This window comes from Lentzea albidocapillata subsp. violacea, assembly GCF_900100275.1.
Classification (GTDB): domain Bacteria; phylum Actinomycetota; class Actinomycetes; order Mycobacteriales; family Pseudonocardiaceae; genus Lentzea; species Lentzea violacea.
In genome coordinates, this window is record NZ_FNET01000011.1 from 57,291 (window position 1) to 172,137 (window position 114,847).

107 protein-coding genes, 2 tRNA genes and 1 riboswitch (2 of these 110 only partly in view) are annotated in these 114,847 nt (G+C 69.0%); of the genes, 44 read left to right on the forward strand and 65 right to left on the reverse strand.

Going from position 1 to position 114,847, the window contains the following annotated elements; all coding sequences use genetic code 11:
- Positions 1-14, reverse strand: the 5' end (the start) of a protein-coding gene (locus tag BLR21_RS23890; RefSeq protein WP_090008469.1) for an LVIVD repeat-containing protein. It extends 1,522 nt beyond the left edge of the window; 14 of the gene's 1,536 nt are visible here — the first part of the coding sequence; its start codon is at positions 12-14; its stop codon lies beyond the left edge, outside the window.
- A 313-nt stretch (positions 15-327) separates the two neighbouring features.
- On the opposite strand from BLR21_RS23890, the gene BLR21_RS23895 reads away from it, so the two are divergent.
- Both BLR21_RS23895 and BLR21_RS23900 read left to right on the forward strand, forming a co-directional pair.
- Complete coding sequence (locus tag BLR21_RS23895; RefSeq protein WP_090008471.1) at positions 328-2,607, forward strand: RNA degradosome polyphosphate kinase; 2,280 nt, start codon at positions 328-330, stop codon at positions 2,605-2,607.
- Positions 2,607-3,524: an NUDIX hydrolase gene (locus BLR21_RS23900; protein WP_256334914.1), complete on the forward strand. Its 918-nt coding sequence runs from the start codon at positions 2,607-2,609 to the stop codon at positions 3,522-3,524. Before BLR21_RS23895 ends, BLR21_RS23900 begins: the two co-directional genes overlap by 1 nt.
- A 275-nt stretch (positions 3,525-3,799) precedes the next feature.
- Here the strand turns inward: BLR21_RS23900 and BLR21_RS23905 are convergent, their stop codons facing one another.
- From BLR21_RS23905 to leuC, 3 genes are all read right to left on the reverse strand, one after another.
- Entirely contained in the window at positions 3,800-4,468 is a 669-nt protein-coding gene (locus BLR21_RS23905; protein WP_090008475.1) for an HU family DNA-binding protein, read from the reverse strand.
- A gap of 186 nt (positions 4,469-4,654) precedes the next feature.
- Entirely contained in the window at positions 4,655-5,257 is a 603-nt protein-coding gene (leuD, locus tag BLR21_RS23910; RefSeq protein ID WP_030479748.1) for a 3-isopropylmalate dehydratase small subunit, read from the reverse strand.
- 2 nt (positions 5,258-5,259) lie between these two features.
- A complete protein-coding gene (gene leuC / locus BLR21_RS23915; protein WP_090008477.1) occupies positions 5,260-6,666 on the reverse strand; it encodes a 3-isopropylmalate dehydratase large subunit in 1,407 nt (468 codons plus the stop codon).
- Positions 6,667-6,739: 73 nt separating this feature from the next.
- Here leuC and BLR21_RS23920 point away from each other — a divergent pair, with 73 nt between their 5' ends.
- Entirely contained in the window at positions 6,740-7,441 is a 702-nt protein-coding gene (locus BLR21_RS23920) for an IclR family transcriptional regulator (protein ID WP_176929766.1), read from the forward strand.
- 287 nt (positions 7,442-7,728) lie between these two features.
- Here BLR21_RS23920 and BLR21_RS23925 read toward each other — a convergent pair.
- From BLR21_RS23925 to BLR21_RS23935, 3 genes are all read right to left on the reverse strand, one after another.
- A tRNA-Glu gene (locus BLR21_RS23925) sits at positions 7,729-7,801 on the reverse strand.
- 161 nt (positions 7,802-7,962) lie between these two features.
- Positions 7,963-8,034: transfer RNA gene (locus BLR21_RS23930), tRNA-Gln, on the reverse strand.
- Positions 8,035-8,184: 150 nt separating this feature from the next.
- On the reverse strand, positions 8,185-8,922 hold the full coding sequence (locus BLR21_RS23935) for an HAD family hydrolase (RefSeq protein ID WP_245816243.1): 738 nt from the start codon (positions 8,920-8,922) through the stop codon (positions 8,185-8,187).
- Between the two features lie 378 nt (positions 8,923-9,300).
- On the opposite strand from BLR21_RS23935, the gene BLR21_RS23940 reads away from it, so the two are divergent.
- A complete protein-coding gene (locus tag BLR21_RS23940) occupies positions 9,301-10,557 on the forward strand; it encodes an FAD-dependent oxidoreductase (protein WP_090008479.1) in 1,257 nt (418 codons plus the stop codon).
- Positions 10,558-10,587: 30 nt separating this feature from the next.
- Here BLR21_RS23940 and BLR21_RS23945 read toward each other — a convergent pair whose 3' ends face one another.
- The 6 genes from BLR21_RS23945 to BLR21_RS23970 form a co-directional block, all read right to left on the reverse strand.
- Positions 10,588-11,247 (reverse strand): response regulator transcription factor, encoded by a 660-nt coding sequence (locus BLR21_RS23945; protein ID WP_051770822.1) that lies wholly within the window; start codon positions 11,245-11,247, stop codon positions 10,588-10,590.
- Between the two features lie 67 nt (positions 11,248-11,314).
- Positions 11,315-12,073, reverse strand: coding sequence for a fumarylacetoacetate hydrolase family protein (locus BLR21_RS23950; RefSeq protein ID WP_090008481.1), 759 nt, complete (start codon positions 12,071-12,073; stop codon positions 11,315-11,317).
- A gap of 17 nt (positions 12,074-12,090) precedes the next feature.
- The gene (gene cimA, locus BLR21_RS23955) at positions 12,091-13,674 is read right to left on the reverse strand and encodes a citramalate synthase (protein WP_256334898.1); all 1,584 of its coding nucleotides are present in this window, start codon (positions 13,672-13,674) and stop codon (positions 12,091-12,093) included.
- 222 nt (positions 13,675-13,896) lie between these two features.
- A complete protein-coding gene (locus tag BLR21_RS23960; protein WP_090008485.1) occupies positions 13,897-14,874 on the reverse strand; it encodes an ABC transporter substrate-binding protein in 978 nt (325 codons plus the stop codon).
- The gene (locus BLR21_RS23965) at positions 14,871-15,611 is read right to left on the reverse strand and encodes an ABC transporter ATP-binding protein (protein WP_090008487.1); all 741 of its coding nucleotides are present in this window, start codon (positions 15,609-15,611) and stop codon (positions 14,871-14,873) included. The genes BLR21_RS23960 and BLR21_RS23965 overlap by 4 nt, the downstream gene beginning before the upstream one ends.
- Positions 15,611-16,633 carry a FecCD family ABC transporter permease gene (locus BLR21_RS23970; RefSeq protein ID WP_245816239.1) on the reverse strand — a complete coding sequence of 341 codons (1,023 nt, stop codon included), beginning with the start codon at positions 16,631-16,633 and terminating at the stop codon, positions 15,611-15,613. The genes BLR21_RS23965 and BLR21_RS23970 overlap by 1 nt, the downstream gene beginning before the upstream one ends.
- A gap of 35 nt (positions 16,634-16,668) precedes the next feature.
- Positions 16,669-16,797, reverse strand: a riboswitch (cobalamin riboswitch).
- A 93-nt stretch (positions 16,798-16,890) separates the two neighbouring features.
- Between BLR21_RS23970 and BLR21_RS23975 the strand changes: the two genes are divergently transcribed.
- Complete coding sequence (locus tag BLR21_RS23975; protein WP_090008489.1) at positions 16,891-17,310, forward strand: YciI family protein; 420 nt, start codon at positions 16,891-16,893, stop codon at positions 17,308-17,310.
- Positions 17,311-17,379: 69 nt separating this feature from the next.
- Here BLR21_RS23975 and BLR21_RS23980 read toward each other — a convergent pair whose 3' ends face one another.
- The 4 genes from BLR21_RS23980 to BLR21_RS23995 form a co-directional block, all read right to left on the reverse strand.
- A complete protein-coding gene (locus tag BLR21_RS23980) occupies positions 17,380-18,417 on the reverse strand; it encodes a 3-isopropylmalate dehydrogenase (RefSeq protein ID WP_090008491.1) in 1,038 nt (345 codons plus the stop codon).
- Positions 18,418-18,720: 303 nt separating this feature from the next.
- Positions 18,721-21,993, reverse strand: a complete 3,273-nt coding sequence (locus BLR21_RS23985; RefSeq protein WP_090008834.1) for a S8 family serine peptidase — start codon at positions 21,991-21,993, stop codon at positions 18,721-18,723.
- A 242-nt stretch (positions 21,994-22,235) separates the two neighbouring features.
- Entirely contained in the window at positions 22,236-23,825 is a 1,590-nt protein-coding gene (serA, locus tag BLR21_RS23990; protein WP_090008493.1) for a phosphoglycerate dehydrogenase, read from the reverse strand.
- Positions 23,826-24,061: 236 nt separating this feature from the next.
- Entirely contained in the window at positions 24,062-24,673 is a 612-nt protein-coding gene (locus BLR21_RS23995) for a TetR/AcrR family transcriptional regulator (RefSeq protein ID WP_090008495.1), read from the reverse strand.
- Between the two features lie 64 nt (positions 24,674-24,737).
- Here BLR21_RS23995 and BLR21_RS24000 point away from each other — a divergent pair, with 64 nt between their 5' ends.
- The gene (locus tag BLR21_RS24000) at positions 24,738-25,439 is read left to right on the forward strand and encodes a molybdopterin-dependent oxidoreductase (RefSeq protein WP_256334899.1); all 702 of its coding nucleotides are present in this window, start codon (positions 24,738-24,740) and stop codon (positions 25,437-25,439) included.
- Positions 25,436-26,044, forward strand: a complete 609-nt coding sequence (locus BLR21_RS24005) for a DUF2867 domain-containing protein (RefSeq protein ID WP_090008499.1) — start codon at positions 25,436-25,438, stop codon at positions 26,042-26,044. Before BLR21_RS24000 ends, BLR21_RS24005 begins: the two co-directional genes overlap by 4 nt.
- Positions 26,045-26,052: 8 nt before the next feature.
- On the opposite strand, the gene BLR21_RS24010 is transcribed toward BLR21_RS24005, so the two are convergent.
- The 4 genes from BLR21_RS24010 to BLR21_RS24025 all read right to left on the reverse strand — a co-directional run bounded on the left by BLR21_RS24010 (position 26,053) and on the right by BLR21_RS24025 (position 29,761).
- Complete coding sequence (locus tag BLR21_RS24010) at positions 26,053-26,316, reverse strand: DUF397 domain-containing protein (protein ID WP_030479765.1); 264 nt, start codon at positions 26,314-26,316, stop codon at positions 26,053-26,055.
- A gap of 69 nt (positions 26,317-26,385) precedes the next feature.
- On the reverse strand, positions 26,386-27,399 hold the full coding sequence (gene ilvC / locus BLR21_RS24015; protein WP_030479766.1) for a ketol-acid reductoisomerase: 1,014 nt from the start codon (positions 27,397-27,399) through the stop codon (positions 26,386-26,388).
- Positions 27,400-27,422: 23 nt separating this feature from the next.
- Entirely contained in the window at positions 27,423-27,929 is a 507-nt protein-coding gene (ilvN, locus tag BLR21_RS24020) for an acetolactate synthase small subunit (protein ID WP_030479767.1), read from the reverse strand.
- Positions 27,929-29,761 carry an acetolactate synthase large subunit gene (locus BLR21_RS24025; protein ID WP_090008500.1) on the reverse strand — a complete coding sequence of 611 codons (1,833 nt, stop codon included), beginning with the start codon at positions 29,759-29,761 and terminating at the stop codon, positions 27,929-27,931. Before BLR21_RS24025 ends, ilvN begins: the two co-directional genes overlap by 1 nt.
- 232 nt (positions 29,762-29,993) lie before the next feature.
- Between BLR21_RS24025 and BLR21_RS24030 the strand changes: the two genes are divergently transcribed.
- The 3 genes from BLR21_RS24030 (at position 29,994) to ilvD (ending at position 32,772) form a co-directional block, all read left to right on the forward strand.
- The gene (locus tag BLR21_RS24030; protein ID WP_176929767.1) at positions 29,994-30,428 is read left to right on the forward strand and encodes a PH domain-containing protein; all 435 of its coding nucleotides are present in this window, start codon (positions 29,994-29,996) and stop codon (positions 30,426-30,428) included.
- Positions 30,425-30,850: a vitamin K epoxide reductase family protein gene (locus BLR21_RS24035; protein WP_090008504.1), complete on the forward strand. Its 426-nt coding sequence runs from the start codon at positions 30,425-30,427 to the stop codon at positions 30,848-30,850. The genes BLR21_RS24030 and BLR21_RS24035 overlap by 4 nt, the downstream gene beginning before the upstream one ends.
- A 77-nt stretch (positions 30,851-30,927) precedes the next feature.
- Positions 30,928-32,772 carry a dihydroxy-acid dehydratase gene (gene ilvD, locus BLR21_RS24040; protein WP_090008506.1) on the forward strand — a complete coding sequence of 615 codons (1,845 nt, stop codon included), beginning with the start codon at positions 30,928-30,930 and terminating at the stop codon, positions 32,770-32,772.
- On the opposite strand, the gene BLR21_RS24045 is transcribed toward ilvD, so the two are convergent.
- The 3 genes from BLR21_RS24045 to BLR21_RS24055 form a co-directional block, all read right to left on the reverse strand.
- Complete coding sequence (locus BLR21_RS24045; RefSeq protein ID WP_090008508.1) at positions 32,769-33,011, reverse strand: hypothetical protein; 243 nt, start codon at positions 33,009-33,011, stop codon at positions 32,769-32,771. The genes ilvD and BLR21_RS24045 overlap by 4 nt on opposite strands.
- A 10-nt stretch (positions 33,012-33,021) precedes the next feature.
- Positions 33,022-33,750, reverse strand: coding sequence for a DoxX family protein (locus BLR21_RS24050; RefSeq protein ID WP_090008510.1), 729 nt, complete (start codon positions 33,748-33,750; stop codon positions 33,022-33,024).
- 69 nt (positions 33,751-33,819) lie between these two features.
- The gene (locus BLR21_RS24055; protein ID WP_090008512.1) at positions 33,820-34,764 is read right to left on the reverse strand and encodes a 2-hydroxyacid dehydrogenase; all 945 of its coding nucleotides are present in this window, start codon (positions 34,762-34,764) and stop codon (positions 33,820-33,822) included.
- Between BLR21_RS24055 and BLR21_RS24060 the strand changes: the two genes are divergently transcribed.
- A complete protein-coding gene (locus BLR21_RS24060) occupies positions 34,754-35,665 on the forward strand; it encodes an alpha/beta fold hydrolase (protein ID WP_176929768.1) in 912 nt (303 codons plus the stop codon). The genes BLR21_RS24055 and BLR21_RS24060 overlap by 11 nt on opposite strands.
- A 10-nt stretch (positions 35,666-35,675) precedes the next feature.
- Positions 35,676-36,836 (forward strand): PQQ-dependent sugar dehydrogenase, encoded by a 1,161-nt coding sequence (locus BLR21_RS24065; RefSeq protein WP_256334900.1) that lies wholly within the window; start codon positions 35,676-35,678, stop codon positions 36,834-36,836.
- Positions 36,837-36,953: 117 nt separating this feature from the next.
- Here BLR21_RS24065 and BLR21_RS24070 read toward each other — a convergent pair whose 3' ends face one another.
- The 7 genes from BLR21_RS24070 to gatC form a co-directional block, all read right to left on the reverse strand.
- Positions 36,954-39,452: a M14 family zinc carboxypeptidase gene (locus tag BLR21_RS24070; protein ID WP_090008514.1), complete on the reverse strand. Its 2,499-nt coding sequence runs from the start codon at positions 39,450-39,452 to the stop codon at positions 36,954-36,956.
- A 178-nt stretch (positions 39,453-39,630) separates the two neighbouring features.
- Positions 39,631-42,090, reverse strand: a complete 2,460-nt coding sequence (locus BLR21_RS24075) for a CHAT domain-containing protein (RefSeq protein WP_256334901.1) — start codon at positions 42,088-42,090, stop codon at positions 39,631-39,633.
- Between the two features lie 207 nt (positions 42,091-42,297).
- Positions 42,298-42,591 (reverse strand): hypothetical protein, encoded by a 294-nt coding sequence (locus BLR21_RS42690; RefSeq protein ID WP_090008518.1) that lies wholly within the window; start codon positions 42,589-42,591, stop codon positions 42,298-42,300.
- Positions 42,592-42,776: 185 nt separating this feature from the next.
- Positions 42,777-44,279 (reverse strand): Asp-tRNA(Asn)/Glu-tRNA(Gln) amidotransferase subunit GatB, encoded by a 1,503-nt coding sequence (gatB, locus tag BLR21_RS24085; protein WP_090008520.1) that lies wholly within the window; start codon positions 44,277-44,279, stop codon positions 42,777-42,779.
- The gene (locus tag BLR21_RS24090) at positions 44,276-44,473 is read right to left on the reverse strand and encodes a hypothetical protein (protein WP_256334902.1); all 198 of its coding nucleotides are present in this window, start codon (positions 44,471-44,473) and stop codon (positions 44,276-44,278) included. The genes gatB and BLR21_RS24090 overlap by 4 nt, the downstream gene beginning before the upstream one ends.
- The gene (gatA, locus tag BLR21_RS24095) at positions 44,470-45,954 is read right to left on the reverse strand and encodes an Asp-tRNA(Asn)/Glu-tRNA(Gln) amidotransferase subunit GatA (RefSeq protein WP_090008521.1); all 1,485 of its coding nucleotides are present in this window, start codon (positions 45,952-45,954) and stop codon (positions 44,470-44,472) included. The genes BLR21_RS24090 and gatA overlap by 4 nt, the downstream gene beginning before the upstream one ends.
- Positions 45,951-46,250, reverse strand: a complete 300-nt coding sequence (gene gatC / locus BLR21_RS24100; RefSeq protein ID WP_030467875.1) for an Asp-tRNA(Asn)/Glu-tRNA(Gln) amidotransferase subunit GatC — start codon at positions 46,248-46,250, stop codon at positions 45,951-45,953. The genes gatA and gatC overlap by 4 nt, the downstream gene beginning before the upstream one ends.
- Before the next feature lie 230 nt (positions 46,251-46,480).
- Between gatC and BLR21_RS24105 the strand changes: the two genes are divergently transcribed.
- Entirely contained in the window at positions 46,481-47,134 is a 654-nt protein-coding gene (locus tag BLR21_RS24105) for an ACT domain-containing protein (protein WP_030479787.1), read from the forward strand.
- Here BLR21_RS24105 and BLR21_RS24110 read toward each other — a convergent pair.
- A complete protein-coding gene (locus tag BLR21_RS24110; protein WP_090008522.1) occupies positions 47,131-47,814 on the reverse strand; it encodes a 3-keto-5-aminohexanoate cleavage protein in 684 nt (227 codons plus the stop codon). The two genes, BLR21_RS24105 and BLR21_RS24110, sit on opposite strands and share 4 nt — an antisense overlap.
- A 60-nt stretch (positions 47,815-47,874) precedes the next feature.
- On the opposite strand from BLR21_RS24110, the gene BLR21_RS43955 reads away from it, so the two are divergent.
- Together BLR21_RS43955 and BLR21_RS24115 are read left to right on the forward strand one after the other, a co-directional pair.
- Complete coding sequence (locus tag BLR21_RS43955) at positions 47,875-48,000, forward strand: hypothetical protein (protein WP_256334903.1); 126 nt, start codon at positions 47,875-47,877, stop codon at positions 47,998-48,000.
- 73 nt (positions 48,001-48,073) lie between these two features.
- Positions 48,074-48,298, forward strand: a complete 225-nt coding sequence (locus BLR21_RS24115) for a hypothetical protein (protein ID WP_030479789.1) — start codon at positions 48,074-48,076, stop codon at positions 48,296-48,298.
- Here BLR21_RS24115 and BLR21_RS24120 read toward each other — a convergent pair.
- The gene (locus BLR21_RS24120) at positions 48,295-48,729 is read right to left on the reverse strand and encodes a GNAT family N-acetyltransferase (protein WP_090008524.1); all 435 of its coding nucleotides are present in this window, start codon (positions 48,727-48,729) and stop codon (positions 48,295-48,297) included. The genes BLR21_RS24115 and BLR21_RS24120 overlap by 4 nt on opposite strands.
- Positions 48,730-48,767: 38 nt before the next feature.
- Between BLR21_RS24120 and BLR21_RS24125 the strand changes: the two genes are divergently transcribed.
- Complete coding sequence (locus BLR21_RS24125; protein ID WP_051770835.1) at positions 48,768-49,184, forward strand: SWIM zinc finger family protein; 417 nt, start codon at positions 48,768-48,770, stop codon at positions 49,182-49,184.
- Here BLR21_RS24125 and BLR21_RS24130 read toward each other — a convergent pair.
- The 6 genes from BLR21_RS24130 to BLR21_RS24155 are packed head-to-tail and all read right to left on the reverse strand — an operon-like array spanning position 49,173 to position 54,135.
- Positions 49,173-49,700: a hypothetical protein gene (locus tag BLR21_RS24130; protein ID WP_090008526.1), complete on the reverse strand. Its 528-nt coding sequence runs from the start codon at positions 49,698-49,700 to the stop codon at positions 49,173-49,175. The genes BLR21_RS24125 and BLR21_RS24130 overlap by 12 nt on opposite strands.
- A 56-nt stretch (positions 49,701-49,756) precedes the next feature.
- Positions 49,757-50,257 carry a GNAT family N-acetyltransferase gene (locus BLR21_RS24135; RefSeq protein ID WP_090008528.1) on the reverse strand — a complete coding sequence of 167 codons (501 nt, stop codon included), beginning with the start codon at positions 50,255-50,257 and terminating at the stop codon, positions 49,757-49,759.
- Positions 50,250-52,373: an NAD-dependent DNA ligase LigA gene (gene ligA, locus BLR21_RS24140; protein WP_256334904.1), complete on the reverse strand. Its 2,124-nt coding sequence runs from the start codon at positions 52,371-52,373 to the stop codon at positions 50,250-50,252. The genes BLR21_RS24135 and ligA overlap by 8 nt, the downstream gene beginning before the upstream one ends.
- A gap of 33 nt (positions 52,374-52,406) precedes the next feature.
- Positions 52,407-53,060, reverse strand: coding sequence for a hypothetical protein (locus BLR21_RS24145; protein WP_090008532.1), 654 nt, complete (start codon positions 53,058-53,060; stop codon positions 52,407-52,409).
- Between the two features lie 5 nt (positions 53,061-53,065).
- Positions 53,066-53,623, reverse strand: a complete 558-nt coding sequence (locus BLR21_RS24150; protein WP_218130952.1) for a YdeI/OmpD-associated family protein — start codon at positions 53,621-53,623, stop codon at positions 53,066-53,068.
- Positions 53,620-54,135, reverse strand: coding sequence for an LppU/SCO3897 family protein (locus tag BLR21_RS24155; protein WP_143027853.1), 516 nt, complete (start codon positions 54,133-54,135; stop codon positions 53,620-53,622). The genes BLR21_RS24150 and BLR21_RS24155 overlap by 4 nt, the downstream gene beginning before the upstream one ends.
- Positions 54,136-54,199: 64 nt before the next feature.
- Here BLR21_RS24155 and BLR21_RS24160 point away from each other — a divergent pair, with 64 nt between their 5' ends.
- Complete coding sequence (locus tag BLR21_RS24160) at positions 54,200-54,679, forward strand: GNAT family N-acetyltransferase (RefSeq protein ID WP_090008842.1); 480 nt, start codon at positions 54,200-54,202, stop codon at positions 54,677-54,679.
- On the opposite strand, the gene BLR21_RS24165 is transcribed toward BLR21_RS24160, so the two are convergent.
- The 3 genes from BLR21_RS24165 to BLR21_RS24175 form a co-directional block, all read right to left on the reverse strand.
- Entirely contained in the window at positions 54,666-55,814 is a 1,149-nt protein-coding gene (locus BLR21_RS24165; RefSeq protein ID WP_090008537.1) for a hypothetical protein, read from the reverse strand. The genes BLR21_RS24160 and BLR21_RS24165 overlap by 14 nt on opposite strands.
- 38 nt (positions 55,815-55,852) lie before the next feature.
- Entirely contained in the window at positions 55,853-57,706 is a 1,854-nt protein-coding gene (locus BLR21_RS24170; protein WP_090008539.1) for a glycoside hydrolase family 9 protein, read from the reverse strand.
- A gap of 92 nt (positions 57,707-57,798) precedes the next feature.
- Positions 57,799-58,848 (reverse strand): methionine synthase, encoded by a 1,050-nt coding sequence (locus tag BLR21_RS24175; RefSeq protein ID WP_090008541.1) that lies wholly within the window; start codon positions 58,846-58,848, stop codon positions 57,799-57,801.
- A gap of 345 nt (positions 58,849-59,193) precedes the next feature.
- On the opposite strand from BLR21_RS24175, the gene paaI reads away from it, so the two are divergent.
- Positions 59,194-59,580: a hydroxyphenylacetyl-CoA thioesterase PaaI gene (gene paaI, locus BLR21_RS24180; protein ID WP_090008543.1), complete on the forward strand. Its 387-nt coding sequence runs from the start codon at positions 59,194-59,196 to the stop codon at positions 59,578-59,580.
- Here the strand turns inward: paaI and BLR21_RS24185 are convergent.
- On the reverse strand, positions 59,519-59,917 hold the full coding sequence (locus BLR21_RS24185) for a hypothetical protein (protein ID WP_143027854.1): 399 nt from the start codon (positions 59,915-59,917) through the stop codon (positions 59,519-59,521). The genes paaI and BLR21_RS24185 overlap by 62 nt on opposite strands.
- A 38-nt stretch (positions 59,918-59,955) precedes the next feature.
- Positions 59,956-61,098 carry a hypothetical protein gene (locus BLR21_RS24190; protein ID WP_090008547.1) on the reverse strand — a complete coding sequence of 381 codons (1,143 nt, stop codon included), beginning with the start codon at positions 61,096-61,098 and terminating at the stop codon, positions 59,956-59,958.
- A 36-nt stretch (positions 61,099-61,134) separates the two neighbouring features.
- Between BLR21_RS24190 and BLR21_RS24195 the strand changes: the two genes are divergently transcribed.
- The gene (locus BLR21_RS24195; RefSeq protein WP_090008549.1) at positions 61,135-61,638 is read left to right on the forward strand and encodes a DUF6584 family protein; all 504 of its coding nucleotides are present in this window, start codon (positions 61,135-61,137) and stop codon (positions 61,636-61,638) included.
- Positions 61,635-62,486: a serine/threonine dehydratase gene (locus BLR21_RS24200; protein ID WP_090008551.1), complete on the forward strand. Its 852-nt coding sequence runs from the start codon at positions 61,635-61,637 to the stop codon at positions 62,484-62,486. Before BLR21_RS24195 ends, BLR21_RS24200 begins: the two co-directional genes overlap by 4 nt.
- Before the next feature lie 548 nt (positions 62,487-63,034).
- Here the strand turns inward: BLR21_RS24200 and mnmA are convergent.
- The 7 genes from mnmA to BLR21_RS24235 form a co-directional block, all read right to left on the reverse strand.
- Positions 63,035-64,117 (reverse strand): tRNA 2-thiouridine(34) synthase MnmA, encoded by a 1,083-nt coding sequence (gene mnmA, locus BLR21_RS24205; RefSeq protein WP_090008553.1) that lies wholly within the window; start codon positions 64,115-64,117, stop codon positions 63,035-63,037.
- Positions 64,114-65,289, reverse strand: coding sequence for a cysteine desulfurase family protein (locus BLR21_RS24210; RefSeq protein WP_090008556.1), 1,176 nt, complete (start codon positions 65,287-65,289; stop codon positions 64,114-64,116). The genes mnmA and BLR21_RS24210 overlap by 4 nt, the downstream gene beginning before the upstream one ends.
- A complete protein-coding gene (locus BLR21_RS24215) occupies positions 65,289-66,632 on the reverse strand; it encodes an MFS transporter (protein ID WP_256334905.1) in 1,344 nt (447 codons plus the stop codon). Before BLR21_RS24215 ends, BLR21_RS24210 begins: the two co-directional genes overlap by 1 nt.
- Entirely contained in the window at positions 66,589-67,461 is an 873-nt protein-coding gene (locus BLR21_RS24220; protein ID WP_090008560.1) for a lysophospholipid acyltransferase family protein, read from the reverse strand. Before BLR21_RS24220 ends, BLR21_RS24215 begins: the two co-directional genes overlap by 44 nt.
- A complete protein-coding gene (locus BLR21_RS24225; protein WP_090008562.1) occupies positions 67,458-68,231 on the reverse strand; it encodes a GNAT family N-acetyltransferase in 774 nt (257 codons plus the stop codon). The genes BLR21_RS24220 and BLR21_RS24225 overlap by 4 nt, the downstream gene beginning before the upstream one ends.
- A 146-nt stretch (positions 68,232-68,377) precedes the next feature.
- Complete coding sequence (locus BLR21_RS24230; RefSeq protein WP_090008564.1) at positions 68,378-69,331, reverse strand: electron transfer flavoprotein subunit alpha/FixB family protein; 954 nt, start codon at positions 69,329-69,331, stop codon at positions 68,378-68,380.
- A 13-nt stretch (positions 69,332-69,344) separates the two neighbouring features.
- A complete protein-coding gene (locus BLR21_RS24235) occupies positions 69,345-70,127 on the reverse strand; it encodes an electron transfer flavoprotein subunit beta/FixA family protein (protein WP_090008566.1) in 783 nt (260 codons plus the stop codon).
- Between the two features lie 215 nt (positions 70,128-70,342).
- Here BLR21_RS24235 and BLR21_RS24240 point away from each other — a divergent pair, with 215 nt between their 5' ends.
- Both BLR21_RS24240 and BLR21_RS42695 read left to right on the forward strand, forming a co-directional pair.
- A complete protein-coding gene (locus BLR21_RS24240) occupies positions 70,343-71,185 on the forward strand; it encodes a DegV family protein (RefSeq protein WP_090008568.1) in 843 nt (280 codons plus the stop codon).
- Between the two features lie 64 nt (positions 71,186-71,249).
- Positions 71,250-71,399, forward strand: coding sequence for a hypothetical protein (locus tag BLR21_RS42695; protein ID WP_169746028.1), 150 nt, complete (start codon positions 71,250-71,252; stop codon positions 71,397-71,399).
- Here the strand turns inward: BLR21_RS42695 and BLR21_RS24245 are convergent.
- The 4 genes from BLR21_RS24245 to BLR21_RS24260 form a co-directional block, all read right to left on the reverse strand.
- Entirely contained in the window at positions 71,396-72,202 is an 807-nt protein-coding gene (locus BLR21_RS24245) for an isocitrate lyase/PEP mutase family protein (protein ID WP_090008569.1), read from the reverse strand. The genes BLR21_RS42695 and BLR21_RS24245 overlap by 4 nt on opposite strands.
- Positions 72,203-72,315: 113 nt before the next feature.
- Complete coding sequence (locus BLR21_RS24250) at positions 72,316-73,179, reverse strand: ribonuclease E domain-containing protein (protein WP_090008571.1); 864 nt, start codon at positions 73,177-73,179, stop codon at positions 72,316-72,318.
- A gap of 11 nt (positions 73,180-73,190) precedes the next feature.
- Complete coding sequence (locus BLR21_RS24255) at positions 73,191-73,745, reverse strand: hypothetical protein (RefSeq protein ID WP_090008573.1); 555 nt, start codon at positions 73,743-73,745, stop codon at positions 73,191-73,193.
- Entirely contained in the window at positions 73,742-74,692 is a 951-nt protein-coding gene (locus tag BLR21_RS24260) for a coiled-coil domain-containing protein (RefSeq protein WP_090008574.1), read from the reverse strand. Before BLR21_RS24260 ends, BLR21_RS24255 begins: the two co-directional genes overlap by 4 nt.
- A 315-nt stretch (positions 74,693-75,007) precedes the next feature.
- On the opposite strand from BLR21_RS24260, the gene BLR21_RS24265 reads away from it, so the two are divergent.
- Positions 75,008-75,850, forward strand: a complete 843-nt coding sequence (locus BLR21_RS24265) for a DegV family protein (RefSeq protein ID WP_176929769.1) — start codon at positions 75,008-75,010, stop codon at positions 75,848-75,850.
- Here BLR21_RS24265 and BLR21_RS24270 read toward each other — a convergent pair whose 3' ends face one another.
- On the reverse strand, positions 75,851-76,501 hold the full coding sequence (locus BLR21_RS24270; RefSeq protein WP_090008578.1) for a TetR/AcrR family transcriptional regulator: 651 nt from the start codon (positions 76,499-76,501) through the stop codon (positions 75,851-75,853).
- Between the two features lie 120 nt (positions 76,502-76,621).
- Here BLR21_RS24270 and BLR21_RS24275 point away from each other — a divergent pair, with 120 nt between their 5' ends.
- The 5 genes from BLR21_RS24275 to BLR21_RS24295 are packed head-to-tail and all read left to right on the forward strand — an operon-like array spanning position 76,622 to position 81,245.
- Positions 76,622-76,969 carry a hypothetical protein gene (locus BLR21_RS24275; RefSeq protein WP_090008580.1) on the forward strand — a complete coding sequence of 116 codons (348 nt, stop codon included), beginning with the start codon at positions 76,622-76,624 and terminating at the stop codon, positions 76,967-76,969.
- Positions 76,970-76,979: 10 nt separating this feature from the next.
- Positions 76,980-77,708: a class I SAM-dependent methyltransferase gene (locus BLR21_RS24280; protein WP_256334906.1), complete on the forward strand. Its 729-nt coding sequence runs from the start codon at positions 76,980-76,982 to the stop codon at positions 77,706-77,708.
- Positions 77,705-79,168, forward strand: a complete 1,464-nt coding sequence (locus BLR21_RS24285; protein WP_090008582.1) for a 1,4-alpha-glucan branching protein domain-containing protein — start codon at positions 77,705-77,707, stop codon at positions 79,166-79,168. Before BLR21_RS24280 ends, BLR21_RS24285 begins: the two co-directional genes overlap by 4 nt.
- A gap of 4 nt (positions 79,169-79,172) precedes the next feature.
- Positions 79,173-80,420, forward strand: coding sequence for a glycosyltransferase family 4 protein (locus BLR21_RS24290; RefSeq protein ID WP_090008584.1), 1,248 nt, complete (start codon positions 79,173-79,175; stop codon positions 80,418-80,420).
- A gap of 48 nt (positions 80,421-80,468) precedes the next feature.
- Positions 80,469-81,245, forward strand: a complete 777-nt coding sequence (locus BLR21_RS24295) for an SGNH/GDSL hydrolase family protein (protein ID WP_090008586.1) — start codon at positions 80,469-80,471, stop codon at positions 81,243-81,245.
- Positions 81,246-81,248: 3 nt separating this feature from the next.
- Here BLR21_RS24295 and BLR21_RS24300 read toward each other — a convergent pair whose 3' ends face one another.
- Positions 81,249-82,001 carry an acyltransferase gene (locus BLR21_RS24300; protein ID WP_090008846.1) on the reverse strand — a complete coding sequence of 251 codons (753 nt, stop codon included), beginning with the start codon at positions 81,999-82,001 and terminating at the stop codon, positions 81,249-81,251.
- Here BLR21_RS24300 and BLR21_RS24305 point away from each other — a divergent pair.
- From BLR21_RS24305 to BLR21_RS24335, 7 genes are all read left to right on the forward strand, one after another.
- Complete coding sequence (locus tag BLR21_RS24305) at positions 82,000-84,729, forward strand: LuxR C-terminal-related transcriptional regulator (protein ID WP_143027855.1); 2,730 nt, start codon at positions 82,000-82,002, stop codon at positions 84,727-84,729. The genes BLR21_RS24300 and BLR21_RS24305 overlap by 2 nt on opposite strands.
- 118 nt (positions 84,730-84,847) lie before the next feature.
- Positions 84,848-86,623 carry a S8 family serine peptidase gene (locus tag BLR21_RS24310; RefSeq protein ID WP_218130953.1) on the forward strand — a complete coding sequence of 592 codons (1,776 nt, stop codon included), beginning with the start codon at positions 84,848-84,850 and terminating at the stop codon, positions 86,621-86,623.
- Between the two features lie 89 nt (positions 86,624-86,712).
- Positions 86,713-87,549, forward strand: coding sequence for a nucleoside hydrolase (locus BLR21_RS24315; RefSeq protein ID WP_030481261.1), 837 nt, complete (start codon positions 86,713-86,715; stop codon positions 87,547-87,549).
- A gap of 58 nt (positions 87,550-87,607) precedes the next feature.
- Entirely contained in the window at positions 87,608-90,865 is a 3,258-nt protein-coding gene (locus tag BLR21_RS24320) for a GH92 family glycosyl hydrolase (RefSeq protein ID WP_090008590.1), read from the forward strand.
- Positions 90,866-91,056: 191 nt separating this feature from the next.
- On the forward strand, positions 91,057-91,767 hold the full coding sequence (locus BLR21_RS24325; protein WP_176929770.1) for a response regulator transcription factor: 711 nt from the start codon (positions 91,057-91,059) through the stop codon (positions 91,765-91,767).
- Positions 91,768-91,836: 69 nt separating this feature from the next.
- Positions 91,837-93,351, forward strand: coding sequence for a peroxidase family protein (locus tag BLR21_RS24330; RefSeq protein ID WP_090008594.1), 1,515 nt, complete (start codon positions 91,837-91,839; stop codon positions 93,349-93,351).
- 9 nt (positions 93,352-93,360) lie between these two features.
- Positions 93,361-94,086 carry a nucleotidyltransferase domain-containing protein gene (locus BLR21_RS24335; protein WP_256334907.1) on the forward strand — a complete coding sequence of 242 codons (726 nt, stop codon included), beginning with the start codon at positions 93,361-93,363 and terminating at the stop codon, positions 94,084-94,086.
- Positions 94,087-94,630: 544 nt separating this feature from the next.
- Here BLR21_RS24335 and BLR21_RS24340 read toward each other — a convergent pair.
- The gene (locus BLR21_RS24340) at positions 94,631-95,026 is read right to left on the reverse strand and encodes a DUF4267 domain-containing protein (protein ID WP_090008597.1); all 396 of its coding nucleotides are present in this window, start codon (positions 95,024-95,026) and stop codon (positions 94,631-94,633) included.
- 92 nt (positions 95,027-95,118) lie between these two features.
- On the opposite strand from BLR21_RS24340, the gene BLR21_RS24345 reads away from it, so the two are divergent.
- A complete protein-coding gene (locus BLR21_RS24345) occupies positions 95,119-95,706 on the forward strand; it encodes a TetR/AcrR family transcriptional regulator (RefSeq protein ID WP_090008598.1) in 588 nt (195 codons plus the stop codon).
- Here the strand turns inward: BLR21_RS24345 and BLR21_RS24350 are convergent.
- The 4 genes from BLR21_RS24350 to BLR21_RS24365 are packed head-to-tail and all read right to left on the reverse strand — an operon-like array spanning position 95,665 to position 99,450.
- Positions 95,665-96,825, reverse strand: a complete 1,161-nt coding sequence (locus tag BLR21_RS24350) for a THUMP-like domain-containing protein (protein ID WP_090008600.1) — start codon at positions 96,823-96,825, stop codon at positions 95,665-95,667. The genes BLR21_RS24345 and BLR21_RS24350 overlap by 42 nt on opposite strands.
- 1 nt (position 96,826) lies before the next feature.
- A complete protein-coding gene (locus BLR21_RS24355; RefSeq protein WP_090008602.1) occupies positions 96,827-97,831 on the reverse strand; it encodes a class I SAM-dependent methyltransferase in 1,005 nt (334 codons plus the stop codon).
- A complete protein-coding gene (locus tag BLR21_RS24360) occupies positions 97,773-98,552 on the reverse strand; it encodes an enoyl-CoA hydratase/isomerase family protein (RefSeq protein ID WP_090008849.1) in 780 nt (259 codons plus the stop codon). Before BLR21_RS24360 ends, BLR21_RS24355 begins: the two co-directional genes overlap by 59 nt.
- Positions 98,553-98,607: 55 nt before the next feature.
- The gene (locus BLR21_RS24365) at positions 98,608-99,450 is read right to left on the reverse strand and encodes an ABC transporter ATP-binding protein (RefSeq protein ID WP_090008604.1); all 843 of its coding nucleotides are present in this window, start codon (positions 99,448-99,450) and stop codon (positions 98,608-98,610) included.
- Positions 99,451-99,539: 89 nt separating this feature from the next.
- Between BLR21_RS24365 and glgX the strand changes: the two genes are divergently transcribed.
- The 4 genes from glgX to BLR21_RS24385 all read left to right on the forward strand — a co-directional run bounded on the left by glgX (position 99,540) and on the right by BLR21_RS24385 (position 103,982).
- Positions 99,540-101,654, forward strand: coding sequence for a glycogen debranching protein GlgX (gene glgX, locus BLR21_RS24370; RefSeq protein WP_090008607.1), 2,115 nt, complete (start codon positions 99,540-99,542; stop codon positions 101,652-101,654).
- A gap of 194 nt (positions 101,655-101,848) precedes the next feature.
- The gene (locus BLR21_RS24375; RefSeq protein WP_090008609.1) at positions 101,849-102,436 is read left to right on the forward strand and encodes a cysteine dioxygenase; all 588 of its coding nucleotides are present in this window, start codon (positions 101,849-101,851) and stop codon (positions 102,434-102,436) included.
- Positions 102,433-102,822: a rhodanese-like domain-containing protein gene (locus tag BLR21_RS24380; RefSeq protein WP_090008611.1), complete on the forward strand. Its 390-nt coding sequence runs from the start codon at positions 102,433-102,435 to the stop codon at positions 102,820-102,822. The genes BLR21_RS24375 and BLR21_RS24380 overlap by 4 nt, the downstream gene beginning before the upstream one ends.
- A gap of 38 nt (positions 102,823-102,860) precedes the next feature.
- On the forward strand, positions 102,861-103,982 hold the full coding sequence (locus BLR21_RS24385; RefSeq protein ID WP_143027856.1) for a hypothetical protein: 1,122 nt from the start codon (positions 102,861-102,863) through the stop codon (positions 103,980-103,982).
- Between the two features lie 130 nt (positions 103,983-104,112).
- On the opposite strand, the gene BLR21_RS24390 is transcribed toward BLR21_RS24385, so the two are convergent.
- The 3 genes from BLR21_RS24390 to BLR21_RS43245 form a co-directional block, all read right to left on the reverse strand.
- Complete coding sequence (locus BLR21_RS24390) at positions 104,113-104,655, reverse strand: hypothetical protein (protein ID WP_090008615.1); 543 nt, start codon at positions 104,653-104,655, stop codon at positions 104,113-104,115.
- 316 nt (positions 104,656-104,971) lie between these two features.
- Positions 104,972-107,560, reverse strand: a complete 2,589-nt coding sequence (gene glgP, locus BLR21_RS24395; RefSeq protein WP_090008617.1) for an alpha-glucan family phosphorylase — start codon at positions 107,558-107,560, stop codon at positions 104,972-104,974.
- A gap of 122 nt (positions 107,561-107,682) precedes the next feature.
- On the reverse strand, positions 107,683-109,272 hold the full coding sequence (locus tag BLR21_RS43245; RefSeq protein WP_256334908.1) for a serine/threonine-protein kinase: 1,590 nt from the start codon (positions 109,270-109,272) through the stop codon (positions 107,683-107,685).
- Positions 109,273-109,513: 241 nt separating this feature from the next.
- Here BLR21_RS43245 and BLR21_RS24405 point away from each other — a divergent pair, with 241 nt between their 5' ends.
- The 4 genes in view from BLR21_RS24405 to glgB are tightly spaced (at most 32 nt apart) and all read left to right on the forward strand, a layout consistent with a single transcriptional unit that may run on beyond the window.
- Complete coding sequence (locus BLR21_RS24405; RefSeq protein ID WP_090008619.1) at positions 109,514-111,490, forward strand: alpha-1,4-glucan--maltose-1-phosphate maltosyltransferase; 1,977 nt, start codon at positions 109,514-109,516, stop codon at positions 111,488-111,490.
- Between the two features lie 32 nt (positions 111,491-111,522).
- The gene (treS, locus tag BLR21_RS24410) at positions 111,523-113,331 is read left to right on the forward strand and encodes a maltose alpha-D-glucosyltransferase (RefSeq protein ID WP_090008621.1); all 1,809 of its coding nucleotides are present in this window, start codon (positions 111,523-111,525) and stop codon (positions 113,329-113,331) included.
- A 7-nt stretch (positions 113,332-113,338) separates the two neighbouring features.
- A complete protein-coding gene (locus BLR21_RS24415; protein ID WP_090008623.1) occupies positions 113,339-114,649 on the forward strand; it encodes a maltokinase N-terminal cap-like domain-containing protein in 1,311 nt (436 codons plus the stop codon).
- A gap of 3 nt (positions 114,650-114,652) precedes the next feature.
- A protein-coding gene (gene glgB, locus BLR21_RS24420) for a 1,4-alpha-glucan branching protein GlgB (protein ID WP_090008625.1) crosses the window boundary here: on the forward strand, positions 114,653-114,847 show its start. It continues 1,974 nt past the right edge of the window; only the first 195 of its 2,169 coding nucleotides appear in the window; it begins with the start codon at positions 114,653-114,655; its stop codon lies beyond the right edge, outside the window.

A 114,847-nucleotide genomic window follows, 5' to 3' on the forward strand; every position in this document is an offset into this window, starting at 1 on the left:
GCAATAACCTTCATGGATCGACCCTGGCAGCGCGCCGAACGAGTCGTGTAGCTACGAACGTCTAGGCTTCGCGTCCGTGCAGGCGACCGTGTCTACTTTTAACAGTGACGGCTCTGCCGTCGTCCTGCGAGATGACGGCGTTCTCGTCGACGTGAGTACCGAAGCCGTCACGGCGGGTGGCTGGCGGATGCTGCGTCCGGGGCAACGGGTGACCCTCGAACGTAGCCCCGATGGGACCGTCACCGCTCTTCGCATGCCTGTTCTGTGACGAGGAGTTCACCAGACGGACGTTCTGGTTAGGGGCGCTCACGGCGATAGTGCGCCACAATGCGTGACGTGAGCAAGGACGACAACGACGGTAAGGCGACACCCTCCCGACGCCGCACCCCGCGTGCGAAAGTGGAAGCGGCGACCCCGCGCAAGCAGCCTCGTGCGGCGACCCGGCGAGTTTCGACGACTCGGGCGAAGGTCGAACGCGGTCCCACGGCCGCCGCCCCGTTGCGTGGCGTGCCTTCCGCACCGCCCGCGGTGACGTCCAGCGCGGTGCCGACCGACCTCCCGGACGACCGGTACTTCAACCGTGAACTGTCCTGGTTGGACTTCAACGCCCGCGTGCTCGCACTGGCCGAGGACTCCTCGCAGCCGTTGCTGGAGCGCGCGAAGTTCCTCGCGATCTTCGCCTCGAACCTGGACGAGTTCTACATGGTCCGGGTCGCGGGCCTGAAGCGGCGCGCGGAGACCGGTCTTTCGGTGCGCAGCGCGGACGGGCTCACGCCGCAGGAACAGCTCGTGTCCATCTCCAAGCGCACGCAGGAACTCGTGGAGCAGCACGCCCGCGCGTTCCTCGACCACATCCGGCCGGGCCTGGAAGAGCACCGGATCAGCATCGTGACGTGGGGCGACCTCACGGACTACGACCGGTTGAGGCTCTCCAACTACTTCAGCGCCCAGGTGTTCCCGGTCCTGACGCCGCTCGCGGTCGACCCGGCGCACCCGTTCCCCTACATCTCGGGGCTGTCGCTGAACCTCGCCGTGACCGTGCGCGATCCCGAGGGCGGCGGCGAGCGGTTCGCCCGCGTGAAGGTGCCGGACAACGTGCCGCGCCTCGTCCGGGTGGAAGGGGACCGGTCGTCCTCTTCCGCGACCTTCCTGCCGCTGGAGGAGCTCATCGCCGCGCACCTGGGCGAGCTGTTCACCGGCATGGAGGTCATCGAGTGCCACGCGTTCCGGGTGACGCGCAACGCGGACCTCGAGGTCGAGGAGGACCGCGACGAGGACCTGTTGCAGGCGCTGGAACGCGAGCTCGCTCGGCGCCGGTTCGGTCCGCCGGTGCGCCTGGAGGTGGCCGACGACATGACCGAGCACATGCTCGAACTGTTGTTGCGGGAGATGGAGGTCGACCCGCACGACGTCGTGACCGTGCCCGGCCTGCTCGACCTGTCGTGCCTGTGGCTGCTCTACGGCATCGACCGCAAGACGTTGAAGGACCCGGCGTTCGTGCCGGCGACGCACCCGGCGTTCGGTGAGCGCGAGACGCCGAAGAGCGTTTTCGCGACGCTGCGCGAGGGTGACGTCCTCGTGCACCACCCGTACGACTCGTTCTCCACGTCCGTGCAGCGCTTCATCGAGCAGGCCGCGGCCGACCCGCACGTGCTCGCCATCAAGCAGACGCTGTACCGCACCTCCGGCGACTCCCCCATCGTGGACGCGCTGATCGACGCGGCCGAGGCGGGCAAGCAGGTCGTGGCGCTGGTGGAGCTGAAGGCCCGGTTCGACGAGCAGGCGAACATCAAGTGGGCACGGGCGCTGGAAAAGGCGGGCGTGCACGTCGTCTACGGCCTGGTGGGCCTGAAGACGCACTGCAAGACGTCGCTCGTGGTGCGCCAGGAAGGCTCGACGATCCGCCGCTACTGCCACATCGGCACCGGCAACTACAACCCGAAGACCGCGCGGCTGTACGAGGACGTCGGCATCCTGACCGCGGAGCCGACGATCGGCGCGGACCTCACCGACCTCTTCAACGTGCTGACCGGCTACGCGCGCCAGGACGAGTACCGCTCGCTGCTCGTCGCGCCCTACGGCGTCCGCAAGGGCATCGTCGACCGGATCAACCTGGAGATCGAACGCGCGCAGGCCGGTGAGCCCTCGGGCGTGCGCATCAAGGTGAACTCGCTCGTGGACGAGCAGGTCATCGACGCGCTGTACCGGGCGTCGCAGGCCGGCGTGCCCGTCGACGTGGTGGTACGCGGCATCTGCGGCCTGAAGCCGGGCATCAAGGGGCTGTCGGAGAACATCCGGGTGCGGTCGATCCTGGGCCGGTTCCTGGAGCACTCGCGGGTCTTCCACTTCGTCGCCTGCGACGAGTACTGGATCGGCAGCGCGGACATGATGCACCGCAACCTGGACCGCCGCGTCGAGGTGGCCCTGCGCGTCGCCGACCCGCGCCTGACCAAGCAGCTGGGCGACATGTTCGAGTCCGCGCTCGATCCCCACACGCGCTGCTGGGTTCTGTGCCCTGACGGAGAATGGGAGGCCTCGCCTTCGGACGGCACGTCCGTGCGGGACCACCAGATGGAACTGCTGCACAGGCACGGAGCTCTTGGGTGATCAAAGCTGCTGGGGCGGTGCTCTGGCGCGAGGCCGACGGTGACGTCGAAGTCGCGGTGGTGCACCGCCAGCGTTATGACGACTGGTCCCTGCCGAAAGGCAAACTCGACCACGGAGAGACGATTCCGGGCTGCGCGGTACGCGAGGTGGAAGAGGAGACAGGCTTCTCCTGTGTCCTCGGCCGCCATCTCCGGCAGGTGTCGTATTCGGTGAAAAGCGTGCCCAAAACGGTCGACTACTACGCCGCTCAGGCCGTTTCCGGTTCGTTCGTCCCCAACGAAGAGGTCGATCTGCTGCGGTGGCTGCCGATCGCCGAGGCGTCGGAACTGCTGACCTACGAACCGGACCAGCAGGTGCTGGCCGAGTTCTCCCGCCTGCCCGCGGACCTGCTGGTCGTTCTGCTGGTGCGGCACGCGAAGGCCGGGAAGCGGTCGGAGTGGAATGACGACGACGACCTCCGCCCGCTCTCAGACGCGGGCTGGCGCCAGGCCGCGGCGCTGCGCGCCATGTTGCCCCTGTGGGCACCAGTACGCGTCCACACGGCGCCCAGAGTGCGTTGCGTGGACACCGTGCGAGGCGTGGCCGAGGACCTGGACGTGGAGATGGTCGAGGAGCCGCGCCTGTCGGAGGAGGGCTACTGGCCCGACCCGGACGCCGGCCTCGTGCGGCTGCTGGAGGTCGCCGCGCAGGAGGGCCGTGCCGTCCTCTCCTCGCAGGGCGGCGTGATCCCGTCCGTCGTGCAGTCGCTGGCCGAAATGGGCGGGCTGCGGCTGGACGAGATCCCGTGCAAGAAGGGCAGCACGTGGGTGCTGACCTTCACCAGGCCGTTCGGCACATGGTCCACTTCGGACTCGCCTTCGCGCTGGCCAACCCTGGTGTCGGCGCACTACCTGGCCTCTGCGCTGGCCCGGCCGTAGTTTCTGCCGCTGCTCCGCAGACGGCGGCGAGTTCGCCGGGAAGTCGCGAACTCGCGGGTCCGGTGCGGGGCTGAGAACGCCTGGCACTCCAATAGAAATAACGCTTTCACGCCTGCGAAAGCCCCCTGACGCAAGCGAATCCCGCAACACGAAGGGCCCGGCGAACTCGCCGCAGCCTGTGAAGCAGCGACCAAAACACGAAGGCCCCGGTGTGCGCACACCAGGGCCTTCCGCGTTGGTACTGAAGTGACGCAGCCTCCCTCAGGAGGCCCGTCTCACTTCTTCTTGGCAGCCGTCTTGCGAGCAGCCGGCTTCGCAGCCGCGGTCTTCGCGGCGGGCTTGGCAGCGGCGGTCGCCTTGGCAGCAGCCGTGGCGCGCTTGGCCGGAGCCTTGGCCGCGGCCGTCTTGGTGGCGGCGGCCTTGGTGGCGGCGGCCTTGGTGGCGGTCGCCTTCGCAGGCGCCTTGGCAGCAGCGGGCTTCGCCGCGGCCGTGGTGGTGCGACGGGTCGCGGGCGCCTTGGTGGCGGCCGCGGCCGTACGGGTGCGCGTCGTGGTCGTCGCGCGGGTCGTCGCGGCCTTGGTCGCCGGAGCCTTGGTAGCCGCGGGCTTCGCGGCGGCAGCGGCGGCGGGCTTGGCGGCGGCCTTGGCAGCAACGGCCTTCGGCAGCTTCTTCGCACCGCTGATGACGTCCTTGAACGTCGAGCCGGGGCGGAACGCGGGCACGTTGGTCTTCTTGACCTTCACGGTCTCGCCCGTACGCGGGTTGCGCGCGGTGCGAGCCGCACGGGCGCGCTTCTCGAAGACGCCGAAGCCCGTGATGTTGACCTTCTCGCCCTTGTTGACGCTACGGACGATCACGTCCACGAGGCCGTCAACAGCAGCACCGGCGGTCTTCTTGTCTCCAAGGCGCTCGGCGAGCGCCTCGATGAGCTGGGCCTTATTCACCGTCAGTCCCTCCCAGGACGCTCACGGCCCTAAGAGACGGGCCGACTAGAACGCAACGGTAGGCCCAAAACGCGAGAAATACCAATCGCCACGCCAGATTTTTCGTTGTGGCGTGGCTAATTGCGCCCCTTCGAGGGACAGGAGGCGCCGGATTCGCCCCTCTCAAGGGGAGAATCCGGCCCCCTCTCAGACCGCCGGAAGCGGATCCGTTGTGGGCAGCCAAGTCTGGCGATTGCCCTCGAATGCGCTGATCTCGGGCTCGTGACGCAACGTCAAAGCGATGTCGTCGAGGCCTTCGAGAAGGCGCCAGCGGGTGTAGTCGTCGATCTCGAACGGGGCTACCAAGTCCTTGGCGCGAACGGTCTTGTCGGTGAGGTCCACCGTGACCGGCGTGCCGGGTTCGGACTCCAGCACCTTCCACAGCAGCTCGACATCGGACTGGCTGCACTGCGCCGCCACGAGGCCCTGCTTGCCGGAGTTGCCCCGGAAGATGTCGGCGAACCGGGACGAGACGACGACGCGGAAGCCGTAGTCCATCAACGCCCAGACGGCGTGTTCCCGAGAGGACCCGGTGCCGAAGTCAGGGCCCGCAACGAGGACGCTGCCCGCCTTGAAGGGCTCCTGGTTGAGGATGAAGTGCTCGTCACCGCGCCAGGCGGCGAAGAGCCCGTCCTCGAACCCGGTGCGGGTCACGCGCTTGAGGTAGACGGCCGGGATGATCTGGTCGGTGTCCACGTTGGACCTGCGCAGCGGCACACCGACGCCCGTGTGGGTGGTGAAGGCATCCATGGTCAGTTCTCCAGGTCTGCGGGGGCCGACAGGGTGCCGCGCACGGCCGTGGCGGCGGCGACGAGAGGTGACACGAGGTGCGTCCGGCCGCCCTTGCCCTGCCTGCCCTCGAAGTTGCGGTTCGAGGTCGACGCGCTGCGCTCTCCGGGCGCGAGCTGATCCGGGTTCATGCCAAGGCACATCGAGCACCCGGCCTGCCGCCACTCGGCACCCGCGTCGAGGAACACCTTGTCCAGACCCTCGTCCTCCGCCTGCTTGCGCACCCGCATCGAACCGGGGACGACCAGCATCCGTACTCCTGAAGCGACGTGCTTCCCCTTGATGACGTCCGCCGCGGCGCGCAGGTCCTCGATGCGCCCGTTGGTGCAGGAGCCGAGGAACACCGTGTCCACGCGGATGTCGCGCAGTGGCGTGCCGGCCTCGAGGCCCATGTACGTCAGCGCCTTCTCGGCGGCCACGCGCTCGTTCTCGTCCGCGATCTTCTCGGGGTCGGGGATGTTCGCGCTCAGCGGCAGGCCCTGACCGGGGTTCGTGCCCCACGTGACGAAGGGGGTGAGCTCCGCCGCGTCGAGGTTCACCTCCGCGTCGAAAGTCGCGTCGTCGTCGGTGCGCAGCGTCTTCCAGTATTCGACGGCCGCGTCCCAGTCCGCGCCGGACGGTGCGTGCGGACGGCCCTTGATGTAGTCGAAAGTCGTGTCGTCCGGTGCGATCATGCCGGCGCGCGCGCCCGCCTCGATCGACATGTTGCAGACCGTCATGCGCGCTTCCATCGACAGCGCCTCGATGGCGTCGCCGCGGTATTCGAGCACATAACCCTGCCCGCCACCGGTTCCGATCTTCGCGATGACGGCGAGGATGATGTCCTTCGCCGTGACGCCCTCGCCGAGCGCGCCGTTGACGTTGATGGCCATCGTCTTGAACGGACGCAGCGGCAACGTCTGCGTCGCCATCACGTGCTCGACCTCGGAAGTGCCGATGCCGAACGCAAGCGCGCCGAACGCACCGTGCGTCGACGTGTGACTGTCGCCGCACACCACGGTCATACCGGGCTGGGTGAGCCCGAGCTGCGGCCCGACGACATGCACGATGCCCTGCTCGAAGTCCCCCATCGGGTGCAGCCGCACCCCGAACTCCGCGCAGTTGCGCCGGAGCGTCTCAACCTGCGTGCGCGACACGAGATCCGCGATCGGCTTGTCGATGTCGACGGTCGGAACGTTGTGATCCTCGGTGGCGATCGTGAGATCGGCCCTGCGCAGCCCGCGGCCCGCAAGGCGGAGGCCGTCGAACGCCTGGGGGCTGGTGACTTCGTGCAGCAGGTGGAGGTCGATGTAAAGCAGGTCCGGCTCCGCGCCACTTCCGTGGCGCACAACGTGTGCCTCCCACACCTTCTCCGCGAGCGTGCGGCTCATCGCGACATCTCCCACATCATGGACGCGCCGACAGATCTGGACTTCTCACTGTCTGGGAAGTTAGTATCGGCTTGTGGGACAGCATAGCGGGATCGGCGTGCTGGACAAGGCAGTGGCCGTGTTGAACGCCGTAGCAAAAGATCCTTGTGGCCTGGCCGAGTTGTGCAACCGCACCGGCCTCCCGCGAGCGACCGCACACCGCCTGGCCGTAGGCCTCGAGGTGCACCGGTTGCTGCGCCGAGGCTCAGACGGCCGCTGGCGCCCGGGCGCGGCTCTGGCCGAACTGGCAGGCGGCGCAACGGACCCGTTGCTGGACGCCGCCTCCTCGGTCCTGCCACGCCTGCGCGACATCACAGGCGAAAGCGTGCAGCTCTACCGCCGCGACGGCATGCAACGAGTCTGCGTCTCCTCAGCAGAACCCCCCTCGGGCCTGCGAGACACAGTCCCAATCGGAGCCAGGCTCCCCATGACAGCAGGCTCAGGCGCCAAAGTCCTGGCAGCATGGTCAGACCCAGGCACCCAACGCGCCGTCCTGGCCGACGCCGTATACGGCGAACGAACCCTCTTGGAAGTCCGCCGCCGAGGCTGGGCCCAAAGCGTGGCAGAACGAGAACCAGGCGTGGCCTCAGTCTCAGCCCCGGTAAGAGACTCAGCAGGCGCCGTAGTAGCAGCAGTCTCAGTCTCAGGCCCCATAGACCGCATGGGCCGCCGCCCAGGAGCCCGCTGGGCAGCAGACCTACTAGCAGCAGCAGAAGCCCTACAAAGCCGCCTATAACCACAAAGGCCGCCCTCCTAAGGAGGGCGGCCTAACCACTGCATTAAGTAAAAGCTCGCCCACAAAGAATGCAGCCGAATGGCACCCGCCCGCCCACCCGATGCGAAGCGAGGGCGAGGGCACCCATTCGCAAGCGAAGCGACGCGCACACCACAAGGCACGGGTCACACCCACGCCGGGGGTCCGGGGGCGGAGCCCGCCGGCTGGGGTCTGGGGGCTTGGCCCCCAGAAGGCAAAGCGAAAGAGGCCTGTCTGCGCACTCCGCAGACAGGCCTCTACCACCTCTGTAGCCCCGAAGGGATTCGAACCCTCGCTACCGCCTTGAGAGGGCGGCGTCCTAGGCCGCTAGACGACGGGGCCCTAGAACTTCTTGCTGGCTTGAACCTTATCAGATCACTCTGTCCGGTCCAAATCCGGCTATTCAGTTCTTTTACTGCTGGGTCTTGCTCTGGCATCTTGCTTTGGGTCTAACATTTTCAGCAGCTCCAGAAGCTGACCCGAGGGCAGTTCTTCCTTCGCAGCTGGGGTACCAGGACTCGAACCTAGACTAACTGAACCAGAATCAGTCGTGCTGCCAATTACACCATACCCCATTGGCTTTCACGATCGACTTCGTTGTCCCGCGGGAGTTCCGAGGTCCTCGTTGCTGCCGAGAGAAATACTAGACCACGCCCCCGGCAGAAGTGAAATCGGCCCCCACCTGAACGCATCCGCGCAGGTGGGGGCCGGTCTCGAAGGTGAACTCAGGCGCTGGCGGTGGAGAGCTCGCACACGAGGAGCTCCGGCAGTTCCGCGAGCGTCGTGATGGACGACAGGCCCGCGGGCAGTGTGCCGCCGGTCGGGCCGATGCGGTTGATCCAGACGCCGTGCATTCCGGCGTCCCGTGCCCCGATGGCGTCGGCGTGCAGGCGGTCTCCCACGTGGACGGTGTCGCCGGGCGGGACGCCCAGGGCCAGGCACGCGGTGTGGAAGATCACGCGATCCGGCTTGGCGCAGCCGACCTCGCCGGCGATCAGGACGGCGTCGAAGTACTCGGCGAGGCCGAGCTGGGCGATCTTCACGCGCTGGTGGCGGCCCGACGCGTTGCTGATCGCGGCGATCGGGAGGCCTGTCGCGCGCAGCCAGTCGAGCATCGGGATCGCGTCCGGGAACAGGCACCAGCCGGCGGAGAGGACCTCCTGGCGGCCGAGTTCGCGGCGGGTCGCTTCCTCCAGCGACAGTTCCTCGCCGAGTGCGGCGAAGAAGGCCTGTGTGCGGATGTTGCGCATCTGCACGTACTGCAGTTCGCCGGCGAGCTGGCGGGAGACGTGGTCGTCGGTGATCCTCTGCCACAACGACCAGGCGTCGGCGTTACCGACCATCGAGGCCAACGCGGCTCGCGAAGAAGCGCTGTAGTCGACAAGTGTGTCGTCGACGTCCAGGCACACAGCGCGGATCTCGCCGGTTCTCTTACGCGTGAAAGTCGGGGACGCAGTTGTCACTCCGGAAGGTTAGGTGCGTGGGGGCCTCGTCCGATTCGGCTAACGAGGTGATTCCTACAGGTCCTTGCACGATCAAGCAGACCTTGAGGGCCCGAACGAACCAGTCGCACTCCTCCGTGCGCCGAAAGCAATAGCCCGGTCGAGTGTTGTTCGGCGACGCAGCGATCTCCGCCTGAGTGAGTGGCTCCGCGAGCGCGGCACTGTAGCCCGCGAAGCGACATTTCACACCAGTCGCAACCTTTTCGAGGCCTGGCCCACCAGACCGTCCACATTGGACGGACCCGAACGAGAGCCACGCCACTCGGAACCGGCTTGACGCACATCGTGATCACGAGCATGCTGGATTTATTCAACACCGGTTGAAAAGAGGGGATCGACATGGAGAGGACAACCTGCCTCGTCGTCGGCGGCGGACCTGCCGGAATGGTGCTGGGACTGCTCCTGGCCCGCGGTGGCGTCGAGGTCACGGTGCTCGAGAAGCACGGCGACTTCCTGCGGGACTTCCGCGGCGACACGGTGCACGCGTCGACGCTCACGCTGCTGGACGAGCTGGGGCTCGGTCCCGCGTTCGCGCAGGTGCCGCACCAGGACGTCGACAAGATCGAGGCGCTGCTCGACGGCGGCGCCAAGGTCACGGTCGCCGACCTGTCCCGGCTGCCCGGCCCGAACAAGCGCATCGCGATGGTGCCGCAGTGGGACTTCCTGGACCTGCTGGCGGACGCGGGCAGGCTCGAACCGGCGTTCACGCTGCGGATGAACACCGAGGTCACCGAGATCACCAAGAGCGGCAACAAGGTCACGGGCGTGAAGTACCGCGATCGCGTCGACGGGCACGAGGGCGAGTACGCCGCCGACCTCGTCGTCGCGGCGGACGGACGGAGCTCGATCCTGCGCGCCGCCGTGGAACTCCCGGTCTACAGCTTCGGCGCGCCGATGGACGTGTGGTGGTTCCGCTTGCCGCGCAACGAAAGCGACGCCGTCAAGGGTGGTGCAGGCAGGTTCAGCGCCGGCAGCGCGCTCGTGCTCATTCCACGCGGCGAGTACTTCCAGTGTGCCTTCCTGATCCGCAAGGGAACGGACCAGGCGGTGCGCGCCGAGGGCGTCGAGAAGTTCCGCGAACGAGTCGTCACGCTCATCCCGTGGCTCGCGGACCGGGTGGGCCACATCACCGACCTCGACGAGGTGAAGCTGCTGGACGTGAAGCTGGACCGGTTGCGGCAGTGGCACGTCGACGGGCTGCTGTGCATCGGTGACGCGGCGCACGCGATGTCACCGGTCGGTGGCGTGGGCATCAACCTGGCCGTGCAGGACGCGGTGGCGGCGGCGACCCTGCTTGCCAAGCCGTTGCGGGCGGGCCGGGTCACGAGCGCGACGCTCGCGAAGGTGCGCGGGCGCAGGCTCTTCCCGACCGTGGTGATCCAGACCGTGCAGCGGGTGATCCACCGGCTGTTCCTCGGTCGCAAGCTCAACAGCACCGAGACGGTCTCCAGCACGGGCATACCGTTGCCGCTCAGGATCGCGCAGAAGCTGCCGTTCCTCCAGGCGGTTCCGGCCTACGTGATCGCGATCGGCCCACGCCCCGAGCACGCGCCTGACTTCGCCAGGAGGGATCCGCAGACCATCGTCAGGTCATGACGAACGCCTCGGACGACCCGAGCACCATCGTCAGGTCGTGACGAACGCCTCGGACGACTCACCGAGCACCATCGCCACGGCGTGGGCGCGGTCACGGGCGCCCAGCTTGCGCAGAATCGCCTTCACGTGGGTCTTCACGGTGTCGTTGCTGATGAAGAGCCGCTGGGCGATGCGGGCGTTGTCCATGCCCTTCGCCATCTCGGCCAGCACGTCGAACTCCCGCGCCGACAGCCGGCCGAGCGACGCGGGTGGCGGCATCCGCGCGGGTAGGCGCACCAGCGACCCCACCCGCGCGTCGATCGTGGCGGGAGCACCCCGCACCGCGGCCGCGATCAGCGGTAACAGCTCGGCCACGGGCGAGGTCTTCAGCAGGTAGGCCACCGCGCCGGCGTCGAGCGCCGCGCGGGCCCAGCTCGGACTGTCCGCATTGGACAGCACGACGACGCGGGCGCCCGGCCGGTACTGCGCCGTGTCCCGCACGGTGCGCAGCGGTCCGGCGCCCGGCACGTCGAAGTCCGTGACGACCAGGTCCACCAGAGTGCCGCGCAGGCTGCGCGCAGCCTCGGCCACGGTGTGGGCGATGCCCACAACGCGGAAGCAGTGCGTGCGGTGCAGCGAAAGCCGCAGCCCTTCGGTGATGAGCTGCGATCCGTCGACCAGCAACACACGGGTGGACGCCAGGTCCGTCATGACACCGGGAAGTTACTCGCGGGTACCCGGATGCGTAACCTGCCGGACGACGGATTGCTCCGTACGGCTACCTATTTGCGACCGGATTGGTGAGCGTGCCAAGGCCGTCCACCGTCACGGAGACCGTCTGTCCGGCCCTGATCGGCCCGACACCGGCAGGCGTGCCGGTCAGGATCAGGTCGCCCGGCAGCAGCGTCATGATGCCGGACACGTACTCCACGAGTGACGGAATGTCGTGCACCATCAACGAAGTACGGCCGTCTTGTTTGACTTCCCCGTCAACTTCGGTGACGACGCGGACGTCGGACGGGTCGAAGTCGGTCTCGATGAACGGCCCCAAAGGGCAGAACGTGTCAAAACCCTTGGCACGCGTGAACTGCACGTCCTTCTTCTGCAGGTCGCGCGCCGTGACGTCGTTGGCGATCGTGTAACCCATGATCACGCTGGCGGCCTTGGCCTTCGGCACGTCGCGGCACGGCTGACCGATGATGACGGCCAGCTCGCCCTCGAAGTCGACGCGCTCGGACACGGCCGGCAGCTTGATCTCGACGTTCGGGCCGACCACCGAGGTGTTGGGCTTGAAGAACAGCAACGGCTCTGCGGGGACCTCGTTGCCGAGCTCCTTCGCGTGGTCGGCGTAGTTCCGGCCCACACCAATGATCTTGGTGGGCAGGATGGGGGCGAGCAGCCTCACGTCCGCCAACGGCCACTTCCGGCCGGTGAACGTGGGCGTGCCGAAGGGGTGTTCGGCGATTTCCGCGGCCTCGTCGCCTTGAACGGCGACGAAGGCCACGCCTGCGGGATGAGCAATTCGGGCGATGCGCACCCAGCCAGTTTACGAGGTCAGCTACTCCTCATGGATTTGTGCACCAACGCGTCACACAGCGCCAGCCAACTCGCCTCGACGATGTTCCCGTGCACACCCACCGTCGTCCACTCGCGTTCGCCGTCCGTCGACTCCACCAGGACGCGCGTCACCGCGTCCGTACCGGGATGCTCAGTGAGGATGCGCACCTTGTAGTCGGCCAGCTCCACAGTGTCCAACCAGGACAGATGCGGCAACAACGCCTTGCGCAGAGCCGCGTCCAGGGCGTGCACCGGCCCGATTCCCTCGGCGGTCGCGATGACCCGCTCCCCCGCCACGTGCACCTTGACCGTGGCCTCGGACACGATCTCGCCGTCCGACCGGTGGTCGAGCACGACCCGATAGGACTCCAGTGTGAACGGAGGAGTGTCCAGTTCGGACAGCTCGGAGCGCAGCAGGAGTTCCATCGAGGCGTCGGCGGCCTCGAACGACCAGCCCTTCGCCTCCAGTTCCTTGACGCGCTTCAACGCGCTGCCGACCTCGGTCCCCCGGCCGGCCAGGTCGAGCCCGAACTCACGTCCCTTGAGTTCGATGCTCGCCCGACCGGCCATCTCGGTGACCAGCACCCGCATGTCGTTGCCGACGGTGTCCGGATCGATGTGGTTGTACAGCTCCGGATCCACCTTGATCGCGCTCGCGTGCAGACCCGCCTTGTGAGCGAATGCTGACGACCCGACATAAGCCTGGTGGGTGTCGGGTGCGATGTTCGCGATCTCGGCCAACGCATGGGAGACACGGGTGAGCTCGGCCAGTGCCCCGATCGGGAGCACCTCCATGCCGAGCTTGGTCACGAGGTTTCCCACGACGGCGAACAGGTCCGCATTGCCTGCTCGCTCGCCATAACCATTGGCGGTGCACTGAACGTGCGTCGCGCCCGCCTGAACGGCCGCAAGTGTGTTCGCCACCGCGCAGGACGTGTCGTCCTGGCAGTGGATTCCTACCCGGAAGCCCGTCTTCTCGACGACCTCCGCGACTGTCTCGGCGAGACCCAACGGCAGCTGCCCGCCGTTCGTGTCGCACAGCACAACAACGTCCGCGCCACCCTCCACAGCGGACTCCAGCACGCGCAGACTCGTGTCCGGCGAGAACGCGTACCCGTCGAAGAAGTGCTCGGCGTCGAGGAAGACGCGCCTGCCGTGGTCCTTCAGGAACCGGACGGTGTCGCGCACCATCTTCAGGTTCTCGCCGGAGTCCGTGCGCAACGCGCGCTCGATGTGCCTGAGGTCCGACTTGGCCACCAGCGTCACCACCGGCGCCTGGGAGTCGAGCAGCGCCTTGACCTGCGGGTCTTCCTCGACCTTGACCCCGGCCTTGCGCGTCGCCCCGAACGCGACCAGCTTGGCGTGCTTCAACTCCAGGTCACCGGCCGCCGCACGAGCGAAGAACTCCGTGTCCTTGGGCATTGCGCCGGGCCAGCCGCCCTCGATGAACCCGACGCCGAGCCCGTCCAGCAGCCGCGCGACCGCGAGCTTGTCCGTGACGGAGTACGAAATGCCCTCACGTTGTGCGCCATCGCGCAACGTCGTGTCGTAGACGTGGAATGCGTCGGTCGGGCCGGCCATCGGGGTCATCTCCTCATCCGGGCAAACAAAAAGACCCCCCGCGGGATGCGAGAGGTCTGCGCGTCGGGTGCCAGGGGCGGCAACTACCCGACGCGCTCGTCAATAATGATGGCGACGTACTGAACCATGTCCGGGATGCTGCCACAGCTCGGCACGGCGTACCAAGCGACGGGAGGAAATCTCCCACTATCTGGTCACGGGTTCACCCCTGTGACCCGCGAGTCAGACCCCGGCCAGGAACTTCGCGAACGCCTCGATCGAAGCCGCGTTACGAGGCGACTCCACCAACGCCGCATAAGGCAACGAGAAGAACCGCTTCCCCTTGACCGCGGGCGAGTTGGCCAACGGCGCGAACCCCTCCAGGAACGCCTGCTTCTGCTCGGGAGTGTTCGCCTCCCCGTCCGCGTAGTCCACGATGAGCACGACCTCGGGATCACGCTGCACCACGGTCTCCCAGTTGACCGTGGTCCAGCTGTCGTTCAGATCCCCGAAGATGTTGTCGCCGCCGGCCTTCGAGATGACGTCCTGCGGCGCCGCGTTCTTCCCGGACGTGAACGGCTGGTCCTGTCCACTGTCGTACAGGAACACCTTCGGCCGGGGCTTCCCCTCCATCAACCGCCCGGCACGGGCGATCTGCTCCTGGTAGGTCTTCACCAGTTCCTCGGCCTTGGCCTCGACCCGGAAGATCTTCCCGAGGTTGCGCAGGTCCGTGTACAACGCGTCCAGCGCGGGCATGATGCCGCGCTGCTTTCCGACGCCGTTGCGGCAGGCCTCGGTGAGCTGGTAGGTCCCGATCCCCAGGGCCTTCAACGCGTCCGGGGTGAAGCCGGTGCTCTCGCTGAACCCGTAGTTCCAGCCGGCGAAGACCAGGTCCGCGTTCGCGCCCTGCACGACCTCCTTGGAGACCTTGTCGGACAGGTGCCGCACGCTCTCGAAGTCGGCCTTCCAGGGTGAGGTGCGCACGTCGACCGTGTCGACGCCGGAGACGACGTAGCCCGCCATCCGGTCCTTCAGGCCCAGCGCGAACATCAGCTCGGTGATGCCGGTGTCGTTCGTGACCACTTTGGACGGAATCTTGTCGAACGTGACCTGCTGGCCGCAGTTCGTGACCGTCACGGGGTCGGACGCGGAGGTGTCCGGGGCCACCGTGGCGCCGCAGCCGGAGACCAGCAGCAGCACAGCGCAGACAACGGTTCTCAAGGGGTGACCTCCTGGTCGAACAGAAGCTGGGGAACTCCCGTTGTGGGGTGAGCGACCACGTGCGTGGTGACGTGGAAGACCTTGGCGATCAGTTCGGGGACCAGCACCTCGGCCGGTGTGCCGGAGGCGACGACGCGGCCCTCGTCGAGGACGTACAGGCGGTCGCAGTAGGACGCGGCGAGGTTCAGGTCGTGCAGGACGGTGAGCACGGTGATGCCCAACCCTCGCGCGAGCCCGAGGACGTCGAGCTGGTGACGGATGTCGAGGTGGTTCGTCGGCTCGTCCAGCACGAGCACGCGCGGCTCCTGGGCGATCGCGCGCGCGATGAGCACGCGCTGGCGTTCGCCGCCGGAGAGGCTGAGGAAGCTGCGTGCGGCGAGATGCGAAACATCCACTGTGGCCAGCGCGTCGGACACCACCCGCGCGTCACGGGCGGGATCGCGGTCGTGCGGCAGGCGGCCCATCTCCACGACCTCGGCGACCGTGAAGTCGAACTCGACCTGCGACTCCTGGGTCAGAGCGGCGAGGTGACGGGCGACGTCGTGTCGCTTGTGGACGTTCTCGCCGTCGACCAGGACGGTGCCCGCGTCCGGCTTCAACGCCCGGTACACGCAGCGCAACGTCGTGGACTTGCCGCTGCCGTTCGGGCCGACGATGCCGACGACCTCCGCGGAGGCGTGCAGTGTGATGTCGGAGACGATGTTCCGGACGGTGACGCCGGTGAGCTCGATCCGCATCAGCTGCCTCCGAAGACGTAGGACCTGCGGCGCATCAGGAAGATGAAGCACGGCACGCCGAGCGCGGCCGTGATGACGCCGAGCGGCAGTTCCTCGGGCGCCGCGAGCATCCGCGCGGCCACGTCGACCCAGACCAGGAACGAGGCTCCGGCCAGCGGTGCGAGGGCGAGCACCTTGCGGTGATCGGCGCCCACGACCATGCGCGTCAGGTGCGGCAGCATCAGCCCGACGAACCCGACGGCCCCGCTGACCGCAACCAGCACGCCGGTCATGGCCGCGGTGACGATGAACAGGTGCGTGCGGAACCGGTTCACCGCCACGCCGAGGGTGGTCGCGGTCTCGTCGCCCATCGCCAGCGCGTTGAGCGGCCGCGCCTTGGTCGCCAGGTAGACGATGCCGGCCGCGGTCACGACGGCGGCGACGGGCAGCGACTGCCAGTTCGCCCCGCCGAGGCTGCCGAGCAACCAGAACATCGCCGCCCGCGCCGCCTCGCCGCGCGGTGCCTGGAACACCAGCAGCATCGCCACGGCGGAGAACCCGTATGCCAGCGCGGTTCCGGTCAGCACCAGCCGCAACGGTGTGAGCCCTCGGCTCGTGCGCGCGGTGATGTAGACCAGTGCGGTGGCGCCGAGGCCGGTCAGGAACGCACCCACGGACAGCGCGTAGACGCCGAGACCGGAGAGCACACCGAGCGTCGCCACGGCCGTCGCGCCCACGCTCGCGCCCGACGAGATGCCGAGCACGTACGGATCCGCGAGGGCGTTGCGGACCATCGCCTGGATCGCCACGCCGACGGTGCTCAGGCCCGCGCCCACGACGGCGGCCAGCAGGACACGAGGAAGTCGGATGTCCCAGACGATGTGGTACTGCCCGGCGAGGCCGGCGGGGATCGTGCCGCCGGTGATCGCCTCCCAGAGCAGGTCGACGGTGACGCCGAACGGAACGGAGACGGGGCCGAGCGCGACGCCCGCCACGATGCTGACGACGAGCACGCCGACGAGCGCGCTGATCTTGGAGATCACTTGGTCCTTCCCGCAGTCCACGGCGGAATCGGAAAACACAGGCCGGCCGTGTGCGGGTATTCGGGCTCGTCCTCACGAGGAGGCCTACCGTTGCGGGTCAGCGCCGGACTTCGACCGGACTTCCCCCACGCACGACTGATGCGACCCTACCTGCGGAAACAGAAAGTTCGAAAATTCTCCGGGTGTGATGTCGATCCAGTGCGGGGCCCGTTCGACCTCGGGATGTCAGAACCGGAACACCAGCAGGGAGACACACCGTGAAGTACATGCTGATCATGCGCGCCACCGACGAGGCCTTCGCGAACATGGGCGAGTTCGACTTCGACAAGATGCTGGAGACGGTCGGCGCGTTCAACGAGGAGCTGATCCGCGCCGGTGTCCTGCTGGCCGCCGAAGGACTTTCCGAGGCGTCCGAGGGCGTCGTCGTCGACTACTCCACCGAACCGCCGGTCGTCACGGACGGCCCGTACGGCGAGACCAAGGAGCTGTTCAACGGCTTCTACCTGCTCAACGTCTCCTCGAAGGAGGAGGCGGTCGAGTGGGCCAAGCGCATGCCGATGACCGGTGCCGGGTTCAAGACCGAGATCCGCCGGGTGCCGTCGATCGACGAGTTCCCGCAGGACAACGAGTGGATCCAGAAGGAGCGCGCGTGGCGTGAGGCCAACGGCCAGCTCTGACCAGCGCGCAGAAACGCCGAAGCCCCGGCCGGAGGATTCCGGCCGGGGCTTCAAAACGTCTGGCAGAACTCAGCCCGTGCGCACGTTCGACGACACGAGAGCCGCGAGCCTGTCACCGATCGCGTAGGTCTGACCCGGCGACTGGTGATCACGCGTAGCCAGATCGAACGCCACGGAGGCCTCGATCCGGCGGGCCGACTCGCGCTCGCCGAGGTGGTCGAGCAACAGCGCGACCGACAGCACGGCGGCCGTCGGGTCGGCAATGCCCTGGCCCGCGATGTCCGGCGCCGAACCGTGGACCGGCTCGAACATCGACGGGTTGCGCCTCGTCGCGTCCATGTTTCCCGACGCGGCCAGGCCGATGCCACCGGTGACGGCGGCGGCGAGGTCGGTCAGGATGTCACCGAACAGGTTGTCCGTCACGATCACGTCGTAGCGGGCCGGGTCGGTGACCATGTGAATGGTCGCCGCGTCCACGTGCTGGTAGGCCACGGTGACGTCCGGGTGCTGCAACGAGACCTCCTCGACGACGCGCGACCACAACGAGCCGGCGTGCGTGAGGACGTTCGTCTTGTGCACCAGCGTCAGGTGGCGACGCGGGCGGTTCGACGCACGGGCGAACGCGTCACGGACGACGCGCTCCACGCCGAACGACGTGTTGATCGAGACCTCGGTGGCGATCTCGTGCGGCGTGTCCTTGCGGAGCAGGCCGCCGTTGCCCGCGTACGGGCCCTCGGTGCCCTCGCGCACCACCACCATGTCGATCTCCTGCGGGTCCGCGAGCGGGCTGCGGACACCGGGGTAGAGACGAGCCGGGCGGAGGTTCACGTGGTGGTCGAGTTCGAAGCGCAGCCTCAGCAGCAGGCCCCGCTCCAGAATTCCGCTCGGCACCGACGGGTCGCCCACCGCGCCGAGCAGGATCGCGTCGTGCTGGCGAAGCTCCCCCAGCACCGACTCGGGCAACAACTCTCCCGTGGCGTGCCAGCGCGCCGCGCCGAGGTCGTAGCGAGTGATCTCGGCCGCCGGAACGACCTCGTTGAGGACCTTCAGGGCCTCAGCGATGACCTCGGGCCCGATCCCGTCTCCTGGGATCACTGCGAGCCGCATCCACACACCTCCCAGGTGTCAGTCCCCAATTGGTGGGACTACTTTCCTTCGCGAAAGGCTACCGGCATCCCGGGTGCTCACCGCATGCCGGACACCCCATCGGGGTGTTATCTCCCGTACTGCGGGACACCCACACGGCCCATACCCCGCTTTCGAGTGTCACTCGACCGCAGGAACGGGGTCGCGTCAAGGGGTGACGGCAGGCAGTTCCGGGCCGTGACATGCCGGGAGGCCCGGTTCCAAACGAAGAACCGGGCCTCCCGCAAAACATCCGATCTGGTGCCAGTGGCGCGGGCCACACCACTAGTAGGCGCCGCGCCCGCGCGACTTCACCAGGACGACCGACGCGCGGTCACCGTTGGCGTTGTGGTGGTTGAGCACCAGCAGGCCGTCGGACCTGTCGGCCTTGAGCGAGGCCTCGTCCTTGTTGACGACGAGCGCGGTGCCCGGCTTCGCGAGGTACGAGAGCGCCGCGTCGCCGCCGCCCTGCGCCCACAGGCCCGGCTTGAGCGGGTCGTAGGACAGGTTGCGGTCGATCACGTCGATCAGCTTGTTCGCGTTGCCCGGCGCCGGGTAGTAGCCGGCGGTGCCCACGACGTACGAGAGGCGGGCCGTGTCCTTCGACGCGTCGATGCCCAGGGCGCTCAGCAGCACCGGCAGGACGACGACGTTGGTGTCCTGGACGTTCGCGTCGACGTCGCCGAACAGGCCGTTCACACCCTGGATGTCGACGGTCTGGCCCGTCTTCAGGTCCACGGTGGACGCGACCAGCAGGTCGGTGTCGGTCAGGCGGGTCGCGAACACCTCGAAGTCCGCGGTGCCGTCACCGTTGGTGTCGATGTCGACGAACGGAATGGTGTTCTTGCCCAGGTTGTACCAGTTGCCCCAGGTCGCGACACCGAACGCGAGCAGCGCCTCCTCTGGCTTGCCCTGCGCCTTGGCCAGCGGGGCCGTGGAGGCCGCGCCGACGTAGCGGAGGTCGCCGCCCTTGGCGGTCTGGTTGAGGACGCAGTTCTCGGTGACGTTGCGCTTGCAGTCACGCAGCTTCGGCGACTGGGCCTGCAGCTCGAGGACGCTGATCAGCGAGCGGTAGGCCTGCGAGCCGGTGCCCTGGTCGATGCCCTTGCCGGACACGTTCAGCACGGCCTGCTTGTCGTTGCCGCGGAACTTGAGGCTGGACGCGGTCCTGATGTCCGCGACCGGCTTCGGCGCCGAGTAGACCGACAGGCGCAGCGGCACCGTGGCGCCGGAGACCGGCGTGAAGGTCACGCGGCCGGAGGCGTCCGCGAGGAACTGCCGCGGCACGTCGAGGTGGTTGGGCTCGACGGTCGAGTCGACCGTCTTGCGCAGCGCCTTCGGGTCGTCGATCTTCAGGGTGACCTTGACCTTCGCGACGCCGCGCGGGCTCAGCCTCACCTTGTCCTGCGAGAGCACGTAGCTCACGCCGGGGATCGTCGTGGCGGCGGTGTAGCCGACCGTGTACTCCACGGCCTTCGTGGACTTGTTGACGAGCTTGATGGTCTTGGACTTCGAGACCGGCCTGGAGACCTCGACGACGCCGAAGTTCGCGCTGACGTAACCGTTGTCCTCCTCGACGTAGGCGAGGACCTGGTTGTCGATCGCGGACTTGCCGTCCACGCGGCCGGTGCCGACCCGGTTGGGAGCGAAGGTCTTGCCGTTCTCCCGCACGTCCGCACCGGCGGTGTTCATGATCGAGGCCTTGACCTCCTCGAGCGTCCAGTCCGGGTGCGCCTGGCGGACCAGGGCGGCGATGCCGGCGACGTGCGGGGACGCCATCGACGTACCGGAGATGACCAGGCGGTCGTCGCCGGAACCGACGGCGGTCGACGAGATCGTGTCACCGGGGGCCGCGACGTCCGGCTTGATGGACTGGCCGCGGGTGCCACGGCTGGTGAACGCGCTCGGAGTGTCCGAAATGGACTGATCGTACGTCGGTGTGGAGGTGCGCAGCTCACCCGCGAGGCGGACGACCAGCGTGCCCGCGTCCAGCGCCGGGCGCACCGCGGTGGTGGCCGAGCCGGTGAACTGGAACATCGGGATGGCCGCGTTGCCGGCGATGCCCGCCGCGAAGTTCTCCAAAGTGGACGAGAGCAGCACACCCAGGCCGCCCGCGGCCTGCACGTTGTTGGCACGGACGATGGAACCGCAACGGCGCGTCGCGTCGTTGTCGTCCCACTCCAGCCAGACGAACCTGCCGGCGACCGCGTCGGTGAGGGGCTGGCAGCCGTCGAGGTTGCCGGCCTGCGTCAGCTTGACGACCGGCAGTTCCCTGTCGTAGCCCAGGTAGCCGGTGAAGTTCTGGCTGTACTGACCGGGCTTGAGGCCCTGGCCCTGCACCTCGGCGCCGTCGCGCAGCACGTACGAGTCGCGCGTCGAGGCCACGGTCAGCGCCTCGGGCGTGTTGCCCGGCGAGCCGCCGATGTCGTAGAGGTCACCGCCGTTGCCCGCGGAGAAGACCGGCATGACGCCGGCCTTGAACAGCTTCTTCACGAAGAGGCTGTCGGGGTCGTCCGGGGCGCCGTAGTCGGAGCCGAGCGACAGGTTGACCACGTCGAGGTGGTCGGAGAAGTCGCCGTCGCCGTCGGGGTCGAGCGACCAGTCGAGCGCCTGCGAGGTGACGTTGGTCGAGCCCTCGCAGCCGAAGACCTTCAGCGCGAAGATCTGGGCCTTCGGCGCGGTGCCGGGGCCGATCTTCATCGCGTTGAGCGTCGCGGCGTCGAGCTTCGTGTAGTCACCCTTGAACGTGCTGCCGTCAGGGTTCTCACCGAAACCGGCCGTGGTGCCCGCGACGTGCGAGCCGTGACCGTTGCAGTCGAGGGGGTTCGGGTCCGGCTTCGGTGTGTTGATCGCCGGGTCGGTGCTCTCCCCGTCGTAGTCCTCACCGACGAAGTCGTAGCCGCCGACGACCTTCGCGGTCGGGAAGTTCGGGTCCTTCGCGCGCGGGTCGACGGCCTTGAACGCCTCGACCGTGCCGGGGCCGCCGAAGTTCGCGTGCGTGTAGTCCACGCCCGTGTCGATGATGCCGACGCGGATGTCGTCGCCGAGCTTGCCGTACTGCTGCCAGACATTGAGCGTCCTGGTGAGCTGGACGGCGTTCGAGTTCTGGCGCTTCTTCGGCACGACCGGGTAGACCGCGAGGACGTCCGCGCGCTGCGCGAGTTCGCGAACCTTCTGCGCGTCGGCCTTCACGACGACGCCGGGGACGCCGTTGGAGGTGCGGTAGAGCTCCAAGGTTCGCGTGTCAGCGCTCTTGAGCTGGCCGACGACCTGATCCGCGGTGGCGGACACGTCGTTGCGGGCCTGCCTGGCGGCCTGCTTCGCGACTTCCTTGCCCTGGCTCTTCTTCTCGTCGAACGCGTCGACGGCCGGCTTGCGGTCGAGCGCGACGAACGCGGTGACCGCGCCGGTGGCGTTCAGCCGGGGAGAAACCTTGAGGTGCAACGCTTTCGCGTCCAACCCGTGCGCACCCTGCACCGGCTGCGCGAGCGGTTCGCCCTGCGCCTGTGCCGTGGCGGGTGCGATCAGCAAACTGGTGATGGCAGAGAACACCACCAGACTCGATCGTCTCTTCACAACGTTGCCCCAACCGAGGTGTGTGCCTTCGACCCGAATGGAAAAGTGCCGTGCCCTCTACGGCACCGGGTCAACCTCGTGGGGACGCTAATCGCTGATCGTGTCTCTGCGACTGCCCCGAAAGTATGAATGTGGTCTACGGATAGTTGCCTGTTACGACTTCGTTGTGAACAGCGATAGACACGGGAAGGGGACTTTGCGCGTCCCCTTCCCGTTTGTCGTGACTATCCGAAGTCGACAGAGCGAACGGTGCGCGCGCCGACGGAGGCACCGATCGGGTCGAGCACCTGGGTGTCGACCGGGCGGTCCACGCGCAGCACCATGACGGCGTCGTTGCCGGTCTGACTGATCTGCGCGGCCTCGATGTTCACGCCGGCCTCGCCGAGCAGCGTGCCGACCGTGCCCATGACACCCGGACGATCCGGGTACTCCAGAAGCAGCACGGTGCCTTCGGCCCTCAGGTCGAAGTTGCGGCCGTTGATGTTCACCAGCTTCTCGACCTGCGCGATGCCGCTGACGGTGCCGGAGACGCTGAACGTGCTGCCGTCCGCGTGCACGGACTTCACCGTGACGAGGCTGCGGTGGTTCGGGCTCTCGGTCTCCTTGACGAGCTCGACGCTCACGCCCAGGTCGGCCGCGAGGCTCGGTGCGTTCACGAACGTCACCTGCGACTCGACGACCTTGGAGAACACCCCGCGCAGCGCGGCGAGCGGCAGGATCGCGACGTCCTCATTGGACAGTTCGCCGCGGACCTCGACGGTGACGCTGGTCGGGGCCTTCGGCGACAGTGCACTGAGGACGGTGCCCAGCTTCTGGACCAGCGGCAGGTACGGGCGGACCTCCTCGCCGACCGCACCGCCCTGGACGTTGACGGCGTCCGGCACGAACTCGCCGGCGAGCGCGAGGATGGTGCTCTTCGCGACGTCGGTGCCCGCGCGGTCCTGCGCCTCGGCCGTGGACGCGCCGAGGTGCGGCGTGACGACGATGCCCGGGACGTTGAACAGCGGGCTCTCGGTCGTGGGCTCGGTCGAGAAGACGTCGATGCCGGCGCCGCCGACCTGGCCTTCCTTCACGGCGTCGGCGAGGGCCTGCTCGTCGATGAGGCCACCGCGGGCGGCGTTGACGATGATGACGCCGCGCTTGGCCTTGGCCAACTGCTCCGCGCCGATGAGCCCCTTGGTCTCCGGCGTCTTCGGCAGGTGGATGGAGATCGCGTCGGCACGCTCGAGCAGCTCTTCGAGGCTGACGAGCTCGATGCCGAGCTGGGCGGCGCGCGCGGCGGACACGTACGGGTCGTAGGCGATGAGCTCGACCCCGAACGCGGCGATGCGCTGCGCGAACAGCTGGCCGATCTTGCCGAGGCCGACCACGCCGACCGTCTTGCCGTTGAGCTCGACGCCGTTGAACTTGGAGCGCTTCCACTCGTGGTTCTGCAGCGTCTCGTGCGCGGCCGGGATCTGACGCGCGACGCTCAGCAGCAGCGCGACGGCGTGCTCGGCGGCACTGACGATATTGGACGTCGGCGCGTTGACGACCATCACGCCGTTCTGCGTGGCGGCCGGAACCTCGACGTTGTCCAGGCCCACACCCGCGCGGGCCACGACCTTGAGCTTGCGCGTGGCCGCGAAGACCTCGGCGTTCACCTGGGTGGCGGAGCGGACGAGCAGGGCGTCCGCGTCGGCGACCGCGCTGAGGAGGGCTTCTCGGTCGGTGCCGTCTACGTGGCGCACTTCGACGCCGTCACCGAGAGCGTCCAGCACGGACGGCGCGAGCTTCTCGGCGATGAGGACAACAGGTCGGCTCGTGTTGCTCACGGACATCGCTCCCAGGAAGGGTCGGATCGTGGGGCGCGGGCGTGGTCGGGGGCGGCTGGCCCGCGCCGACCGGAGCACCGCAATGTGTCCGGACTGTTAACGAGCATAGACACCGGCCTTGCGCGCGCATTCCGCCGGGTGGCTCAGGTCACCGTCCGCGTCCTGCAGTATGGGACGGGTGGGGCTGGACGTGCCGTTCACTCGCCAGTGTGACGCCCAGGGCTTGGGACGGGGCGTTACGGCTGACCGGTGGCGACGGCTCGAACGCCGCGAAGGACGACATCGATGACCACCTCCGCCTCGGCACGAGCAGCCTGCGGATCGGCGGCCTTGGCGATGTACAGGGCTGAGCCGTAGAGGCCTCCCAGCGCGACGTGCGCCAACGGGTCGACCGTGACACCAGGCAGGGCGCCGCTGGCGACCAGCGGGGTCAGCACGACACGCAACATCGGCAGCTCGATGCCCTCCATGCCGCCCTCCCACGAGTTGGCGGCCATCACCGCCACGCTGTCGATGATCACGATCCGCCGGAAGGCCGGCTGCAGGCACGCGTCGAGGAACGCGGACAGACCCGCCCGCACCGCGTCCCACGGATCGTCCTCCGCCACCGCCGCGGACAGCACGGCCTCGGCGGTCTCGTCCAGCACGACCTCGAAGACCGCCTTGAACAGCGCGTCCTTTCCACCGAAGTGGTGATAGAGCGCGCCCTTCGCCAGGCCTGCCCTCTGCACGATCTCGTCGATCGCGGTCGCCGCGAAGCCCTGCTCGACGAACAGCTCCCGCGCGATCGTGACCAGCAGCTCGCGCGTGGCCTCCGCCTGCCGTTCCCGTAGCCGCTTGACAGTCACCGGACCATCTTAAAGACTGACCATCAGTCGGTGACCGACCGTCGGTCGGTGAAGGGGGTAAACGGTGAGGACTCATCCACCCGGACAGAAGACGCTGCCGCCCGGACAACGGCGCGTCGACGGATTCCCGCGTTTCGGAACGCATCTGCACCAGCCGGCGCCTCCCGTGCCCGACGACCCCGTGATCACCATCAGCGGCGCGGTGCTCGCCCCCTCCGAGGTGCGGCTGGCGGACCTGTCGGCCCTGCCCCGCAGCGAGATCGTGGCCGACTTCCACTGCGTCGCCGGGTGGACCGCGACCGGCCTGCGCTGGGAAGGCGTGCGGTTCGCCGACTTCTATCGCCGGTTCGTCGAACCCGCGCTGGAGCCGGGGATCACCGTCACCCACCTGGTGTTCGAGGGCCTGGACGGAGCCGCCTCCGTGGTCGAGCTGCGGGACGCACTCGCCGACGACGTGCTGCTGGCTCAGCGGCTGAACGGTCACCCTCTCGACAGCGACCACGGCGCTCCGATACGGCTGGTCAGCCCGGCGCAGTACGGCCACGTGAGCACCAAGCACCTCTGCATGATCGAAGTGTGCTCGGCGCTGCCGACGCACCGACTCGGTACGCGCGTTCTCGACCGTCTGCTCGAGGGGCACCCACGGGCACGCGTAGAGCACGAGGAACGCCACGGCCGTATAGCCGGGCGGCTGGTGCGGCCGTTCTACCGCGCCCTCATCCGCCCGATCCGTTATCTCAGCGCGAAAGGAGCGCAAAGCAGATGAGAGTTCCCAACGACGTGCTCAAGACCCAGCGCTGGGTCATCAGCGACATCGTCCACGACTTCGAGGTCGAGGACGTCTGGGCTCTTCCCATCGATGGTGGGCCCGACGACTTCGACAATGTCATCGGCCTCATGGCAGCCATGGACTTTCCCGGTTCAGCGCCACTGCCGGTACGCGTGCTGTGGGGAATCCGCGATCTGCTCGGCCGCCTGTTCGGACTCGGGCGCGTGTCGACGTCAGCCGATGACGCCGGCACCTGGCCACCCGTCCCCGGCACCGGCGAGCCGTCCCTGTCCGTCCGCGTGCCAGCGGAACTCCGTGACACGTCGACGGATTCCCGCCTCACGGACAAGCCGTTCCGGCCGATGTACCGCACCGGGACCGAGTTCGCCGAGGAGATCTCGAACCGGACGATGTACGGCGTGATGCACCTGGCCTGGGTGGACCAGGGCGGCGGCCGGTACCAGGGACAGATGACCGTCTACGTCAAGCCGCGCGGTGCCGCCGGCAGGGCGTACATGGCTCTCATCAAGCCGTTTCGCTACGCGATCGTCTATCCGGCGCTCATGCGGTACATCGAACGATCCTGGGCCCGGCGCGCATAGGCTCCTGCCTACCAGGGCTCGTCGAACTCCCCGTCCTTCGCGCCCAGCACGAAGGCGTCCCACTCGGCCATGGTGAAGGTCAGGACGGGATCGAGCTGCTTGGAGTTGCGCATGGCGACGTACGTGGCGCCGTCGGTGTGCTCGATGAAGGCGATCTCGACGTGGCCGTCTTCCGGTTCCGGCTCCGGCGGCCGCTTCCACTGCGCGTCGCGGAGGTCCAGCTTGCCGCGCACATGGGCCTTGTCGTCGTAGATCGGCGCACTTTCGGTCATGCGGAAAACGCTAGCGGAAAGGCCCGCGGAGCGTCACACGCGCTCCACGGGCCTCCCTTGACAAAAGACTCAGGCGGTCTCGGTGATCGGCCGGTCCACCCACGACATCATGTCGCGGAGCTTCTTGCCGGTGACCTCGATCGGGTGGTTCTCACCCTCCTGCTGGAGCTTCTTGTAGTTCGCGCGGCCGTTGTCGTCCTCGGCCACCCACTCGTTCGCGAAGGTGCCGTCCTGGATCTCGCCCAGGATCTTCTTCATCTCCTCCTTCACGGAGGCGGTGACGACGCGCGGGCCGCGGGTCAGGTCACCGAACTCGGCGGTGTCGGAGATCGAGTAGCGCATGCGGGCGATGCCGCCCTCGTACATGAGGTCGACGATCAGCTTGAGCTCGTGCAGGCACTCGAAGTACGCGACCTCGGGGGCGTAGCCCGCCTCGGTGAGGACCTCGAAACCGGCCTGCACCAGCGCGGAGGCGCCACCGCAGAGGACGGCCTGCTCGCCGAAGAGGTCGGTCTCGGTCTCTTCCTTGAACGTCGTCTTGATGACGCCGGCGCGCGTGCCGCCGATGCCCTTCGCGTACGAGAGGGCGAGGGCCTGGGCGTTGCCCGAGGCGTCCTGCTCGACCGCGATGAGCGCCGGAACGCCCTTGCCGTCGACGAACTGGCGGCGCACGAGGTGGCCGGGGCCCTTCGGCGCGACCATGGCGACGTCCACACCGGACGGGACCGTGATGAGGCCGTAGCGGATGTTGAAGCCGTGGCCGAAGAAGATCGCGTCGCCCTCGTTGAGGTTCGCGGCGATCTCGTCGGCGTAGATGTGGCGCTGCGCGGTGTCCGGCGCCAGGATCATGATCACGTCGGCCCACGCGGAGACCTCAGCCGGCGTGCCGACCTCCAGGCCCTCTTCCTCGGCCTTGGCGCGGGACTTGGAGCCCTCCTGCAGGCCGATGCGGACCTCGACGCCCGAGTCGCGCAGGGACAGCGCGTGGGCGTGGCCCTGGCTGCCGTAGCCGATCACGGCCACCTTGCGGCCCTGGATGATGCTCAGGTCGGCATCGTCGTCGTAGAAGATCTCGACGCTCACAGTATTTCCTTCTTTCTGGATTTCTAACGAACCGCGGTGGCGGTGATGGAACGAGCGCCACGGCCGATGGCGACCATGCCGGACTGGACGATCTCGCGAAGCCCGTAGGGCTCCAGCATGCGCAGCAGCGCGTCGAGCTTCTCAGAAGTCCCGGTGGCCTCGATCGTGACCGCCTCAGGCGAGACGTCGACGACCTTCGCGCGGAAGAGCTGGACGGTTTCGAGGACCTGCGACCGCACCGTCGCGTCCGCACGAACCTTAATCAACACCAGTTGCCGCTGAACGGAAGCACTCGGCTCCAGCTCGACGATCTTGATGACGTTGATGAGTTTGTTGAGCTGCTTGGTCACCTGCTCCAGCGGCAGCTCGTCGACCGACACCACGATGGTCATGCGGGAGATGTCGGGGTACTCGGTGCGGCCGACCGCGAGCGACTCGATGTTGAAGCCGCGGCGGGAGAACAGGCCGGCGACGCGCGCGAGCACACCGGGCTTGTCCTCGACCAAAACGCTCAGTGTGTGCCTGGTCATCACAGGTCCTCATCGAACAGGGGGCGGATGCCGCGGGCGGCCATGATCTCGGAGTTGCCGGTGCCCGCCGCGACCATGGGCCACACCTGGGCGTCCTTGCCGACGACGAAGTCGACGACGACCGGGCGGTCGTTGATCTCCAGCGCCTTCCCGATCACCTCGTCCACCTCCTCGCGTGTCTCGGCCCGCAGGCCCGCACATCCGAGGGCTTCCGCCAGGAGCTTGAAGTCTGGGATGCGGTGCTTGTGCGTCCCCAGATCCGTGTTGGAGTACCGCTCGCCGTAGAACAGCGTCTGCCACTGGCGGACCATGCCCAGGTTGCCGTTGTTGATCACGGCGATCTTCACCGGCAGGCCCTCGATGGCGCAGGTGGCGAGCTCCTGGTTGGTCATCTGGAAGCAGCCGTCGCCGTCGATGGCCCACACCGTGCGGTCCGGCTGGCCTGCCTTGATGCCCATCGCGGCGGGAACGGCGAAGCCCATCGTGCCGAGGCCGCCGGAGTTGATCCACGTGCGCGGGTGCTCGTACTTCACGAACTGCGCCGCCCACATCTGGTGCTGGCCGACGCCGGCGGTGTAGATCGTGTCCGCCGGGGACAGCTGACCGATGCGCTCGATGGCGTACTGCGGCGACAACGTGCCGTCGTCCGGCCAGTCGTAGCCGAGCGGGAACGTCTCGCGGATCGAGTTCAGCGTCGCCCACCACGGCGCGAGGTCGACCTTCGTCGCCGTCTCGCGCTCGGTGCGCAGCGCGTCGATCAGCTCGGTGATGATCTCCTTGCAGTCACCGACGATCGGCACGTCGGCGCGGCGGTTCTTGGAGATCTCGGCCGGGTCGATGTCCGCGTGGATGATCTGCGCGTCCGGCGCGAACGAGTTCAGCTGGCCGGTGACGCGGTCGTCGAAGCGGGCGCCCAGTGCGATCAGCAGGTCCGACTTCTGCATCGCCGCGACGGCCGCGACGGTGCCGTGCATGCCGGGCATGCCCATGTGCTGCTCGTGCGAGTCCGGGAACGCGCCGCGCGCCATCAGCGTCGTGACGACCGGAATGCCGCTCTCCTCGGCGAGGCGCAGCAGCTCGGCGTGGGCGTCGGCCTTGATCACACCGCCGCCGACGTAGAGAACGGGCTTGTGGGCGGCCACGATCAGCTTGGCCGCTTCACGCACCTGCTTGCCGTGCGGCCGGGTCGTCGGCCGGTAACCGGGTAGGCGCATCTCGGGCGGCCACGAGAAGCTGGTCTGCTCCTGCAGCACGTCCTTCGGGATGTCGACGAGGACCGGGCCGGGCCGGCCGGTCGACGCGATGTGGAACGCCTCCGCGATCGCCCGCGGGATGTCCGCCGGGTCGGTCACGAGCACGTTGTGCTTGGTGATCGGCATCGTGATGCCGCAGATGTCCGCCTCCTGGAAGGCGTCCGTGCCGATCAGCGGCCGCGACTGCTGGCCGGTGATCGCGACGATGGGCACGGAGTCCATGTTCGCGTCCGCGATCGGGGTGACGAGGTTGGTCGCACCCGGACCCGAGGTCGCCATGCAGACCCCGACCTTGCCGGTGGCCTGCGCGTAACCGGTCGCCGCGTGTCCCGCGCCCTGCTCGTGGCGGACGAGGATGTGCCGGACCTTCGTGGAGTCCAGCAGCGGGTCGTACGCGGGAAGAATCGTCCCGCCCGGAATGCCGAACACCACTTCACACCCGACCGCCTCAAGCGAGCGGACGAGGGACTGCGCCCCGGTCACTCGAATCGGCGCGCCAGTGGGCGGAGCCGGTTTGGGCCGCGGACCTGGACGTGGCGACGAGGGCTCGGAAGCCTGTCGCGATGGTGCGCTGGTCATTGGTTTGCCTCGTGGGTATCGGGGTCCGGACACGAAAAAACCCTCGACAACCCGAAGTTGGGTCGTGCGAGGGTCGCGCGTCGACGCAGGCTGTTCGGCTCAGGCGTCGACGCGCCTGAGAAGTACGAGAACGAGCGTGCGCTGCATGAAGCGGACGTTATCGCCTCGCGCAAGAGTGCGTCAACTCTGCGGGATGGAATTCCCGGATCGTGGACGTGGAACAATCCTTCGAGTGAAGAAGCTGGTCTTTCGCATCCCGGCAACGGCGCTGCTCGCAGCGGGTCTGATCGCCATCTGCGTCACCCCTGTGGCGTGGCTCGCTCCGGGGCTGCAAGCGCTCTACGTCCTGCCGCTCGGCTACGCGTACTGGGTGGTCCGCAACCGCACGACGGTCACCGAGGAGGAGATCGTCGCGCGCGGAGTGTTCGGCACGACGACGCTCAAGTGGTCCGAGGTGAAGTCGATCCGGCTGGTCCAGAAGGGCTGGCTCAGGGCCGTGCAGGACGACGACTCCGAGGTGACGCTGCCCGCGGTGCGGTTCATGCACCTGCCGGCGTTGTCGTTGGTCAGCGGCGGGCGGGTGCCCGACCCGACGGTCAAGGAGGAACCCGTCGCGGAGGAGCCCGCCGAAGACGCCGCGGAAGAGGTCGTAGAGTCGGAGAAGTGATCAAACGAGTTCCGCTGCTGAGCCTGCTGCTGTCCATCGCAGGCCTGCTGACCTCGGCTTACCTGACGTACACGCACTTCGACGCGAACGCGCTGCTGTGCTCGGCCGACTCGGTCATCGACTGTGAGACCGTGACCACGAGCGAGCAGTCGGAGCTCCTGGGCATTCCCGTCGCGTTCCTCGGACTGGCCTTCTTCGCGTTTCTCACCGTGATCTGCCTCCCGTTCGCGTGGCGGATCGACGCCCTGCGGTGGGTGCGTCTCGCGGCGGTCGGCGTCGGCGTGCTGATGGTCGTCTACCTGGTGGCCGCCGAGTTCCTCATCATCGGCAAGATCTGCCTGTGGTGCACCGTCGTGCACGTGATCACGCTCGCACTGGCCTGTCTGCTGGTCGCCGCGAGTCTGCGCCCAAGTAACCTTTGAGGCACCGCTCCCAGACTGATGGACGCCTCACCCCCGCGTCCCGCGCGCTTCTTTCTTGAACTGAATCTGGAGGAGCAGTGCCTCAGCTCCGCTCTCGCACCACCACTCACGGCCGCAACGCAGCGGGTGCCCGCGCCCTCTGGCGCGCGACCGGCATGACCGACAGCGACTTCGGCAAACCGATCATCGCGATCGCCAACTCCTACACGCAGTTCGTGCCGGGCCACGTGCACCTGCGCGATCTCGGGGACATCGTGGCCGAGGCGGTGCGCGAGGCGGGCGGTGTCGCACGCGAGTTCCACACCATCGCCGTCGACGACGGCATCGCCATGGGCCACAGCGGGATGCTCTACTCGCTGCCCAGCCGCGAGATCATCGCCGACTCCGTCGAGTACATGGTCAACGCGCACCAGGCCGACGCGATCGTGTGCATCTCGAACTGCGACAAGATCACCCCCGGCATGCTGAACGCGGCGATGCGGCTCAACATCCCCGTCGTGTTCGTGTCCGGCGGGCCGATGGAGGCCGGCAAGGCCGTCGTCGTCGAGGGTGTCGCCGTCGCGCCGACCGACCTGATCACCGCGATCTCCGCCTCGGCCTCCCCCGCGGTGAGCGAGGAGGGGCTCTCCGAGGTCGAGCGCTCCGCGTGCCCGACGTGCGGTTCCTGCTCCGGCATGTTCACGGCGAACTCCATGAACTGCCTCACCGAGGCCCTCGGCCTGTCGCTGCCGGGCAACGGTTCCACGCTGGCCACCCACGCCGCGCGCCGCGAGCTGTTCTCCGAGGCCGGCCGCGTGGTCGTGGAACTGTGCAGGCGCTGGTACGGCGAGGACGACGAGTCGGCGCTGCCGCGGTCGATCGCGAACCGCAAGGCGTTCGAGAACGCGATGGCCCTCGACATGGCCATGGGCGGCTCGACGAACACCGTGCTGCACATCCTCGCCGCCGCGCAGGAGGGCGAGATCGACTTCACGCTGCAGGACATCGACGACCTGTCCCGCCGCGTGCCGTGCCTGTCCAAGGTGTCGCCGAACTCCGACTACCACATGGAGGACGTGCACCGGGCCGGCGGAATCCCCGCGCTGCTGGGCGAGCTCTACCGCGGCGGCCTGCTGCACGACGACGTCACGTCGGTGCACACGCCGACGATGGCGGAGTGGCTCGGCAAGTGGGACATCCGCGCTGCGGAGCCGTCGCCCGAGGCCATCGAGCTGTTCCACGCCGCTCCCGGTGGCGTGCGCACGACCGAGGCGTTCTCGACGTCGAACCGCTGGTCCTCTTTGGACACCGACGCGGCCGGCGGCTGCATCCGCGACATCGAGCACGCCTACACGCGCGACGGCGGCCTGGCCGTCCTGCGCGGCAACCTGGCCGAGCGCGGCGCGATCATCAAGGCCGCGGGCATCGACGAGGAGCTGTGGCACTTCGAGGGCCCGACGCGCGTCGTCGAGTCCCAGGAGCAGGCCGTCTCGGCGATCCTCAACAAGGAGATCCAGGCGGGCGAGGTGCTGGTCGTGCGTTACGAGGGCCCGTCCGGCGGCCCCGGCATGCAGGAGATGCTGCACCCGACGGCGTTCCTCAAGGGCTCCGGCCTGGGCAGGAAGTGCGCGCTGATCACGGACGGCCGGTTCTCCGGCGGTTCGTCGGGTCTGTCGATCGGCCACATCTCGCCGGAGGCGGCGGGCGGCGGCACGATCGGTCTCGTCGAGAACGGCGACCGGATCCTGATCGACGTCCACGAGCGGCGCCTCGAGCTGCTGGTCGACGCCGACGTGCTGGCCGAGCGCCGCGCGAAGATGGAGGCGTCGGAACGGCCGTGGCAGCCGGTGGACCGGGTTCGTCCGGTGACGGCGGCGCTGCGGGCGTACGCGCGGATGGCGACGGACGCGTCGACTGGCGCAGTGCGCAACCCGGACCTCTAAAGAGCCAGTGCGAGCGCCATAGCGGCGCCGAACACGAGCCAGCCCGTCAGCGGACCGCTGACGGGCTGGTCTGTCTTCTTGACCATGACGCCGCTGACGATGAGCCCCGCGAGGAGCCCGAGCGGCGGTAGCAGGGATTTCGCGGTGAGCCCGAACGGGAACGCCAGCAGGTAGACGACCGGTATCCCGATCACGAGCAGGGTGAGCTGGAGCAACGCTCCCGTCAGGTTCTTCCGCACAGGGTTGTTCCTACCGGAAGACGAAGAACGTCACCGCCGCACCACCGGCCGCGATGACCAGCGCGATGAACCCGGCCGCCAGCGGGTGGCGGAACCAGCTGCGGTTGTAGTCCAGCGCGGCGCGGCCGGGCCCGGCGAAGAGCGCCGCGAACGCCATGCCCGCGAGCGCCAGCTCCAGCTCGACGCCGTTCGGGCCGAAGAAGCCGCCCTTGTACTGCAGCGCGATGACGTTGGCCATCACGGCGAGCAGTCCCGCCGCGGCGAGAGGCGTGAAGAGGCCGAGCACGAGCAGCGCGCCGCCGGCCAGTTCGGTGATGCCGGTGACCCAGGCGAGGACGACCGACTCGCGGTAGCCCATCTTCTCCAGCGACTGCGCGAAGCCGTTGATGCCGGGGCCGCCGAACAGGCCGAAGACCTTCTGCAGTCCGTGCAGCACGAAGATGCCGCCCAGCACCGCGCGCAGCCCGAGCAGACCGATGTCGGGACCGGCGGTCCAGCCGAACTTCCTGCGGTCGTCGTCGAAGGGGTCGTCGCGGGTGTCGTCCACAGTGGACTTGTCCAGCGGCGTGTAGCCGGTGTTGTCGAACGCCTTCGTCGTCGAGTCGTACGACTGGGTCGCGTCTTCGCCGACTCTGGTGGTGCTGTCGTCGAAGTGGTGCACTCCCCCTCCGCTGCTCGAGTAGAACGAGTCGTCGGAGAAAGCACTCGATGTGGTCGAGCCTTTGTCGTGAGTAGCCACGCCCGCACGCTAGGGGGCCTCGCGCGGACGCGCGAGAGCCGAACGGCAGCCCGGTTTCACCCGTATGGACTAGTAGGTGCCGTGCACGAGGTTGCGCGGCTGCTCCCCCGCGGCGAACCGGGCGATCTCCGCGGCGGCGATCGCGTAGGCCCGATGCGCGTGTCCCGTGCAGGACCCGGCCACGTGCGGGGTGAGGAACAGGCCCGGTGCGGTCCACAGTGGATGATCGGCCGGCAGCGGTTCGGGATCGGTCACGTCGAGAGCAGCGCGCAGTCGCCCGGAATTCAGTTCGGCGAGCAATGCGTCCGTGTCCACGACGGGGCCGCGGGCGCCGTTGACCAGGATCGCGTTGTCCTTCATCGCGGCCAGGAACTTGGCGTCGACGAGGTGCCGGGTCTCCTCCGTCATCGGCGTGAAGATGACCACCGCGTCGAACTCCGGCAGCAGCTGCGGCAGATCGTCCTGGCCGTGCACGCCTTCGCGGGCGGTACGGCCGACCAGGGTCGCCGTCGCGTCGAACGGTTCGAGGCGGCGCTTCAGCTGCTCGCCCAGGTCACCGGCGCCGACGATGAGGACCTTCTTGTCCTGCAAGGTGTCCGTCAGGTGGTAGTCCCAGCGGCCCTCGGCCCTGGCCCGCTCGAAGACGAGGAAGTCTCGGTATATCGCGATCAACGCGCCGATGGCCCACTCCGCGGTGCTGCCGCCGTGCGCGCCCCGGCAGGTGGAGAGCATCACGTCGGCCGGCACCTTGCCGACGAAGTTCTCCGCACCGGCGCTGAGCAACTGCACGAGTTTGAGGTTCGGCAACTGCGCGAACACCTCGCGCGGGTCGGTGCCCGCGAGGAACCGCGGGATCAGCACCTCGGCGTTCTGGGCGTCAGACGGCAGCGGTTCCCCCGGCACGTAACGAACCGGCCGGACACCGTCCACCTGGGACAGCGCCTGGACTCCGAAATCATCTGGCACGAGCACGGTGAGCGTCACCAGGCCAAAGTACGTCAGAATGACTGCCATGCGGGAGCACGACATCATCGCGTGGGACGGCACGAAGCTCCGGACGTGGCAGGTGCCAGGTGAGGGAACACCTGTGCTCCTGTGTCCCGGCGTGGGTTCGGGCCCCGAGTCGTGGCCGTCGCTGACCGATCGCGGCGGCCTGCTCAGCTGGTACATGCGCGGCACGATGGGCTCGGACCGCCCGGTCGACGAGCGCAACATCTCGCTGGACGACCACGTGGCGGACGCCATCGCCGTGCTGGACGAAGCAGGCATCGAGCGGTGCGTCGTCATGGGCTGGTCGATGGGCGTGACGATCGCGGCAGAGCTGGCGTTGCGTCATCCGGAACGGGTGGCGGGCCTGCTGCTCGTCGCGGGCGCGCCGGGCGACTCGTTCGACGCCATGCTGCCGCTGGTGCCGAAGAGCGTGCGCCGGTTCGTCGGGCTGACGGGCACGAGGCTGTTGCAGCAGGCCGGTCCGGTGCTGGACAAGGTGCTGCACCGCATCCCGGTGACGGACGCGACGACGTTCCTGTTGCGGCACAGCGGCGTGATCAAGCCCTCGAGCGACCCGGCGGCCGTCGGGCAGGCGGTGCGCCGGTTCCTGCAGCACGACTGGCGCTGGTACTTCACGCTGGCGCTCGCACTGGGCGGGACGCCGCGCCAGGACCTCGCCCCGATCGTGTGCCCGGTCACACTGCTGGCCGGTCGTGACGACGTGCTGGCGACGACGGAGAGCATGTCCGGGCCCGTCGGCGCGCTGCCGCAGGCACGGCTGCGCGTGCTGCCGTGCAGCCACTACCTGCCGTTGGAGGCGCCCGAGGTGGTGAGCGCCGAGCTCGACCTGCTGCTCGACCGCGTCCGGTCGGTCGACTTCGCCACCGCCGAGAAGTTGACTTCGGGTTCACGGCCCCGCACCTAACCTGGGAGCCGTGGTTCGTTCCGTAGCGTTGCTGACCGCCGTCTGCCTGCTGGCAGGGGGTTGCGCGAGCTTTCCCGACGAACCGGCGCCCACACAGTGGAGCGCGCAACCACAGCTGACCCCGCAGGCAGGCCCGAAACCGGAGCTGCCGGGCGAGTACCGCCCGGCGCCCGGCGATCCCGGCCGCAACCCGGCGCCGCAGAGCGTGCCGCCGCCGCAGGGCTGCAAGGACTACCACCCGGCTGTCGTGGCCACCTGCCTCAACACCGTCACGGGCGTCGCCCCGATCGGTGCGGACGCCCAGGGCGGCGTCGCGGCGTACGCGACCGAACGCGGCGGGCGCCTGCTCAAGGTCACCAAGGACGTCGACCCGGTCGTGGTCGCCCAGCTGGAGGTCGACACCTCGACCGACGGCGGGCTGACCGGCCTCGCGCTGTCGGCGACGTTCGCCGAGGACCAGCTCGCGTACGTCTACGTGACGACGGCGACGGACAACCGGGTGCTGCGCATCGCGCCCGGCGACACGCCCAAGCCGATCCTCACCGGCATCCCGAAGGGCCCGTCGGGCAACCGGGGTGTGCTGGCGAGCGACCGCAAGGGCGCGATCCTCGTCGCGACCGGTGACGCCGGAAACCCCGCGCTCGCCGCCGACCCGAACTCGCTGGCAGGCAAGGTGCTGCGGATCGACGGCTCCGGCCAGCCCGCCCAGGGCAACCCGACGGCCGGCAGCACGGTCGTCTCCTCCGGACTGCGACTGCCCGGCGGTCTGTGCGTCTCGGCGGACGCCACGAAGACCTGGGTGACGGACTGGGCCGCGAGCGGCGACGTCGTCTACCGCGTGGCGCCGGGCAAGCTCGGCGAGGTCGCATGGGCGTGGCCGGACCGGCCCGGCGTGATGGGCTGCTCGTCCTACTCGGACCAGCTGTCCGTGGCGACGTCCAAGACGCCCGGCTACCAGTCGCTGTCGATGAACGCCGCCGGTGCCTTCACGGGCAAGCCCGAGATCGCGATGGCGGAGGACGGCTTCGGCCTGCTCGGCCCGATGGAGATGCTGAACGAGTCGGCGTCGCTGGCCGGCACGGTCAACAAGGCGGGTGGCACGCCGGTGTCGTCGGACGACCGGGTCGTCATCATCGTGCGCCCGAACAACGGCGGCGGCACGAAGGATTAGCGGCGCACAGTTTCCTGCCGCCGGGGGTTTCGTAAATCAGGAACCGGGAACCCTGGAGCGGGGTAGTGCAAGCGGGGCGAGGAAGGCTGTCGGGGCCTTCCTCGCCCCGCTTGGTTCTTAGCCGGCGCTCCAGAACAGAGCGCGCGCGACCTGCGCGTACAGGCCCTTCGGGTGGTTGCGGAACATCGGCTCCGTGCCGAACAACACCACCTTCGCGCCGTTCGCCGCCGTACCGGACACGACCGCTGCCTGACCCGCTGCCGCGTCCTGGCCGCCGGTGCCGTTGTCGCGTGCGTGCCAATGGCCGGCGGCGATCACCGTGCTGCCGTAGCGCTGTTCGACCGTCACGCCCGTGCCGAGGTTCGTGAACCACTGCGGTGCGTACACGAACGAGTGCGGCAACGCGCCGGCGCCGACCGGGCCGGTGCCGTTGACGACGTTCACGACGCCGTTGGCGTCCTCCCAACCGGCGACCGGCGTGGCCTGCAGGAGCTTGGCGTCGGCGTTGAACCTGCTGCCCGTCGCGCCGCGCGTGACCACACCGCCGCGCTTGAGGAACTCGTCGAGCGCGGCCTTCGCGGTGGCGTTGAGCTGCGTGTAGTTCAGGCCCGCGCCCACGTACAGCGCGTCGATCCGCGACCAGTCGAAGCCCGCGTTCAGCACCGCCGTCGAGATCGTGCGGACGTCGAACCCGGACTCGCGCAGCACCTGCAGTTCGTCGGCGGAGACAGCGGCCGCGATCACCTTGCGCTGCAACGCCTCGCCGCCGGCCTTGGCGGTCGTGAAGCGCACGCCGTAGCGGTCGGCGACCTCCTTGGCGGCGGCCCTTTCCCGTGCCGGGACGACGATCGTGCCGTCGTCCTGGCGGCGCAGCTCAAGACCACGCGACAGCAGGTCGTTGGCCGCGCTGACGTCCTTCTGGTCGGTCAGGCTGAGTGCGAGGTCGGCGCCCGGCGCGGCGTCGACGGCACCGGTCGGCGAGGCCGCCGTGACGGGCCTGCCGTCGAAGCGGAACTGGCCGTTGTGGTGGATCTCGACCGACGCGCCCCACAGCAGGCGGTGGCTCCAGCCGGAGATGTCGTACATGACCGGCGCCTTGTCGGAGATGTCGCTGCCCTGCTCCAGCATCACGTTCGCAAGCCCGCGCTTGGGCTGGTGCATGTCCACGACGTACGACCCGGCCGGATAGCGTTTGCCGCCCAGCGTGAAAGGCCTCTCCGCGCGTTCGACCCGGACGTCGTGCCGGACGAGCTGGTCGACGAGCCGCGCGGCGGCGGGTGCGGACCGGTCGTTCGTGATCACGTAGGCACGCGGGAACTCCGTGCTGAAGCGGTCCTCCGGCCCGAAGCCGGGCACGAAGCCGTCCGGGATGTAGCGCTGCTTCTCACCGGCGGCGCCGCGGCGGAACATCTCCGTCTGGTTCGCGATCAGGCTGCGCCGGTTGTCGTCCACGTAGTCGAGCGTGGTCTTGATGGTGGCCTCGACGACATCCGTGTTGATCTTCGAACGCCGCTGCAGCTCCGCCGCCGGCAGGGCGTCGTAGTCGCCGCGGTTGACGCGCATCGGGATCTCGATCGTGTACGAGACTGCACCGTGGTACATCGCGTACTGGGCGGTGTAGATCGGCGCCCAGCCGTCCCACTCGCCGACGGGGTAGTCGCGGAACGGGATCTCCGGCTTCGCCGCCTCAGGGTGCCCGAGCGCCTGCACGGCCTTCTCCATCAGCAGGCCGTTGGCGTAGCCGTGCTTGATGTACAGGTCGAAGTCGTAGTTCTGGCCGTGCGGCGGCGTGGTCGGCTCGATCAGCGTGTTCGCCACGTAGCCGTGCTCGTCCAGCATCATCAACGGCTGGGTGCGCTCCACGACGTCCTGCATGGCCCGGTTCTCGGGCTGGGAGCTCGTGACGAAGTCGCGGTTGAGGTCGAAGCCGGCGCTGTTCGCACGCGTACCGGCGACGCGACCGTCCGGGTTCGCCGAGAGGTTGAAGTAGACCCTGCTGCGCTGCAACAACTTCCTGGTGTCCGCGTCGTTGCTGGTGGCGAGGTGCTCGATGACGCGCAACGCGCCGTCGGTGCCCTCCCACTCGTCGCCGTGGATGTTGTTGTTGATCCAGATCGGCGCCTTGTACAGGCCCGCCGGGACGTTGCGGCCTTCCTCGATGGTGGCGCGGAACCGTTCCTGGATCCGGGTCTCCGTCGCGCTCTCCGGCGCCGTCAGCGTGACGAGGTACAGGTCGCGGCCGAGCCCTGACTGGCCGACGACCTCGACGGAGATCCTGTTGCTCTTCTGCTGCAACGCGTTCAGCTTCGGCGCGAGCGCGTGGTACGGCGCGAGACCGAGCTTGATGGACTTGTCGGCCGTGTTCTCCGGATACGTCCGCAGCTTCGTCCGGCGCGGGTAGCCCTGGTGTCTGTCGGCCTGGTTCTCCCCCTGGGCCAGCATGGACTGCGCCTGGAAAGCGTTGTCCAGCGTGGCGACCTCGTTGCGCTCAGGCCCGTTGCCCGGCTCCCGGTCCTGGACCGAAGGTATGGATGCAGTCGGTTGCGCTGTTCCGGTTGTGGGCGCCGCTATCACCGCGGCGGCGGCAAGGAGAACAGCGAGCAGAGTTCTGCGCATGTGGACGTTTCTCGCACAACGGCCCGCGTATCGACTAGAGCCGATAGGCGGGCCGTTGCATCCCCTCGGTCCAGACCAAGATGGCACAAAGACGAGAGAAGTTCACCAAGCACCTTCGCAGCCAGGGCAGAAGTCACCGCTGACCAGCGGCTTCCTCTCGAACGACCACTCGATCGGCCTAGCCGGACCCCAGACAGAGGAACGGCCGGCGGAACGGGTCCTTCGCCATCGCCTCGGCCAGCGCCACCGCCGGCGCGGCCCCGGCCGCCAGCGCCCGGTGGTAGTCGGCCATCGCCGCGGCACTGGCCTCGTCCCCGACCTTGCTGGCCGCGGCGACCACGGTCCGCGTGCCGCCCGCCAGCATCGCGCCGGCAAACCCCAAGGCCTCGTCACCAGGCCTGATGCGGTTCAACGCCAGCTCGCACGCCGCGAGCACCACGTGCGCCGGCGGTTTCCTCAGCCGACCCAGCTCGTGCGCGAACAACGGCCCGTCGAACAGTTCGAGCCGGGAGAACAGCGCGTTCTCGATCTCGTGCTCGCCGTGAGCGGCGACGTGGACGAGATCGGCGCCGTCGAGGTGCGCCATGACCTCGGCGGCGGTGGCGGTGTCCCCGGAGAGCATCGTGGCGTTGGCGTGATAGGTCGCCAGCTTGTCCACCTCGCCGTGCCCGAAGAGAAGCCCGGGCCCCTGCACGACCAGCACGCGGTCGGTCTTGGGCTTGCCGGCCTGCGCCGCGGCGAGCCAGGCCGTGGCCGAGGGCGCGGTGGCGACCGGACGTCCGTGCAGGCTCGGCAGCACACCCCACGGCACCGCGTACAACTCGCCGGTCGGCACCATGACGAGCTCGCGGTCCCCGATGAGGTGCGCGAGCGGCTTGATCAGCAACGCGTCGAGCCGGTCGGCCTGCTTGTGCGCGGACGCGCCGATGACCTGCACCAACGGCGGCGGCAGGTGGTCGGGAGCGAGGGCGTTGAGGTCGAAGTGGAGCTTCTGGGCGCTCTCCAGCGCATCCGTCGCGCCGCCGAGCCGCACGAGGCTGACGCGGCCACCGGCGACGACGACAGCGGCCATCTCCCCGCCGGACACGACGTAGCTGACCATGGCCCGTTGCCCGAGCTCCGCGATCACCTCGGCGATGCCCGCGACCGGCCGGGGCCTGCCCCACCGCTGCGAGTGCCAGCCGAGCCGGTTCGCCTCGCGCTGCGCCTTCACGAGCTTGCCGCGCAACTCGGCGGTCGGCTGGCCGGACAGACCGTGCCGCAGGATCGCCCAGCTGAGGTTGCGCACCTCGGTGATCCGCTCGGCGACCTCGTTGTTGTCGGTCGCCTCCAGCGGTTCGTACCGGTAGGTCTGCGCACGTGTGCGTTCCAGCCAGGCGAAGAGCCGGCGCGCGTCCGCGTCCTCCAGCGCGAGCTTGATCGCGAGCTCGCTCAGCTCCCTGCCGTGCACCGCGGTGGCGGACACGAGTTCGAGACCTCCGAGCTGATCGCGCACCCGGCCCAGCTCGTCCAGCGCCTTGCGGGCGTGCACCAGCGCGGCACGGCGGCTTCCCTTGGCCAGCGCGAGCTCCGCCAGCACGAGCCGGCGTTGCATCCGGTGGTCGAGCGGCGTGACCGCGCGGGGTCCGGGCACCTTCTTCAGCAGCTCTTCGGCGTCGGCCAGCCTTCCCCGGCGGATCTCCAGCCGGGTCGCGAGGAGCAACGCGAGCCGTGACTCGTCCACGAGGTGGTTGGCCGCCAACTCTTCGGACAGCGTCAACGCCTTCTGCACCAAGGCGTTCGAGATCCGCCTGGTGCGCATCGCGTGCCGGCCGTGCGCCCACAGTTCGATCAGGCCGGCCATCATCCACCAGGTGCTGCCCCGGCGGATGAGCTTGCGTTCCGACCGCTTCGCCATGCGTCGTGCCAGGTCGAGCTGGTCGTCCAGCAACGCCGCCGACGCGCGGAACATCTCGACCTCGGCGATCTCCTGGCCGAACTTCTCCTTGCGCATGACCGGCAGCGCCTCGTCGAGGTGCTTACCGGCCTCATCGGACAGTCCGATCATGAGCATGGCCTCGGCCTGGTCCAGCTGGAGCCGGGCCAGTAGAGCGGGCTGATCGTCGGCGCGGAAGATCCGTTCTGCCTCTTCGTAGCGCCGCAACGCCTCTGCCAGCTCACCGCTCTGCTTGTGCACGTTTCCGAGCGCGTGCACCAAGAACGGGCGAAGGTGGACGAGTTCGTGCTCACGGGCGAGGTAGATGCCGCGTTCGAGGTCAGCGATCGCTCGCTCGCTCCTGCGGATCGCGGCCAGCGCGAATCCACGGTTGAGCAACGTGGAGACGAAACCCTGCACCAGGGGGCGGTTCGCTCCGGAGCCGGTCTGCTCAACGTCGTGCTCGACCGCGTCGATGAACCTGTTGAACCACTCGATCGCCCGCTCCGGCTGACCCATGCGCATGACCATGAGGCCCTGGTTGTGGTCCACGCCGGCGTTCAGGAACGTTCTGGTGGCCGTGTCCTCAATGGTCTCGATCTCGCGACGGGCAGCGTCGAATGCCTCAACAGCGATGTCCATGCCGCTGGTCTCGCCCTGACACAGGCCCAGCGTGTACAAGATGCGAGCGCGGATCGCCGCACGTTCTTGGCTCGATTCCACGCGCTCGATATGCACGAGCGCACGTCGGAGCAGCCGGATGGCCGAGGGAAAGCGAAACCTCGCCTGCTCAGCCCATCCCCTCTCGTACAACTCGCGCGCTCTCACCAGGGAACGAGCGGGCATGTGATCATCACACCACACGAGTCCTCGCAGCGCTGCCCGCCAACCAGGCATTGGACCTGGTGACGGGCAGAACACGCTGCGTGACTACACGGTGATGTTGTTCGGGTGGTTCGGGCAGTCGTGGTTGTGCTCGACATCGCCGCCGGAGTCGACGGCCCCCTCGGAGATCGGCAGTGGGCGAGCGAACGGGAATCCCGGGCCGCCGCCACAGCACATCGGCGTGACTTCCGGGTCTTCCTTCTTGTCCGGCTTCGGCACCTCGGTCGGCGGTGCGGGCACCGGTTCCGGTTCGACGACCGGCGTGCCTTCGAGCACGGACTCTGCTTCCTGAACGACCTCGGTCTCGGCCACGTCGAGGTTTTCGCGCTGAACAGTCATGAGGTTTTCCCCCCTCGTTTGGACTATTACTTCTCATCCCCCCAGATGAGCTGCACCGAGAGAGTGACACACACGGCTACACGCATACGTCTCAATTAGCTAACAGCCACTCAGACGGCCTAAGATCACAAAGGGTCACCTGCACGAACAGGTGACCCTTTGTGATTTTTATGGCGAATGTGTATCTACGAGCAGCGTGCGAGCACGATCTCGCGCACGCGTGCGGCGTCCGCCTGGCCCTTGGTGGCCTTCATGACCGCGCCGACGATGGCGCCGGCCGCCTGGACCTTGCCGTCGCGGATCTTCTGGGCGACATCCGGCTGGGCCGCGAGGGCCTCGTCGACGGCCTTCTCCAGCGCCGAGTCGTCCGAGACGACCTTGAAGCCGCGCTTCTCGATGACGTCGTCCGGGGAGCCTTCGCCCTCCAGGACGCCGTTGACGACCTCGCGGGCGAGCTTGTTCGTCAGCGTGCCCGCGTTCACCAGCTCGATCACCCTCGCCACCTGGGCCGGGGTGATGGCGAGGTCGGTGACCTCGATGCCCTTCGAGTTGGCCTGCTGCGCGAGGTACGACACCCACCAGGAGCGGGCCTCGTCCGGCTTCGCGCCCGCCTCTACGGTGGCGATGATGACGTCCAGCGCGTTGGCGTTGACCAGGTCGCGGAGGACCTCGTCGGTGAGGTTCCAGTCCTTCTGGATGCGCGCGCGGCGCTCCCAGGGGAGCTCGGGCAGGGTGAGGCGCAGCTCCTCGACCCACTCGCGCGACGGCGCGATCGGGACCAGGTCGGGCTCCGGGAAGTAGCGGTAGTCCTCCGCCGTCTCCTTCTTGCGGCCCGGCGACGTGCTGCCCGACGACTCGTCGAAGTGGCGGGTCTCCTGGGTGACCTCACCGCCGGACTCCAGCACCGCGGCCTGGCGCGTCATCTCGAAGCGGACGGCGCGTTCGACGCTGCGCAGCGAGTTGACGTTCTTGGTCTCGGTGCGGGTGCCCAGGGCGCCGGTGGTCTTCGGCGACAGGGAGACGTTCGCGTCGCAGCGCAGCGAGCCCTGGTCCATGCGGACGTCGGACACGTCGAGCGCCTTGAGCAGGTCGCGCAGCGCCGTGACGTACGCACGGGCGACCTCGGGGGCGCGCTCGCGAGTGCCGGGGATCATCTTCGTGACGATCTCGATCAGCGGCACGCCGGCGCGGTTGTAGTCGAGCAGCGAGTGCTCGGCGCCGTGGATGCGACCGGTGGCGCCGCCGACGTGCAGCGACTTGCCCGTGTCCTCCTCCATGTGCGCGCGCTCGATCTCGACGCGGATGACCTCGCCGTCGTCCAGCGTCACGTCGAGCCAGCCGTTGAACGCGATCGGCTCGTCGTACTGCGACGTCTGGAAGTTCTTCGGCATGTCCGGGTAGAAGTAGTTCTTCCGCGCGAACCGGCACCACTGCGCGATCTCGCAGTTCAGCGCGAGACCGATGCGCATCGCGGACTCGATCGCCTTGGCGTTCACCACCGGCAGCGCGCCCGGCAGGCCGAGGCACGTCGGGCAGGTGTTCGTGTTCGGCTCACCGCCGAAGGTGTTGGCGCAGCCGCAGAACATCTTCGTGTTGGTGTGCAGCTCGACGTGCACTTCCAGGCCCAGGACGGGGTCGTACTTCTCGACGACCTCGTCGTAGTCCATCAGCTCAACCAGAGAGGTCATGCCAACTCGTCCTTCCGCAGAGCACGGATGGCCAGCGCCGCGCCGGTGATCGCCACGGTGATGCTCGCGATCGCGTTCGCCAGGGCCAGCTTGTCGTTATTCGCCCGCGCGGCCCGGAAGCCGGAGAACGCTCCCACGGCTCCCGCGACGGCACCGGCAATACCGAGGAGGCCCCTGGCCTTCTTGATGTTCACAGCGACGGACCTCCGAACGCGCCGCGCGCGGCCTCGTAGGCGGCGGCCACCCGGTACATGCGGTGGTCCTGCAGCGCCGGAGCCATGATCTGCAGGCCGACCGGCATTCCGTCCTCATCGGACAGGCCGCTCGGGACGCTCATGGCCGGCGTGCCCGCGAGGTTCGCGGGGATGGTGCAGAGGTCGGCCTTGTACATGGCCATCGGGTCGTTCGCGCGCTCGCCGATCTTGAACGCCGTGGTCGGCGTGGTCGGGGAGATGAGCACGTCGAACTTCTCGAACGCCTTCGCGAAGTCCTGCGTGATCAGCGTGCGGACCTTCTGCGCCGAGCCGTAGTACGCGTCGTAGTAGCCGGACGACAGCGCGTACGTGCCGATCATGATGCGGCGCTTGACCTCCGGGCCGAAGCCGGCCTCACGGGTCAGCGACATGACCTCCTCGGTGCTGCGCGTGCCGTCGTCGCCGACGCGCAGGCCGTAGCGCATGGCGTCGAACCGGGCGAGGTTCGACGAGCACTCGCTCGGCGCGATGAGGTAGTACGCCGGGAGCGCGTAGTCGAAGCTCGGGCACGACACGTCCGCGATCTCCGCGCCGAGCTCCTTGAGCTGCGACACGGCGGCCTCGAAGCTGCGCAGCACGCCCTGCTGGTAGCCCTCGCCGGTGAACTGCGTGACGACACCGATGCGCAGGCCGGACAGGTCACCGCTCAGACCCTCGCGGGCCGCGGCGACGACCGGCGGCACGGGCGCGTTGATGGACGTGGAGTCCATGTGGTCGTAGCCCGCGATGACCTCGTGCAGCAACGCGGCGTCGAGCACCGTGCGCGCGCACGGACCGGCCTGGTCCAGAGAGCTGGAGAACGCCACGAGGCCGTAGCGGGAAACACCGCCGTAGGTGGGCTTCACGCCGACGGTGCCGGTGACGGAACCGGGCTGGCGGATCGAGCCACCGGTGTCGGTGCCGATCGCCAGCGGCGCCTGCAGAGCGGCCAGCGCGGCGGACGAGCCACCGCCGGAGCCGCCGGGGATGCGGTCGAGGTCCCACGGGTTGTGCGTGGGGCCGTACGCCGAGTTCTCGGTCGACGAACCCATGGCGAACTCGTCCATGTTCGTCTTGCCGAGGATGACGACGCCGGCTTCCTTGAGCTTGCGCGTCACCGTGGCGTCGTAGGGCGGGATCCAGCCTTCGAGGATCTTGGAACCGACCGTGGTCGGCACGCCCTCGGTCGTCATGACGTCCTTGAGCGCCAGCGGCACACCGGCGAGCGGCGAGACCTGCTCACCGGCCTTGACGGCCTCGTCGACCCTGCGGGCCTGCGCGAGCGCGCCCTCGGTGTCGACGTGCAGGAAGGCGTGGACCTTCCCGTCGGTCTCGGCGATGCGGTCCAGGTGGGCCTGGGTGACCTCGACACTGGAGACCTCGCCGCTGTGGATCTTCGCGGCGAGTTCCGCCGCGGTCGCGTGGATCAGGTCGTTGGTCATGCTTCCTCACCCAGGATGCGGGGCACGCGGAACCGGCCGTCCTCGGCCTCAGGAGCGCCGGAGAGCGCCTGCTGCTGACCGAGGCTCGGACGGACCACGTCCTCGCGGAAGACGTTGGTCAGCGGAACGGCGTGCGACGTCGGCGGGATGTCGGCCGTGGCGATGTCGCCAACCGAGGCCACCGACTGGAGGATCACGTCGAGCTGTCCGGCGAACAAGTCGAGCTCGTCCTCGGTAACAGCCAGCCTGGCGAGCTTCGCCAGGTGCGCGACCTCGTCGCGGGAGATGCTGGGCACTCCTGTCAACCCCCGTAGGGTCGGGATACGAATCGGGAACCCCGTGAGTCTATGGGCTGGTCAGGCGCGCCTTCGAACGGGTTACCGCCTCTGTCGCTGACCGGCACGTCAACTTAACCGTTCCGCAACGCGGACAGCAGGTCATGCGCCGACGATGCGTCTGCGAGAATCACCGACCGGCAACGGCGCAAGACGCGGGGTCTCGCGCACGAGCTATGGAGGCGTTCACCTTGTCGTTCCTGATCCGGGTCCAGCTCCCGGACCGTCCCGGCACCCTCGGCGCGGTCGCAACGGCTTTGGGCGAGATCGGGGCGGACATACTCAGCGTCGACGTGGTGGAACGCGGTTCCGGCATCGCCATCGACGACCTCGTGGTCGAGCTCCCGTCCGGCCGCCTGCCGGACACCCTGATCACCGCCGCCGAGTCCATCGAGGGCGTCGAGGTCGACGCGGTGCGCCCCTACGCGGGCATCCTGGACACCCATCGCGAGCTGGAGCTCGTGGAGGAGATCGCCGAGGAGCCCAAGAAGGGCCTCGAGATCTTCACCGAGGGCGTCCCGAAGATCATCCGCGCCGGCTGGGCCGTCGTCGTCGGACCGGAGGGCACCGGCATCAACCGGCTGACCGCGTCCTCGGCCGCCCCGGAGACGCGGATGGCGGACGTGCCGTGGTTCCCGCTGGAGCGCGCGACCGTGCTCGACGGCGAGGAGGAGTGGGTACCGGAGACCTGGCGCGAGCTGGGCACCGAACTCGCCGCGACGCCGCTGGGCAAGCCGGACCGCGTGCTCGTCGTCGGCCGGCCGGGCGGCCCGATGTTCCGCGCGGCCGAGGTGGCACGCCTGGCGCACCTGGCCGGCATCGTCGCCGTGGTACTCCCCGACTAGCGCGGAGCCCTGGACCGCTGGCGTCGGCGGGCCAGCGCGACCAGCTCGGCGTTGTTCTTGGCCCGGCGACCGTCGGGCATGTGCAGCGTGTCCTCCAGGCCCATGCGCACGTGGTGTTCGAGCAGCGCGGCGTAGTCGAGGACGGACCAGGCCTCGGCGTCCCTGCCGTGCAGCAGGATCGGCAGGCCGAGCGGTTCCACTTCGGCCAGCAGGCTTTCGGCCGTGGCGCGCGTCGCCACCACCGTGATCCGGCTGACGCTCGGGGGCAGTTCGGTCAACCGCGCCGGAGCTTCGACGACGAGCTCGACCCTGACGTTGACCTGGTGCAGGGCCTGGGCCAGGTCACGCCACCCAGGCCGGCCGACGTGCACGCAGGCGATGTCCGGCCGGCCCGCCGCGAGCGGCGCCCAGCTGCCGATCAGCGTGCCCTGGTTGCCGGGAACATCGGTGGACACGCTGATCTCGATGCCGGGCACGGCGGCGCGGACGGTCGCGATCGTCGTGGCCACCTCGGGCCCGACGAGCGTGAGCGCGCCGATGACGTCGCGCGGATGGATGTGCACGGACGTGACGCCGAGCGCGGCGACGTCAGCCGCGTCCTCGGCGAGGCGCTCTGGGGACAACGGCAGGGCCGGGTGCTCCTCGGCTGTGCGGGAGCCGTTCAGGCAGGCTTGCAGCACACCTCATACGGTCCCACACAATCCTTCGCGCGGCGTTGCTCCAAGGGCTAGGTTGGCCTCATGCGACTGGCCCTGGTGTTGGCACAGGAGAACGGTCTGGCGACGGGCGATCTGGCGTTGGGTGTGGCCGGCGTGCTCGCGCTGGCGGCGGTGATCGTCGTCGCGCTCAAGCGCCGGAAGCCATGACTCGTTCTGCGGAATACCGGATCTGACTCCAGAATCTGCCGTGATCACCCCACTTCCCGGAGGTATGAAGATCATGGCCATCACGGTGAACCTCGACATGCTCCTCGACAAGGCCTACGAGAACCTCCCGCTCACCGAGATCCTGGACGCCCCGGTCGACGCGCTGCAGGGCGTGAGCGCCGGTGACGCCGAGAAGCTGAAAGCCGCGTTCAACATCAAGACCGTGCGGGACCTGGGCACCAACAGGTACTTCCGCGCGGCCGTGACGTTGCTGGACCTGGAGACGACGGCCCGTTAGAGCACGATTCGGTAGTGGACGAACGGCGTCTTCTCCGCGACCTGGTCGTAGAGCCTGCGGGCGGTCTCGTTGCCCTCGCCGGTGTGCCAGTAGACGCGGCAGCAGCCCTGCTGCCGCGCCCAGTCCGTCACCGCCTCGATGAGCGCGCGGCCGACACCCCGGCCGCGCGCCTCGGGGGTGGTGAAGAGATCCTGCAGGTAGCAGACGTCCGGGCCGGACGTGCTGGGGTGCTTGAAGAAGTGGGTGATGCCGGCGAGGACGCCGTCGGCGCGGGCGCATAGGGCGTGGATGTTCTTGTTCGCCTGGAACGCTTCCCACTTCTCGTCGTAGGTCTCCGCCGGCAGCGTGCGTTCGTAGAAGGTGTTGTAGCCCTCGAAGAGCTCCTGCCACCTGGCTCGGTCCGCGGGTTCGAGTGGGCCGATCGCGATCATGTTGATCCTTTCTGCGGTCACCCGGTTGGATGACCCCCGTGTCGACGACCCTCACCACCGAGCTGCTGCTGCACCGCGCGGGTACCAAGTCGTACTGGCGCGGCCTGACCTACCGCGAAGCTGTGCTGTCCCTGCGGGTGCACAGCCGGCACGTGGCGGCGCGGGTGCGGGGTGGTGACGAGGACGCGTACGCGGTGGAACTGTCGTGGTCGGGGACTCATCTGGTGGGGGCGTGCAGCTGTCCGCACGGGTCGGAGGGGTTCTTCTGCAAGCATTGCGTGGCTGTCGGGCTGGTGTTGCTCGACCGGGGCGAGACGGTGCCGCCGCCGGACGCCGAGGACGTGGAGCTCAAGGACGTGCTGAGATCGCTGCCGCCCGAGGTGCTGCGGGAGCTGCTGTACGAGCAGGCTGCGGGTGATCCCGAGCTGCGGGCGCGGATCATGTCATCGCTCTGACCTGGAGCCGCAGAACTGCGTTTCCGGCGGAACCTTGCACACGGAGCCCGGTGGATACATCGCGGCCGCCAGCACCCAGCCTGCCGCGGAAGGAGTGAAGATCAGCACGTGCGGCATGCCGTAACCGGTGTGGTCGACGGTCGTGGACTTCTCGAAGTACAGGTCGGTGTGCTCGTGGAGGTGCAGGACGACGGTGCCGTCCTGGTCGACCTGGACCCGCCTCGGCGTCGTGGTGACGTGAGCGCGGGAGTAGCCGCCGTCCGGGAACGCCCCGCGCCGCTCGCGGCCGCGTTCCAGCCTGGCCTCGTCGACGCTCAGCTGGGCGGCCAGCGCCTCGGTCGTGGGCACGCCGAAGCCCGGCCGCCACGGGAGGCTGGTGACCTTGTCCGCCCGGCGCTCGAAGTAGCGCTGCGCCAGTTGTTCGATCCGGCGCCGGTCGTCGTCGGCCAGTTGCTTCGGAGCGGCCGAAGCAGCCAGCAGAAACGCGGCTGCGAGCAGTACAGCGGCTGATCTCATCGCGAACCCCCATCCGCGCGGTTGTCCTGTGGACGCACGGCCTCGAACGGGGTTGCTCAGAGCGGTGTTCCGTACGCGTACGCCACCAGGTTCACGCCCGGCAGCGGCGTCCAGTCGCGCTCCGGCAGCCGCGTGAACCCCAGCCGCTCGTACAACCGGTGCGCCGCCAGCATCTTCTCCGACGACGACAGGACGACGTGGGTCGCGCCCGCCGCGCGCGCCCTGTCGAACACCGCCCGCACCAGGGCCTCGCCGACACCACGGCCGCGCGCCGCCGCCGACACCGCCAGCATGCGGAACTCCAGCTCGCCCGGCCGGGAGATCTCCGCGTAGGGCGTGCCGGGGCGCACCACCGTCACGGAGCCCAGGACGGTGCCCGACTCGTCCTGGGCGACGAGCAGTTCGGCGGCGCGGAAGCGGGACTCGGCGTCCGCGAGGACGGTCGCGTAGCCGTCGTGGGCACCCACGAAGCCGTCGGTGACGTAGGCCTCGACCGTGACGGAGCCGACCGCCGGCAGGTCGGCCTCCGTCGCCGGGCGGATGATCAGGTCAGCCATCTGCGCCTTCCTCCACTGAGCCTTCGTCGCCGGGGAGGGCCACCTCCCTCGCCGCGTCCGGGCCCTGCTCCAGCAGAACGGTGAAGCCCGCCTCGTCCAGGACCGGCACCTTCAGCGAGATGGCCTTGTCGTACTTGGATCCTGGCGAGTCGCCGACCACCACGAAAGCGGTTTTCTTGGAGACCGAGCCCGCCGCCTTGCCGCCGCGGGCGAGGATCGACTCCTTGGCCGAGTCGCGCGAGTACTCCGTCAGCGAGCCGGTGACCACGATGGACAGGCCTTCGAGGTTGCGGACGATGGACGCGTCGCGCTCGTCCTCCATCCGCACGCCGGCGGCCCGCCAGCGCTGCACGACGCCTTGGCGCCACTCCGTTTCCCGCCACTCGACCACCGCCGTCGCGATGGTCTGGCCGACGCCCTCGGCACCGGCGAGGGCCTCCTCCTCGGCCTCGATGATCGCGTCCATCGAGCCGAACTGCTGGGCCAGCGCGCGGGCGGCCGTCGGGCCGACGTGACGGATCGACAGTGCTACCAGCACCCTCCACAGAGGACGCTCCTTGGCCGCCTCCAGGTTGTCGATCAGCTTCAGCGCGTTCGCGGACAGCTCGCCGTTCTTCGTCGTGAAGCGCTCGACCTGCCGCAACGCCTCGGCGTCGAGGTCGAACAGGTCGGCCTCGTTCGTGTAGATCGTGGACTCGGTGATCGCCGCGGCCGCCTCGTAGCCGAGCACCTCGATGTCGAGTGCGGCGCGGGAGGCCAGGTACGCCAGGCGTTCGCGCAGCTGGCCGGGGCACGTCTCCGCGTTGGGGCAGCGGATGTCGACGTCGCCCTCCTTCATCGGGCGCAGCACCGAGTTGCACTCGGGACACCTCACCGGCATCTCGAACTCGCGCGCGTCGGCCGGGCGCGCGGCCAGCACCGGGCCGAGCACCTCGGGGATCACGTCGCCCGCCTTGCGGATGACGATGCGGTCGCCGATCAGCACGCCCTTGCGCCTGACCTCCGACCCGTTGTGCAGCGTGGCCCGCGCGACCGTCGAGCCGGCCACCTTCACCGGCTCCATCACGGCGAACGGCGTCACCCGGCCGGTGCGGCCCACCTGGACCTGGATGTCGAGCAGGGTGGTGGTGGCCTCCTCCGGCGGGTACTTGTACGCGATGGCCCACCTCGGGGCCCGCGACGTCGTGCCCAGGCGCCGCTGCAGCGCCACCTCGTCGACCTTGACCACGAGCCCGTCGATCTCGTGGACCGCGTCGTGCCGGTGCTCGCCCCAGTACTCGACCTTCCCGCGCACGGCCGCCGGGTCGGTGAGCACCTCGGTGTGCGAGGAGACCGGCAGGCCCCAGGCCTTCAGCGCCTCGTAGGCCAGCGACTGGCTGGCGACCTCGAAGCCCCGGGTCCTGCCGATGCCGTGGCAGATCATCCGCAGCTTGCGCGAGGCCGTGACCTTCGGATCCTTCTGCCGCAACGACCCGGCGGCGGTGTTGCGCGGGTTCGCGAACGGCGGCTTGCCCTGCTCGACCAGCGAGGCGTTCAAAGCCAGGAAATCCTCGACCGCGAAGAAGACCTCACCGCGCACCTCGACCAGGTCGGGCACCGGGTACTCGGCGGAACCCTTCAGCACCACCGGGACGTCCGCGATCGTGCGGACGTTCAGCGTCACGTCCTCGCCGGTGCGGCCGTCGCCCCTGGTGAGCGCCCGCGTCAGCCGGCCCTTCTCGTAGAGGAGGTTGATCGCGAGGCCGTCGATCTTCAGCTCGCACAGGAAGTGCGTGCCGGAGCCGATCTCCTTCCCGACCCGCTCGAACCAGCCCGTCAGCTCGTCCTGGGCGAAGACGTTGTCCAGGCTGAGCATGCGCTCCAGGTGGTCGACCGCCTTGAACTCGGTCGAGAACGTGCCCCCGACGAGCTGCGTCGGCGACTCGGGCGTGGCGAGGCCGGGATGCTCGGCCTCCAGTGCCTCCAGCTGCTTGAGCATCGCGTCGAACTCACCATCGGTGACGATCGGATCGTCCAGCACGTAGTAGCGGAACTGGTGCGAGCGCACCTCTTCCGCGAGCACGGCATGCCGCTCGCGCACCTCTGCGGGGACGTCTTCAATGCTCTCGCTGGTCACGTTCCACAGCTTAGTGACCAGGTCCGACAGTTTTCAGCGCTCCGCCTGCCCGGCGAGTTCGCGCACCAGGGAACGCAGCTCCAGCAGGCTGATCGTGCCCTGCGGCTCGAGTTCCGCGGTCTCCACGCGGCGCAGCCGCTCCCCGGCCAGCCGCTCGCCCAGAGTGACGTCCAGGGGCAGGAACGTCATCGTCTGCCGGTGCTGGTCGCTCAGGCCGGCCAGCGCCGGGTGGTAGACCGCGACGTCCACGACGTCACCGTCCACCTGGGCCACCACGCGGTAGTCACCCAGCCGCATCCTCACCTGGCCGAGGTTCACGATCACCTCGGTCGGGTCCGGCACCGGCGGCACCGAGTCGTGGAACTCCCACACCATGTCCGACGGCGGCGCGGCGTTGATCCACGCGTCGGTGTACGGGCGCAGCCTCGGGTCTTCCTGACCCGTGATCACCAGCGCGTACATGGCCATGTGGCCCTGCTCGAGAGAGAACACCAGGTCCGGGTGCAACGCGCTCACCAGGTCGTTGAGCTCGTCCTCGACGCGGTGCGGTTCGCCGTCGCCCAGCGCCGCGCTGACCACGGGTACCAGCTCGAACCACCGTTCCCAGAAGCGTTGCGCTGCTTCCTCGGCGTTCGGCAGGTGGGTCGGGGCGACGTCTTCGGCTTTGCGGCGGCGGAACCACTTCATGATTCTCAAGAGTAGAGCTTGCGTCCGTCCGCCAGCATTTCAACGAACTGGGCGATGCGCCTTTGCCGTGTCTCCGGCCTCTTCGCGTCGTGGATGCGCAGCAGCACGGCATACCTGTTCTGGCTGTTGAGCGTCTTGAAGAACTCGGCTGCCTTGGGGTTGGCCTGCAACGCCTCGGTGAGGTCGTCCGGCACCTCGATCGTCGCCGGTCCCGCGTAGGCGGCGTCCCAGCGTCCGTCCGCTTTGGCCTTCTCGATCTCGGCGAGCCCGGCGGGCAGCATCTTGCCCGCCGCGATGAGTTCCTCGACCTTGCCGCAGTTGCGCTTGGACCACTTGCTCCGCGGACGCCGAGGCGTCCACCGTTGCGAGTAGTAGGTCTCGTCCACGGACCGTGTGAGTCCATCGATCCAGCCGTGACACAAGGCGACGTCCAGCGCCTCGCCGTAGGTGATCGTCCTGATCCCCGAGCCCTTCTTGGCGTACTTGAGCCACAGCTCGGTCTCGTTCGCGCCGTTCTCGTGCAGCCACGCGTCGAACTCGGCGGGACCCTCGAAGACGATCAACGCACCCTCCTCAGGCAGAGCGTCATGTCCTCATAGGGAACACCGAGTTCGGCCTCTGCGGGGCAACTTTCGTCCGCTATCTCGACGACCTGCACGTTCACCCGCGGCGCCGCGCAGTCGAACTTGGACACGACGGACCTCTGCAGGTCGTCGGTGTCGAACTCGAAGCAGTCGCCGCGCTCGGCGTTGGGCAGCAGGCACAGCGCCGCGTTGTGCCTGGTGTCGCGCAACACCTTGTAGTCACCGCGCGGGCACTTGCCGCTCGTCTCCGGGAGCACGGTCCCGATCTTCAGCGCTGCCCTGTCCTGGTCACAGCCGATGACGGTCAGGCCCTGGTCGTTCTCGCCGGGGCCGTTGAACCGCACGCAACTGCCCTTCTCGGCCTTGGAGTAGTCCGTGAGGAACATGGACGCCGGCTGGGCGGGTTCGTCGGTTCCACTGAACGCCCACCACACGCCGAGATAGGCCAGCACGGCAAGTACGCACACCATCACGGTCTGTCTCACGACCACGCCGCGAATTATGGCGGCGGAAACTGAGTGGCGCGCGGCGACGGGTTTGGCCACAGTGCGCCTCATGCTGATCCGGCGGGAGACACCCGCAGACATCGACGCCATCCGGGCCGTGACCGATTTGGCCTTCAAGAACGGGCCCGAGGGTCCGCTGATCGACTGGTTGCGCGCGGACGAGGGCTGGATCCCGGAGTTGTCACTGGTGGAGGACGGCGTGCTCGGGCATGTCGTGTGCACGCGCGGGTACGTCGGCGACGTGCCCGCTCTCGGGCTCGGGCCGATCGCCGTGCATCCGTCGCATCAGCGCGACGGTATCGGGTCGGCGTTGATGCACGCGGTTCTCGGTGCGGCTGAGGCTCGCGGCGAGCGCGCGGTCATCCTGCTGGGTTCGCCGGACTACTACTCGCGGTTCGGCTTCCGGCTCGCCTCGGAGTTCGGGATCACGCCGCCGGTGCCGGAGTGGGCGCCGTACTTCCAGGCGCGGCTGTTCGGTGACGTGCCCGCGGGCGCGTTCCGGTACGCGGAGCCGTTCAACCGGCTTTGAGCACGCTGCCTTCGGCCGTGCGCGCGTAGACCGTGCCATCGGGCTGTGCGGACACGGTGTCGATGAAACGGGCTTCGCCCAACGGTTCCCAGGTGGTGGTGAGGCGGTGCGGGCGTCCGGCGATCAGGGTGTGGACGCCGACCGTCCCGTCTGGACGGAGAACCGCTTCGGGTGAGGCTTCGAGGGACCGGGCGATCTCGCGCCACGCTCCAGCGGGGCCGGCCATGAGCTTGTCGCCGGACCTGACGTACACGACCACGGACCCGTCCGGGTAGGCGACGGCGGACGGCTTGCCCGCCGCGAAGCCGGCCGCGCTCACCGGCTGCCAGCTCGGAATCGATCCGGACTGGAGGGCCCCCTGGGGGGATCCGCCCCCCATCCCAATCATCTCAGGCAGGTCTGACAGTTTCGCGACGCTGCCGTCGGCCAGCACGGCGTACAGGTCCACCGTTCCGTCAGGACGAACCACCGCTTCGGGATCGGCGGCCACACCCGAGGCCACGGTCCGCGCGGCGCCGCGGGCCAACGCCCTGACCTCGCCGCGAGCCGTCCGTGCGTACACGGAGTGCCCGGCCACCGAAGGCCGTCCGACGAAGTCACCCGAGGTGCTCAGCCGCGAGCCGCCGGCCCAGACGTCGCCGTCCTGGACCACGTGGACGACGCCGCCCACGACCTCGGGCCCGCCCTGCCACGCCTGCCGCAGCATCGACCCGGCACGCGACTGAGCCTGGTCGTACCGCTCCGGGCAGCAGGACCGCTGCACCGCGTCGGCGAGCAGCCCGGCGGAGAGTTCCGGCCGGTCCACGCGCACCGCGTACTCGAAGAACCGCCGCGCCGCATAGGACACGTCCATGATCTGCTCGGGCGTTCCCCACCCCATCGACGGCCGCTGCTGGAACACGCCCAACGAGTCGCGGTCACCGCACGACAGGTTGTTCATGTGCGACTCGACCCAGCCGGCCTCGAAGCCGGCGAGCATCACCTTGTCGCTCACGCGCAGAGAAAGACCAACGGCGTGCACGGCGCGGATGACGTCCGCGTCGTGCACGCCGGGAACTCGGCACCTCACGTCCAACGGCAACGCATGTGCGGTACCGGACATGAGCAAGACGAAGACCAGCGCGAGCCTGAGCACAAGTCCGAATTGGACACCCAGGCCCGCGCCGGCGCCACTCAGGAGTGGGCGATCAGCGAGAAGCCGAGCACGCCCGTCGCCGTGAAGTCGATGGCCGGCTCGGAGCTGGGCCACGAGCGCAGGTCGTCGGCGAACACGGACTTCGCGTTGTTGAACTCCAGCGTGTACGGCTTGGTGCAGCTGACGGAACCAGGCGGCATCTCACCGAGGTCACCGAAGAGCGTTGCGTCGTTCGGACCGTTGATCACGGCGCCGACCAGGACCTTCGAGCCACCGTTCACCGAACCGGAGAGGTTCGCGGCCTGGTGGTGCGGGCACTCGGGGAACTTCGTGCCGACGCCGACGATCAGCGAGGTGCCCCAGGCGTTGGTGCCGAGGGCGAAGCCGCGCTGCTGCGTGCCGAAGGTCGCGTACTCCTTGGAGCCGGTGAGCTTCTGGTACAGCGCCGCGGTGGTGATGTAGCCGAACGTGCGCGAGCCGACGTCCCAGGTCTCGACGTTGGCGGCGGTGCGGAACGGCGACGTCCTGGCGGCGTCCGCGCCCTTCTGCAGCTGGCGCCGGATGTCGCCGATGATTTGCTTCTCGGTCACCTCGGCGCCCGGGATGCCCTTCTTCAGCAGCTTCGCGAGGTCGGCGTGGCCGAGCGCGGAGATGTTGTAGACGTTGAGCGTGTCCGGGTCCTGCGTCTCGAGGAACTCCTTGGCCCAGTGCGCGGCCGCGCGGGCGAACTGCCCGTAACGCTTGTCGTGCAACGCCTTGGCGGCCAGCGCGAGCTGCGTCGCGCCGAACTCCATGTCGTCGGTCCACGACTCTTCGGGGTAGTACGCGTGCGGGAACGCCGTCACGAGCTCGCCGACGTTCTCGGTCTTGGCCAGTGCGAACAGCTGCGCGGCCTTGTCCAGGTACGCACGGGCGGCACGCGGGTTGCGGTCGGCCTCGATCTGGGCGGCCAGCGCGAACGAGCCGGCCACCCGGCCGACCAGGTTCGGGCTGATCTTCTCGCCGGCGACGTTCGCGCGGAAGACGGGGCGGTGCTTGATGAAGTACTCGCTGTCGCCCGGCTTGACGTTGAGCTTGTCGTCGGCCTCGGGCAGGCGCCACACGTCGTGGTCGCCGACGAAGCCGAACTCCTCGGAGCCCGTGCCGATGCCGACCTGCGCGTAGAGCGTGCCGGTCTTCTCGTCGAACGCCTTGTCGAGCCACTTGAGGCCGAACTTGGCCTCGTTGTAGAGCGCGGCGTTGTGCTTGTTACGCAACGCCAGCAGCATCGACGCGGTCGAGTACGACGAGGCGTGCGTGAACTTCACGAAGTCACCGGCGTCGAACCAGCCGCCTTCGAGGTCGACCTTCGCGCCCGTGGGCTTCAACGGCGCCGCGATCTGGTCGCCGCCCTCGCCCGCGAACACCGGCGCCTCGTAGACGAGCGCCTCGCGGTCGGTGAGGTGCGCGGGCTTGCGGTTCAGCCTGCCGGGGATGACGTCGGCGCCGTCGCGCTGCGCCTGGAAGAACTCGACGGTGTTGTGCGCGACCGGCGAGAACAGCTTCTTCAGCGAGTCGACCCTGAACACCGGGGAGGTCGTCGTGCCGACCTTGATCCGGTACGTCCCCCGCCTCTTCAACGCGGAGAAGTCGATCGGGTGCACCGCGGGGAACTTGTCGCTCCACGAGCCCGTCGAGGCGCCCGTCCTACCGGTCAGCACGGTCCGGCCGCGGCTGTCCACAACGGAGAACTTCGTGTCGGCGGCGCCTCCGAGCACGTAGGCGTGCTTCTGCTCGGAGGTGCCGAACCCGACCTGATCCAGCCGGATCTGGCCGGTGGGAACGGCCTGTGCAGGCGCCACGACCACGCCTGTGAGCACTGCGGCGACGAGGGCCGCAAGTCTGATGCGCATGAGGGGAACTCCCGGTCCAGGCCTCGGCGTTCGGCCTTCGGTTAAGAAAGTTTCCTAACAGTTCGCAGCAGACTAGCCCCACAAACCGGACATCACCAGCCCTCAGGCGGTTCCGAAAACGCCGAGGACAGGTCACGCGTCAACGAGAGTGCGCGTTTGACCCAAGTGGACGATGCACCCGCTAGTCCGCAGGTCGGAGTCGGCAGCGCCTGCTCGGCGAGGATCGACCGCGGGAAGCCGAGACGGTCGGCCAGGGTGAACGCCCGCTGCCCGACCTCCTTGAGCGCGACCGGCGCGCCGGGATCGGTGCTCGGCACCAGCCCGAGCGCCAGCGTCGTGCCCGCCTGCCACGTCTCGCCGATCTCGTCGAGCGCCTCCGCGCCCTTGATCAACCTCGCGTCGAACGCGATGGCCGTCGCGCCCGCCTCGCGGAGCAACGTCAGCGGCGGGTGCGGCGCGCAGCAGTGCACCACGACCTCGTGGTCCTTCAACGCGTCGATGACGGTGGCGAGCACCGCGCGGGCGTCCGGCCCCGGCACGGCGGCCACGGTGCCGAGCTGGGACGGCGTCGGCAACAGACCCTGCAGCACGGCGGGCAGACCCGGTTCGTCGAGCTGCACGACGACCTTCGCCTTGGTGCGCTTGGCGACCTCGGCCGCGTGCTGCTTGAGACCTTCGGCGAGCGACGCGGCGAACTCCTTCACCGCCCCTGGGTCCGTGAGCACCCGATGGCCGCGCATCAGTTCGATGTTCGACATCAGCGTCCACGGCCCGACGGCCTGCACCTTGACCGTCTCAGGCCGCGCCCCCGCACGTTCCAGCGCCTCGTCGAACGCGTCCAGGTCGCCCCGCAGCAGGTCGACGGCACGGCGGTGGTCACGGCCGGCGCGCGGGGTCACGCGGTAGCCGGAGGTGACGACCTCGATCGCGAGGTCGACCAGCAGGCCGGCGGTGCGGCCGATCATGTCCGCACCGACTCCCCGGCCAGGCAGCTCCGGGACGTGCGGCAGCTCAGGCAGCTCTCCGACGACGACGCGCGCCGCCTCGTCGATGTCGGTTCCGGGCAGCGATCCGATTCCAGTTGCTCCACGCACCCACCGGATTGTTCCACTGTCCGGCAGACAGAAGAGGTCTAGACCCATTGACGCTATGGTCTAGGCCACTTACCGTGATTGAGCAGGCGCTGAACGTGTGGGCGCCTCCCTGTACGTGGTGCAGGACCGCGACGCGCCCCGTGGTCCTGCACCACTCCCTTTCCACCCGTAGAAAGAAGGCCGTTGCGGGGACTTCCGTCCCCGCAACGGCCCTCACACATCCGAAGCAGTTAGCAGGAGCTGCAGCATCCGCAGCCCGGACCCGTGCACCCGCCACAGCAGGAACAACCACCCATGTTGACCTCCTCCGATGTTGAGCGATCAAGCCAGTCGGACAGTAAGGCGGGCCCAACGCTGCGTGACACCACCGCCAGGGTGATTACGCTGCCACGAATGAATGGTCCTGCCGAGATGCTCGCCGCCGACAAGGCGTCCACCGCCCTGGGCATCGAGCCCGTCGACCTGCGCGACGGGTATGCGTTGCTGCGGATGACGGTCACGGAGAACATGATCAACGGCCACGGCATCGCGCACGGCGGCTACCTGTTCCTGCTGGCGGACAGCGCGTTCGCCTGTGCCTGTAACAGAACCGGGTCCGTCACCGTCGCCGCCACGGCTGAGATCGACTTCATCCGGCCCGTGCACGAGGGCGACGAACTGGTGGCGGAGGCGGTGGAACGGACCCGGTTCGGTCGCAGCGGGATCTACGACATCACGGTCAGGCGAGGGACCGAGATCGTGGCTGAGTTCCGCGGCCGGTCGCGGACCCTTCGCGCCTGAGGCCGATGAACTGCAGGACCGCGAAGCCGAGCACCGCGAGTCCCTGGGCCAGCACGAGCGCGACGCCGATGCCGGTGAGCGGGAACCAGCTCAGTCCCGCGGTGAGAATGCTGTCGGTGGCCCAGACGAGGTTTCCGATGATGACCAGCAGCACGATTCGGCGGTCCGGGGTGGCGCGGGTTCCCAAGAAGAACACTCCCGCGCCGTAGACCACGCAGAAAGAACCGAGTCCGATCTGCCAGCCCACCGGCATCCCGACTTCCGGGCGAATCAGCAGGGTCAGCAGACCGAGCGTGAACGAAGCGACACCGTCGAGTTTCAAAGCGAATTTCAACATGGCCCGACCATCGCCCGGTCAACGCTGCCAAAGCCACGTCAAGTGCTGCCAACTCCTGCCATCAGGTCGGCCGCGACCAGGCGTGCGGCGGCGTTCTGCCAGTTGTGCAGGGTCCGTTCCGGCACCTGTGTCACGAACCACTGCAGCGCGCGGCGATCCTCCGCGTCGAGGTCCTCGCGCTTGGTCCGGACCGAATACGGGCGGATTCCCTTGACGTAGTAGAAGTACACGGCGTTGTAGTAACGCCATTCGTCGCTCGTGCCGAAATCGCCGTCCAGAGGCTTGAGCCGTTGAATGCTCGCGAGCAGCATGCTTTTCAACTGCGCGGCCCGATCGAGCGGCGGGCCGTCGTCGGTCAGTGCGATCAACGGACTGGCGACGAGCTTTCCGAGATCGCCGTAGTGGCTGAGCGCCTTGCGGGTGAGGCGGGCGAACTCCGCGTCGTCCTCGGTCACCAGCGGCGGGCGTTTGGGCAACGCCTCGGCGGCGTCGCGGAGTTCGGCGCGTTCCGCCGCGACGGACGGCACGGCGAGGCGGTCGACCACGGACGCGAGGGGGTTCGCGAGCACCTGGACCGCGATCGCCGCCGCCACGGTCGTGAAGACGAGCAGGTCCGGTCCGCCGAAGAAGATCACCTGGGATCCGAACAGCACCGCCGTGAAGCCCGAGATGACCAGTGACCGCAGCATGTCCGCGCGGATCGCCTCCCCCTCCTCGACCGCGTCCGTGACGGCGACGAGGATCCCGAAGACCACCACGTCGAACCCGAGCGACGGCAACGTGATCGCGTCGGGCAGCAATCCCAGCAGGAACGCACCTGCCGAGAGCCCGAACATCACTCCAACGAGTGAAAAGTAAGCACGTTTTCTTATGGCTAGGACCGTTGCCGCGGCCAGCGGGAGCAATACGATCCACGGCACGAAGAAGGACGCCGCGAAGAACGGCAGCAGCGCGACGAGCCACCACCTGATCAACTCGGGCCGGGCGAGCACCAGGACCGCGCCCGTCCAGGCCAGCGCGGGCACCGCGAGGAGCACCGGATTCGGCGCGACGACCGCCGCCGAATAGCCGATCATCCCGGCGCCCGCCCACCACAGGAGCGGCTTGCGGGGGTCGCGGGCGAGCAGGTAAAGACCCAGCCACCAGGCGAGGCCGGAGACCAGCAGCGATAGGCCGAACACGGGTCAAAGCTAGCCCTACCTGCAAAACTAATCTTCATGCCGGTAGAGCTGACGCTCCACAAAGCGGCCGAGGAGTTGCACAGAGGCGACCTCGCCAGCGTGCTTCGCGCACGTCAGCGCGTCGCCGGGCTCGTGGGCACCTACCCGCAGCGGCTCGACCTGCGCGAACGCCTCGCCGAGGTCTACCGCGTACTCGGCCAGCCGGCTCAGGCAGGCCGCTGGACCTACCTCTCCGACGAACGGGATCCCGACGAACTACTGGCCTTCGAACGCGCGTACCGCCGCGCCGACTCCCGTCTGGTCGCGCTCTCATGGCAGGGCCGCGTAGACGAGGCCCCGACCGAGACGGCCCGCACCCGCCTCGCGTCGCTGTATCAGGAGGCGCGGGTGCAGCTCCAGCAGGACCTGGACGACACCCCGAACGAGGAGACGTCGTGGGGCGCCTGCCTGATCGTCATGGCCGGCGGCACGTTCGTCCTGGTGTGTTTCCTGCTGGGCATCGTGACTCTCGTGCAGTTCTTGTGGAAGCTGGTCTCATGAGAACGTTGTCGCAGTACGTCCGCCGCACCCCGATCATGCGCGTGTCAGCCGACGGGCGACCGCTCGTGTTCAAACTGGAGCACCTGCAGCTCACCGGCTCCTTCAAGCTCCGCGGCGCGGTCAACACCCTGCTGTCGCTGAACGTCTCCGAGGTCGTCACCGCCTCGGGCGGCAACCACGGCATCGCCGTCGCCCAGGCCGCGCAACTGCTCGGCGCGCACGCCACCGTGTTCGTCCCGGTGACCGCGCCCGAGACCAAGACAAGGCGCATCGAAGCGTTGGGCGCCAAGCTGATCCGCCACGGCAACACCTACGCCGAAGCCGCCGCGGCTGCCCGCGAGCTCGATCTGCCCTACATCGAGGCGTACAACTCGCTGCCCGTCATCGAGGGCCAGGCCACGGTCACCCAGGAGATCGTCGAGGACGCCCCGGACGTCGACACGATCTTCGTCGCGGTCGGCGGCGGCGGACTCGTCGCGGGCGCCGCGCTGGCCTCAGGCGGACGCCACGTCGTCGCCGTGGAACCCGAGAACTGCTGCGCCATGCACAACGCGCTGGCCGCCGGCGAACCCGTCGACTCGGTGGTGAACTCCATCGCCGCGGACGCGCTCGGCGCCACGCGTGCGGGCTCGCTGTCGCTGGAGATCCTGCAGCAGCACAACGTTTCCTCAGCCTTGGTCACCGACGAGGAGATCCTCTCGGCACGGGACCGGCTGTGGGAGGAGTTCCGGATCGCGGTCGAACCGGCGGGCGCGGCGGCGTTCGCGGCGTTCCTCAGGGGCGATGTGTCGAGTGAGTTGCCCTGCGTGCTCCTGTGCGGAGCGAACTCGGAGTGGCAGCCGCGATAGCGCGCCACCGATGCGCACCCCGGCCCAAGGGTACCGCCCAGAACGGGTCGCCGGCCCGGCGAGCATCGCCGGGCCGCAGCACGTTCCTGATGCCGCGCAACGACTTCCGGCGATCCGGCGCGGTCACGAAGCATCGAAACGCGGCGCGTGCCCTCGCGGTGAGGTCGAACTCCGTGTCAATGAACGTCACCCGGCCGACGCTAGTGAGCGTTTCTGGGCGCTACAACCCATTTAGCCGGTCGCGGCGAAGCCTCGTCAGCGAAGCCTCGTCAGCGAAGCCTCGTCAGCGAAGCCTCGTCAGCGAAGCCTCGTGAGCGAAGCCTCGTCGGGGTCGAGGCCGACCAACCGACTCGACAACGTCACGACCACTGGTACGTCGTTGCGAGTGCTGAGCCTTCCGGTCCGGCCCCCGCGCTTCCTTGCCTTGCGGAACGAACGAATCGTGATTTCGGTTCCCGCGCTATCCACAGGCTACGCGAGTCCGCGAAACCGCAGTTCAGAAAGTCGCTGTCCTGTGGATAACTCGCGATCTTGAAGCTAGCGGGAAGCTAGCTGGTCGCGTCGATGGTCGCGCTGGCCAGGACGATGTCGCCGGCCGCGTCCTCGCGGTAGATCGCCACGGCCTGGCCGGGCGCCACGCCCTTCAACGGCTCGCGCAACTGCACCCGCAGCACCCCGTCGACCAGTTCGGCGACGGCCGGTGCCGTGCCACCGTGCGCACGCACCTGCGCGACGCACTCGACGGGCCCGTCGAGCTCGACGTGCGCGACCGGCGCGGACGCCGAGATCCCCGTCACCGCAAGCTTTTCGGCCGCGCCGACTCGCACGTTCCCGGACACGGGCTCCAGCGCCAGCACGTATCGCGGGCGGCCGTCGGCGGCGGGGCCGTCGATGCCGAGCCCCTTGCGCTGTCCGACGGTGAACTCGTGCACGCCGGCGTGCCGGCCCAGCACCGCGCCGGTCGCGTCGTCGATCAGCAGGCCCGGCTTGGTCTCCATGCGGCCCGCCAGGAACTTCTGCGTGTCGCCGTCCGGGATGAAGCAGATGTCGTGGCTGTCCGGCTTCTTCGCGACCGACAGGCCGCGCGACGCCGCCTCGGCGCGCACGTCGTCCTTCGTCGTGTCCCCCAACGGGAACATCGCGTGCGCGAGCTGGTCTGCGGTCAGCGACGCCAGCACGTACGACTGGTCCTTGCCCATGTCCGCGGAGCGGCGCAGTTCGGGGCGGCCGCCGACCATCTCCAGGCGCGCGTAGTGGCCGGTGCAGACGGCGTCGAAGCCGAGGGCGATCGCCTTGTCCAGCAGCGCCTCGAACTTGATCCGCTCGTTGCAGCGCAGGCACGGGTTCGGGGTGCGGCCGGCCGCGTACTCCGCGACGAAGTCCTCGACGACCTCTTCGGTGAAGCGCTCGGCGAAGTCCCAGACGTAGAACGGGATGCCCATCAGGTCGGCCGCGCGGCGGGCGTCGTGTGCGTCTTCGATGGTGCAGCAGCCGCGTGCGCCCGTGCGCAGGGTGCCGGGCTTCGCCGACAACGCCAGGTGCACGCCTGTCACGTCGTGTCCCGCTTCGACGGCGCGCGCCGCCGCCACCGCGGAATCGACACCGCCGCTCATCGCCGCGAGGACCTTCACTGCTTGACCACCTTCCGGGAACGCCTCATGCCTGCCAGGCCCGCCGTACGGGCCCTCTCCACCACCGGTCCGATGACCGACACCAGCTTCTCAACGTCCGCACGCGTCGACGTATGCCCGAGTGAGAACCGCAAGGAACCGCGCGCCAGCGCGGGTTCCACACCCATTGCCAGGAGCACGTGCGAAGGCTGCGCGACACCGGCCGTGCAGGCGGAGCCCGTCGAGCACTCGACACCGCGTGCGTCGAGCAGCATCAGCAGGCTGTCGCCCTCGCAGCCGGGGAACGTCAGGTGCGCGTTGCCGGGCAGGCGGTCCACCGGGTCGCCGTTCACGATCACGTCCGGCACCACCGCGCGCACCGACGCGATCAGCTCGTCCCGCAGCGCCGCGATCTCGACGGCCCGGAAAGCCTGTTCCTCCACCGAGATCCGCACCGCGCGCGCCAGGCCGACGATCGACGGCACGTCGAGGGTGCCGGACCGCACGTCGCGTTCCTGACCGCCGCCGTGCATCAACGGCGTGCACTTCACGTCTCGCGCCAGCAGCAGCACGCCCACGCCGTACGGGCCGCCGACCTTGTGACCGGTCATGGTCAGCGCGGAGGCGCCGGACGCGGCGAAGTCGACCGGGACCGCGCCCACGGCCTGCACCGCGTCCGTGTGGAACGGCACGCCGCGTGCGGCGCACACAGCGGCGATCTCGTGCACGGGGTTGATGGTGCCGACTTCGTTGTTCGCCCACATCGTGGTGACGAGCGCGACGTCGTCGGAAGCGTCCAGAGCCTCGGCCACCGACTCCGGTGACACGCGCCCGAAGCGGTCGGTGGGCAGCCAGGTGACGTCGGCGCCCTGCCGTTCCAGCCACTCGACCGCGTCCAGCACGGCGTGGTGCTCCACGGCCGAGGCCAGCACCCGACGACGGCCGCTGGCCCAGTAGATGCCCTTGACCGCGAGGTTGTCGCTCTCCGTGCCGCCGCCGGTGAACAGCACCTCGGACGGCCGGGCGCCCAGGGCGTCGGCGATGTTCTCGCGGGCCTCCTCGATCGCCCGCCGCGCCCGCCTGCCGGAGGTGTGCAGCGACGAGGCGTTGCCCGTGGTGGACAACGCCTCGGTCATGGCCGCGACCGCCTGCGGGTGCATGGGGGTCGTGGCCGCGTGGTCGAGATAAGCCATCAGGTCTTCAGGGTAGCCCGCATGCGGGGCCCGGTCAGAATCGCTCCCACCACCGCCAACGCCGCCATCGACAGGTTGAGCGCCACCACGCCCGAGGTCGGCGCCGTCGCCAGGACGAGCACACCGCCGAGTCCGATCATGGTCGCGGAGAAGAGCATGTCCGAGATCTGCAGCGCGGCTGAGTTGAAACCCCGGTCGGCCTCGGGCGATGCGGCCATCATCAGCACGCCGACGCTGGACGTCGCCATGCCCATGCCCGCGCCCGCCACGGCCCACAGGACCGGCGTGAGGAAGGCCGGGCCCCACGTGGGTGCGATGAGCGTCACGGCCGCGACACCGGTCGCGACGAACAGGAACCCGATGCGAACGAGCGTGTAGCGCTCGATCTCGGGGTGCCTCGACGCCCACATCGACGCGCTGGCCCAGCCGAGCGCGCTCAGCGTCAGCGGGATCCCCGCCTCCAGGGGCGAGTAGCCGTGCACGACGCTCAGCGTGAGCGGGATGAAGCCCTCGACCGCGAAGAACGTGCCCGCGAGCAGACCGCGCGCGAGGATCGTGACGGGGAGGCCGCGGCGGGCGATGAGCGTGCCCTTGGGCAGCAGGATGCGTAGTGCGGGCGCGAGCAGCAGCAACGCCACGGCGATCAGCCACCACGTGCGGTGCTGCAACCCCCAGCTCAGACCCGCCACGCCGAGACCGACGGCGACCGCGGCGAGCGGCAGGTACCTGCGCGTCGGCGGAGCCTCCGTGTGCCGTGGCAGACCTCGCAGCACCGGCACGAGCAGCACGCTGCCGACCAGCACCAGCGGAATGATCGCGAGGAACACCCACCGCCAGCTCAGGTGCTCGGTCGCCCAGCCCGCGACCGCCGGTCCCACCAGCGACGGGATCACCCAGGCCGCGGACAGCGCGCCGAAGACGGCGGGCCGGGTGTCCTCGGGGTAGGCGACCGCGATCAGCACGTACACCGCGACGATCAGGAACCCCGCGCCGAAGCCCTGCAGCGCACGGCCGGCGAGCAGCACCGTCATCGTCTCGGCGACACCCGCGACCACGAGCCCGGCGAGGAACAGCACCACGCCGATCAGGACCGCGGGCTTGGGTCCGCGCCGGTCCGAGAGCCGTCCGGAGAAGACCGTCGCGATAACGCTCGCCGCGAGGTTCGCGAGGAACGGCCACGCGTACAGCGCCTCGCCCCGCAGTTCGCGGACCATGGTGGGCATCGCCGTGCCGACACCCATCGCCTCGAAGGCGAGGAGGGTGACCAGCAGGAGGATGCCGGTGGTGGGCCAGCGGCGTTCAGGCGACCAGAGGCGAGACGGGACGGGCGCGGTGAGAGTCACCTGTAGATGGTGCAATCTCCAGCTCGGTCGAGGTCAAGCGGTTTGATTGCTCTTCGGCAAGTTTTGCCAGTTCTCGTCGGGTTGCGGCGCGTCCGGGGGCGATCTCGTCCAGCACGTGGACCTCGACGACCAGATCCCGGACCTTGAGCACCCGGCGGATCGAGTCGATCAGGGTGTCGCTGCCGACGAACGCGGGCTGCGTCGTCAGGTGGTCGCCGATCCGGTAGCGCAGCACGATCGGCCGCACCGGCACACCGGCGTCGAGCGCGGCCTGGAACAGCGCCGGCTTGTAGTGCCCGGACGCGAGCCCGCACCACGTCGTGCCCTCGGCGTGGATGGCGACCGCGCTGCCGTTGCGCAGGGTCGTGGCCAGCTCGTTCACGGTCTGCGGCAGCTCGCGCAGCTTCTCGCGGTCGAGGTAGACCGTGCCGACCGCGGTGATGATCGGGCCGAGCACGGGCCAGCTCTTGATGTCCTTCTTGGCGACGATCCTGACGGGCTGCACCGAGTCGATCGCGAGCTCGTCGAGCCACGACACGTGGTTGCTCGCGACGAGCACGCCGCGCTTCGGGATCTCCTGGAACCTCCTGGCGCCGTGCACTTCCAGCCGCACGCCGAACGCCCGCAGGATGGCGTGGAACCACAGGCGCACAACGCTTTCGCGCTGCTTGCCCGGCAGCAGCAGCGCGAGGGCGATCCACGCGCCGCACAGGATCGCGGTGACCGCCATGATCGCGCGCCAGGTCTGCCGGAGCCTGCCGACCTCATCGGGCGTGCTGCCGACGCACCCGTCACCGCACGGCGACGCGGGCATCCAGGCGTGACTCATGGTGTCTCCCCCAGGAAGAACTTCAGGTAGCGCTGGTCCACGTGGTCCATGCCGAGCAGGATGAAGAGGTCGGCGACGCCGAAGTCCGCGTCGAGCGCGGGCCGTCCGCAGATCTTGGCGCCGAGCCGCAGGTAACCCTTGAGCAGCGGCGGCAGCACGGTCCTGTCCGGGCGCGCGATCGCGTCGACGTCCCACGGGTTGTGCGGCGTGACCCGGTACTGCTCGGGCGCGTAGTGCTTGGCGTGCACCGTGTCCCAGACGCCGGCCGCGAAGCTGCCACCGTCCTGCAGGGGAATCGAGGCGCACCCGACGAGCCACTTGTGGCCGCTGAGCAGCATGTACCGCGCGATGCCCGCCCACACGAGGCTGACGACGGCACCGTTGCGGTGGTCGGGGTGCACGCACGAGCGGCCGGTCTCGACCGTGGAGCTCCGGATGCCGTCGAGGTTGCTCAGGTCGAACTCGCCGTCGCCGTAGAGCCGCCCGGCCTCCCTGGCACGCTCCGGCGGCAGCATCCGGTACCCGCCGACGATCTCGCCGGTGCGGTCGTCGCGCACCACGAGGTGGTCGCAGTACTCGTCGAACTCGTCGACGTCGTGGCCGGGCACGCTGGTGTGCAGCGTCGCCCCCATCTCACCGGCGAACACCTCGTGGCGCAGTCTCTGCGCGGCGACGACCTCGTCGCTGTCACGGGCGACGAGGAGGGAGTAGCGGGGTGCGTCCCCGTCCTGCTGGACGGGGGTGCTGACAAGCAGTTCCGGCTGCGTCATACGCACCAGGGTGAAGCCGGATCGGCGAATGACAGCAGGTCAGAACGATGACCGGTCAGTGGCAGTCGGGTTAACCCGAGGTGGTGTCGTGAACGCGAAAGGGCCGCCCCGTGAATGAACGGGACGGCCCTCGGTGAGCGGAGTGCTCAGCCCTTGCGCTTCTTGACGTCCTCGGTCAGCTGCGGCGCGACGTTGAACAGGTCGCCCACGACACCGAAGTCGGCGATCTCGAAGATCGGCGCCTCGGGGTCCTTGTTGACCGCGACGATCGTCTTCGAGGTCTGCATACCCGCGCGGTGCTGGATGGCACCGGAGATGCCCAGCGCCACGTACAGCTGCGGCGAGACCGTCTTACCGGTCTGGCCCACCTGGAACTGGTGCGGGTAGTAGCCCGAGTCGACGGCGGCGCGCGAGGCACCGACGGCGGCACCGAGCGAGTCGGCGAGCTCCTCGACGACGGAGAACTTCTCGGCCGAGCCGACGCCGCGGCCACCGGAGACGACGACCGAGGCCTCGGTCAGCTCCGGGCGGTCGCCGCCGACGACGGCTTCCCGCGAGGTGATGCGGGCGGACTTGGCGGTGTCCACGGTGATGGAGACCGACTCGTCCAGCACGGCGTCCGCCGCGGACTCCTCGGACTCGACGCCGCCGGGGCGGACGGTGATGACCGGGGTGCCCTTGCTGACCTTCGCCCTGACGACGAACGCGCCACCGAAGATGGACTGCACGCCGGTGCCGTCGGCCTCGACGTCCACGACGTCGACGAGCCAGCCGGAGTCGATGCGCGCGGCGAGACGGCCCGCGACCTCCTTGCCCTCGATCGTCGCGGAGACGAGCACCGCGGACGCGTTCGGGACGAGTGCGGCCAGCGCGTCGACCTTCGGGGTCGTGAGGAAGCCGGCGGCGTCGTCGGACTCGACGGCGTAGACCTTCGCGGCGCCGTACCTGCCCAGCGACTCGCGGATCTTCGACGCGGTGCCGGGAGCGCCCACGACCACTGCGGCCGGGGTGCCCAGGCGGCGCGCGGCCGTCAGCAGCTCGTAGCTGACCTTCTTGACCTCGCCGTCGACGTGGTCGACCAGTACCAGAACTTCAGACATGACTTCCCCTCCCTCAGATGAGCTTCTGGCCGACGAGGAACTCGGCGATCTTGGAACCGCCGTCGCCGCTGTCCTCGACGCGCTGACCCGCGCTGCGCGGCGGCTTCGGGGAAGCCTCCTGCACCTGGGTGTACGCGCCGGACAGGCCGACCTCGGACGCGTCGATGCCCAGGTCCGCCACGGTGAGCGTGGAGACGGGCTTCTTCTTCGCGGCCATGATGCCCTTGAAGGACGGGTAACGCGGCTCGTTGATCTTCTCGGTCACGGAGACCACGGCCGGGAGCGAGGCCTCGAGGAACGCGACGCCCTCGTCGGTCTCGCGCTCACCCTTGATCGTCGTGCCCTCGACCGTGACCTTGCGCAGCTGAGTGACCTGCGGCAGGCCGAGCAGCTCGGCGAGGATCGCCGGAACAGCGCCCGCGCGGCCGTCGGTGGCCTCGTTGCCCGCGATGACCAGGTCGACGTTCTCGACCGTGCCGATCGCCTTCGCGAGGACCTTCGCCGTCGCCAGCACGTCCGAGCCGTGCAGCGCCTCGTCGCTCACGTGGATCGCCTTGTCCGCACCCATCGACAGCGCCTTGCGAATGGCGTCGGTGGCGCGGTCGGGACCCATCGCGATCACGGTTACCTCGCCGCCGTGGGCTTCCTGCAGCTGCAGGGCCTCTTCGACGGCGCGCTCGTTGATCTCGTCGAGCACGGCATCCGCGGATTCGCGGTCAAGGGTGTGGTCGGCGTCGGTGAGCTTGCGCTCGGACCAGGTGTCAGGCACCTGCTTGACCAGGACAACAATGTTCATAGGTCCTCTTCGACCTCCTGCGGACGGGCGGCGACGCTGACGCGGAGGACTGTAGAACGGCGCCGCCGGGTGTTCACGACCCTGCCATCACCCGGATGTTACCCGCCAGTAGCACCCCCGCAAACAGCAGCAAGCACCCCGCCAGCGTGACAGTTATCACCCGTTAACGCCACCAACTGAGACCTACCCCATTCAGGGGACTAGGCTGCGTGGACATGTACCGGCGAGTAGCGATCGTGACAGACTCCACCGCTTGTCTCCCGGCGCAGATGACTGATCAACTCGGCATCGAAGTGGTGCAGATCCAGGTACGGATCGGCGACCACACCGACGACGAGTCCCGCATCGCCGTTCCCGACCTGGTTTCGGCCATGCGTTCGAACGTGCCCGTCGCGACGATTCCGCCCGACCCCGGCGCGTTCTTCTGGACATACAACGAACTGGCCGCGCAGGGCGTTCGCTCGATCGTGTCCGTGCACGTGTCGAGCCGCCAGTCCGCGACCGTCGAGGCCGCTCGCGAAGCCGCCGGCAAGGTCCGCGTGCCCGTGCACGTCGTGGACACGCACACCTGCGGAATGAGCATCGGCTACGCCGTCCAGGCCGCCGCGAAGGTGGCCGAGGCGGGCGGCAGCGTGGAGAAGGTGCTCGCGACCGCGCAGCGCCGTTTCGACAGGTCCACCGAGCTGATCTACGTCGACACCCTCGAGTACCTGCGCCGCGGCGGCCGCATCGGCGCCGCCGCCGCGCTGGTCGGCGGCGTGCTGTCGATGAAGCCGCTGCTGACCATGGCCGACGGCCAGATCACGCCGCTGGACAAGGTGATGGGCGCCGACCGCGCGCTCAACCGGATGCTGGACATCGCGATCAAGCGCGCGGGCACCGACACCGTGGACGTCGCCGTGGAGCACTTCGACGCCGAGGAGAAGGCGTCGCGGCTGCTGCGCAAGCTCCGGCGCAGCGTGCCCAACGTCCGCCAGTTCATGTTGACGCAGGTCAGCTCGGCCATCGGCGCCCACGTCGGCCCCGGTGCGCTGGGGATCACAGTTTCGCCGGTCTGATCAACGGGAACTCCGGGAGCGGTTTCGTCCGTTGAAATGGACGTAACGGACACCTGGAGGACCGATGGCCGGCTTCATGGACAAGATCACCAGGTTCCTGCGCAGTCCGCAGGGCCACAAGCTGCAAGCCAAGGCACGGCAGATGGCGCAAGACCCGCGCAAGCGCGCAAAGGCCGAACAGCTGCTGCGCAAGCTTCGCGGCAGGAAGCACTAACTCTTGAAGAGCGCGTTGAGATCGCCGTAAGCGATGCCGTTCTCAACGCTGCCGTACGTGCCCTTGGTCAGCATTTCCTCCGCTGCCCGCCTGGCGACGGCGTAGGCCGCCTCGGCCACCGCAGAGCCGAGACTGACCCGCGCCACGCCCGCCTTCGCGAACTCGCCGACGGCGGGCGCGCCGGGACCCACCAGAACGTTGAGCGGCGCGGCGATGCCCTTCGCCAGCTCCCCGACGGTCTCCAGATCGGTCACCCCCGGCACGAAGATGCCGCTAGCCCCGGCCTCGAGGTACTTCGCGGCGCGCTCCAGCGTCCGCTCGAGCCTCGTAGCCGGGTCACCGACGCCACGCAGGAACGTGTCGATCCGCGCGTTGATGTACAACTCCGGCGCGGCCTCGTGCGCCGCCGCATACCGCTCAGCCTGCTCCGCGACGTCACGCTGCCCCGCACCGAGCCCGTCCTCGACGTTCACCCCGGACGCCCCGGCCTCGGCGACCGCACGCACCGTCTCAGCCACGTCGCCGGCCGTGCCACCGAACCCGGTCTCGATGTCCGCGCTCACCGGAATCCCCACGGCGGCAACGATCCTGGCCACGAGATCGACCGCCCGGTCGCGTGCGATGTGGTCGCCGTCGGCAGCGCCGAGGCTCCACGCCACACCCGCACTCGTGGTGGCGACAGCGGTCGCGCCGGCGGCCTCGACGACGAGGGCGGAGGCGACGTCCCAGGCGTTCGGGAGGGCCAGCGGGCCGGGCTTGTGCAGCGCGTGGAAGAGCTTCGTGCGATCAGCGGCGGAAGTCATGATCGATTGATATCAGCATGCACCGGCAGAAGTCCGGCGATAATCGGACAGGTACCGACGACTTTCCGACATTCCACGCCTGTGCCCTGCCCGTTGGCGCGCTGGTTCTCGCGCTAGTTGCTGCCCGCCTTGCGGCGCACCTCTTCGAACGTCCGCAGGTAGCGCTGGCGGAAGTCCTCCCGCTCTACCCACGTCGTGTGCTCGACGGGCTGGGGTGTGGCGGGTGGAGGTAGTGCGGTCTGCCCGGCAGGGCTCGGGGCCGGTTCCGGCTCGGTCTCCTCGGCGGGCGCCTCAACAGTCGTCTCGGCGAGTGCTTCGGTTGCCGGATCGGTGGGTTCGGCGTGCTTCGCGACGGTCTCGGGACTGTCGGTGCTCGGCGCTACGGTTGATTCGGGGGCTTCGAAATCCCCCATGGGGGGAACGAGGTCCCCATCCCGATCATATCGAGCAGCACCGACAGTTTCTGGCTCTGCGAGCCATTCGCGCTCCACCACGGGCTCGGGCTTCATCGCCGGCGCGGCCTTCGTGACCTGCTCGGCCTTCGTGACCGGCTCGAACTCGGCCACCGGCGTCAGCTCGTCCACGGGCTCGAACTCGGCCACCGGCGCGAGCCCGACCGACCGCTCGGATTCAGCGGCCAGCGCAGGCCTCGCGACCAGCTCAGGTGTCGCCGCCAGCTCGGGTTCCGCCATCGGCGCGGGCTTCACCACCGGCTCGGCCAGCGCCGCCAGCGCCGGTTCCATCTGCGGCAGCCCCATCACGGGATTGCGGTGGATCGGCCGCGAGTCGTACTCGTCGTCCACCGGCTCGACCGCGGCGGGCTTCCGCACCCACATCCGCTCGTCCCGCGCCTCCGAGGCGGCGGGCTCGCGGGAGTCGGCGTCCTCGCGACGCCGCACCAGCACGTACATGAGGGCCGCCCCTAACGTGAAGGACAGCACGCAGAGCCCGAAGACGATCCCGACTGCCCCTGCCATTGCGAAGGCTCCTAGCTGACGAGGACGTCGATCTGAGGACCGAAATCCGTGGGCGGGCCCCACACGGGGTCCACGATCACGCGAGTGGCGACGACCTTGTCCACGCCCTGCTCGGCCAGGTACTGCCGCAGCAGGGCTGCTCGCTCCATCGCGAGCACATCGCAGCGGTGCGAGGCCGTCTCGCCGTTCCACGCGTGCGCCACCAACGTCACCGAGCCGGTGGCGTTGCGCAGTACGCTGGCCAGCGAACGCCGCACGTCCTCGCCACGCCCTGCCAGTGACGCGGTGCCCGGCGCGAACGTGATGCCCTTGACGGCGTGCGCCGAGAACAGGTCGCGCACCGCCTGCTGCGCGACCGCGGGGGACAGCAGCACCGGCGCGGGCGGCTCCATTCGCAGCGGTGCCACGAAGTCGGAGACCGGGACGGGGCCGGTCTGGACGGCGGGCACCGCGGGCGAGGACGACAGCGCCGTCTCCAGCTCGTCGCCGTACACGGAGAACCCGAACGCCGTCACCGACGCGGGCACCATCAGCGCACCGACGACGAGCGGAACCCAGCGCTTCACGATGCGGCCACCTGCTCGGGGATGTGCAGCGGGGCGACTCGGTCAGCGGCCACGGACAGAGCGGCGCGGGCCGTGGACAGTTGCGAGTGGACGACGCGCTTGAGTTCGTGCAGTTCGGCGGTGCGGTCGGCGACCTCGGCCAGCCTGCGTTGCGCCTCGCGGCACGCCATCTTCACCATGAACTCCGAGCGTGCCCTGGCCAGCGCCTCCTGCTCCTGCAGGTGTTGCGCGGCCTCGTTGCGGCGCCGGGTCATCGTGAGTTCGAAGAACTGCTGGGCCTTCTCGCGCTTGCGTTCGGAGTCGGCCTCCAGCGAGTTGCACTGGAGCGCGGTCTCCCGCAGCAGCATGTCCGCGTCGGCCTGGGCCTCGGCGACCGCCTCCGCGCACTCGCGCTCCACCTCGTCGGCGCGCTGGCGGTGCTGGGCTTCGAGGTCGGCGCAGCGGCGTTCCATCTCCAGCTCGCGCCGTTCCATGGTGGCGGCGCGGCTGGCGCAGTCCTGCCGTGCGGCGTAGAGCTCGGACTCGGCCTCCGCGCGCATGGCGGCGGACTCGCGCTCGGCCTCGGCACGCAGTGCGGCCAGTTCGACGTCGGTGCGCGCACGGAGATCAGCGCACTCGCGTTCGGCCTGCAGGTGCATCTCCGCCGTCTCGTCCTCGGCGAGGCGGAGCATGCGGTGCATCCGTTCGGTGGCGCTCGCGTGCGTGCCCGAGGTGGACTCGAGGCGTTCGATCCTGGCGCGCGCGTCCTCCAGGTCCCGGCGCGTCATTTCCAGCAGCTTGCGCAGATCCGCTGCCTGCGCCAGCGCCTCGGCCCTGTCGAGGCTCGTGAAGCGAAGCTGCTCCTCGAGATTCTCGATGTGCTCGATGACCTGACGTCGGTGAAAACCTCGGTAGACAACGTCGAAACCGGCGTGCAGCGGAACTAGTTCCTGCTCTTTTGCACCCATGGTCACCTACTCACTCAACCGGGCTGAAGATTGTGCGAGCTTACCCACGGCAGGTGGGGCCAACCAGCGTCGGAAGTGGACGGACGGCCATGGTGTAACACCGGGAATAATGGCTTTTTCCTGGACAAACAAGTCGTCCCTAGATCAACACCAAACACCGACCAGTCACCCGATTGTGTCAAGCGGGGCGCCTTTCCAGGGTGTTCACTCCGCGCGTTCGCCGTGCACGGAAAGCGACCAGCCAGGGCTAGATCACACGAATTGCCTTCCGTCGGTCGTGGCTACTTCGATCACCCTTCGTTAACCTCCTCGTTCGTGTCCTCACGAGTAGCCGTCGTCACCGACTCGACCGCGTCACTCCCGGCCCGTCTGGCGGATCGGTTCAACATCATCACGGTCCCGATGCAGCTCAAGATCGGGTCGGAGCTGATCGACGAGGCCTACGTGCCGACCGACAGGCTGCTGCGGGCGATGGAGGCGCAGATCCCGATCACGACGCAGCCGCCGGCGCCGGACGCGTTCTTCTGGGCCTACCAGGACGCGTGGGCCAAGGGCGCGGAGACGATCATCTCGGTGCACGTGACGCCGAAGCTCTCCCCCGCGACGGACGCGGCGAAGGCGGCCGCGGCCAAGTCGCGCGTGCCGGTGTTCATCGTGGACTCGCACTCGTCGGGGATGACGCTCGGGTTCGCGGCGCTCGCGGCCGCGCGGATCGTGCAGAGCGGCGGCAACGTCCAGAACGCGCGCAGCGTCGCCGAGCAGCGCGGGCGTGACGCGAACGTGCTGATCTACGTCGACACCCTGCACTACCTGCGCCAGGCCGGGCGGGTCAGCGCGGCGGCGAAGCTCTTCGGTGACGCGCTCTCGGTGAAACCGCTGCTCACGGTGGTGAACGGCGAGGTGGAACCGTTCGACAAGGTCGTCGGCCGCGATCGGGCGCTGGCGAAGCTCGTGGACAAGGCCGTGGCGCTCGCGTACGGGCGCAACGCGGACCTCGCGGTCGAGCACTTCGCGGCCGAGAAGGAGGGCCACGAGCTGCTCCAGATGCTGCAGAAGCGGATCCCGCACGCCCGCGACATCGTCCTGACACAGGTCAGCGCGGCGATCGGCGCGAACGTCGGGCCGGGCGCACTGGCCGTCACGGTCTCGCCGTTCTGATCAGAGGTCTGCGACCTCCTCCGCGAGGAGGAGCCCCGGATCGAACCCCATGGGCGTGAGGTGCCCGGCGAGTTCGAGCGAGAGCACGCCCTGCAGCCGGGTCCAGAAGGACAGGGCGCGGTGCACCGAGGGCGACGGCGCCGGCAGAGCGCCCGCCCACCCGTGGTTCAGGCTCAGGACGACGTCGAACGGGGACCGCGGCTGCTCGTCCGGCGAGCCGCCGCAGACCTCCAGCAGCACGGCGAGGATCTCGTCCGCGATCGCGGTGATGTCGGCGGGCGCCTGGTAGCCGGGTACGGGCGTGCCGTAGATGAGCATGTACCGCTGCGGGTCGCTCAGCGCCCACTCCCTGATGACCGCGGCGAGCCCCACGACGGTGGTACCCGCCGCGTGGGCGGCACGGACGGTGTCGGCGAGGCTGCGGTAGGCGTCCCGGATGAGCGCGGTGATCAGCTCGTCGCGACCGGCGAAGTACCGGTAGAGCGCGGGCCCGCTCATGCCCATCTCCTTGGCGATGGCGTTGAGTGACAACGCTGTCACCCCGGCCGAGGCGATCTGCTCCCACGCGTGGCGTTTGACCTCGTCGCGCACCTGGGCGCGGTAACGCTCGCGAGGGTTCCGTCCCGTGTGCACGTCTGAGTCCGTCACCATGGTTAGACCTTCTCACATTCGTTATTGACAGTCACACTGCCTTCGGTTTAGCTTCTGCATGTCACCAGAGTTATAGCCTCTAACTAGCATAACTGATACTAACGAACGAAGGAGACCATCATGAAGACGACCACCACTAACGCCGCTCACCCGTCGAAGTCGGTACTGGTCACGGCCTGGGCCGCCCCGGTCCTGGTCATCGGCCAGTTCGGCCTGCTCTCCGGCATTCCGATCGCCGTCGTGCTCGGCGCGAGCCTGCGCGACCGCCGTTCGCGGGTGCTCCGCTGGTGGACGGGAGCGCTCACACTCGCCTACGCCATCCCGTTGACGATGTGGCTCGCCGGTCCGAGCGAGGCTCCCAGCCTGTCGAAGTACATGAGTCCCGCGATGACCGCGGCGCTCGCCGCGACGGGTGTCGCGGCGGCCATCGCGCACCAGGTAGTTCGCAGGCGGTCTACTGGCAAGTAACCTGGCGGGCGTGACCCTCCCCCTGACCGGCGAACGCACCGTGCCCGGTATCGCGGAAGAGAACTACTGGTTCCGGCGGCACGAGGCGGCGTATCTACACCTCATCGGCCACTGCGCGGACGCCGTCGTGCTGGAGGCGGGCTGCGGCGAGGGCTACGGCGCGCAGCTGATCCGCACGGTCGCGCGCCGCGTGATCGCCCTCGACTACGACGAGCTGACCTCGCGGCACGTGTCGCGCGCGTACCCGCAGCTCGACGTGCTGCGCGGCAACCTGGCGACCCTGCCGTTGCGCGGCGGCAGCGTCGACGTCGTGGCGAACCTGCAGGTCATCGAGCACCTGTGGGACCAGGAGGAGTTCCTGGCGGAGTGCCGGCGGGTGCTGCGCCCCGGCGGAAAACTCATCGTGACGACGCCGAACAGGCTGACGTTCTCACCCGGCCAGGACACGCCACTGAACCCGTTCCACACCAGGGAACTCGCACCGTCCGAACTGGACGAGATGCTGCGCGACGCAGGTTTCCGCGTTGACGAACTGACGGGACTGCGTCACGGACGAAGGCTTGACACGCTCCTGAACGGACAGATCATCAACGCACAGGTCGAAGTCGCCCTGTCCGGTGCGCCGTGGCCGGCCGAGCTCAAGGAGGCTGTGGAGTCGGTGACGGTGGAGGACTTCGACATCACCCCTGACGACATGGACGGCTGCCTCGACCTCGTGGCCGTAGCGGTGCGCACGTGACAACCGGAGCTTCGGAAGGCACGTTCTGCCTCGTCCTGCACAGCCATCTGCCCTGGCTCGCGCACCACGGCGCGTGGCCGGTCGGCGAGGAGTGGCTCTACCAGGCGTGGGCGCACTCGTACCTGCCCCTCGTGGACATGCTGCGGCGGTTCGCCGACGAGGGCCGTTCCGACGTCCTGACGCTCGGCGTCACCCCGGTCCTGGCCGCACAGCTCGACGACCCGTACTGCTTACGGGGCATGCACGACTGGCTCGGCAACTGGCACCTGCGCTCGCACCTCGCCGGGGAACGGCTGCCCGAGCTGTCCACGTACGAGCACCGCGCATCCTCCTGGGCACTCGAGAAGTTCGAAAGCCAGTGGCGGCACGGGTTCTCGCCGGTTCTGAGATCCCTTGTGGACTCCTCGACGATCGAGCTGCTCGGCGGACCGGCCACGCACCCCTTCCAGCCGTTGCTGGACCCGCGGGTGCGGGCCTTCGCGCTGCGGACCGGTCTGGACGACACCGCGCTGCGCGTCGGACGTGCGCCGGAAGGGATCTGGGCGCCCGAGTGCGGTTACTCGCCCGGCATGGAGGAGGGCTACGCGGCGGCGGGCGTGCGGCGGTTCATGGTCGACGGGCCCGCGCTGCACGGCGACACCTCGTCCGCGCACCCCGTCGGCTCGTCGGACGTGCTGGCGTTCGGACGCGATCTGGAGGTCTCGTACCGCGTCTGGTCGCCGAAGGTCGGCTATCCGGGCGATGCCGCGTACCGGGATTTTCACACCTACGACCACCCGACTGGCCTCAAGCCGTCGCGCGTGACCGGCAAGAACGTGGCGCCGGAGGACAAGCGGCCGTACGACCCGTCGCTGGCGCGCGAAGCTCTCGACCGGCACGTGGCCGATTTCGTGGAAACGGTCGTGCGTCGGCTGCGGGCGATCGACGACGGCCTCGTCGTGGCGGCCTACGACACCGAGCTGTACGGGCACTGGTGGCACGAAGGTCCCTTGTGGCTGGAGGCCGTGCTGCGGGCGTTGCCGGAGGCGGGCGTGCGCGTGACGACGTTGCGGGGCGCCGTCGAGGCCGGGCACGTGGGTGCGCCGGTCGAGCTGCCCGCGTCGTCGTGGGGCAGCGGCAAGGACTGGCGGGTGTGGGACGGCGCGCAGGTGTCGGACATCGTGTCGCTGAACGAGTCGGTGCAGAAGGAACTGCTGGAACTGGACTTCTCCGCCGGCGTGCGGAACCCGGTGCTGGACCAGGCGGTGCGCGAGGCGCTGCTGGCGTTGTCGAGCGACTGGGCGTTCATGGTCACGAAGGACTCGGCCGCCGACTACGCCCGCTACCGCGCGAAGATTCACAGCGATCGCTTCAGCGAGCTCGCGTCGTTGGCGCGAAGCGGTCGCGGACTGGGCAGAGCAACGGAGCTCCGCGCGGCGGACGGCCCGTTCGGGCATCTGGACGCGCGAGGAATGGGGTAACGGGATGCGCGTGCTGATGTTGTCGTGGGAGTACCCGCCGGTGGTCGTCGGCGGGCTGGGCAGGCACGTCCACGCGCTCGCGACACAGCTGGCCGGGCAGGGGCACGACGTCGTCGTGCTGTGCCGCCAGCCCTCCGGCACCGACGCGATCACCCACCCCACCGTGGACCTGGTGAGCGAGGGCGTGCGGCTGATCCGCGTCGCCGAGGACCCCGCGCACTTCGTGTTCGAGAAGGACCTGCTGGCCTGGACGCTCGCGATGGGGCACGCGATGACGCGCGCCGGGCTGGCGCTGGGCTCGTGGCGCCCGGACGTCGTGCACGCGCACGACTGGCTCGTCACGCATCCGGCCGTCGCGCTGGCGGAGTCCTTCGGCGTGCCGCTGGTCGCGACGATCCACGCGACCGAGGCTGGCCGGCACTCGGGCTGGCTGTCGCACCCGCTGAACCAGCAGGTGCATTCGGTGGAGTGGTGGCTGGCGAACCGCGCCGACTCCCTGATCACCTGCTCGTCGGCGATGCGCGGCGAGGTCGGCCATCTGTTCGAAGTGGACACCGCCGAGGTTTCCGTGCTGCACAACGGCATCGAGCCGGGCGGCTGGAAGGTGCGCGCGAAGGACGTCGGCGCCGCCCGCCGCACGTACTCGCCGCACGGTGATCCGTTGCTGCTCTTCTTCGGCCGCATCGAGTGGGAGAAGGGCATCCAGGACCTGATCGCCGCACTCCCCCGGATCCGCCGCTTCCACCGCGGCACGCGCGTCGTCGTGGCCGGCGGCGGGTCGCAGACCGAGTGGTTGCAGGACCAGGCGCGCAAACATCGCGTGCTGCGCGCAGTGGAGTTCGTCGGCCACCTCTCCGACAGGTCGCTGGCGGCGTTGCTCACCGCGGCCGACGCCGTCGTGCTCCCCTCGCGCTACGAGCCTTTCGGCATCGTGGCCCTCGAAGCAGCAGCCGCCGGAACGCCCCTGGTCGCGTCGACCGCCGGCGGGCTCGGCGAGGTCGTGCTGGACGGCGTCACCGGCCTGTCGTTCGCCCCCGGTGACGTGGACGGACTCACGCGCGCCGTGCGTGACGTGCTGTCAGATCCGGCCTCGGCCGCTGTTCGTGCGCGCGCTGCCAAGGCACGTCTGGTGTCCGACTTCAACTGGTCCAAGATCGCCGCCGGCACGGCGTCGGTCTACGAGTCCGCTGTCGTGCGCGAACCACGCGTCCTCGGCCGCCCCAAGATCGCGACGGGAAATCTGTTCACCTAGGTCCGCTACAGTCGCCGGTCCCGTTAACAGAAGGTGACCGAGGACTGAATGAACTACCAACGCTTCGTGGCGCTCGGGGACAGCTGCGCCGAGGGCCTGGACGACCTGCTCCCCGACGGCGGGTACCGAGGCTGGGCGGACCGGGTCGCGTCCGCACTGGACGCGCCGGGCTTCCGCTACGCCAACCTCGCCGTGCGCGGCCGCCGTCTCGACCAGATGCTGGTGGAGCAGGTCCCGTCCGCCACGGCGTTGGAGCCCGACCTGGTGGTGCTCTTCGGCGGCGGCAACGACGTGATGTCCAACGCGACCTTGACGCAGATCGCACAACGGGCGGACGCGATGGTGCGCGCCGTGACGTCGTTCGCGCCGACCGTCGCCGTCTTCACGTTGAGCGACATCTCGCACCGCATGCCGTTCGGCCGGCGCATGCGCCCACGCATCGAGACCTTGAACTCCGCGATGCGCACCGCGGCTTCCCGCTACGGCGCGATTCTGGTCGACGTGGAGGCCGACGAGTGCGTGCACGACTCACGCTACTTCGGCCCAGACCGCCTGCACCTGTCGTCGTTGGGGCACAGGCGGTTGGCCGGCCACGTGCTGTCGGCGCTCGGCATCCCGTTCGACGAGTCCTGGCTCGCGCCGCTGGAGGGCAAGGCCGCGGCCACGTCGGTGCTGGACCACTGGCGGTGGCTGCGTGACCAGGTGCTGCCGGTCGCGTACTCGCGGACGCGCAACAAGCTGATCGGGCGGCAGCCGGGTGACGGTTTCGTGCCCAAGCGCCCGGAGCTCGCGCCGCTGACCTGGCCGCAGCGCGTAGCTCGCTGACCGTCAGGCCGAAGCGTCCTCCGCCCGCTTGGTCAGGGCGTCCTTGGCCTTGCGGGCCATGTCCGCGATGTCCGCCCGCCGCTGCGCATCGGCCTCGTAGTCGGCCCGCCGATCCCGCACCACCCGAGCCGGCATCCCGACCGCGATCTTGAAGTCCGGCACGTCCCCACGCACCACGGCGTGCGCGCCGAGCACGCACCCACGCCCGACGCGCGTGCCGCGCAGCACCGTCACCTTGGTGCCGAGCCAGCAGTCCGGCCCGATCCGCACCGGCGACTTCACGATGCCCTGGTCCTTGATCGGCAGCGTGATGTCCTCGACCTTGTGGTCGAAGTCGCAGATGTAGACCCAGTCCGCGACGAGGGACGACGCGCCGATCTCGATGTCGAGGTAGCAGTTGACCGTGTTGTCCTTGCCGAACACGACCTTGTCGCCGATGCGCAGCGACCCCTCGTGGCAGCGGATGGCGTTGCCGTCGCCGATGTGCACCCAGCGGCCGATCTCCAGGCGGCCGAAGCCCGGCCTTGCCATGACCTCGACGCGCTTGCCGAAGAACACCATGCCGCGCAGGACGACGTGCGGGTTGAGCAGGCGGAACTTCAGCAGGCGCCAGTACCGCACGATGTACCAGGGGGTGTAGGCGCGGTGGCGCAGGACCCAGCGCAGGGACGCCAGTGTGAGGAACCGCGCCTGCATCGGGTCACGGCGCGACCTGCGCCAGCGAGTCCAGACCGGGGCACCCCACATCGAAGTCATGCGCGGCACTTTAACTCCGGGCCAGGAACGGAACGGCATCATGGCCATCGCGCGGCGTCTGCACGGGGAGGTCTGGGTGGCCGGAAGCGGTTCGTTGGTAGACGAAGTGGTCGCGGCGCTGAGTCCCCACGGGGTCGTGGTGGTCACCGGGGAACCGGGGACGGGCAAGACCTGGTTGGCCGGGCGGGTGCTCGACGCGGTCGACCGGAAGCGAGTGGTCATCGGGTGCCGCGGCTTGCCGGACGGGCCGTACGTGCTCGTGCGGGAGATGGTCAGCGGGCTGGCCGGTGGTGACCTGAGGCCTGTCCTGGCCGCCGTCGAAGCGGACGAGCTGCACCACGTGTGCAGGGCGTTGCGTGACCTGCTCGGCGCGTGGCTGGTGGTCGTCGAGGACCTGGAGTGCGCTGACCACCGGTCCCGGCAGGTGTTGCGGTACCTGGTGACGCGGCCACCGGAGAACGCCGCGCTGCTGCTGACCTGGACGCCCGGCGCCGAGCCGCCGCTGGGCACCCGGCTCAGCTCGGCCGCGTCGGCCGGCATGCACCACGTCGAGGTCGGACCGTGGACCGCGGCCGAGACGGCGGCGTTCGTCGGACGGTCGTGCGCCGGCGAACTGCATGAGCTGACCGGCGGCGTGCCGGTGCTGGTGCACGCACTGGTGAACCATCTGTCCTCCGAGGAGGATCAGCCACGCGAAGCGTTGCGACGTAAAGGGGTTCCCCGGTCGGTCAGCGAGCTGGTCGAGCAGCGGCTGGCGTCGTTGCCCGAACAGGCACGGCCGGTGGTCGCCGCCGCCGCGCTGTCGCGGCGTCCGGTGTCGATCTCGTTGCTCGGCGAGGTGTGCGGGCTCGGGGCACCGGAAGTGGAGGCGGCATTGGCCGCCGCCGTGGACACCGGTGTCATGGCGTCCGCGGACGGCCGCGCGTTCACGTTCCACCCGCCGGTGAGCGGGATCGTCGTGGAGCGAGGGCTGCACCCGATCGAACGCCGGCGCGGGCACGCGGCGTACGTCGCGGCGTTGCACCGGGATCAGGACGCGCCGGGGGACCTGGTCTTCCACAGCCGGTCGGCGGGGGACCTGGTCACGGCCGCCCGGTACGCCGAACGCGCGGTCCAGCACATGAACACAGCGGACGCGATCGAGCTGTTGCAGGAGCTGCTCGCCGAGCCGGACCTGCCCCGCGCCCAGCGGGGTGCCCTCGCGGTCCGGCTGGGGCGGCTGGGTCTCGGCAGTCTCGCGTACGACGAGACGGTCGCGCTGCTGCGCGGCATCCTCGCCGACGGGCGGCTCCCGGCCGGGCTGCGCGGCGAGCTGCGACTCGATCTGGCGCTGCTGCTGGCGAACCAGGCGGGCGACGGCGAGAGCGGCCGTGCCCAGCTCCGGGTGGCGATCGCCGAGCTGGGTCGCCGTCCAGCGCTGGCGGCCCGCGCGATGTCGGCCCTGGCCGTTCCCTACTGGGGTAGCTGCCATGTGGCCGAGAACCTGCGGTGGCTGGCAGAGGTCGAGCGGACCGTGCCCGACCGCGGTGATCCGGTGCTGCTCCTCGCGATCGCGGTCAACCGGGCGAGCACGCTGGCGCAGATCGGTGACCCGCGCGCCTGGGACGCGATCGCCGAGCTCCCCGCGGACGGGGCGACGATCGGTGAACGCCGCGAGCTGCTGCGCGGCTGCGCCAACTTCTCCGACGCCGCGATCGCGCTGGGGCATCACCTGGCGGCAGCGGACTTCCTCACGGGGGCGGAGGACCTCGCGAGCCGCAGCGGGCCGTCGTACCCGTGGCAGATGGCCACGTCGAACCGGCTGCGGCTCGACCACGTCACCGGCCGGTGGGACGGGCTCGCCGAACGCGCGAAGGCCTACCTGGAGCTCGCCACGCACACCACGTTCGTCGCCGTCGACGCCTCACTCGTGCTGGCGCAGCTCGCGCTGGCCAGGGGCGAGTGGGACGAAGCCGAGGAATACCTTGGGGCACATGGGCTTCGTTCGATGAACGGATGGTACGGGCCGGTGGTGATCTGCGCCGCCGCGACGCGGATCCGGCTCGCGCTGGTCCGCGGGCGGACCGAGGAGGCCGTAGACGAACTGGCGGCGACCGTGGAGGTCCTGCACGGCAAGGGGGTCTGGGCGTGGGCGACCGAGCTCGTCGACGCCGGGGTGGAGGCCCTGCTGCTCACCGGTGATCCGGTGGGGGCGAAGCGGTTGCTCGACGAGTTCGCCGCGGATGTGGCCGGACGCGACTGCCCGTTCGCGCACTCGATGGTGCCGTTCGGGCGGGCGGCGATCGCGGCGGCGCGGGAGCGGTTCGACGACGCAGCGACGCTCTACGACCAAGCCGCGACGCTGCTCGCCGCGCTTCCCCGGCCGTACGAGCACGCTCGCGCCCTGGAGGCCGCCGCGCGGTGTCTGCCACCGTCGTCCGGACGGCTCACGGAGGCGACCCGGCTGTTCACCACGCTCGGTGCGACGTGGGACCTCGCCCGCTGCGACCACCTCGTGCGCGAGCATGGCGGCACGACCGGCGCGCGCCCTGGCCGCCGGGGTTACGGCACGGAGCTGTCGCCGAGGGAGCGCCAGGTGGCTCGCCTGCTCGCCCTCGGCCGCACGAACCGGCAGATCGCCGAGGTGCTGTTCCTGTCGCCACGCACGGTCGAACGACACGCCGCCAGCGTTCTGCACAAGCTCGGCGCCACCGGCCGCGACGAGCTGCGGCCGGAGGACCACGGCTGATCGAACGCGTAACCCTACGCACGATTTCCGGCGTTGTTCCCCGCGGTCTTCTCCTCGGACAGTTGCCGCACCGCAACTCGTTTGCGGCCCTGCGAACATCCTGCGAGAGGACCCAACCGTGCGCACATTCACCACTGCGCTGCTCACCGGAGCCGCGGCGCTGGCGCTGACATCAACCGCCCTCACCGGCGTCTCCGCGGCGGCACCGGCCGAGTCCGGGTACGTCGTCGTTCTGCACGGCACCCAGGACGCGGCCTCGTTCGCCGCCGGGCACGTCGACCGGCACGGCGGCCAGGTCGGCCACGTCTACCGGCACGCGCTGCGTGGATTCTCGGCCACCCTGTCTCCCGGTGGCGCCGACGCGCTGCGCCGCGACCCGAGGGTCGCCTCGGTCGAACCGGACCGGGTCGTGCACACCACCGACACCGTCCCCACCGGCGTCGACCGCGCGTACGCCACCGCCAACCCGAACCTGAAAATCAACGGCAGCAACGACTACAGCGTCGACGTCGACGTCGCGGTGATCGACACCGGGGTCGCCCAGCACCCCGACCTGACCGTCGTGGCCCGCGCGAACTGCGTCAACAGCACCACCTGCGCCCCCAACTCCGGCGCTGACGACCACGGCCACGGCACCCACGTGGCGGGCACGATCGGCGCCCGCGACGACGGCAACGGAGTCGTCGGTATCGCCCCCGGCGCCCGCATCTGGTCGGCCAAGGTCCTGAACGCCAGTGGCAGCGGCAACCTGTCCGGGGTCACCGCCGGCGTCGACTGGGTCGCCGCGAACGCCGCCGAGATCGAGGTGGCGAACATGAGCCTCGGCTGCGACAACTGCACCGACGCCGCGCTCGGCCAGGCCATCACCAACGCGGTGGCCAAGGGCGTGGTGTTCGTCGTGGCCGCGGGCAACAACGACAAGGACGCCAGGACGTTCTTCCCTGCCAACCACCCGGACGTCGTCACGGTGTCCGCGCTCGCCGACTTCAACGGCAGGCCGGGCGGCGGGGCGGGATCGACGTGCCGCGCCGACCAGGACGACACCCTGGCCGACTTCAGCAACTTCGGCTCCACGGTGGAGATCGCCGCGCCCGGCACGTGCATCAACTCGACGTTCCTCGACGGCGGGTACAAGGTGCTGAGCGGCACCTCCATGGCCGCGCCGCACGTCGCGGGTGCCGCCGGTCTGCTCACGGCGAACGGCAACCACGCCACCGGCCGCGACGGCGTCCTCGCCGTGCGGCAGCGGCTGATCGACACCGCGAACACCGACTGGACCGACGACTCGGGCGACAACGTCAAGGAACCGCTGCTCGACGTGCGGTCCACTCAGGACTACCCGGCGGGCGCCGCGGACCCCGGCCGCCCGACCGCGGCGTTCACCAGTGCCTGCTCCACGTCGAACACCACCTGCTCGTTCGACGCGGCCGGCTCGACCGACACCGACGGCACCATCACCGGCTACGCCTGGGACTTCGGCGACGGCAGCACCGGTACCGGCATGACGGCCGGGCACACCTACGGCAAGGCGGCCTACTACAGCGTCCGGCTGACCGTGACCGACAACGCGGGCAAGACGAACACCACCCGCCGCATGGTCAAGGCGGGCGACCTGCCTCCCACGGCCGCGTTCACCGCCCGTTGCCAGCGCGGGACCTGCTCCTTCGACGGCAGCGCGTCGACGGACGAGGAAGGCGCCGTCGGCGGCCACGCGTGGGCCTTCGACGACGGCACCACCGGAACCGGCAGGACGATCTCGCACAGCTACCCCAACGTCTCCCGCGTCTACCAGGTGAAGCTGACCGTCACCGACAGCCGCGGCCAGACAGGCAGCACCACCCGCGAGGTCCGCTGCTCGAAGCACATCACCGCCCCGCTCTGTTTCACCTTCTGATGCCCGCAGTGGCGCTGTGAGCCCTCACAGCGCCACCGCGCGCAGGGGCGCCGGCCTGCCCGGCACGCGTCGTCGGGCAGGCTGGACGCATGGCACACAGGCTCATCATCGACACCGACCCCGGCGTGGACGACGCGTTCGCGATCGCGCTCGCCGCCCGCAGCCCAGAGGTCGAGCTCGTCGGCCTCACCACGGTGTTCGGCAACGTAGGGCTCGACCTCACCACCCGCAACGCCCAGCGGCTGCTCGCCTACCTCGGCCGCACGGACGTGCCGGTGGTCCGGGGCGCGGAAGGACCGGGCGGGGCCGCGGACGTGCACGGCGAGGACGGACTCGGCGGGCAGGCGCACACGTTGCCCGAGAGCGACACCGAACTCTTCGGCGACGACGTCACCGGCTTCTTCCGCGAGCGGCTGACGCCGGAGACGGTTGTGGTCGCCATCGGGCCGCAGACCAACATCGCCAGGGCGCTCGACGCGGGTGTCGAGTTCCCGCGCCTGATCGTCATGGGTGGCGGGCTGGATGTCGGCAACACCACCGCCAGGGCCGAGTTCAACTTCTGGGCCGATCCCCAGGCCGCGAGGACGGTCATCCGTAAGGCGAACCCGATCGTCGTACCGCTCAACCTCACCCACCGGTGCATCGCCGACGCCGAGTTCCTCGCCAAGGTCGACCAGACGCTGAGCAACCTCACCGGCACCTACCGCGCGTATCTGGCCGGCCGGTCGGAGAACGAGGGCATCTACGTCCACGACGCCGTGGCGGTGGCCGAGGCGATCATCCCCGGCACGCTGAAGACCACGACGCACCTGCTCGATGTCGACGACGAGGGTGCGCTCGTCGAAGGAAAGCACCAGGTAGAGGTCGCGGAAGACTGCGATTGGCCCGCGCTGAGGGCCTTCATGGAGCAGCGCTTGTCCGTTTGACGACAACTTCGTGTCGCTCTCTGGGGTTGAGCGGGCACGGTAAGTAGGGTCCGCGACCATGCAGCGAAGAGTCCTCACGACAGCTGCGGTGGCGGCGGCCATGACGTTCGGAGTGGTCCCTGCCTCCGCTCAGCCCCAGATCCAGGTGGTGCCCGATCCGGCGGCACACGTGAACCCGTTCATCGGCACGACCAACCTCGGGAACACCTTTCCCGGCGCGGTCGTGCCGTTCGGCATGTTCTCCTTCAGCCCGGAAGCCAGTCGCGGCAACACCCTGCGCGCCGCGGCTCCCGGCGGATACCGGTACGACGCCACGAAGATCCGCGGCTTCAGCCTCACCCACATGTCGGGAACGGGCTGCGCGGGCGGCAGCGGTGACATCCCGATCTTCCCGCACGTCGGGGCCGTCACCACCTCGCCGACCACGGACGCGACCGACGCGGTCTACGCCAGCGAGTTCGCGCACGCGGACGAGGTGGCCAAGCCCGGCCGGTACGACGTGACGCTCAAGTCCGGCGCCAAGGCCGAGCTGTCCGCCACCGAACGCACCGGTGCCGCGCGGTTCAGCTTCCCCGCGGACAAGCCGGCGACGGTGCTGATCAACACGTCCAAGTCGCAGGTCGGCAGCAGTGCCGCGCAGACCGTGGTCGACAAGGACAAGCGGACCATCACCGGGTCCGTGACCAGCGGAAACTTCTGCGGGTACATCAACCAGGCCGGCCGCCGCAGCTACTACACGCTGCACTTCGTGGCGGAGTTCGACCAGGAGTTCACCGAGGTCGGCACGTACCAGGACAACGTTGTCACGCCCGGAAGCACGTCCTCCAAGGGCGGCACGACGTACGGGACGAACGGCTGGCCGGTGCTGGGCAAGGGTTCCGGGGCGTACCTCGGGTTCGCGCCCGGCAGCCAGGTGGGCGTCAAGGTCGGCATCTCCTACGTCAGCCCGGACAACGCGCGCGAGAACCTCAGGGCCGAGAACAAGGGTCAGTCCATTGAGGACATGAGGGACAACGCGTACATCGCGTGGCAGAAGCAGCTCAGGCGCATCGAAGTCGGCGGCGGCTCCGATGACGAGCGGACCAAGTTCTACACCGCGCTGTACCACTCGCTGTTGCACCCCAACCTGTTCAGCGACGTCAACGGCGAGTACGCCGGGTTCGACGGCAGGACCCACAAGATCGACAAGAGACGGCAGAAGGCCCAGTACGGCACGTTCTCCGGCTGGGACGTCTACCGCTCGCAGCTGCAGCTGCTCACCCTGCTCGAACCGCGGATCGGCTCGGACATCGCGCAGTCGCTGCTCAACCAGGCCGAGCAGAACAACGGCGTGTGGGACCGCTGGACGCACAACAGCGGCGGCACCCACGTGATGAACGGCGACCCGGCGCCGATCGCGCTGGCCGCCATCTCGGCGTTCGGCGGCGACAAGTACGACCTCAGGGCGTCGTTGAAGTCGTTGGTCAAGGCCGCGACCGTGCCCACGGCGCTGGACCTGAGCAAGGAAGGCTGGGCCGTCATGTCGGTCGGGCAGCGGCCGTCGCTCGACAAGTACCTGCAGCACAAGTACATGCCGGCCGTGTCGAACGCCTGGGGTGGCGCGGCGGAGACCCTGGAGATCTCCGCGGCGGACTTCGCGATCAGCCAGCTGGCCGGGCGCACGGGCGACAGGAAGATCGCGAGGACGTTCGCCGAGCGCGCGCAGTGGTGGCAGAACAACTTCGATCCGGTCGCGGACAGGACAGGCGGCTACATCCGCAACCGCAACGCCGACGGCACGTGGGTCAAGGACTTCACGCCGGACACCGGCAACGGGTTCGTCGAGGGCAGTAGCGCCCAGTACACGTGGATGGTGACGCACAACGTCGCCGGGCTCGTGGACTCGCTGGGCGGCCGTGAGCGCGCCAACAAGCGGCTGGACGACTTCTTCCACAACGCCGACGGCACGTGGGCGTTGACGGGCCGCGGTGGCGCGAAGTCCGAACTGGACAACGAGCCGTCGGTGAACGTGCCGTGGCTCTACAACTACACCGGCCAGCCCACCAAGGCGCAGGAGACGCTGCGCGAGACCGTCAACACGCTGTGGAAGAACGCCCCCGGCGGCATTCCCGGCAACGACGACCTCGGCGCCATGTCGTCGTGGTTCGTGTTCACCGCGATGGGCATCTGCCCGCAGGTACCGTCGCGCGCCGAGCTGGTGCTGAGCAGCCCGCTGTTCACGTCGGTGAAGATCAACCGCGGTGGCGGCAAGGACATCACGATCACCGCGCCCGCCGCGAACAGCGCCACGAAGTACGTGCAGTCGCTGAAGGTCAACGGTCGCGCGTCGTCGAAGACCTGGCTGCCCGAGTCGTTCGTGGAACGCGGCGGCAAGCTGGACTTCGTGCTGGGCAAGGCTCCTTCCGGGTGGGGCACGGGTGCCTCGGACGCCCCGCCGTCGTTCCGCGACGGCGAGAAGCCGATCAGGCACGACCAGCCGTACTTCCTCACGGTCGAGCCGCGGCAGCTCGTCGTGGAGCCGGGCAGGTCGGTCACGGCGAAGGTCGACTCGGTCAAGCTCTACGACGGTGACCCGAAGGCGACCTACACGATCACCGGCTCGGACGCGCTCACGTTCACGCCGGCGACCGGTGCCGTGCCGTCCGAGTTCACGGTCACGGCCAAACCCGATGCGGCGCAGGGCTTCTACGACATCACCGTGACGGTGAACGTCGAGGGAGCCGCGAAACCCGTGGTGCTGCCCCAGATCGTGAAGGTAGCACCGGCGGGCAGCATGCTCGCGGCCGTGAACAACGTGGGCGCCTCCGCCGACGCCACCGGCGAGGGCGACTTCGACGGCGGCGGCTACAGCTACTCGCGGGAGGCGCTGGCCACGGCCGGCCTCCCGCCGGGCGGCACGGGCACCGTGGACGGCCTGACGTTCACCTGGCCGTCGTCACCTCCCGGCCGTCCCGACAACGCGACTTCGGCGAAGCAAACGCTTGCCCTGTCGGGTACGCGGCTCGCTTTCGTCGGTTCCGCGGCGAACGGGGCGCGGACGAAGGCGGCCACGGTGACGTTCACGGACGGCACCACCGCGACCGTCGAGATCGGCTTCAGCGACTGGACGCTCGGCGGCGGTGGGGCAGCCCCCAGCTACGGCAACGTAATCGTCGCGGCCACGCCGTACCGCAACCAGTCGGGTGGTGGCAGCGAGAAGGTCGCCACGCACATCTTCGCCACGAAGACGTACGTGGCTCCGGAGGGCAAAACTCTGCAGAGCGTGACACTTCCGGAGGATGGAAACATGCACGTCTTCGCCATCGCCACCGCCTAGTGGGTTCGGGTGTCTGCAGGTACTGCCGACTGGACGGTCGGTAGTACTTGCAGACACCCCGTCAGGCCACTGGTGAGAGCGCTCTCATCGCTGATGTCAACGCCCAGCCGGGGGCTGGCGCCAGGGCGTATGGTGGGACCGGTCCGAGTGCCGCCGACTCGCTCTGAGCGTGAGGCGCCATGCCCAACTGCGTGCGATCGAAGAGGATCGCAGTGCACTCGCGGGAACGGCTCACCACCGATGCCGTCGCGAGCTGGCTCGACGCGCTACCTGGCTGGCTCGTCGTCGGCACCGCCTACTCACAGGCCGATCTCCTGCTGCTCTGCCGGCTTCGGCCTCCTGACGTCGTCGTCGGCCAGCTCGAACCGGAATCCCTGCCGGAAATTCCCCTTGTCCGGCTGTGCCCGGCTTCCGGACTCGCGTCTCTGCGCACCCAACTCGAACGCATCTCGCTCCCGCCCCAGCGCCGAAGCGGGCCGGGTGCGCTGACCGACCGCGAGATGGAGGTGCTCGCCCACGTCTGCTCCGGACTGTCCGCCGCGCAACTGGCGGCCGTCCTGCGGCTCTCCCCGCACACGGTGGTCAACTACAAGCGCCGCATCTTCACCAAACTCGGCGTGCAGAGCCGGGTGCAGGCGGCCGCGGTGGTCTCACGGCTCGGCCTGGTGCGCTCGTCCTGCTCGGTGCCGGCCGCTCATGAGAACGTTCCCACGCTCACTCATCGGGAGCACGACATCCTCGACTCGATCGCGCGGGGTGAGTCGGTGCGACAGACCGCCCACGCGCTGGGGATCGCGGTGAAGACCGTGGAGTCGGAGCAACGGCAGCTGTTCTTCAAGCTGCGAGTGCACAATCGGTCGCAGGCGCTCTCGGAAGCGCAGCGACTCGGGCTGCTCACGTAGTTGTTTCGCGTCCCTGCATGGTTTTTCGTCCGTGCGGAGGCGAGTGATCTTGCAGAAAACTGCACCGACATGGGCAATCTCACCAGACGTGGATTTCTGGGAGGCGTCGCGGGCGCCGGTGCGGTGACATTGGCGCCCTCCCCTGCCGCCGCGCGGGTGGTCGCCGCTGAGGCGGCCACCTCGCCCCGGTTCTTCGGACGGATGTTCCCCGGGCTGCCGCCGTTCGCCGAGAACACGCCGCGCGTTCAGGACGCGTTGCGTGCGATGGGCGCACCGGGCGGGCCGTTGGACGCCAAGGATCCGTTGCACGAAGGACCTGTCCGGCTCATCACCAATCCGGAGCTGAGTCCTGGCAACCTCGACAACCCATTCAACACCGCGGGAACGACGTTCCTCGGGCAGTTCGTCGATCACGACTTCACGTTCGACCTCAACTCGCGGCTCGCGGTGCCGGCCGTGCCCGAGCAGAGTCCGAACACGCGGAATCCCACCCTGTCACTGGATTCCGTGTATGGCGGCGGTCCTGTCCTGTCGCCCCAGCTGTACGACTCCGGCGACCGGGCCAAGTTCCGGGTGGAGAACGGCGGGCTGTTCGAGGACCTGCCCCGGCGCTCTGATGGTGTGGCGATCATCGGGGACCCGCGCAACGACGAGAACCTGATGATCGCCGGGCTGCACGCGGCGTTCCTGTTGTTCCACAACCGGGTCGTGGACCGGCTGCGCGCCGAGGGTGTCCCCGGCGATCGGGTCTTCGCTGACGCGCAGAGAACCGTTGTGTGGCACTACCAGTGGATCGTGGTGCACGAGTTACTGCCGCAGATCATCGGGTTCGGGATCACGCAGGACGTGCTCACGCACGGGCGGCGCTTCTACCGGCCGGCGCAGGGCGAGCACTTCATGCCGGTGGAGTTCCAGGGCGCGTGCTACCGGTTCGGGCACAGCCAGGTGCGGCCGTCGTACCGTGCGAACCTGAAGGGAGACAACGGTCAGCCGTTCTTCGGCTTCATCTTCGATCCCGTGGCCGAGGGACAGAGCGATCCGGTGGACCTGCGCGGCGGGCGGCGGGCGCGCCGGAGGTTCGTCGGGTGGCAGACGTTCTTCGACTTCGGGGACGGCCAGGTGCGGCCGAACAAGCGAGTGGACACGCACATCTCGACGCCGCTGTTCCGGCTGCCGCTCGGCGCGATCCCGGACGGTTCGCCGCCCGTTGCGCTACCGCAACGCAACCTGCTCAGGCACCTCACGTGGTCCTTGCCGTCCGGGCAGGACATCGCTCGGGCGATGGGCATCCCGGTACTGGACTCGGTGCCGGAGCTGCGGGAGTTCGGCTTCGACCGATCGACACCGCTCTGGTACTACACGCTGCGCGAGGCCGAGACGCTCGGTGACGGCATCTCGCTCGCGGGCGCCTCCGCCCGGCTGGTCGGTGAGGTGTTCATCGGACTGCTGCAGCTGGACCCCGAGTCGTACCTGAGGCAGCAGCCGAACTGGAAGCCGACGCTGCCGTCGCGGACCGCGGGCCAGTTCGGAACCGTCGACCTGCTCACGTTCGCCCGCGTCGATCCCGCGAGCCGCGGCCAATAGGGTTGGGTGGTGTTCACAGTTTCCGAACGCGACCAGCTGCGCCGCGACCTCGTCAACGCCGCCGACACCGACCCGCGCGTGGTCGGGGCGGCGTTGACAGGTTCGGCGGCCGTGGGCCGGGAAGACCGCTGGTCGGATATCGACTTCGCGCTGTCGATCGACCGCGAGCTGAACGCGGTGGTGGCCGACTGGACCGCGCTGATGTACGCGTGCGGCGCGGTCAGCCATCTCGACGTGCGGCGCGGCGCTGTCCTCTTCCGGGTTTTCCTGATGCGTTCGACGCTGCAGGTGGACATCGCGTTCTGGCCTTCCTCCGAGTTCGGCGCGACCGGGCCGACGTTCCGGCTGCTGTTCGGCGAGACCAACCACCTGCCGCCGTCCGGTCAGCCCGACCGCGCCGAGCTCATCGGGTTGGCCTGGCTGCACGGGTTGCACGCGCGGTCGTCCATCGCGCGCGGCCGCGGGTGGCAGGCGGTCTACATGATCAACGGGATGCGCGACCAGGTGATGTCGCTGTGGTGCCTTCGAGAGGGCGTGAACGCGGTGCAGGGGCGCGGGCTGGACGACCTGCGGGATGGCGGCGCGTTCGCGGGGACCTTGGTGCTGTCCACGCATCCTGACGAGCTGGCTCGTGCGTTTCATGTGTTGACCGGGCTGTTGCTTGGGGAGATCGATGAGCCGGAGCTGCGGGAGGCTGTCCGGGCGTTGTCACCTGCGGTTGGGGTGCAGCGCTGAGCAACCTGGGGCGCTGCTGGGGGATGGCAGCCGCTCTCCGGAGCGGCGGCGCGGTGGCGCGGCGGCGCGGTGGCGCGGCGGCGCGCAGTTCTGGCATGCCGCGGGATCGGCGGTGGGCAGCCACCCGTCGTGCGCTGCGGCAATGCGGTGGAGAGCAGTCCTGGCACGCCGCAGGAACGGCGGTGAGCGGCAACCCGCCCTCCGGAGCGACAGCGCGACAGCGAGCAGTCCCGGCACACCGCAGGATCCGCGGTGAGCGGCCACCCGTCCTCCCCTGCGACAGCGCGCAGCCCTGGCACACCGCGGGATCGGCGATGGACGGCGACCCGTCCTCCGCTGCAACAACGCGACGGCGAGAAGCACCGGCCGCCAGGGAGGTGGTGGCTCACGCACCCACCGGGCGGCTGGTCGCACGATCACGTGACCGGCGTGGTCAGGGGCCGTGCGGGCACAGACCTCCGGAGCGGCAGCACCGCGGTGAAGAACTCCGCACTGCCGCGAGGCGGCGCAAGCCGAGCGGTCGCGGCCGTGCTGTCCGCCGCGATCACGGGGCCGGCACTGGCTGAGGCCGTGCGGGCATCGTCTCCCGCAGCAGCAGGCCGGCGGTGAGCAGCACCAGCACGGCTGCCGAGCCGTGTACCGCCAGCGCGTAGCCGACGGTTCCGCCGTGTGTGATCACGGCGAGGCAGTCGCCGATCGGGATGATCGCGTCCGCGAGGACCACCCAGCCCAGCGCTCGCCGCTGCTTCATCAGCAGGAGGATCAGGGCTGTCAGCGCGTACGCGATGTCGCGCACCCCCTTCACGACGTAGTAGCCGGTCGGGTCCACGATGCCGAATCCCGCCGCCGCTCCGTCGCCGTTGAGCAGGTAGCCCAGGCCGAAGTACAGCCCTGCCGCCACGACGAGCCAGGACATGACGGTGGTCAGCGTCAGCTTCATTGCATCCTCCGAGGGGATCTAGCGGTGCTAGCTATTGGAGCGACGCTAACACTAGAGGTGCTCTGATGTCTAGCGGTGCTAGATTTGGTGGCGTGACCATCCAGAACCGGCGTGAGCGCGAGCGCGCCGAACGCCATCAGCTGATCATCGACGTTGCGCGGGACCTGGCCGAGGCGGAGGGCTGGGATGCGGTCACCACGCGTCGGCTTGCCGAGAAGGTCGAGTACAGCCAGCCGGTGCTCTACAGCCACTTCAAGGGCAAGGACGCGATCGTGCGCGCGGTCGCGATCCAGGGGTGTGGTGAGCTGGCCCGGCTGTTGCGGAAAGCCCGTCCGTCACGAGGGGAGTCACGGCTGCGGGCCGCGGCGGAGGCGTACCTGGAGTTCGCGCGACGAAGGCCCGCGCTCTACGACGCGATGTTCGTGCAGCAGTCCGACATCCCGTGGGGCACGGACGAGGTGCCGCAGGAACTGCTCGACGCGTTCGGGGAACTGGTCGCGGCGGTCGAGCCCGTTCGGGGCGAACGGGACCTGGAGGCGTTGACGGAGGTCTTCTGGAGTTCGCTGCACGGCATCGCGACGCTCATGCAGGGCGGGAGACTGCGACCGGTGCACGACGAGACCCGCCTCGACCTGCTGCTAGGTGCGCTCAGCCTCGCAGAGCACGAAGACGGGCTTTGAGCCGATCCGGGTCAGCACGACCGTGGCCGACGCGGAACCGGAGAGCTTCAGGCGTTTGCGCATCGTGTTCGGGTCGACGTCCAGGCCGCGCACCAGGATCTCCAGCCGGCCGACCGAACGCGTCTTCAACAACGACTTGAGCGACTTCTCCGTGTAGTGCCCGTGTTCGAGCACGCGGAACGCCCGGATGCCAGGAGGTGGCTTGGACCCGCTCAGGTACGCGATGCGTTCGTCGAGCTGCCACAACCCGTGCCGGGCCGCGTAATGGCGCACCAGACCGGCGCGCACGACCGCGCCGTCCGGATCGACGATCCACTCGCCGGGCGGAGCGACCGGGCAGTCGTCCGGTTCGGCGTCGGTCAGGGTCCACGAGTCGGAGCCGTGCAGAACGGAGGCGCGGCGCGTAACCCCGGGCGTGGCAAGGCCTCGCGTCCACAGGCAGGCTTCGCGGACCGCGCCGTCGAGGGACACGACCTCGATCTCGGCCGCCCACGGCGCGACGGCGAAGTCGATGCCGGGAGCGCACTTCACCGCGAGATCAACGCCCGAATAGACCTCGGACAGCTCGTCCAGCGGCGGCACGAAGTCCGAGGGGTTCCACTTGCGGCGCCCGGACGAGTCGCGGCGGGCGGGGTCCGCGGTGACGGCCGAAGCACGCGACACCGGACGCAGGGCATCGGCGACGACGACGAGCTGACCCGGAACGTTGTTGCGCGCCATGGCAAGCCGCACCGGGTCGAGATCCGAGCCGACGCAGGCGGAGGCCACCTCGCTCAGCGCGAAGAGGTCCGCGCCGACCGAACAGGTGACGTCGTGCACCGAGCGACCGGCGAACCGCAGCGCGCGATGCCGGGCGACAGTGGAAGCCGTGGCCTGTTGCAGAGCGTCGTCGGTGAAGAGCCACGACGCGGCCGAGTCCAGTTTGGACACCGCGCGACGCCGCAGCAGCACGGTTTCCACGACCGGGGCGAAACCGGGACCCAGCCGTCTGCGGGCCGTCTCGACGTCGCGCAACCGGGAAGCGTCGGAGAACGGCAACGCGTCCACCTCGGCCAGCGCGGCAGTTCCGGCGGCAGAGCGCAGGAACGCCACGTCGGCAGTGGTGAACGCGTAGCCCAACTCAGGAAGTCTTCTTACCGGTGATCGACACGTTGTAGAACACCTCGCGCGGCAGCACCTTCGCGAGGACGTTCTGGTCGACCCACGTGAGGTTCTGCCAGGTGCGGTAGGCGAACATCGCCCATCCGAAGCCCAGCTTCTCGCGCGGCACGGCGGACTCGAACGTGCGCACCGGCCAGCCGAACAGAGCCGCGGACAGCTCGTCGGTCACCGCGCGGACGCCGACGGCACCGGCGCGACGAGCCGTGGCCTCCAGCTGGTCCGGGTCGAACGTGTGCAGGTCGACCACGGCCTCCAGCGCGGCCGCGCGGGAGGACTCGTCGAGCTCCTCCTGCGGACGACGCCACTCGCCCAGCGCCGGCACGGCCTTGGTGATGTTGGTGGTCAGCCACCACGTCGCCTGGCCGAGCTTGCGGGCGTAGAAGTTGCCGATGTTCGTCGGGTCGCCCGCGAACACGAACTTGCCGCCGGGCTTCAGCACCCGCAGCACCTCGCGCATCGCCGCCTCCACATCCGGGATGTGGTGCAGCACCGCGTGCCCGACGACGAGGTCGAACGTGTTGTCGTCGTACGGGATGCGCTCGGCGTCGGCGACGCGGCCGTCGACGTCCAGCCCGAGGTGCTCGGCGTTGCGCAGCGCGACCTCGACCATGCCGGGCGACAGGTCGGTGACCGAGCCCTTCTTGATCACTTCGCCCTGCATCAGGTTCAGCAGGAAGAAACCCGTGCCGCAGCCCAGTTCCAGCGCGTGCTCGTACGGGCCGACGTCACCCGCGGCGGCGCGGAACCGGTCCGTCGCGTAGGTGATGCAGCGGTCGTCGTACGAGATCGACCACTTCTCGTCGTACGTGCCCGCTTCCCAGTCGTGGTAGAGCACCTGCGCGAGCTTGGTGTCCTTGTAGGCCGCCTCGACCTCTTCGGCGGTCGCGTGCGGGTTCGGTGCCGGATCAGTTGCCACTGAAGTTCGCCTTTCCCGGACCGTTCGCGATGAACGACTCCACGCCATTCTTCTTGTCCTCGGTCGCGAACAACGCCGCGAAGAGGTGGCTTTCGAGCTTCAGGCCCGACTCCAGGTCGGTGTCGAGGCCACCGTCGACGGCGGCCTTCGTCGCGGCCAGCGCGAGCACGGGCCCGTTGACGAACTGCTTGGCCCACCGCACGGCCGCGGCGTACACGTCGTCGGGCGCCACGACCTCGTCGACCATGCCGATCTCGAGCGCCTCCTGCGCGCCGACGAACCGGCCGGTGTAGAGCAGGTCCTTGGTCTTCGACGGGCCGATCAACCGGGCGAGGCGCTGCGTGCCGCCACCGCCGGGGATCAGGCCGAGCAGGATCTCGGGCTGGCCGACCTTCGCGTTGTCACCGGCGATGCGGCGGTCGCAGCCGAGAGCGACCTCGAAGCCGCCGCCCAGCGCGTAGCCGGTGATCGCGGCGACCGTCGGCTTCGGCACCGAGGCCAGCGCGCCGAGAGCGTCGGACAGGCTCTTGGCCCGCAGCGTCATCTCGGCGTGGGAGATCTGCGCGAACTCCTTGACGTCCGCGCCGGCCGCGAAGACCTTCTCGCCGCCGTAGACGATGACCGCGTAGACGTCCGAACGCTCCGAGGCCTCCTTCGCGGCGGCCTGGAGCTCGGTCTGCACCTGCCGGTTCAGGGCATTCATCGGCGGCCGCTCCAGGCGGATCGTGCCGATCCCGTCCTCGACCTCAAGCCTCACGAACTCAGCCACGCAGCCCTCCATCAGTTGTCGCGACAGCAGTGTCACGTTACCCGGCAGTAGCTTCTCAGACCTTGCGGCGGGCGAAGAAGCGGTCTCCCGCTTTCTGCAGCTCCAGGTCCTGGGCGAACGTCTTCGAGAGGTTCTCCTCAGTCAACACGTCGTCGAGCAACCCCTGCGCCACGATCGACCCCTCGCGCAGCAGCAACGCGTGCGTGAAGCCCGGCGGGATCTCCTCGACGTGGTGCGTGACCAGCACCATCGCGGGCGCGTCCGGGTCCATCGCCAGCTCCGAGAGCTTCGCGACCAGGTCCTCGCGGCCGCCCAGGTCGAGGCCCGCGGCGGGCTCGTCGAGCAGCAGCATCTCGGGGTCGGTCATCAACGCGCGGGCGATCAGCGTGCGCTTGCGCTCGCCCTCGCTCAGCGTGCCGTAGAGGCGGTCGGCGAGGTGCGCCATGCCGAGGGTGCCGAGCAGCTCGCGGGCGCGGTCCGTGTCCTGCTTGCCGTACTCCTCGCGCCAGCGGCCGAGCACCGCGTAACCGGCGGAGACGACCAGGTCGACGACCGTCTCGTCGGGCGGGATGCGGCCGCCCAGCGCCGCGGAGCACAGGCCGATCCGGGGCTTGAGCTCCTGCACGTCCGTCTTGCCCAGGCGTTCACCCAGGAGATGGACCTTGCCCCTGGTCGGGTGCAGGTCGGCGCTGGCGAGCCTCAGCAGGGTGGTCTTGCCGGCGCCGTTCGGGCCCAGCACCACCCAGCGCTCGTCCAGTTCCACGCTCCAGTCGATGTTTCCGACCAGCGTGTTCTTGCCTCGGCGGACCGACACGCCCGCCATGTGCACGACCAGATCTGTCACGTCGACGTCCGCCACGCCCCCATTCTTCCGAACGGCCTCGCACCGACCACTCATCGGGGTGTCCCTCGCGAGGGGTGACCCCGCTGCGCCGCCTGTGCGAACTCTCAAGTTTTTTGTCGGTGGCGGATGCCAAGATCGGGGGCATGGCTACGCGACCCGAGTCCGAGGTGCTGGCAGGCCGACCGTTCCCACTGGGGGCACACGCCGAAGCAGGCGGTGTCCGGTTCGCGGTGACGTCCCACGTCGCCGACGCGGTCGAGGTCTGTCTCGTCGACGACGACGGCACCGAGAAACGGGTCGAGCTGACCGAACGGACGTTCGGCGTCTGGCACGGCCTGGTGCCCGGTGTCACGCCCGGTCAGCGGTACGGGTTCCGGGTGCACGGGCCCTACGACACGGGGCGCGGGCTGCGCTGCAACCCGGCGAAGCTGCTGGTCGATCCGTACGCGCGGCAGATCGAGGGCAGGATCACGAACCTGGAGGCCTCGCTCGGCTACGTCGGCGACCCGATGCACGGGCCGCCGTCCGCGATCGACTCGCTCGGCAGCGTGCCCCTGTCCGTCGTCAGCTCACCGGGCGGCGCGGCCACGGGCGTGAAGCCCGACGTGCCGTTCGAAGAGGCAGTCATCTACGAGATGCACGTCAAGGGCTTCACGAAGAACCACCCGGACATCCCGGAGAAGCTGCGTGGCACGTACCTGGGGCTCGCGCACCCGGCGGCGATCGAGCACCTCACGCGCCTCGGTGTCACGAGTGTCGAACTGCTGCCGGTCCAGACGTTCCAGGACGAGCCGTCGCTGCTGAGCCGGGGCGCGAGCAACTACTGGGGCTACTCGCCGCTGGGCTACTGCGCGCCACACGCCGCGTACGCGAGCGAACCGGGCAACGAGGTCCAGGAGTTCCGCACGATGGTCGCGGCGATGCACGCGGCGAACATCGAGGTGCTGATCGACGTCGTCTACAACCACACCTGCGAGGGCGGTCCGGACGGGCCGACCATCTGCTTCCGCGGCTACGACGCGCCGGGCTACTACCTGCACGCCGGTGGCGGCAGCACGGTCGACATCACCGGCTGCGGGAACACGCTGGACGCCGGGTCGCCGCAGGTCGTGCGGCTGATCACCGATTCGCTGCGGTACTGGGCGGACGAGATGGGCGTCGACGGGTTCCGATTCGACCTCGCCTCGACGATGGGCCGGCCCGCAGGCGGGTTCTTCGACCGCGACTCGGCGCTGCTGACGGCCATCACGACGGACCCGGTGCTGTGCCGGTCCAAGCTGATCGCCGAGCCGTGGGACGCGACGGGCGACGGGTACCGGGTCGGCGACTTCGGCATGCAGTGGGCCGAGTGGAACGGTCGTTATCGCGACACGGTCAGGGATTTCTGGCGTGGCCACACGTCCGTGCGCGATCTCGCGTACCGCCTGTCCGGGTCGAGCGACCTGTATGCGGACGACCTGCGCCGGCCGTGGCAGTCGATCAACTTCATCACCGCGCACGACGGGTTCACGCTGCGGGACCTGGTGTCGTACAACAACAAGCACAACGAGGAGAACGGCGAGGACAACCGCGACGGCACGAACGACAACCGTTCGTGGAACTGCGGCGCCGAGGGCGAGACGTCCGACCCCGCCATCCTCACCCTGCGGGCGCAGCAGGCGCGGAACCTGCTCTCGACGCTGCTGCTGTCGACCGGCACGCCGATGATGACGGCGGGTGACGAGATGTGGCGCACCCAGGGCGGCAACAACAACGCGTACTGCCTCGACAACGAAGTGTCGTGGGTCGACTGGACGACGAGCGACGCGAGCGAGGCGCTGCTGGGGTTCACGCAACGGCTGATCGACCTGCGCGCGTCGTCGCCGGCGTTGCGGCAGCCTGAGTTCTTCGAGGGCCGCACGACGCCCAGCGGCAACCCGGACCTGATGTGGTTCCGGCCGGACGGGCACGAGATGGCCGAGACGGACTGGTTCGACGAGGGCCGCCGCACGCTCGGCATGTTCATCGACGGCTCGAGCTGCCTCTCCCGCACACGGGACGGCGAGCTCGTGTCCGACGACTCGTGGCTGATGCTGATGCACGCCGGTGCGGACACCATCAGCGTGACGCTGCCGCACGAGCGCTACGGGCTGTCGTACGAGCCGTTCCTCGACACGACGACGGCGGACGGCTCCCCGGCGAATCCCGGTTCTCTCGCGCCGCGGGAGAAGCTCACCGTGCCCGCGCGCTCGTTGCTGCTGCTCCGCATCCCGCGCTGAGACGGTCTAGCGACAGCCTGAGCGCGTCTGGCACCATCACGCTCGTGGTCGTCTACTGCTGGACGGACCGCACGATCGACCTCGTACTCGTGGCGTCGTGCGGGTGTAGCTCGACGCGACGCACGCGCTGACAGCGCCCTGCGTCGCGTCTTGATCGCTACCCCGTACCCGACGCGGCCTTCAGGAGCGAGTGCGTGACCTCGACGCATGCAGACCATGATCAATTCGATCTCCACCCGGCGCTGGACAGCCTGCTGCTGCGTGACGTGATCCATCCGTCCCGCGACCTGTGGACGCCGCGCGAGCTGCGCGATCTCACCTCGTTCGTGGCGAGCGAGCTGACCACCGGGCTGCTGCAGATCCTCGACTACTCGACCGAACGCCGCTGGTGGGCGCGGCTGGGGCTGACCGAGGGCGTCGAGCTGTGGCTGCTGTCGTGGCTACCGGGCCAGGGCACCGAGCCGCACGACCACGGCGGTTCGGCCGGGTCGTTCACCGTGCTGACCGGCAGGCTGCGGGAGGACTACCGCTACCCCGCCGGGCCGATCCGGTCCGCGGTGCGCGACACCGGCGACGCGCTGGGCTTCGGGTCCGGGCGCGCGCACCAGGTGCTGAACCCGTTCGAGGCGCCGGCCGCGACCGTGCACGCCTACTCGCCGCCGCTCGTGCCGACCCGCGAGTACGCGTCGCTGCACGACATCCCCGACTCGATCCCACCGCTGCCCGCGCAGCGCCTGCCGCTGGCGCGACTGCGTCAGCTGGCCGACCTGGAGGGCCCGTGAGCAACCTCGACACCATCCTCGAAGACGCCCGGTCGCACCTCAAGCGGCTGGAACCGCACGAGGTGCTCGCGCTGGAGGACGTGCTCGTCGTCGACATCCGGCCCGCCCACAACCGGCTGGCCGAGGGCGAGATCAAGAACTCCGTCGTGGTCGAGCGGATCGTGCTGGAGTGGCGGCTCGACCCGGCCGGCGACTGGCGGCTGCCGGGGTTCACCGCCGGCACGACCGTCGTCGTGGTGTGCAACGAGGGCTGGGCGTCGTCGCTTGCGGCCCGGGACCTGCAACGGGTCGGGCTGCCCAACGCGACCGACCTCGTCGGCGGGTACCGGGGCTGGCGCGCCGCCGGACTGCCGATCCGCGAGGGCGGTTCGGAGCCCGTGGTCTGACCTTGGAACCGCTGTCGCGCCGGTAACGTCTGCTGACCGTGACAGTTGTGCGCTGGGTCGTGACGGCACTGGTCGTGGCCGGCACGATCGCCTGGACCCTCCCGGAGTTCCACCTCGGCCTGGCCGGAGCACTGGCCGGCCTGATCGTGGAGCTGACCGCGGCCCAGGCAGGCCTGGCGCTCGGCGCCGTCCTGTGCGGACTCCGGATCACGCACGTGATCATCGGCATCGGCGGCGAGCTCAAGTCGTGGACGTGGACACACCAGCGGCTCGTCCTGCGCCGGATCCCCGTGCTCGCGACCGTCGGGATCACCGGGCTGAAGCCGGGTGTGCGCCGGCGGATGGTCCTCACCGGAGCGTTCGCGATCGTCTTCTGCGCGGCGGTCGCGGCGGCGACGTGGCTCGCCACCGGCAGCGCGTTCGGCAAGGGCATGGCACTCGCCGCCACCACCTGTTTCCTGTGGCAGCTCGTGCCGGTCGAGCGGCCGGGCAACACGAGCCTGGGCTGGTTCGTGCTTTCGCTGCCGAAGCTCTCCGGCCGGCCGCTCTGTGAGCTGGAGGCACGGCCCGGTGTGCTCGCCGGCATGGACGCCTATCGGCGCGGTGACCTCGACGAGGCCGAGCGCGTCTACGCGGAACTGGTGCGCGAGCACCCCGACCTGCTCACCGTCGCCGGGCTCAAGGTCGTGACGTCGTGCGCCCGCGAGCGGTACCTCGAAGCGCTGCAGACGGTGATCGGGCTGACCGGCCGCGAGGACCTGAGCACGCGTGACCTGGCGTTCGTCATGGCCACCACCGCGGGCGTCTCCGTGCTGGCGGTCGAGGCGGGGCAGTTCCCCGCGGAGGTGGGGCTGGCGACCGCGCGCAGCATGTTCGGCAACGCCTACGAGGCCGGCTATCCGAAGCAGCGTGCGAACGGGACGCTCGCGATCATGGCGTTGATCGAGGGCGACACCACGAAGGCCAGGCAGCTCGCGGGCTACTCCGCCGAGTCGAGCGAGAACGCGCAGGGCCGTGCCGACGACCTGATCACCATCGCGCGGGCGTGGATGGCGGACGGCGACAACGCGAAGGCCCGCGAACTCGTGGCCGAGGCGCACGAACTCGCGGGCTGGAGTCCGCGGGTGGCGGCGACCCGCGCGCGCCTGGAGATCAGCTGACCGATTCCGGGCAAAACGAATCGGTCGCACCATTCCGAATGCCGCCATTCCATACCGAACGGAATACGGCGGCACGGCAAAGGGCCCGTCACCGATATCGGTGACGGGCCCTTTGCACCCCGCGGACAGATCAGCTGTTCTGGACCGGCAGCGGCAGGCCGGGCAGCGCGGGCAGGCCACCGGGAGGCGCCGGCAGGCCGCACTTGCTCAGCAGCTCGGTGACGGTCTTGAGCAACGTGGTCAGCAGACCGGTGAGTTTGCCGACGTCGGGCAGGGCGCCTCCGGCGGCGCCGAGGACCGTGCCACCGAGGCCCGCGATGGACGAGATCAGGTTCAGCACGACCGGCAGGCACTGGTCGACCGGCCCGGTGTACTCGGCCTTCGCGGGTAGGGGTACACCCGGCACGCTGACCGGCGGTGTCGGTAGACAGCCGGAGCTCTGCATCGCGGTCACCAGGTTGAGCATGTCACCGATCAACGGTGTCACGGCGGCCACGTTGGGCAGGGGCAGGAGACTGCTGACGGTCTTCGTGAGCTTTCCGGCGAGGTCGGTGACGAGACCGGCGCAGGCGGCTGGGAGTTCTGGCGCGGCGGGCGACGCACTGGCAGCCGGGATGGTCGAGGCGGTGAACAATGCTGCGACGAGCGAGAGTGCGGTAATCGTCTTCTTCACGGCTACCTTCTTCCTCAATGCGCAATTCACTTGGAGCCGCCCCGAGAAAACCTTCGGCGAATTCTCGTGCGGTTCATTCCATGCCAAGGAGCGTAAGCCCGCATCCAGGCCCCTACCAGCGGAGATCGCGAATTCACCCACTCGAAAAAGTGGTCATTCGTTTGAGCGAAGTGCTTTGCGGGGTACACGCCTGACTCAGGTCACGAGCAGTGACCGGACAACAAGGAAGACAAACACATCAGGGCATCCAGCCCGCCGTTTGAAGGCGAACCGAATGCCCTGTGTGACAGTGTTTGTTTCTTTGGGAGTGCAGCGATCAACCAGCCAGTACGACCCTGCCGAGCTCCGCGGACGTCGCCAGCAGGCCGTGCCGCGGCAGCACGCGCACGGTGTAGCCGAGCGCTCCGGCGTGCGGCAGCGGCACCTCGGCCTCGTAGTTGCCGTTGCCCGCGTAGTTCATGGGCGCGGACACGATGTCCTTGAGCTCGTCGGAGTCGTGCGACACCTTGCCCAGCACGACCTGGACGTCCACTTCGGACGGTTCCAGCCCGGCCAGCTCGACGCGCGCCCGCACGATGACCGGTGCTCCGAGCACCGGCACGGAGGAGCCGCTGATCACCAGGTCGCTGTCGAGCACCCGCACCCGCGTCCACGACGCGCGCAGCCGGTGCCGGTACGCGGAGAGCTCCTTGGCACCCCGGTAGCCCTCACCGACGACGTTCTGCGCGGACGCGGCGGCCGGCGCGTAGTAGGTCTCCACGTACTCGCGGACCATGCGCGAGGCCTGCACCACCGGGCCGAGCGAGGCGAGCGTGTGCCGGACCATCGACATCCAGCGGGTCGGCACGCCGTCCTCGCCCCGGTCGTAGAACAGCGGCGCGACCTGCGAACCGAGCAGGTCGTACAGCGCGTTGGCCTCCAGGTCGTCCCGGCGGACCGGGTCGTTGACGCCGTCCGCGGTCGGGATGGCCCAGCCGTTCGAGCCGTCGTACAGCTCGTCCCACCAACCGTCCCGAATGGACAGGTTGAGGCCGCCGTTCAACGCCGCCTTCATGCCGGACGTGCCGCACGCTTCGAGGGGGCGCATCGGGTTGTTCAGCCACACGTCGCAGCCCCAGTACAGGTACCGGGCCATGGACATGTCGTAGTCCGGCAGGAACACGATCCGGTGCCGCACGCCCGCCTCGTCGGCGTAGCGCACGATCTGCTGGATCAGCGCCTTGCCGCCGTCGTCAGCCGGGTGCGACTTACCCGCCACGACGAGCTGCACGGGCCGTTCGGGGTGCAGCAGCAGCGAACGCAGCCGCTCCGGGTCGCGCAGCATCAGCGTGAGGCGCTTGTACGTCGGCACGCGCCGTGCGAAGCCCACGGTCAGCACGTTGGGGTCGAAGACCGAGTCGGTCCAGCCCAGCTCCAGCGCCGACGCGCCGCGCTGCAGCCACGACTCCCGCACCCGGCGACGCACCTCGTCGACCAGCCGGCCGCGCAACGTCGACCGCAGCTCCCACAGCCCTGCGTCGGTGACCGGCTCGAACGCGCCGATGCCCAGGCCGTTGCTCGTGTGGCTGTCCGCTTCGGACGCTCCGAGCAGCCTGCTCATCTCGGTCGCCGCCCACGTCGGCCCGTGCACGCCGTTGGTGACCGAACCGATCGGCACCTCGGTGGCGTCGAAGCCCGGCCAGAGGCCCCGGAACATGTCCCGGCTGACCTCACCGTGCAGTTTGGACACACCGTTCGCGCGCTGGGCGAGCCGCAGGCCCATGTGGGCCATGTTGAACATGCCCGGGTTGTCCTCGGCGCCCAGCGCCAGGATGCGCTGGGTGTTCACGCCGGGAACCAGGTTCTCGGCGCCGAAGTAGTGCTGGACCAGGTCGACCGGGAAGCGGTCGATGCCGGCGGGCACCGGCGTGTGCGTCGTGAACACCGCACCGGCACGCGAGGCCGTGAGCGCCTGGTCGAAGTCGAGACCCTCGTTGGTGATGTACTCGCGGATCCGCTCGAGGCCGAGGAACCCGGCGTGGCCCTCGTTGGTGTGGAAGACCTCGGGCTGCGCGTGGCCGGTGAGCTCGCAGAACGTGCGCACGGCACGCACGCCACCGATGCCGGCGAGGATCTCCTGGCGGATCCGGTGGTTCTGGTCGCCGCCGTAGAGCCGGTCGGTGACGCCACGCAGGTCCTCGTCGTTCTGCTCCACGTCCGAGTCGAGCAGGAGCAGCGGGACGCGCCCGACCTGCGCCTTCCAGATCTTCGCGCGCAGCATCCGGTCGCCCGGCATGGCCACGTGCACCAGCAACGGCAGCCCGGACGGCTCGGTCAGCAGCTCCAGCGGCAACCCGCGCGGGTCGAGCGTCGGGTAATGCTCGATCTGCCAGCCGTCGAGCGACAGCGACTGCCGGAAGTACCCGGACCGATAGAGCAGACCGACGGCGATCAGCGGAACGCCCAGGTCGGAGGCCGCCTTGAGGTGGTCGCCGGCAAGGATGCCGAGACCTCCCGAGTAGTTCGGCAGCGCCTCGTGCACGCCGAACTCCATCGAGAAGTACGCGACGCTCGTGGGCAGCGGTGTGTCGGGTGCCCCGTGCTCGCGGCGCTGGACGATCTCGTCCTGCCTGCGCTGATACCAGCGCGGACCCTGGACGTACCGCTCCAGGTCGCTCGCGAGCGCGTGGAGCTTGAGCAGGAACTGGTCGTCTCTGGCCAGCGACTCCAGCTTGCCCGCGTCGACGACGGAGAGCAGGCGCAACGGGTCGCCACCGACCTCGGACCAGACGCGGGGGTCGATCGAGGTGAAGAGGTCCTGCGTGGGCGGGTGCCACGTCCAGCGCAGGTTGGTGGCGAGCGTGCTCAGCGCGGACAGGGGCTCCGGCAGGCTGGCTCGGACGGTGAACCGGCGAAGTGCTCGCATGACGAGCGAACTTACCTGCCGCCCCTGAGTGCCTGACAACGTTCCCGGTCACACCTGCAACGACTTGCAGAACCGGTCAAGACGGGGACGTGCCGTGAACAGCCCATACGCGCCGCTTGGCGTCAGCCCCGTTGCTCGCCCGTGATCAGCAACCTGTCTCCCTTACCGGAGATCTCGAGGGTGTACTCCGGCGTCGTGACCTCGTTCGTCTCCTTCTCGGTGAGCTCCAGCACCACCGTGACCGTGAAGTCCCCTTCACCGTCGGACTGGACGAGCGGGGTTCCCCTGATCGCGACCTTGCTGAACTGACCCCAGTGCTCCTTCTCCGAGGCGAGGCCCGGTGCCCGGCCGGGGTCCCAGTCGTTGCGCGCGGCCTCCACGTTCGACGGCAGCTTCGCGTAGTGCTGCTTCGTGAAGGTCGTGACCTGAGCCTGGGTGAACTTGGTGGCCGGCGGCTTCGACGACGGCGGCTGACTCGGCTTGGTCTGCGACGGCGTCTGCTTCTCGGTCGTCGGCTTCGGAGCGTTGGTCGTCGGCTGGTCGTAGGTGGGCTGCTCGGTCTGCGACGTGGTCGTCGGCGACGAGCCGGGGCCGGCCCCAGTCGAGCTCTTGTCCCCGTAGGCCGAGATGATCGCGTAGGCGGCGCCGGAGATCAGGAGCACGCCGAGCACCGCGGCGGCGACCGCGAGGCCCCGGTTGCTCTTCTTCGGCTCGGGCTCCGGCTCGTAGTCGCCGTAGTCGTCGTCATAGGTCGCGGGCAACGGCGCGGGCGGCTGGGTGCGCGGCGCCTGCGGGGGCATCGTGCGCGGCGGGCCCTGCATGGTGCCTGGACCCGCGGCGCCCAGCACGGCGGTGCCGGTCGGCGGCGTCATCGGGCGCGGCGGGATCACGCGGGTGACGGGAACGGGGACGCCGGACGCGATCGCCTTCAGTTCCTCGGCGGCCTGGGCGGCGGTGGGGCGCTGCGACGGCTCGTTCGCGAGGAGCCGGGTCAGCAGGCCGGTGAGCGGGCCCGAGCGCGTCGGCGGGCGGGTCTCGCCGCGCGCGACCTTGTAGAGCAGGCCCAGGTCGTTCGTGCTCTTGCCGAACGGCGGTTCGCCCTCGGTCATCGCGTAGATCGTCGCGCCGAGCGAGAACACGTCCGAGGGCGGTGCGGGCTCGGCACCGCGGGCCAGTTCCGGCGCCAGGTACGCGGGAGTGCCCGCGAGCATGCCGGTCTTCGTCACGGCCACGTCGCCCAAAGCGCGCGAAATGCCGAAGTCGGTGATCTTCACCGTGCCGTCGCGTCCAATGAGGACGTTGCCGGGTTTGATGTCGCGGTGCACGATGCCCGCGCTGTGTGCGGCGGCCAGCGCGCCGGCGGCCAGCGAACCGATCCGCGCCGCCTCCTGGGCGGGCATCGGGCCGCGCTCCAGGATCGCGGAGAGGTTGCGGGACGGCAAATACTCCATGACAAGACAGGGCTTGCCGTCTTCGACCACGACGTCGTACACGGCGATCGCGTTCGGGTGCTGCAACCGGGCTGCGATGCGGCCTTCGCGCATGGCACGCTGCACGGCCTCATGGAACTCGTTCGACTCGACATCGTTGAGAAGCAGCTGCTTGACCGCCACGTCACGGTGCAGGAACTCGTCGCGTGCTCGCCACACGACACCCATGGCACCGGCGCCGAGCTGATCGAGCAGGACGTAGCGACCTCCAAGCTTGTTCACGCGCGCACGGTACCTGTAGCGCTCTCTTAACACGGTGAGTTGTACGGGAAGCGTCCAATGAGAAAGACGCCGAGCGAGGAGAACGTGGACGAGAGACCCTGGACACGATCAGCGCTTGAGGTGTGCGATCGACAGTGGCGGGGTACGGATCCAGATGGGGTAACCCGCTGTCAGATGGCTTGATCGAGCAAGGCAGGATTTACGCATCAACGCGAAGCGATACGGCGGAAGGGCGCTGCCGATGAGCGGACGGCTCGGTATCGACGAGGTATCCCCGGTGGTGTCGGCTGGCAGGTATCCAGCCAAAGCCGTTGTGGGAGAACACATTCCGGTTGCAGCCACGGTGTGGCGCGAGGGACACGACAAACTCGCGGCCACAGTCAGCTGGCGCGGACCGAACGACCGAGTCGCTCGTCAGACCCGCATGCACGAGGTCGGAATCGGCCTCGACCGGTGGGGCGCGACAGTGATTCCGGACGCCGAGGGCGCCTGGACGTTCCGGATCGATGCGTGGAGTGACCCCTGGGGTACCTGGAACCACGCCGTTGAGGTGAAGATCGCGGCGGGACAGGGTCCCGGTGACCTCGCAAACGATCTTGAGATCGGCGCCGGACTACTCGATCGGGTGGCAAGGCGACCCGATCGGCGTCAAGAGCGAGCACTTCTCACGTCCGCGGCGGCGGCGTTGCGGGACGAGGACCGGCCGCTCGCCGAACGCGTCGCGCCGGCCTTCGCGGCCGACGTGCAGAAGGTGATGTTCGAGCACCCCGTGCGCGAGCTGCTCACCAAGGGCAAGACGCACAAGATCTGGTGTGACCGCAAGAAGGCCGCCTACGGCTCCTGGTACGAGTTCTTCCCGCGCAGCACCGGCGGGATCGACGAGACCGGCCAGGCGGTGCACGGCACCTTCGCCACGGCGACCAAGGAGCTCGACCGGGTCGCGGCGATGGGCTTCGACGTCGTCTACTTCCCGCCGATCCACCCGATCGGCCGGGTCAACCGCAAGGGCCCCAACAACACGCTCGTCGCGACGCCCGAGGACACGGGATCACCGTGGGCCATCGGCGCGGACGAGGGCGGGCACGACGCGATCCACCCGCAGCTCGGCACGATCGAGGACTTCGACGCGCTCGTCGAACGCGCCACCGAACTCGGGCTCGAGGTAGCGCTCGACTTCGCGCTGCAGTGCGCGCCCGACCACCCGTGGGTGCTCAAGCACCCGGAGTGGTTCACGACGCAGCCCGACGGCACGATCGCGTACGCCGAGAACCCGCCCAAGAAGTACCAGGACATCTACCCGGTCAACTTCGACCTCGACCCGCAGGGCCTCTACCACGAGGTGCTGCGCGTGGTGCTCTTCTGGGCCGAGCACGGGGTGCGGATCTTCCGGGTCGACAACCCGCACACCAAGCCGCCGGACTTCTGGCAGTGGCTGATCTGGAAGGTGAAGGAGGTCTACCCGGACACGCTGTTCCTGGCGGAGGCCTTCACCCGGCCGGCCCGCCTCTACGGCCTGGCCAAGCTCGGCTTCACCCAGTCCTACACGTACTTCACGTGGCGGACGGGCAAGCAGGAGCTGATCGAGTTCGGTGAGGACGTCCGCGACCACTGGGACGAGGCACGGCCGAACCTCTTCGTGAACACGCCGGACATCCTGCACGAGTCGCTGCAGCACGGCGGCCCCGGGATGTTCGGGCTCCGCGCGGCGCTCGCGGCCACGCTCTCCCCCACCTGGGGGGTGTACAGCGGCTACGAGCTGTTCGAGCACGAGGCCGTGAAGCCCGGCAGCGAGGAGTACCTCAACTCCGAGAAGTACCAGTTGCGGCCCCGCGACTACGCCCGTGCACTGGCGGACGGTCGCAGTCTCGAACCGTGGCTGCGCAAGCTCAACCACATCCGCAAGGCGCATCCCGCGCTCCAGCAGATGCGCACGCTGAAGTTCCAGAGCATCGAGAACGACGCGTTGGTCGCCTACTCCAAGCGTGACCCGGAAACGGGCGACACGGTCGTCGTCGTCGTCAGCCTCGACCCGCACAACACGCAGGAGGGGACGTTGTACCTCGACCTGCCCGACCTCGGGTTCGACTGGCACGAGCGGGTGATCGCGCACGACGAGGTCACCGGCGAGACGTGGGACTGGGGACAGGCCAACTACGTCCGCCTCGAGCCGTGGCGTGCCACCGCGCACGTCGTGAGCTTGCAGCGCCGTTTCAGCTGATCACCCGCACAACCCCCGACGAGGTGGGAACCATGGCCGACGACTCCCGTCCCGACGCTGCGCTCGGGCTGGAAGGAACACCGCACACCGGAGAGGCCATCGACGACGCCGGTTTCCTGGTCGAACCTCAGGCTGAGGACTTCAAGTCGGCCAGGCCGGCATCGGCGAACCCGAGCTGGTTCAAGGGCGCTGTCTTCTACGAGGTGCTGGTCCGCGCCTTCAGCGACTCCAACGGCGACGGCACCGGCGACCTCCGCGGTCTCGCCTCGCGCCTGGACTACCTGGAGTGGCTGGGCGTCGACTGCCTCTGGCTGCCGCCGTTCTACGCCTCGCCGCTGCGCGACGGCGGGTACGACATCAGCGACTTCCGGTCGGTGCTGCCGGAGTTCGGCACCGTCGAGGACTTCGTGTACCTGCTGGAGGAGGCGCACCGGCGCGGGATCCGCGTGATCACCGACCTCGTGCTCAACCACACCTCCGACGCGCACCCGTGGTTCCAGCAGTCGCGCCAGGACCCGACCGGCCCGTACGGCGACTACTACGTGTGGAGCGACGACGACTCGCGCTACAGCGACGCGCGGATCATCTTCGTCGACACGGAGTCGTCGAACTGGACGTACGACCCGGTGCGCGGGCAGTTCTTCTGGCACCGCTTCTTCAGCCACCAGCCGGACCTCAACTACGAGAACCCGGAAGTGCAGGAGGCGATGCTCGACATCCTGCGGTTCTGGCTCGACCTCGGCATCGACGGGTTCCGCCTCGACGCCGTGCCGTACCTCTTCGAAGAGGAGGGCACGATCTGCGAGAACCTGCCGCGCACGCACGAGTTCCTGAAGAAGTGCCGCAAGGTCGTCGACGACGAGTTCCCCGGCCGGGTGCTGCTCGCCGAGGCGAACCAGTGGCCGTCGGACGTGGTCGAGTACTTCGGTGACCCGGAGATCGGCGGCGACGAGTGCCACATGGCGTTCCACTTCCCGCTGATGCCGCGGATCTTCATGGCGGTGCGGCGCGAGTCGCGGTTCCCGATCTCGGAGATCCTGGCGCAGACGCCGGCGATCCCCGAGAACGCCCAGTGGGGCATCTTCCTGCGCAACCACGACGAGCTCACGCTCGAGATGGTCAGCGACGAAGAGCGCGACTACATGTACTCGGAGTACGCCAAGGACCCGCGGATGAAGGCGAACATCGGCATCCGCCGGCGGCTCGCCCCGCTGCTCGAGAACGACCGCAACCAGCACGAGCTGTTCACCGCGCTGCTGCTGTCGCTGCCCGGCTCGCCCGTCCTGTACTACGGCGACGAGATCGGCATGGGCGACAACATCTGGCTGCAGGACCGCGACGCCGTGCGCACGCCGATGCAGTGGACCCCGGACCGCAACGCGGGCTTCTCGTCGTGCGACCCCGGCCGGATCTACCTGCCGGTGATCATGGACCCGGTCTACGGCTACCAGGGCCTGAACGTCGAGGCACAGCTCAACAGCTCGACGTCGCTGCTCAACTGGACGCGGCACATGATCGAGGTGCGCAAGCAGCACCACGCGTTCGCCGAGGGCGACTTCAGCGAACTCGGCGGCTCGAACCCGAGCGTGCTCGCCTACAAGCGGCAGTGGAAGCGCCCGGACGGCCGCGAGGACATCGTGCTGTGCGTGAACAACCTGTCGCGCTTCCCGCAACCCGTCGAGCTGGACCTCTCCGAGCATCGCGACTACGCGCCGATGGAGCTCACCGGAGGTGTCAAGTTCCCCGCGATCGGGGAACTCCCTTACCTGTTGACCCTCCCGGGTCACGGTTTCTACTGGTTCCAGCTGGTAGAGGCGGGCGACGACGGTGAAATGAGGTGAATCGCCCGTGACCGATCCCCACGAACTGGTCGAGAAGCTGACCGCCTCGCTACCCGATCTGCTCCCGGCCGCCAGGTGGTTCGGCGGCAAGGACAGGCCGATCACGGCCGTCCGTCCACTGCGGACGACGGTCGTGGACGGCGACCTGGTGCATGTGGTCTTCGAGGTCGAACAGCCAGGACGGACCGAGAACTACCAGGGCGCGCTGAGCCTGAGCACCGGCGCCTGGGACGTGCTGCTCGACCCGGAGCACAACGGTGTGCTGCTCGACCGGATCGTGTCCGGGTACACCGTCGACGGCATCACGTTCGCGCACGAGCCGGGCACCGAACTGCGGCCGGGCCTGCGCGGGCGGCCGATCGGCGTCGAGCAGTCCAACACGTCGCTGATCTACGGCCAGCAGTACATCCTGAAGATCTTCCGCAAGCTCGCGAACGGCGAGAACCGCGACCTGACGATGCACCGAGCGTTGCGGTCCGTCGGTTGCGAGCACATCGCGCAGCCCCTGGGCTCGATCTCGGCCACGCTGAACGGCCAGCAGATCACGCTCGCGATGCTGCAGGAGTTCCTGCCGGACGCGGTCGAGGGCTGGGACATGGCCAAGACCTCGGTGCGCGACCTGATGGCCGAGGCCGACCTGCACGCGTTCGAGGTCGGCGGCGACTTCGCGGGTGAGGCGCAACGCCTCGGCCACGCCGTCGCGAAGGTGCACGCCGATCTCGCCGCGGCCCTGGGCACGCGGATCGCCGACGAGGACGCGATCGACCGTGCCATCAGGGGCATGCAACGGCGCCTGGGCGTCGTGCTGGAAGCGGTGCCGGAACTGGGCCGCCACGAGGAGCCGTTGCGCGCCGCGTTCGCGGAGGCGCGCCACCACATCGGCGCGATCCCGATCCAGCACATCCACGGTGACCTGCACCTCGGCCAGGTGCTGCGGACCGTGCACGGCTGGCTGCTGATCGACTTCGAGGGCGAGCCGGCGGCCGAGGTCGAGGACCGCCTCGCGCTGCGGTCGCCGTTGCGCGACGTGGCGGGGATGCTGAGGTCGTTCGACTATGCGGCCAGGCAGCTGCTCATCGGCCAACCGGACGACGACCAGCTCGCCTACCGTGCGATGGAGTGGACGAAGCGCAACCGGGCGGCGTTCTGCGCCGGCTACGCCGAGGTGGCGGACGACCCGCGGGACCACGCGCACCTGCTGCGCGCTTTCGAGCTGGACAAGGCGGTCTACGAGGTCGCTTACGAGCACGCCAACAGGCCGGAGTGGTTGACGGTTCCGCTGTCGTCGATCGCCCGGATGACTTCTGGAGGGAACTGAGCCGTGAAGGCCGACCTGGACCGACTCCTGTCAGGTGCGCACCACGACCCGCACTCGGTGCTGGGTGTGCACTCCGTCGGCGACCAGGTGATCGCGCGGACTCTTCGCCCAGGCGCGACGTCGGTCGCGGTGGCCTGGGGCGACAAGCAGGTCGAGCTGCCACGCATCGCCGACGCGCTGTTCGAGGGTGAGCTGCCG

Excerpts from the sequence above, each read along its gene's own strand:
- BLR21_RS23895 (WP_090008471.1), top strand. The coding sequence starts at position 328 with ATGCGTGACGTGAGCAAGGACGACAACGACGGTAAGGCGACACCCTCC.
- leuD (WP_030479748.1), bottom strand. The coding sequence starts at position 5,257 with ATGGATGCCTTCACCACCCACACGGGCGTCGGTGTGCCGCTGCGCAGG.
- leuC (WP_090008477.1), bottom strand. The coding sequence starts at position 6,666 with ATGAGCCGCACGCTCGCGGAGAAGGTGTGGGAGGCACACGTTGTGCGC.
- BLR21_RS23940 (WP_090008479.1), top strand. The coding sequence starts at position 9,301 with ATGGAGAGGACAACCTGCCTCGTCGTCGGCGGCGGACCTGCCGGAATG.
- BLR21_RS23945 (WP_051770822.1), bottom strand. The coding sequence starts at position 11,247 with ATGACGGACCTGGCGTCCACCCGTGTGTTGCTGGTCGACGGATCGCAG.
- cimA (WP_256334898.1), bottom strand. The coding sequence starts at position 13,674 with ATGGCCGGCCCGACCGACGCATTCCACGTCTACGACACGACGTTGCGC.
- BLR21_RS23965 (WP_090008487.1), bottom strand. The coding sequence starts at position 15,611 with ATGCGGATCGAGCTCACCGGCGTCACCGTCCGGAACATCGTCTCCGAC.
- BLR21_RS23980 (WP_090008491.1), bottom strand. The coding sequence starts at position 18,417 with ATGCGGCTCGCAGTGATCCCAGGAGACGGGATCGGGCCCGAGGTCATC.
- BLR21_RS24005 (WP_090008499.1), top strand. The coding sequence starts at position 25,436 with ATGAGAGTTCCCAACGACGTGCTCAAGACCCAGCGCTGGGTCATCAGC.
- BLR21_RS24010 (WP_030479765.1), bottom strand. The coding sequence starts at position 26,316 with ATGACCGAAAGTGCGCCGATCTACGACGACAAGGCCCATGTGCGCGGC.
- ilvN (WP_030479767.1), bottom strand. The coding sequence starts at position 27,929 with ATGACCAGGCACACACTGAGCGTTTTGGTCGAGGACAAGCCCGGTGTG.
- BLR21_RS24025 (WP_090008500.1), bottom strand. The coding sequence starts at position 29,761 with ATGACCAGCGCACCATCGCGACAGGCTTCCGAGCCCTCGTCGCCACGT.
- BLR21_RS24060 (WP_176929768.1), top strand. The coding sequence starts at position 34,754 with ATGACTGCCATGCGGGAGCACGACATCATCGCGTGGGACGGCACGAAG.
- BLR21_RS24055 (WP_090008512.1), bottom strand. The coding sequence starts at position 34,764 with ATGGCAGTCATTCTGACGTACTTTGGCCTGGTGACGCTCACCGTGCTC.
- BLR21_RS24070 (WP_090008514.1), bottom strand. The coding sequence starts at position 39,452 with ATGCGCAGAACTCTGCTCGCTGTTCTCCTTGCCGCCGCCGCGGTGATA.
- BLR21_RS42690 (WP_090008518.1), bottom strand. The coding sequence starts at position 42,591 with ATGACTGTTCAGCGCGAAAACCTCGACGTGGCCGAGACCGAGGTCGTT.
- gatB (WP_090008520.1), bottom strand. The coding sequence starts at position 44,279 with ATGACCTCTCTGGTTGAGCTGATGGACTACGACGAGGTCGTCGAGAAG.
- gatA (WP_090008521.1), bottom strand. The coding sequence starts at position 45,954 with ATGACCAACGACCTGATCCACGCGACCGCGGCGGAACTCGCCGCGAAG.
- BLR21_RS43955 (WP_256334903.1), top strand. The coding sequence starts at position 47,875 with ATGCGACTGGCCCTGGTGTTGGCACAGGAGAACGGTCTGGCGACGGGC.
- BLR21_RS24115 (WP_030479789.1), top strand. The coding sequence starts at position 48,074 with ATGGCCATCACGGTGAACCTCGACATGCTCCTCGACAAGGCCTACGAG.
- BLR21_RS24120 (WP_090008524.1), bottom strand. The coding sequence starts at position 48,729 with ATGATCGCGATCGGCCCACTCGAACCCGCGGACCGAGCCAGGTGGCAG.
- BLR21_RS24130 (WP_090008526.1), bottom strand. The coding sequence starts at position 49,700 with ATGAGATCAGCCGCTGTACTGCTCGCAGCCGCGTTTCTGCTGGCTGCT.
- BLR21_RS24135 (WP_090008528.1), bottom strand. The coding sequence starts at position 50,257 with ATGGCTGACCTGATCATCCGCCCGGCGACGGAGGCCGACCTGCCGGCG.
- BLR21_RS24145 (WP_090008532.1), bottom strand. The coding sequence starts at position 53,060 with ATGAAGTGGTTCCGCCGCCGCAAAGCCGAAGACGTCGCCCCGACCCAC.
- BLR21_RS24160 (WP_090008842.1), top strand. The coding sequence starts at position 54,200 with ATGCTGATCCGGCGGGAGACACCCGCAGACATCGACGCCATCCGGGCC.
- BLR21_RS24170 (WP_090008539.1), bottom strand. The coding sequence starts at position 57,706 with ATGCGCATCAGACTTGCGGCCCTCGTCGCCGCAGTGCTCACAGGCGTG.
- BLR21_RS24175 (WP_090008541.1), bottom strand. The coding sequence starts at position 58,848 with ATGGGTCTAGACCTCTTCTGTCTGCCGGACAGTGGAACAATCCGGTGG.
- paaI (WP_090008543.1), top strand. The coding sequence starts at position 59,194 with ATGAATGGTCCTGCCGAGATGCTCGCCGCCGACAAGGCGTCCACCGCC.
- BLR21_RS24185 (WP_143027854.1), bottom strand. The coding sequence starts at position 59,917 with ATGTTGAAATTCGCTTTGAAACTCGACGGTGTCGCTTCGTTCACGCTC.
- BLR21_RS24195 (WP_090008549.1), top strand. The coding sequence starts at position 61,135 with ATGCCGGTAGAGCTGACGCTCCACAAAGCGGCCGAGGAGTTGCACAGA.
- BLR21_RS24200 (WP_090008551.1), top strand. The coding sequence starts at position 61,635 with ATGAGAACGTTGTCGCAGTACGTCCGCCGCACCCCGATCATGCGCGTG.
- BLR21_RS24210 (WP_090008556.1), bottom strand. The coding sequence starts at position 65,289 with ATGGCTTATCTCGACCACGCGGCCACGACCCCCATGCACCCGCAGGCG.
- BLR21_RS24220 (WP_090008560.1), bottom strand. The coding sequence starts at position 67,461 with ATGAGTCACGCCTGGATGCCCGCGTCGCCGTGCGGTGACGGGTGCGTC.
- BLR21_RS24225 (WP_090008562.1), bottom strand. The coding sequence starts at position 68,231 with ATGACGCAGCCGGAACTGCTTGTCAGCACCCCCGTCCAGCAGGACGGG.
- BLR21_RS24230 (WP_090008564.1), bottom strand. The coding sequence starts at position 69,331 with ATGTCTGAAGTTCTGGTACTGGTCGACCACGTCGACGGCGAGGTCAAG.
- BLR21_RS24235 (WP_090008566.1), bottom strand. The coding sequence starts at position 70,127 with ATGAACATTGTTGTCCTGGTCAAGCAGGTGCCTGACACCTGGTCCGAG.
- BLR21_RS24240 (WP_090008568.1), top strand. The coding sequence starts at position 70,343 with ATGTACCGGCGAGTAGCGATCGTGACAGACTCCACCGCTTGTCTCCCG.
- BLR21_RS42695 (WP_169746028.1), top strand. The coding sequence starts at position 71,250 with ATGGCCGGCTTCATGGACAAGATCACCAGGTTCCTGCGCAGTCCGCAG.
- BLR21_RS24245 (WP_090008569.1), bottom strand. The coding sequence starts at position 72,202 with ATGACTTCCGCCGCTGATCGCACGAAGCTCTTCCACGCGCTGCACAAG.
- BLR21_RS24250 (WP_090008571.1), bottom strand. The coding sequence starts at position 73,179 with ATGGCAGGGGCAGTCGGGATCGTCTTCGGGCTCTGCGTGCTGTCCTTC.
- BLR21_RS24260 (WP_090008574.1), bottom strand. The coding sequence starts at position 74,692 with ATGGGTGCAAAAGAGCAGGAACTAGTTCCGCTGCACGCCGGTTTCGAC.
- BLR21_RS24270 (WP_090008578.1), bottom strand. The coding sequence starts at position 76,501 with ATGGTGACGGACTCAGACGTGCACACGGGACGGAACCCTCGCGAGCGT.
- BLR21_RS24275 (WP_090008580.1), top strand. The coding sequence starts at position 76,622 with ATGAAGACGACCACCACTAACGCCGCTCACCCGTCGAAGTCGGTACTG.
- BLR21_RS24290 (WP_090008584.1), top strand. The coding sequence starts at position 79,173 with ATGCGCGTGCTGATGTTGTCGTGGGAGTACCCGCCGGTGGTCGTCGGC.
- BLR21_RS24295 (WP_090008586.1), top strand. The coding sequence starts at position 80,469 with ATGAACTACCAACGCTTCGTGGCGCTCGGGGACAGCTGCGCCGAGGGC.
- BLR21_RS24305 (WP_143027855.1), top strand. The coding sequence starts at position 82,000 with ATGCGCGGCACTTTAACTCCGGGCCAGGAACGGAACGGCATCATGGCC.
- BLR21_RS24300 (WP_090008846.1), bottom strand. The coding sequence starts at position 82,001 with ATGACTTCGATGTGGGGTGCCCCGGTCTGGACTCGCTGGCGCAGGTCG.
- BLR21_RS24315 (WP_030481261.1), top strand. The coding sequence starts at position 86,713 with ATGGCACACAGGCTCATCATCGACACCGACCCCGGCGTGGACGACGCG.
- BLR21_RS24320 (WP_090008590.1), top strand. The coding sequence starts at position 87,608 with ATGCAGCGAAGAGTCCTCACGACAGCTGCGGTGGCGGCGGCCATGACG.
- BLR21_RS24330 (WP_090008594.1), top strand. The coding sequence starts at position 91,837 with ATGGGCAATCTCACCAGACGTGGATTTCTGGGAGGCGTCGCGGGCGCC.
- BLR21_RS24340 (WP_090008597.1), bottom strand. The coding sequence starts at position 95,026 with ATGAAGCTGACGCTGACCACCGTCATGTCCTGGCTCGTCGTGGCGGCA.
- BLR21_RS24355 (WP_090008602.1), bottom strand. The coding sequence starts at position 97,831 with ATGGCGTGGAGTCGTTCATCGCGAACGGTCCGGGAAAGGCGAACTTCA.
- BLR21_RS24365 (WP_090008604.1), bottom strand. The coding sequence starts at position 99,450 with ATGAGTGGTCGGTGCGAGGCCGTTCGGAAGAATGGGGGCGTGGCGGAC.
- glgX (WP_090008607.1), top strand. The coding sequence starts at position 99,540 with ATGGCTACGCGACCCGAGTCCGAGGTGCTGGCAGGCCGACCGTTCCCA.
- glgP (WP_090008617.1), bottom strand. The coding sequence starts at position 107,560 with ATGCGAGCACTTCGCCGGTTCACCGTCCGAGCCAGCCTGCCGGAGCCC.
- BLR21_RS24405 (WP_090008619.1), top strand. The coding sequence starts at position 109,514 with ATGAGCGGACGGCTCGGTATCGACGAGGTATCCCCGGTGGTGTCGGCT.
- treS (WP_090008621.1), top strand. The coding sequence starts at position 111,523 with ATGGCCGACGACTCCCGTCCCGACGCTGCGCTCGGGCTGGAAGGAACA.